This window comes from Pseudomonas rhizozeae, assembly GCF_031583775.1.
In the GTDB taxonomy this organism is placed as follows: Bacteria; Pseudomonadota; Gammaproteobacteria; order Pseudomonadales; family Pseudomonadaceae; genus Aquipseudomonas.
Genome location: NZ_JAVLSB010000024.1, coordinates 1 through 83,977, shown reverse-complemented (window position 1 = coordinate 83,977; position 83,977 = coordinate 1). Strand labels below are relative to the sequence as shown.

Sequence of the window (83,977 nt, the reverse complement as noted above, 5' to 3'; positions counted from 1 at the left end):
GTGCGCCGAGGCGGCCTTCTAGCCGACCTGGCTTCGGGTTGTACGTAATTCTGTGGGAGCGGGCTTGCCCGCGATGGCGTCAGTGCAGTCGACGCTTGTTGGCCCGATACACCGCTATCGCGAGCAAGCTCGCTCACACAGTGTTCGGTGTCCATGGCTACCGCAGTCAACACACAAACCGGTCGGCTGAGGACTGGCCCTGTTAAGTGGTCGCCATCGGACTCTGCCGACACTTCAACACCAGCCGCGCGCCGCCATTTGGGCGGCTGCCGACGTCCAGCGTAAAGCCGTGCAGGCTGACGATCGCCGCGACAATCGATAGCCCCAGACCAAAACCGCTCTGCTGGCTACTGCCCTCCGCGCGATAGAAGCGCTGGAATACCGCCACCCGTTCGCTTTCCGGAATACCGGGGCCAGAGTCGAGAACTTCGATGCGGGTGCTGCCGGCCTCGTCGACGCCGCGCAAGATCACTTCACCGCCCGCCGGGGTGAATTTGATCGAGTTGCTCAGCAGGTTGGCCACCGCCTCGAACAGCAGCGCCCGGTCGCCATTGATCGACGGAAGGCTCGTTGGGGCTTCGAGGCGGAAGCGCAATTCGCCTTCTTCGGCCAGCGGCAGATAGAAGTCGTGCAGTTCCTGCAGCAACGGCAGCGGATCGAGTTGCACGAACCCTGAGCGACGTTGCCGGTCTTCCAGTTCGGAAATCCGCAACAGACCCCGAAACCGCGCCATCAAGGTGTCCGCCTCGCCGAGCACTGAATCCAGTTGCCCGGCGATTTCCGAGCCTTCGCCGGCCTGTTGCTGCATGCGGTATAGCTGCGCGCGCAAGCGGGTCAACGGAGTGCGCAGGTCGTGGGCAATGTTGTCGCAGACGCCTTTGACCTCATTCATCAGATGCTCGATACGTTCGAGCATGGCGTTTACGATCGCGGCGAGCATGTCCAGTTCGTCGCGGCGGTTGGACAGCGGCAAGCGGTGGGTGAGGTCGCCGGCGACAATGGCTTCAGCGCTGGCCTGGATGTCGCGGATGCGCCGCAACGGCCGGCGCCGCAGCAGGTGCCAACCGGCAACACCGGGGAGGATGGTCAGGGTCACGCCCCAGAACAACGCGTGCAGGATGATCCGGGTCACGGCGGTCAGCGAGCCGTTGTCGCGCACCAGCACCAGCCAGCGACCGTCTTCGGTCTGGGTCGCCACCGCGTCGCAACTGTCGGCGGGCAGGGTCGGGTCGTTGGAGGCCGCGCAGTCGCGCAGCATGTGGATTTTGCCGTCCATGGGCAGGCCCGCGGGGATCGACTGCAGCGGGCCGTGCAATGGCCGGCGCTGGTCATCGAACAGGCCATAGGCATCGAGGCCGGGGATGTCGAAGCTCATGCTGACATTCAGCGCATCGACCAGTTGCGGACCCTCGAAGCGCGAGAACAAATGCTGGCGCTGCATCAGCGAATGCTTGGCGAGGTTGTCCAGGTAATCGGACACCTCGTAGTACATGACGCCCATCAGAATGCCGCTCCAGGTCACGAACAGCGCGCTGTAAAGCGCCAGCAACCGGCTGCTGGAAGAGCGCCAGCCCTTAGACGGGTTCGGCAATGACATAGCCGGAGCCTCGCACGGTGCGGATCAGCGGCACCAGGCCCTGGGGATCGATCTTCTTGCGCAGACGGCCGATGTGCACATCGATCAGGTTGGTCCCGGGATCGAAGTGATAACCCCAGACCTCTTCGAAAATCATCATCCGCGAGAGGATCTGCCCGGTGTTGCGCATCAGGAATTCCAGCAGTTTGTACTCGGTAGGCAACAGGCTCAGGAGTTGCCCGTCGCGGCTGGCTTCGTGGCTGATCAGGTTGAGTTCGAGGTCGGCGACTTTCAAGGTGGTCGCCTGCGCCGTACTGGTGCTCTGGCGGCGCAACAGCACTTCGACCCGCGCCGCCATTTCGTCAGTCGCAAAGGGTTTGGTCAGGTAGTCATCGCCGCCGGCACGCAACCCGCGTACCCGCTCATCGACGTCGGACAGCGCACTGATCATCAGGATCGGCGTCGCCACGCCCATGGTCCGCAGGGTGGTGACGATGGCCAGACCATCGAGCTCGGGCAGCATGCGGTCGAGGGTGATCAAGTCATAGTTGCCATTGGCCGCGCGCTCCAGGCCTTCGCGGCCATTGTCGACCCAGTCCACTTGCAAACCATGGCTGCTGAGTTCGGCAACGATTTCCCGTGCGGTCACGGCGTCGTCTTCGATGGTCAAGATACGGGTCATGGGGCGTGCCTGATATTCGGTGTTAAACGGATAGTGCGCATTTTGCCAAGAAATAGCGGCGGTTATTTAAATAAACCTTCATGTTTGTGGGGTGAACCCTTGATGGCCAGGGCAGACTCGTCAGTAAGTGATATCATATGGCCATAATTTTAAGGGGGGTCGACGGTGCGCACTATTAAAGCAGCAGCCTGGAAGCATTGTTTCATGTTGTGCGTGCTCATCTTACTGGCACTCTCGGCATCATCCATTGATGCGGCCAATACGCCTTGTTCCGGCAAGAAGGGCGGCATCAATCGGTGCGACGGCGATGTGTTCCTGTGCAATGACGGCTCTATCAGCGCGTCGAAGAAGAGCTGTGCGGCCATGTTTGGCCAGCAGGCCGAAGTGCACCGCCCACAACCTTTATTACACAACAGCGATGGTTGCGAGTGCGGCAGTGGTGCCTTTTGCACCGGGCCACGAGGTGGCGTCTATTGCCTGACGCCAAGCGGTAAGAAGAGTTATCGGCGCCAATAGTTGCACTACTGCGTACGGGGCATTTCAACTAGTGCATAAAACCCGCCGATATTGGCCGGACCTTGCAAATTGCAACGTCCTAGGAGTTCACTAATTCTTAACTCTATGAATTAAAAGACTTTATTAAAAGTTTGCGACTGGCACGGCGTCTGCAATTCCTCACTCGACGAGTTGTAACACCATCTTTCATGCCTGGAGCAATACAACAATGATTAGATCCTCAGAGGGTTATTTCGCTGCATCAGAAGAGTCGAGTTCACTCTCGGGCGTCTCCTGGGGCGCGATTTTCGCGGGTGCGGCTGCCGCTGCGGCATTGTCGCTTATCCTCGTATTGCTCGGCTTCGGCCTGGGTTTCTCTGCTGTTTCGCCGTGGGCCAATGAAGGCGTTAGCGCCAAAGGCCTCGGAATATCAACGATTGTCTGGCTCGCGGTGACGCAGATTGTCGCGTCGGGTCTGGGCGGCTACATCGCTGGGCGCCTGCGGGTGAAGTGGGCGAACATGCACGGCGATGAAGTGTATTTCCGCGACACCGCGCATGGCTTCCTCGCCTGGTGCGTGGCGACCCTGGTGACCGCTACCTTGGTAGTCGGTTCGGTGAGCAGCATTGTCAGCGGCGGCGTTCAGGCCGGTGCCAGTGTTGCCGGCGGTGCTGCCACTGCCATGACTGCTGCGGCAGGCAGTGCAGCCGGCAGCACCGACAGTGACCAGTACGGTTACTTTGTTGACAGCCTGTTCCGCGATGACCGGCCAGCCGCCGTCAGCGATGATGCTGCCCGTGGCACTGTCACTCGTATCTTCGTGCAGACACTCAACAACAACGGTCAACTGGCACCAGAAGACCGCACCTACCTGGCGCAACTGGTCGCCCAGCGGACCAACCTGACTCAAGCCGACGCCGAGCGCCGTGTTGACGAAGTGTTCGCCAAGACCCGTAAAGCCGTTGAAGATGCCAAGCTCGCCGCACAACAAGCCGCCGATACCGCTGCTAAAGTCGCTGCAATGACGGCGCTGTGGATGTTCGTCGCGCTGTTGATCGGCGCCTTCTTCGCGAGCTTCTGCGCCACCTTCGGCGGTCGCCGCCGGGATGCCGTGGTGTATCTCGAAAGCGATACCTACGCCACCACCTCCAACTTGCCCCCAGCCCGCTAATTGCCTGAAAGGAGAATCACCATGCGCTCATTACTTCTGTTTTTCCTCGGTGTGCCGATCCCGATCATCATCCTGATTGCTCTGTTTATGCACTGATCCCTCTGAGGCTTCGGCCTTGCGCCGCCCTTACTTCTGGTAGGGGCGGCTTTTTTATTGCCGCATCCGGGCAGGTTTGTCGAAATTGAACGCAAAGTTTGCCGGGCGTTGGCCGATACAAAAAAGCGCAATGGCGCGCAGGGCTGGCCGTTTGTCTTCTGTTTACAGCCATTGGGGGGAATTTCTTGCTATAAACGCACTCCGATAACCGCCTTCAAGCTTGTCGCAGAACAAATCATGGGCTTGTCGGACAAATTCCCTGTCTTTTCTGTTGCTGAGGCCTCAAGTCGGCCTTAGACTGCCGCCCCTCGTAAATTGAGTGCCGGGTGGCGCTTGGAATGTACGGCGCCTTTCCGAGACCGTCAGCGGTCGACCGGAACGCTCCCTGATTCGCCTTAATGCACGTATTTTTTATAGAGAAATCAATGACAAAGGAAAAGTTGCTGGCCATGCCGGCGGATGACTACATGAATGCCGAGCAACAGGCCTTCTTCACCGACCTGCTGCAAGCCATGAAAGTGGAAACCCACGAGCGCATCGAACAGAACCGAATCGCCATTGAAAGCCTGGACACCCCGGCCGACCCGGCTGACGCTGCTTCCGTTGAAGAAGAGCGCACCTGGCTGGTGAACGCGATCGACCGTGACCAGCGCATGCTGCCACAGCTCGAGCGCGCGCTGGACCGGATCAAGGAAGACAGCTTCGGCTGGTGTGATGACAGCGGTGAGCCGATTGGCCTCAAGCGTCTGCTGATCAGTCCGACTACGAAGTACTGCATCGAGGCTCAAGAGCGTCACGAGCAGATTGACAAGCATCAGCGTCAGGCCTGATTTTCGTTTTTTGGGGCTTTGTTTGCGGGCGAGTTCGTTCCACCGGGGGGTTGAGTCGGGTGTGAGGGGGCTTGCCCGATAGGCGTTTGGCTGTTTGCTTAATGTGCTGGTGTTTTTGGGTGTATATCCGTTGCTGCGGTAACGGCTGCTTAGGGTTTCGCCCTTACGGCGAGTTACCTTTTACAAACGCCTAAAAGGTAACCCAAAACGCTCGCCCCTGACGTACGGCCCCTCGCCTAGGCTCGGGGTGCCTTCGCTCCGGCATTCATCCGGGGGCATCGCCCTCCGGTTGGCTTCGCTGGCACCTGCATGCGATGAGCATGACTGCGTCATGCGGCGCTGCGCGCCAATCCCCGGATGAACACCTCCACTCAGCCTTCCGACGGGGCGGGTGGATCAAAATCAAAAGCGCGGCGAGCTGACACTCGACCTGGTGGGGTACGCAATATTGCGGACACCTCCGTTCCCTGTGGGAGCTGCGGTGCGACGATTCGACTTGCCAGCGATGACGACCTGCCAGCCAACCCATCACCATGGGTTTCGCCGCAACCCCTTGTGGCGAGGGAGCTTGCTCCCGCTGGGCGGCGAAGCCGCCCCCAAGTCTGTGCACTCGATTCCACTGACCACCCGAGTTGACGGCCTCCCAGCCAACCAATCCCTGTCAGATGAACCCAAATCCAAATTTTGGGAGCGAGCCTGCTCGCGAATACTGACTGTCTGTCACTACATCTCTATCGCCAGTAAAAGCTCCTTTACCGGCATCCAGCCTGCACCTCACCGCCGCCCCGTCCGCGTACTTACATCCACCCACACCGCCAGCACCAAAATGCTGCCTTTGACGATCATCTGCCAGTAACTGTCGACGTCCAGCATGGACATGCCGTTGTCCAGGCTGCTGATGACCAGTGCGCCCAGCAGTGCGCCGTAGACGGTGCCGGAGCCGCCGCGCATGGAGGTGCCGCCGATGAAGCAGGCGGCGATGGCGTCGAGTTCGCCCATGTTGCCCGCCGAGGGTGAGCCGGCGGCGAGGCGGGCGGTGTTGACGAGGCCGGCGAAGGCGCACATCACGCCCATGATGCCGAAGATCCACAGCTTGACCGCTTGCACGTTGATCCCCGACAGACGCGTCGCTTCCATGTTGCTGCCCACCGCGTAGATCCGGCGGCCGAACACGGTCTGGCTAGTGACGTAGCTGAACACCCCGAGCAAGGTCAGCAATAACAGCACCGGCACCGGGATGCCGTCGTAGCTGTTCAAGGTGTAGACGAACGCTGCGAGGACCGCGCCGATCAGCACCACGCGCAGGCCGTCGCGCAGCAAAGCGTGGGGGGCGAGGCCGTGGCGGGCGCGGTTGAGGCGTTGGCGCCAGGTGAGGAACAGCGTCAGGCCGAACAACAGCACGCCGAGGATGATCCCGGCCAGCGGCGACAGGTAACCCTGGCCCAGGTACACCAGGCTCGGGGACACCGGAGCGATAGTGGTGCCGCCGGTGATGCCCAGCAGCACGCCGCGAAACGCCAGCATGCCGCCGAGGCCGACGATGAAGGAGGGGATGCGCAAGTACGCGGTCAGGTAGCCGTTGCCGAGACCGATCAGCAAGCCGCAGAAGGCGACGATGCTCAGGTTCAGTAGCAACGGCACGTGATAGATCACATCGAGGATCGCCGCCAACCCGCCGAGCAAACCAAGCATCGAGCCCACCGACAAATCAATCTCGCCGCTGATAATCACCAGCACCATGCCGCAGGCCAGGATGCCGGTGATCGACATTTGCCGCAGCAGGTTCGACAGGTTGCGCGGGGTCAGGAAGCCGCCCTCGGTCTGCCAGCTGAAGAACAGCCAGATCAGCACCACGGCAATCAACAAGGCAAGCATTTTGTAGCGGCTGAACACCTGTTTCACTGAAGTCATTAAGCGGATTTCCGGTCAGTAAGGTCTGGCCCGTCGGACTGGCCGAGGGCGGCGCTGAGCACCTGTTCCTGGGTCAGGTCGTGGTTGATGAAGTCGCCGCGCAACTGGCCTTCGCCGATCACCAGTACCCGGTCGGACACGCCAAGCACTTCGGCGAGCTCCGAGGAGACCATGATGATCGCCACGCCTTCGGCGGCAAGGGCGCCCATGAGTTTGTAGATTTCGTACTTGGCGCCAACGTCGACGCCCCGGGTCGGTTCATCGAGGATCAGCACCCGTGGCTTGGTCAGGAGCATTTTCGCCAGCACCGCTTTTTGCTGGTTGCCGCCGGACAGGCTGGTGATCGGCAAAAATGGCGTCGCGGTTTTCAGCTGCATGCGGGCAATTTCATGCTGAATGCTGCCCAGTTCAGCCTCGGCATCCACGCGGCTCAGGCGCGCATAGGAGTCGAGCACGGCAAGGGTGATGTTTTGGCCGACGCCAAGGTCAGGAACGATGCCCTGGCGCTTGCGATCCTCCGGGACCATGCACAGGCCGGCGCGGATCGATTTCAGCGGCGTGCGGGTGTCGATGCGCTGGCCGTCGAGCCAGACTTCGCCTTCGTGGCGGCCGGGGTAGGCGCCGAACAGCGCCGATACCAGCTCCGTGCGCCCGGCGCCGACCAGCCCGGCAATCCCGAGGATTTCCCCGCGACGCAAACTGAACGACACGTCGTCGACCCGTTTGCGCCCGGGGTTGTCGACGTCGTAGCAGGTGATGTGCCGCGCCTCGAACAGCACCTCGCCGACCTCGTGCGGCTCGCGGGGGTAGAGGTTGCTCATCTCGCGGCCGACCATTTGCGTGATGATGCGCCCGGTGTCCATGTCGGCCATGGCGGTGGTGGCGATATGTTTGCCGTCGCGGATCACCGCGATGGTGTCGCAGATTGCTGCCACTTCATCGAGCTTGTGCGAGATGTAGACGCAGGCCACGCCCTTGGCCTTGAGGCCGCGGATGATCTGCAGTAGCACCTCGATTTCCGAGCGGGTCAGGGCCGAGGAGGGTTCGTCGAGTATCAGCAGCCGCGCCTGTTTGTTCAGGGCCTTGGCGATTTCCACCAGTTGCTGGTGGCCGCCGCCGTACTGCGAAACGGGCAGGGCGACGTTGATGTCCGGCACGTTCAGCTCACGCATCAGCGCTTCGGCGCGGTGCATCATCGCCGGGTAGTTCATGCGTCCGCCGGGCAAGGTCAGTTCGTGGCCCATGAAGATGTTTTCCGCGACCGACAGGTCCGGCACCAGGGTCAGCTCCTGATGGATGATGACAATCCCGGCAGCCTCGGTTTCGGCGATCGACTGCGAACGCAAGGGCTGGCCGTCCCAGAGGATTTCGCCGTCCCAGGTGCCGTAGGGGTAGACCGCCGACAGCACCTTCATCAGCGTCGATTTGCCCGCGCCGTTCTCGCCGCACAGGCCGACGCATTCGCCGGGTTTGATCCGGATGTCGATGCCATTCAAGGCGCGCACGCCGTCGAAGGCTTTGACGATTCCATTCATTTCAAGCAAGTAGTCAGACATTGACCGAACTCATACGTGGCAGAAAACCAGGGCAAGCCCTGGTCGCTGAAAACCGTTCGGCGCGGTTACTGGCCGGCGATTTGTGCCTTCGTATAGAAGCCGTCATCTACCAGCAGGTTGACGTTGTCCTTGGTCAGTGAGGTCGGGTTAAGCAGGATGGTGTCGACTTTCTTGCTGCCGTTGTCGTACTCCGAGTTGAACGAAGGCTTCTCGCTGCGCGCCAGTTGCACCGAGAGCTTGGCGGCTTCGGAGGCGATCAGTTTCAGCGGCTTGTACACGGTCATGGTCTGGGTACCGGAAACCACCCGTTTGATCGCCGCCAGGTCCGCGTCCTGGCCGGACACCGGGACCTTGCCCGCAAGCTTCTGCGCGGCCAGGGCCTGGATCGCGCCGCCTGCGGTGGCATCATTGGAGGCGACAATACCGTCGATATTGTTGTGGTTGGCGGTGAGGGCGTTTTCGATGATGCTCAGGGCTTCGGTCGGGCTCCATTCCTTGACCCATTGCTGGCCGACAATCTTGACGTCGCCCTTGTCGATTGCCGGCTGCAGCACTTTCATCTGGCCTTCGCGCAGGATCTTGGCGTTGTTGTCGGTGGGTGCACCGCCGAGCAGGAAGTAGTTGCCCTTGGGCGCGGCACTCAGCACGCCGCTGGCCTGCATTTCCCCGACCTTCGCGTTATCGAACGAGATGTAGGCGTCGATATCGGCGTTGAGGATCAAGCGATCGTAAGACACCACTTTGACCCCGGCCTTCTTGGCTTCGGCCACCACGTTATTGAGCACCGTGGCGTTGAACGGCACGATCACGATGACGTCGACGCCTCGGGCGATCAGGTTTTCAATCTGCGAGATCTGCCGCTGTTCGTTGGCATCGGCCGATTGCACGTAGACCTTGGCGCCCAATTGCTCGGCGGCGGCGGTGAAATAATCACGGTCGCGGGCCCAGCGCTCCAGGCGCAGGTCGTCGATGGAGAAGCCGATCTTGGGGTGTTGAGCGTCGGCCATGGCGCCGTGGCTGATCAGGGCCAGCAGGCCGGTGAGGACGGCGGTTTTAAAAGTTTTCATGTGGGCGTGTCCTTTTATTGTTGTTTAAGACGCACTTCTGAACGGTGTTGCGGAATCGATTAATCCCAGGGCGCTGATCATGCACGCATGACGGCAGAGCCGCCATGCTTGCCTGCAGCGCCCGTGCTTCGCGGCGGTCTCAGGCGTAGATAAAGCGGTTGACTACGCCTTCGAGCATCTCCTGGCGACCGCTCACCGGTTGCGGGTCGAAGCCGTGACTGAAGGCGTGTTCGGCCAAGGATTCGAGGGTGAAATCGCCAGTCAGCACGGCGCGACCGAACGGCTGGTCCCACCCGGCGTAGCGCTGGGTCTTGAACTGCTCAAGGGCATCGTTCTCAATCATTTTCGCCGCGCGCTCCAGGGACAGAGCCAGCACATCCATGCCGGCGACATGGCCGTGGAACAGATCGACTTCATCGAGGCTTTGCCGACGCACCTTCGAGTCGAAGTTATAGCCGCCATTCTGGAAACCGCCGGCCTTGAGAATTTCGTAGGTGACCAAGGTCAGCTCTTCGACACTGTTGGGGAACTGGTCGGTGTCCCAGCCGTTTTGCGGATCGCCGCGGTTGGCGTCGATGCTGCCGAAGATCCCGAGGGACGCGGCGGTCGCGACTTCATGCTGGAAGCTGTGGCCGGCCAGGGTCGCGTGGTTGGCTTCGATGTTGACCTTGATTTCCTTCTCCAGACCGAACTGCTGCAAGAAGCCAAACACCGTGGCGCTGTCGTAATCGTATTGGTGCTTGGTGGGTTCCTGAGGTTTGGGTTCGATCAGCAGGTCGCCGGTAAAACCGATCTTGTACTTGTGCTCGACCACCATGCGCATAAAGCGCCCGAGCTGTTCGCGCTCGCGTTTGAGGTCGGTGTTGAGCAGGGTTTCGTAGCCTTCACGACCACCCCACAGCACGTAGTTCGAGCCTTTCAAACGCAGGGTGGCGTTCATCGCGCTGAACACTTGCGCGGCGGCGTAGGCGAACACTTCCGGATCCGGGTTGCTGGCCGCGCCCGAGGCAAAGCGCCGGTTGCTGAAACAGTTGGCGGTGCCCCACAGTAACTGGATGCCGCTGCGTTCCTGGTGTTGCTCGAGTTGATCGACCATCTGCGCAAAGTTGTTGCGGTACTCCTTGAGGCTTGCGCCTTCCGGAGCGACGTCGGTGTCGTGGAAGCTGTAGTAGTCGATGCCGAGTTTGCTGAAGAACTCGAACGCCGCTTCGGCTTTGTCCCGGGCTTGTTGCATCGGATCGGTAGCGCGGTGCCACGGGCGCTGGAAGGTCCCGGCGCCGAACACGTCACTGCCCGGCCAGACGAAGGTGTGCCAGTAACAGGCAGCCATGCGCAGGTGTTCGCGCATCGGTTTGCCGAGCACGATCTTATCGGCGTCGTAGTAGCGGAAGGCGAGGGGCGAGGTGCTGCCGGGGCCCTCGAAACGGATCTGTTCAACGGCGGGAAAGTAAGTCATCAGCCATGCCTTATTGTTTTTGGAAGGGGTCGCTAGCGTGTTCTGGATAGTAGCAACGGCCCCGCGCTCGGCGATTATGAAAATCACCAAGTGCCTGTGCGATTTTAACTATTGAGCTGGATGCCGATCTGCGCCTAGTCTGTCGAACCTGGCCCGGAGCACCTTGATGAAGACCGTTCCTCCCGTTCACCGCATCGCGCTGTTGTTCAACGGCAGCAAAATCTACGACCGCGGCATCATCAGTGGCATCGGCAGCTATTTGAGCAGCACGCGAGTGAGCTGGGACCTGTTTCTTGAAGAGGACTTTTCGGTCCGGCTCAAGGGCATCGAGGGCTGGCAGGGCGACGGCATCATTGCCGACTTCGACGACCCGGCGGTGGAGCAGGCGCTGGCGCAGATTCACTTGCCAGTGGTGGCCGTCGGCGGCTCCTACGCGGATCCGCAGGCCTATCCGCAGCACATTCCCTACGTCGCGACCGACAACGGCGCGCTGATCAAACTCGCCTACGAGCATTTGATCGAGGCCGGACTGACCCGTTTCGCCTGCTTCAGCCTGCCCGAGGCGCAAAGCAATCGCTGGGCCCAGGAGCGGGAAAAAGCCTTCCATGCCTTGCTTAAGCGCGATGGTCTGAGCGGGCAGGTTTACCGAGGTTTGAGCACCAGCGCGCCACTGTGGGACAGTGCCGTCGAGCAGCAGATTGCCTGGCTGCACAGTTTGCCCAAGCCGATCGGCATCATCGCTGTCAGCGACGCCCGCGCCCGGCAGTTGCTGCAAGCCTGTCTGACGGCCGGCATCGCGGTGCCGGAGCAGGTGGCGTTAATTGGCATCGACAATGATCCGCTGACCCGCACCCTGACCCGCGTGCCGCTCAGTTCGGTGATGCAGGGCACCGAACGCATGGGTCGCACCGCGGCGAAATTGCTGCACCAGATGCTGCACGGGTTGCCGTCCACCGGCAGCCAGATTCTGGTGCCGCCGGAAGCCATCAATGTGCAGACTTCAAGTCTGCACAAACCCCTCGGCCATCCTTATGTGATGCAGGCGCGGCACTTTATTCGGCAGTTCGCCTGCCAGGGCATCAAGACCGAGCAAGTGGCCAATTACGTCGGGGTTTCACGCTCGTCCCTGGAGGCGCATTTTCGCAGTGAACTGGGGCGCAGTGTTCACGATGAAATCCTCGCCTTCAAGCTGACGGCAGCGGCCGACAGCCTGCGCAAGTCGTCGGTGGGCATCGCCGAGATCGCCCAGGCCTGTGGCTTCAAGTCGGCGCAATACCTGCACTATGTGTTCAAGCGCGAGTTCGGCTGTACGCCCCGGCAATACCAGCAGACCACGCCCGTGACTCGCTAAGGGCTAGCGGGAAATGATCCCGTGGTCGATGGCGTATTTCACCAGCAACGCCGGTTTGTCGATGTTGAGCTTGCGGCGGATGCTCAGGCGATGGGTTTCCACGGTGCGTACGCTGATGTCCAGCTCCCGGGCCATTTCCTTGTTGTTCAGGCCCTGGGCCATTTTGTACAGGACCTGGCTTTCCCGGGGTGTCAGTTCGTTATCGGTGTTTTTGTCGGCAATCAGGCGCTGAGCGATTTGTGCGCTGTAGAAGGTGCCGCCGCTGGCGATGGCCTCGATGGCGGCGATGATTTCCCGTGAGGGTGCATTCTTCAGCACATAGCCGCTGGCTCCGGAGCGCACTGACTCACTGACGTATTCGTAATTGTCGTACATGCTCAGCACCAGCACCTTGAGCGCCGGGTATTGCGCGCGCAGCACCCTAGTCAGCTCCAGGCCGTTCATGTCCTTGAGGCTGATGTCCACCAGCAGCAAGGCAGGCGTGCAGCGGCCGACCATCTCGATGGCGTCTTCGGCATTGTCGGCTTCACCCACCACCTCCAAGGGCTCCATCACCGCCAGCAGCGCTTTGATGCCGTCGCGCACCAGCGAGTGGTCGTCAACCAGGGCAACGCGGATCGGGTGGGGCAGGTTCATCGCAAGGTTCACTCTTATTGTGGTGGGTCAGCGTGGGTTCGGGTTGATCGGCAGCAGCACGTCCAGTTCACTGCGCCCGGGCACCGAGGTCAAGACAAAGCGGCCGCCAAAGTGCTCGACCCGTTCGCGGATGTTGCGCAGACCGATCCCGGCCTGGCGGTGTTCTACCTGTGCGACGTTGAAGCCGATACCGTCGTCGACCAGGGTCAGACGTACGGCACCTTCGCAGCCTTGCAGGGTGATGGACACGCTTTTCGCCTGGGCGTGACGTTCGATATTGGTCAGGCCTTCCTGCACGATGCGGAACAGCGAGACGTGCGCGCCATCGACCAGGTCGCAATCGCAGCCATCATTGCTGTAGCTCACCACCAGCCCGCTGCGTTGTTCGAATTCAGCCGCCAGTTGGCCGATCGCCGCCGGCAGGCCGAGGGTGTCGAGCAAAGACGAACGCAGGTCGTGGGACAAACTGCGCACTTCGCCGATCGCCTCGCCGAGTCGCTCGATGGCCTCGCGCAAAATCCCCAGGCCACGGTCCTGGCCTTTCTCCAGCACATGGCTGGCCAGCTCGAACTGAAACTTGATCGACACCAGCACCTGGCTGATGCCGTCGTGCAGTTCCCGAGACACCCGCGAGCGTTCTTCTTCCTGCAGACTGACGATGCGTTGGGTCAGGCGCTGCAGCTTCTTGTCCGCCAGGCGATGCTCGCTGACGTTGAGGGTCATGCCGCTGATGAATACAAACAACACCGCGACCAGCGCCACCGCGGCAATCGCCAGCATGGTGGTGCGGATGCCTTCGGCAACTTCGTCGCGGGCTTGCTGGGTGGCGCGCTCGACGTCTTCGAGGTAAATCCCGGTGCCGAGCATCCAGCCCCAGTGATCGAGCATTACCACATAGGCCAGTTTGTCGGTGACCTGGCCAGAGGAGGGCTTGTTCCAGGCGTAACGCTGGAAGCCTTCACCCGAGGCCGCACTGTTCAGCAGCGCCTGGATCACCGGCAGGCCATGGGGGTCGGTCATGTTCCATAAGTCTTTGCCCACTAGGTCGGACTGCCGCGCGTGCATCAGACTGCGGCCATTGCGGTCGTAGACAAAGAAGTAGCCGTCGAGGCCGAAGCTCAATTTGCGCAGCTCTTCCAGCACCTTCTGCTGGGCGCTTGCATCGCCATGGCCGTCGGCATACAGCGGGGCGATCAGGCTCTGGGCCATTTCTACGTAGTTTTTCAGTTCGGCACGTTTGCTGGCGAGGATGCTGTCCTCGATCAACTGCGCCTGCTGATCGCCGAGCTGGCGGTTGAGGGAAATCACCAGCGCGCAAATCACTGCGATGGCCAGCACCAGCGGCAGAATCCCCAGGGCGACGATTTTGTGTTTGAGCTGCATCTTGAGTCCCGTCCGGCGAAGGCCCGGCATCATATGCCAAAGATACGCCGGCCATGTAGCGCTGCGGGACGGAATGACCGGTGGCCTTTAGTCGAATATTCATCCTGTGGGATCGGGCTTGCCCGCGATAGCGGTCTTTCAAACACCTTTGATGTTGACTGACACACCGCCATCGCTGGCAAGCCAGCTCCCACAGGGATCTGCGGTGTGAATAGTGTTTATGGGCATCACAAAATACTGTGGGAGCGGGCTTGCCCGCGATAGCGGTCTACCAGACACCCTTGATGTTGACTGACGCACCGCCATCGCTGGCAAGCCAGCTTCCACAGAGAACTGCGGTGTGAACAGTGTCTATGGGCGCCACAAAATACTGTGGGAACGGGCTTGCCCGCGATAGCGGTCTACCAGACACCCTTGATGTTGACTGACGCACCGCCATCGCTGGCAAGCCAGCTCCCACGGGATCTGCGGTGTGAACAGTGTCTATGGCCACCACAAAATACTGTGGGAGCGGGCTTGCCCGCGATAGCGGTCTTTCAAACACCTTGATGTTGACTGACACACCGCCATCGCGGGCAAGCCAGCTCCCATAGGTTTTTCGGTGTTCTACGTAGAACTACGTAGGCAGGGCGTACGTAGTAGTGCGGATTTATTTGTAGACGGCATGCGCGGATATTGGCCCAGCTCCGCACTGCGGACACAATTATAAAAAATTACCGTCGCAGCCCACCGGCTGTCGGCAGGAGACACGCAATGACCCGTCTGAGTAAACACCTCATCTGGTTTGCCGTGGCTGTCCTGGGAGCCTTTGCGCTGAGTGTCGTGGCCCTGCGCCGCGGCGAAGCGATCAATGCCCTGTGGATCGTCGTCGCAGCCGTCGCCATTTACCTCGTTGCCTACCGCTACTACAGCCTCTTCATCGCCAACAAGGTGATGCAGCTCGACCCGCTGCGGGCCACCCCCGCTGTGCTTAACAACGATGGTCTGGATTACGTTCCGACCAACAAACACGTACTGTTCGGTCACCACTTCGCGGCCATCGCTGGCGCGGGGCCTCTGGTCGGTCCGGTTTTGGCCGCGCAGATGGGCTACTTGCCCGGCACGCTCTGGCTGATCGCCGGCGTGGTGCTAGCCGGTGCGGTGCAAGACTTCATGGTCCTGTTCCTCTCCACGCGCCGTAACGGCCGCTCGCTGGGCGACATGGTCCGTGAGGAAATGGGCCGCGTGCCTGGCACCATCGCCTTGTTCGGCTGCTTCCTGATCATGATCATCATCCTTGCGGTGCTGGCGCTGATCGTGGTGAAAGCCCTGGCCGAAAGCCCTTGGGGGATTTTCACGGTGATGGCGACCATCCCGATCGCGATGTTCATGGGCGTCTACATGCGCTACATCCGCCCGGGCCGCATCGGCGAAATCTCGATCATCGGCGTGCTGTTGCTGCTGGGTTCGATCTGGCTGGGCGGGCAGATTGCCGCTGATCCGGTCTGGGCCAAGGCCTTCACCTTCACCGGAATCCAGATCACCTGGATGCTGATCGGGTATGGCTTCGTTGCCGCCGTGCTGCCGGTGTGGCTGATCCTCGCGCCGCGCGATTATCTGTCCACCTTCCTCAAAATCGGCACCATCATCGCGTTGGCCATCGGTATTCTGGTGACCATGCCTGATCTGAAAATGCCGGCGCTGACCCAGTTCATCGATGGCACCGGTCCGGTGTGGAAGGGCGGTCTGTTCCCATTCCTGTTCATCACCATCGCCTGTGGCGCGGTCTCCGGTTTCCACGCGCTGATCTCCTCCGGCACCACGCCGAAGCTGCTCGCCAATGAAGGGCATGCCCGCTACATCGGTTACGGCGGCATGCTGATGGAATCCTTCGTCGCCATCATGGCCATGGTTGCCGCCTCGGTGATCGAGCCAGGCGTGTACTTCGCCATGAACAGCCCGGCGGCCATTGTCGGCAGCGACGCGGTGACTGTTGCGCAGACCGTCAGCAGCTGGGGCTTCGTGATTACTCCGCAAGCGCTGGAAGCGGTGGCCCGTGACATCGGCGAAACCACCATCCTGGCCCGTGCCGGCGGTGCGCCGACCTTGGCGGTCGGTATCGCGCAGATCCTGCACCAGGTACTGCCGGGTGAAAACACCATGGCGTTCTGGTACCACTTTGCGATTCTGTTTGAAGCGCTGTTTATCCTGACAGCAGTCGATGCCGGTACCCGTGCCGGTCGCTTCATGCTCCAGGATTTGCTCGGTTCCTTCGTGCCATCGCTCAAACGCACCGAGTCCTGGACCGCCAACCTGATCGCGACCGCAGGTTGCGTGGCGATGTGGGGTTATCTGCTGTATCAAGGTGTGATCGACCCGTTGGGCGGCATCAACACCTTGTGGCCGCTGTTCGGTATCTCCAACCAGATGCTGGCCGGTATCGCGCTGATGCTCGCCACCGTCGTGCTGATCAAAATGAAGCGTCAGCGCTACATCTGGGTCACCATGCTGCCAGCCGTTTGGCTGCTGATCTGCACCACGACTGCAGGCTTCATCAAGCTGTTCGACGCTAACCCGGCGATCGGCTTCCTCGCCCTGGCGAAGAAATACAGCACGGCGGTGGACAACGGTCAGATCTTGGCTCCGGCGAAAAGCCTCGACCAGATGCAACACGTGATCTTTAACGCGTATACCAACGCGACGTTGACCGTACTGTTCCTGCTGGTGGTCTTCAGCATCCTGTTCTACGCACTCAAAGTCGGCATCGCCGCTTGGGGCAGCAAAGAACGCACGGATAAAGAAGCGCCTTTCCAGGCGATTCCGGAAGCTTGATCGAGGGCTGCACTGATGTTCAATGACTTGAGTCGCCTCGGTAAATACCTCGGCCAGGCCGCGCGCCTGATGGTCGGCATGCCCGACTACGACACTTACGTCGAGCATATGCAGAACAAACATCCGGACAAACCGGTGATGAGTTACGAAGTGTTCTTTCGGGAACGTCAGGAAGCTCGTTACGGGAGCAGTGCGGGGCCGAAGTGTTGTTGACCTGACTTCGGGTTGATGCAATCCCCTGTGGGAGCGAGCCCGCTCGCGAATGCAATAGGTCATTCAACATTGGTGTTGTCTGACACTACGCCTTCGCGAGCAGGCTCGCTCCTACAGTTATTTTGGGTGGTCAGAACGTACAGCTAGCACCCGCGAGAACAACTCGGCCAAACTCGGCATTGGCATTCAGTGGGGTAATCGCGAGCATCCGGTCGAGACGGATGTCCTGCTGGCCATCCGCTGTCTCGACGCAGAAAAACTCTTCCTTGCTGGTGGCCGTCCGCGTCGTCAGCGCCTTGGCCTGCAATCGGCCGCCGTCGACCAGCTCAATGTCCAACTGATAACCGCGGATACAAGCGATCTCCAGATAGTCGTGCAGATCACAGTTCAAAGGCTGATACGCGTCCATCTCAATCCTCCTGGCAACCTTGCAGTTCGATGATGTAGTAACCCTTCTGGCTGATCGCTTGCGCGACCACCGGATTGCTCGGCTCAACGTGGCAGAAGCGGCATTCACTCTGGGCAATGTCTTCGTCATGCAAGCCTTTGTCCATCAGGAACTGACGGGCGTGGGCCTTGGCTTTGTCGGCGTCGTTGCCTTCGATCAGTACATCGAAGTGCAGGTAGCGGCCAGCCTTGGTGCGCACGTGGGTGTCGAATACTTTGACGGTCATTTATTTGCTCTCCTTCAGTGTCCAGGTGCCTGGCAGCGACAGGTCGCCGGACGCGATGTCGTACACGCTGCTGACGCACAGCAACGGGTTGTGCAGGTCGGCGTTGACCTTGAGCGCCGCCGTGACGCCGTCATAGTTGAAGCTCTCGGGGAAACCTACGGCCGCCAGCGGAACGCGAATCTGTGCGGCGTTTTTCTCCACGCTCAGGGCGTAACCGGGGGAGTCGATGTAGATCGGCGCGCCGGGCCAGGTGGCGGGCAATTTGGGTTTGGCGTCTTTAGGTATGTCGCGCACCTTCAGGCCGCCAGGGCCGCAGCTCTCATCCTTGGTCAGGACTACCCAGTGCGAGTGCCACAGTCCGCCGTCGTTGTCCTTCTTGCCGTCCTTGTTTTCGTCCAGTTGCGGGGTGTCATCGAAGTCCGGGTGTGAGGTCAGCGCCAGGGCGAGAATCCCGGACTTGGCGTCGAACCCGACCACGCTGCTGTCCAGGTTGGTCGGCCACACGTAGCTGTAAACCTCGGCGCCGGCAAACGAACCCTTGGCGCTCGGCACTCGGCTGCCGGCCTTGCCGTCCACCAGTTGCTCGAACACCAGATTGTTGCCTTCCTTGAAAACGCGGGTGTGCACCAGATCGAACGCGGCGTCGGTCTGGCTTTTCTCGCTGTGGATACCGCCAGGGCCATGGGCGAATGCCTGAGTGGCGAGGAGGGTGCCGAAGGTCAGGGCGAAAAGGTTTTTCATGTGCGGGCTCCGTTGCAAAAGACGATTATTAGGTTTCGGATCGACACCATAAGCCTACTGTGTTGGATTGCTTTGTCAATATGGTTTTTATCCGATACTATAAATCGACATTCTTGATGAGGGCCGGCCCCGTGTTATTCGATTTGCTGGAACGGCTGTCGAGCCTGACCCGCGTCTGGTTCCGCGAGCATCCGTTGTTGACGGAGTTGCAGCCGATCCAGTTGAGTGCGCTGCTGTACCTGAGCCGCTGCAATCGCTACTCCAACACGCCGCTGGCCGTCACCGAATACCTTGGCTTGACTAAAGGCACGGTGTCGCAATCGCTCAAGGCCCTGGAACTCAATGGTTGGCTGGTAAAAACCCAGGACGCCCGGGACAAGCGCAGCGTGCACTTGAACCTGACGCCCCAAGCGCAAGCGCTGCTGGGGGCGGTGATGCCGCCGGACTTCCTGCAGGCGGCCGCGCAACGCATGGGTACCCGCGCGCAGGATCTGGAAGGGTTATTGCTCGACCTGCTGCGCACCATTCAGCAGGGCAGTGATGTGCCAAGTTTCGGTCTGTGCCGGACATGCCGTTTTCATCGCACCCTGCCGGCCGGGGCGTTTTGCGAGTTGACGCAGGAGCCGCTGGAAGTCATTGAGCCAGACTTGATTTGCCGCGAACACCGGATGCCTGACCCTGTGGATGCCTGAAGCGGACGAAAAAAAACGCCACTCAATCGAGTGGCGTCTTTGCGTTACTGCGCGGTGCTTCAGATCACGCCGCACGCCACGCGATCGCCGCCACCGCCCAGTGGTTTTGGCATGTCGGAGTGGTTGTCGCCACCGGCGTGGAACATCAGCGCATGGCCTTTGATTTGCGAAAGGGTTTTCAAGCGCGGCGCCAGCACCGGGTAGTTGGCGACGCCGTCGTGGGTCACGTACAGCGCCGGCAGGTCGCCCAGATGACCATCGGCGTATGGGCCAAGGTGCTTGCCGGTTTTTTGTGGATCGAAATGGCCGCCGGCGGCGAGTGCGGCGACTTTCACGCCATCCTTGACGCCCGGCTCGCAACTGCCGTTTTCGTGCACATGGAAACCGTGAATGCCGACCGGCAGGGATTTCAGATTGGGCGTGAAGACCAGGCCATAAGCGGTTTCATCAATCTTGATGCTGCCGATCGCTTGTGGCGCACCGTCGGCGCTTACCAGATTCATCGGGACTTCGAGCGAGGCCGCGTGTGCGGTGCCGAGTGCGAGGGTGCCAAACAAACCAAACCACAGCGAACGTTTCATGGGGACTTTCCTTGAGTGTTATTGCACGTTTTTTGGGTAGAAAACCAATGGCACGCCTGGATCGACGACCGATGAATCCGGCGTTGGCGATGCCTGTTGGTGGGGCAGCCTAGGAAAGTAAGACCGGCTCGGCAACACAAAAGTTTTGTGGGTTTTAATGGGAAATGGCTATGGAATAGAACCCCGGGTTCAGGTGTTTTCTAACCGAGGGCCGTTCGTTTGTAGATCGAGCGATGGTCGATCAGGCGAGCGCCGGGCGACAGCGGTGGGCGGCATCTGTGAAAGGGGAGGCAAGATCGATGACGATGCAACCAGTGCAACAATCCACGGATTCAGCGAGAAGTGTCGGCTTCATGCCGAGGGCGCGGCAAGGGCTTCTTGTCAGCCGGGTTAAACAACGCGCCGATCGCTTGTCGCGCGCGGGACAACCGACTCATCACGGTGCCCATGGGCACGTCGAGGATTTCCGCCGCTTCTTTGTAACTGAACTGTTCTACGCCTACCAGCAACATCACTTCACGCTGGGCCTCGGGCAGGCTGTTAACGGCCGACAGAATCTGGTGGTGCATCAGGTCGGATTCGGGCGTGGAGGCTTCCGGGTCGCTGACCGTGTCGAGGATGTTTTCGTCCCAGTCGGAACGCGAGCGGCCGCGCACATTGCGCGAGCGCAGTTCGTTGATCCAAGTCGAATGGACGATCGAAAACATCCAACTGAGCACCGAGCTGTCAGGCTGGAATTGGTGGGCACGCTCCAGGGCTCGGACGCAGGCGAGCTGGACCAGATCTTCGGCGTCATGTTTGTCGCCCGTAATTCTCAGAGCGAATGCCCATAAACGCGGCAATAGTCCTGGGAGGAGTGCCGGTAAATCCGCACCGGTGATCGACATAGTTCCTCTTTTTTATAGCGTGGTGCCTGGGATGGAGACAGTGAGTGTGAATACTCGTCAACACGCCGTACAGGGCCGTGTTCTTCCATTGGCGCTGGGGCACCCGGTTTGTAGCTCAATCGATACAGTGCGGGATTGTGCCATCCTCAAAGACAAAAACCTATCCACATACGCCGGTACACAAAACATTTATACTGCGCCTTTAGACAAGGTTTGATTTGGAGCACATTACAGCGTTTACTGCTGTTGGGCCGCGCCAACTGATGCCAATATAATGGCTAGTGCGTGATGAACAAACGATGTCCGGCTCACGAGGCTGTAAGATACGTGTAATGAAAAATGGAGATGATAAGTGACCACCATGGTAGCGGATGACGCTTTGCTTCTGGCATATGTTGACGGCGAGCTGTCGCCGCAGCAGTGCCAGGAAATCGAGCAACTTATGGAGGATTCTCCAGAAGTGGCCGAGCGCGTGTTTCGCTTGATGGCGTCGTCACTGCCGTACCCCGAAGCCTTCGCTCGCCAAGCGATTCCACCGGTGCCCGAAAGCCTGGTGCAGAAAATCGATGCGTTGTCGAAGCAAGCCGTGCCGACGCAACCGCTTGCACAGCCGCAATCGGCTCGCCAGTCTGCGGCGCCTGCCGCCAGCCTGTTCCATCGGCTGTTCGGTCAACCGCGCCTGGGTTGGCTCGCCGTTGCGTTTGCCACCGGTGCCACGTGTTATGGCTTGGTGCTGCAAGCCGGCTTTCTCGGCAGCGCCGCGCGCAGCGACAACCAGGTGCAGGCGCCAGTGGTGGCGCAGAACCAGCCGTCGCCCTGGGTGCAGCAAGCGGCGTCGTACCAGCAGTTGTACACTCGCGACACAGTCAATCTGGTGACACCCGACGCGGGCATCGTGGCCAAGACGGTCAGCGATATTCGCCAGGTCGATGGTCTGGCCCTGCGGATTCCTGACCTGAGTTCCGCCGGCTTGACCTTCAAAGGCGTGCAACGCTTGCGCTTCAATAAAAAGGCGCTGGTGCAATTGATCTATTTGCCCGCCAATGGCGCGCCGATTGCGCTCTGCGTGATGAAAGAACCCAAGCCAGATCAATCACCTGCGCAAATGCGCGTAGCCGAAATGAACGTTGTGGTGTGGCGACAGTCTGAACTGGGCTACGCCCTGATCGGTGAGCCGGAAGGGGTTGATCTCAACGCCGTCGCTCGCATGGTCGCGGACCGCAGTGCTGGCCAGTTGTTTGCTGTGCGCCCTGCGCCGTTATGGATAGCTGATACGCGCGAGTAAGACCGCAGGAGGCGGCATCGCCCTTGATGCCGGACTCCTGGACGTTTCGATGAACAATAAAAAAATCACGCGTATCGCTGCCACTGTTGTGGCATTTGTCATTTTACTGGTGTGCTGTGGCGCCGCCGTCGAACATCCCGATTGGCCGCCACTGCTGTCGACCTCTCCCAGCGCCACAGAGATCGTCGACGAGTTCGAAGCGGTCTCCGGTCCGCATCCCGGCTTTCGCCGCAACCACGCCAAAGGCGTTTGCGTCAGCGGTCAGTTCGAAAGCAATGGCAACGCTGCCAGTTATTCCAAAGCCTCCTTTTTCAAACCAGGCACCTACCCAGTGATCGGGCGTCTATCGATCGTCGGCGGTGATCCGGCGATCAATGACGCGCGTGGCAATCTGCGCAGCCTGGCGTTGCAGATGAGCGCGGGTGATGAAACCTGGAAAACCTCGATGAATTCCATTCCAGTGTTCCCGGTGAGCACCCCCGAGGCGTTGTTCGAGCAACTGCGCGCCTCGGTGCCTGACAAAACCACCGGCCGCACCGACCCGTTGCGCGTCCAGGCGTTCCGCGACCAGCACCCGGAAACCCAGGCTTTCCGTGAATGGCTGGACCAGCATCCGCCATCCTCCGGCTATGACAACGGTACCTATTACAGCGTCAACGCGTTCCGCTTCGTCGATGATCGGGGCAGGGCGCACACCGTGCGCTGGAGCATGGAGCCGGAAGCCGCTTACGCCCCGCAGTTCGACGGCTCCTTCGGCAGCAGCGATCCGGACAAGTTGCTGTATTCCCTGGCCGCTCGCCTGGAGCAGGCACCGGTGCGCTGGCACCTGATCATTACCCTCGCCGAACCCGGTGACCCCAGCGATAACGCTACCCGCCTGTGGCCCGCCGAACGTCGGCGCATCGATGCCGGTGTGCTGGTGATCGACACCCATCAATCCCAAGTCGACGGTCCTTGCCGCGACATCGACTTCAACCCGCTGGTGCTCCCCGCCGGCATTCAGCCCTCCGACGACCCGCTGCTGATGGCCCGTGCCGCCGCGTACGCCGAGTCGCGCAATCGGCGCTTGCGCGAGTCCCGTTCGCCGCATCTCGACCACACGAAACCGTCCCCCGCCGCGCATTTCGAAGCCTACGAACCGCTCTGAAGAATTTTCTGAAAGTTTTTTCCGTCCCGGCGGAATAAAGCCCGGTGATCGGTTGTTATACCCCCAAGCAGTCAAGAAACAGACGACGCAAGGGGTATTCCGATGGACGATTTCGCAGGGTTGACGACACCGCTTGACGACGCTGCGCCGTGCGGCATCAGTGTCGAATACGATCCTGAGTTCCTCGCGCTGGAAGAACAGGCTCAGGGCAAGCCGGAAGTCGAGTACGGCAGCACCTTGACCCTGGCTACGCCGCCAAACTGGGCAACGGTCAAGTCCCTGGCCCTGTCGTTGGCGCAGCGCACCCGGGATCTGCGGATCGCGCTGTACCTGACCCGCGCCGAACTCAACCTCAGCGGCATCAGAGGCCTGGCCGCCGGCCTGACGCTGATCGAATCCCTGCTCGAACAGCATTGGGACCAGGTGCATCCGCAACTGGACGCCGACGACGACCTCGATCCGCAATTGCGGGTCAACATCCTCGCCGGTCTCTGCGATGACCGCGGCTTGCTGCAAGACCTGCGCGTCTCGCCGCTGATCCGAAGCTCCGCGCTGGGCGATTTCAGCCTGCGCGACATCGACCTCGCCACCGGCGAACTGGCCACCCCGGCCGGCACTGAAGCGCCTTCACTGGCGGCCATAGAAGGCGCGTTCCAGGAAGTCGGCCCGGTGATCCTCGCCGCCACGGCCGCGGCCCTTGACGATGCCTTGGCCCGCAGTCGCCGCATCGAACAACTGCTCACGGATAAAGTCGGCGTTGGCCAAGCCATTGACCTAAGCGCTTTGCCAACGCTGTTGAAGCGCGCTGCTGACTGGGTCAAGCGCCATCTGCCGGAACAAGCGTCGGTCGAGGAGGGCGCAGTGCCTGGCACAGCGTCGGCTGCCAGCGTCGTCAACGCTCCGGCGCCGCGCGGTGAGATCAACAGTCGTGAAGATGTGCGGCTGATGCTCGACAAAATCTGCACCTATTTCGCCACCCATGAACCTGCCAGCCCGGTGCCGCTGCTGTTGCAACGTGCGCGCAAGCTGGTGGACAAGAGTTTCATCGAGCTGTTGCAAGACCTGGCGCCGGAAGGCCTGGCGCAATTGAAAGTGGTCAGCGGCCTGCGCGACGACAGCTGACATGACCGATAGATACGCATCCACAACGCCCTTGGCGTCACACACTCACCGGAGGTTTCCCATGGCAGAAAGCAGTCAGAAATTCATAGCGCGCAACCGTGCCCCCCGCGTCCAGATCGAATACGACGTGGAAATCTACGGCGCAGAAAAAAGCGTGTCGTTGCCCTTCGTGATGGGCGTGTTCTCCGACCTCTCGGGCAAACCTGCCGAGCCGCTGCCGCCGGTGGCCGAGCGCAAATTCCTGGAAGTCGACGTCGATAACTTCGACGAGCGCCTCAAGTCGATGAAACCACGGGTCGAGTTGCAAGTGCCCAACACTCTGACGGGCCAGGGCAATTTGCCGGTGGACATCACCTTCGAGAACCTCGACGACTTCAGCCCGGCGGCCATCGCGCGCAAGGTGCCCTCGCTCAACGCGTTGCTCACCGCCCGTAGCCAGTTGTCGAACCTGCTGACCTACATGGACGGCAAGACCGGCGCCGAGGAGTTGCTCGCTCGTTTGCTCAGCGAACCGGCCTTGATGCAGGCGCTGAACTCGGCACCGGCAGCGGCACCCGCGCCAGAAGCTGAACCCGAGTAACACCCCCGGCAATACCTTTTTGAAACCCTCATCCGCTGGGCCTGTCTGGCCTCGGCAGGTGGAAGCTTTGCCCGAATTCAAGGAATAGCCATGTCTACCAGCGAATCCCAAGCGTTGACGCAAACGGTTGCGACCCCCGATCTCGCGGTCGCCGACTTTGCCAGCCTGCTGCAAAAAGAGTTCAAGCCCAAGACCGATAAAGCCAAGGACGCCGTCGAACACGCGGTTCGCACCCTGGCTGAACAGGCCTTGCAAGACACCCATTTGGTGTCCGGCGATGTGCTCGGCACGATCGAGGGCCTGATCGCCGAGCTCGATCGCAAGCTGACCCAGCAGATCAACCACATCCTGCACCACGAGCAGTTCCAGTCGGTGGAAAGCGCCTGGCGCGGCCTGCATTACCTGGTCAGCAATACCGAATCCGACGAGACCCTGAAGATTCGCGTGATGAACATCTCCAAGTCCGAAGTGCACAAGACCTTGCGCAAATACAAGGGTGTGGCCTGGGACCAGAGCCCGCTGTTCAAGAAGCTCTACGAAGAAGAATACGGCCAGTTCGGCGGTGAGCCGTACGGCGCGTTCGTCGCGGATTACTACTTCAGCAACAGCGCACCGGATGTCGACCTGCTGACGCAAATGGCCAAGGTCAGCGCCGCTGCGCACTGCCCGCTGATCGCAGCGGCCGATCCGAGTGTGATGCTGATGGAATCCTGGCAGGAACTGGCCAACCCACGGGACCTGACCAAGATCTTCCAGACCCCGGAACACGCTGCCTGGCGCGCCTTCCGCGAATCCGAAGACTCGCGTTACGTCGGCCTGGCCATGCCGCGCTTCCTGTCCCGCGCGCCTTACGGTGCCAAGACCAACCCGGTGGACGATTTCGATTTCGAAGAAACCACCGATTCCCCTGGCAGCAAGGATTTCACCTGGGCCAACGCCGCTTATGCGATGGCGGTGAACATCAACCGTTCGTTCAAGCGCTATGGCTGGTGCTCGCAGATTCGCGGTATCGAATCCGGCGGCGCCGTGGAAGATTTGCCGGTGCACACCTTCCCGACGGATGACGGCGGCGTCGACATGACCTGCCCGACCGAAATCGCCATCAGCGACCGCCGCGAAGCGGAACTGGCGAAGAACGGCTTCATGCCGCTGGTGCACAAGAAAAACAGCAACCTCGCCGCCTTCATCGGTGCGCAGTCGATGCACAAACCGGCCGAATACGACGACCCGGACGCCACCGCCAACGCCAACCTGGCCGCGCGCCTGCCGTACCTGTTCGCCACCTGCCGTTTTGCGCATTACCTCAAGTGCATCGTGCGCGACAAGATCGGCTCGTTCAAAGAACGCGCCGACATGCAGATCTGGCTCAACAACTGGATCGGTCGCTACGTCGAGCACAACCCGGCCACTGCCACCGAGTCGGACAAGGCGCGCAAGCCGCTGGCCGGCGCCGAAGTGGTGGTCGAGGAAGTCGAGGGCAACCCCGGTTATTACAACTCGCGGTTCTACCTGCGCCCGCACTACCAGCTCGAAGGCCTGACCGTGTCGTTGCGCCTGGTTTCCAAGTTGCCATCCACCAAGAACTGAGGCCCGGGAGCGTCCTGCGCGGACGCTCCTGCCCTGTGATCACAATCCCGTTGCACCTCAAACACTGACATTTGAAAGGTACTGAACATGATCCTGCTCAACTTCAAAGGCAAACAAATCAAAGGCACCTCGACCGTCTCGGCGCACACCGACTGGATCACCGTCGACGCCATCCAGATGGGCGTCGGGCGGGCCATTTCCACCAGCGGCGGCGGTGCCGACCGTGACACCAGCAACCCGTCGTTCTCGGAAATCACCCTGACCAAATCCACCGACCTGGCGTCCTCGGACCTGTTCATGGAAGCGGTGTGCGGCAAGAGCCTGGGCGTGGCCGAAGTGCATTTCATCCAGACCGGCGGCGCCGAGAAGAAGGAGCAGGTGTTCCTCAAGCTCGAACTCGAGGAAGCCATCATCAGCTCCTACTCCGCCAGCAGCAGCGGCGAGCGCCCGAGCGAAACCTTCACCATCAACTTCACCAAGATCAGCTACCAGTACGACTCCTTCACTGGCGACACCGTGAAAACCGGTACGCCGAAGAAGTGGGACTTGGAAGCCAACGCGAAAATCTGATCGGCGCCTGGCGCTGTGTCATGGCAGGCCGATGCTGCGGCGTCGGCCTTCTGATCCTAACGGAGGTGTGTCGATGAGCCCGATCCAATTGTTCACTGCGCGGAAGCCCGTTCATGGCTGAGTTGACCAGCAAAGTGCGCCTGCAGCCGTCGTTGCTCGATCGCCTCAGTGACGATGCCACGCACGAGCCGCAGGAAGCACGCGAGAAGCGGGTGCTGTCGATGCGCGGTTTGCGCAAAGCGGTGCTGCGCGACCTCGGCTGGCTGCTCAACAGCACCAGCCTGGGCAGTGTGCAACCGCTGGAGGCGTACCCGCTGACCGCACAATCGGTGCTCAATTTCGGTTTGCCGGACCTGTCCGGGCGCACGGCCACCGGTCTCGATCGCGGTGAACTGGGCCGACGCATCCGCCAAGCGATCTGGGATTTCGAACCGCGGATACTGCGCGACAGCGTCCAGGTGGTGCCGGTGTTGCCCGCCGATGCACACGCCAGCCACAACCATGTCGCTTTCGAAATCCACGGTCAGCTCTGGGGCCAACCCTTGCCGGAACGCCTGTACCTGAAGACTGAACTGGACCTCGAAGCCGGCGATGTGCGGGTCTTCGACCTTGAAGCAGGCTTGGCCTCATGAATGCCCGACTGCTGCGCTACTACGAACGTGAACTCCAGCACCTGCGGGAAATGGGCGGTGAATTCGCCCGTGATTACCCGAAAGTGGCCGGTCGCCTGGGCCTGGAAACCTACGCCTGCGCTGACCCTTACGTCGAACGTTTGCTGGAAAGCTTCAGCTTCCTCGCCGCCCGCGTACAACTGAAGATCGACGCAGAATTCCCGCGTTTCACCAACCACTTGCTGGAGCTGGTGTACCCCCATTACCTCGCACCCACGCCGTCGATGGCGGTGGTGCAACTGCAAGCCGACACTGAAGAGGGCAACCTCGCCCAAGGCTTCACCGTGGCGCGCGGCAGTGCGCTGAGCAGTCAACTCGGCAAGGGTGACCAGACCGCTTGCCAGTGGCGCACCGCCCATGACGTCACGCTGTGGCCGATCGAGATTGCCGAGGCACGCTACTTCGCCTGTTCCGGCCAAGTAGGCGGCGTCGACTTGTCGCGCCTCGGCCCGGTCAAGGCCGGTTTGCGCCTGCGTCTTCGGGTCGGCGCCGGGCTGATGTTCAACGAAATCGGCCTCGACCAGTTGCCACTGCATTTGCGCGGTGGCGACGCTTTGCCGGGGCGTCTGCTCGAACACCTGCTGAGTCAAGCGGTCGGCATCCTGGTGACGCCCGTGCAGGACGCCAATCGCTGGCACGAAATCCTGCCCAAGTCGTCGATCCGTACCTTGGGGCACAGCGATGAAGAAGCACTGCTGCCGGTCGGTCCAAGGACCTTCCAGGGCTATCGCCTGCTGCAAGAGTATTTCGCTCTGCCGCAGCGCTTCCTGTTCGCCGAAATCGGCGGTCTGGGCAACGCTGTCAGCCGTTGCGAGAGCACGCAGATCGACATCACTGTGCTGTTCCGCAGTTTCGAGCCGTCGTTCGAACAAGTGGTCAGCGCGGCCAATTTCGCCCTGCATTGCACCCCGGCGATCAACCTGTTTCCCAAGCGCGCCGACCGCGTGCACCTCAGCGATTTGCAATCGGATTACCACGTCATCCCCGATCGCACGCGACCGATGGATTACGAGATCTACCAGATCCAGGGCGTCACCGGTTACGGCAGTGGCGCCGAGCCGGAGCAGACCTTCGCCTCGTTCTATCGCAGCAACGATCTGCAAGGCACCACACCGCGCAACGCTTACTACCAGGTGCGCCGCGAAAGCCGACGGCTGTCCGACCAGCAACGCCGACAAGGGCCGCGTTCCAGCTACGTCGGCAGCGAGCTGTTCCTGTCGCTGGTGGATGCCCGGGAAGCGCCGTACAGCACCGGCCTGCGCCAATTGGGCATCGACACCCTGTGCACGAACCGCGACCTGGTACTGAGCATGCCGGTGGGCAGCGGCAAGACGGATTTCACTGTGGAGTCCGGTGCGCCGATCCGCGCCGCCCGTTGTGTTGCAGGGCCCACCGTGCCGGCGGCGTCCCATGCCGAGGGCGAAACCGCGTGGCGCCTGGTCAGCCACTTGTCGCTGAACTACCTGTCGCTGCTGGACCAGAATCCGGAGGAGGGCGCAACGGCCCTGCGCGAGATGCTGCGCCTGTACTGCGGCAGCGAAGACTCGTCGGCGCACAAGCAAATCGAAGGCCTGCGTTCAGTTACCGCCGAAACCATCGTCCGGCGCCTGCCGCTGCCGGGGCCGATCACCTATGGCCGCGGCTTGCAGATCAGCGTGCTGTTCGACGAAAGCGCCTTCGAAGGCAGCGGCGTGTTTGTGCTCGGCTCGGTGCTGGAACAGTTCTTTGCCAAGTACGTGTCACTCAATTCGTTCACCGAGACGCTGATCAAAAGCGTAACCCGTGGACTGATCATGCAATGGCCGACGCGGGTGGGACGATGCGAGATCCTCTAGCCCTGCTTGAACGCCTCGAACAGCAACCGGCGGCGTTCGACTTCCACGGTGCGCTGCGCCAGCTCGAATGTGCCTACCGCGACCTGCCGCGCATCGGCCAGGCCCGCCTTCCGGCCGACGAAGCGCTGCGCTTCGGCCAGCCGCCGTCCCTGGCGTTCGAACCGGCCATGCTCGCCGGCCTGCAACGGGGTGATGACGGCCAGGCGCCGCGTTTGTTGGTCAACCTGTTCGGCATGCTCGGCGCCAACGGACCGCTGCCGGTGCACCTGACCGAATACATCCGTGATCGCCAACGCAATTTCAGCGATCCAACCCTGGCGCGCTTTTGCGACATTTTTCACCATCGCATGATCAGTCTGTTCTACCGCGCCTGGGCCAGCGCGCAACCGGCGGTCAGCCTCGACCGCCCGCAGGAAGATCGCTTCGCCGATTACCTGGCGTCGCTGGTCGGTCTCGGCATGCCATCGCTGCGCGGTCGCGACGCCGTGCCGGATATCGCCAAGTTGCACCATGCCGGGCGCCTCAGTCCGCACAACCGCAACGCCGAAGGTCTTGGCGCCTTGTTAAGCGATTTCTTCCAGGTGCCGGTGCAGGTGCAAACCTTCGTCGGCCACTGGATGACCTTGCCCGCCGACGGCATTGCCCGTTTGCGCAGCGGTCCGGACGCCGAGGTACTGGGCATGACCACGGTGCTCGGCAAAAAAGTCTGGAACGCCCAGCACAAATTCCGCCTGGTGATCGGCCCGCTGGACCTGGCCCAGGCCCACAGCCTGCTGCCCGGTGAACCCGGCATGCAGCGGCTCGAAGCCTGGGTCCGGCAGTACGTCGGGCTGACCCTTGAATGGGACGTCAACCTGATCCTGCGCAAGGAGCAGGTCCCCGGTTTGCGCCTCGGCCGCGAGGCGCGGCTGGGCTGGAGCAGTTGGCTGAGCAGCAAAACACCTGATCGGGACGACCGCCAATTGGTGGTCAGCCCACGCCGCCTCGCGGCACCCGCACCCACTTCATCACGAGGACCAGACCATGGCTGATATCAGTCGCGTTGCCCTGTTCGGCAAACTCAACCCGCTGTGCTACCGGGCCATCGAAAGCAGCACGGTGTTTTGCAAATTGCGCGGCAACCCCTACGTCGAACTGGTGCACTGGGTGCATCAACTGCTGCAACTGAGCGACTCGGACCTGCTACGGATCGTCGGCCACTACGACATCGACCCGGCCGTCCTGACCCGTGACTTGACGACTGCGCTGGACCGCCTGCCACGGGGCTCGACGTCGATTTCCGACCTGTCGTCCCAGGTCGAAGAAGCGGTGGAACGCGCGTGGGTCTACGGCACCCTGATGTTCGGCGAATCGCAAGTGCGTTCCGGGCATCTGGTCATCGGCCTGCTGAAAACCCAGACCTTGCGCAATGCTTTGCTGGCGATCTCGCCGGTGTTCGCGCGGATCAAGGTCGAAGACCTCGGCGAACGTTTCGCCGAATTGCTCGACGGTTCGCCGGAAGCGCAAATGCAGGCCAGCGACGGTTTCCAGGTCGGCGCGCCAGGCGAAGCGATTGGCGCCACTGCGCCCGCCGCCATGGGCCGCCAGGAAGCGCTCAAGCGCTTTACCGTCGACCTCACCGAGCAAGCGCGCAGCGGCAAGATGGACCCGATTGTCGGTCGCGACGACGAGATCCGCCAAGTGATCGACATCCTCATGCGTCGCCGCCAGAACAACCCGATCCTGGTCGGCGAGGCCGGGGTGGGCAAAACCGCCGTGGTCGAAGGTTTCGCCCAGCGCATCGCCCGTGGCGACGTGCCGCCGAGCCTCAAGGACGTGCAACTGCTGGCCCTCGACGTTGGCTTGCTGCAAGCCGGGGCAAGCATGAAAGGCGAATTCGAACAGCGTCTGCGCAACGTCATCGACGAGGTCCAGGCCAGCGCCAAACCGGTGGTGCTGTTCATCGACGAAACCCACACCCTGGTGGGTGCCGGCGGCGCGGCCGGCACTGGTGACGCGGCCAACCTGCTGAAACCGGCGCTGGCCCGTGGCACCTTGCGCACCGTCGGCGCCACCACCTTCGCCGAGTACAAAAAACACATCGAGAAAGACCCGGCCCTGACCCGGCGTTTCCAGACCGTGCAGGTCGACGAGCCGGACGAGGCGCGCGCCTTGCTGATGTTGCGCGGCATTGCCGAGACCATGCAGCAGCACCATAACGTGCAAGTGCTGGATTCGGCGCTGGAAGCGGCGGTGCGCCTGTCCAATCGCTACATCCCGGCGCGCCAGTTGCCCGACAAAGCCGTGAGCCTGATCGACACCGCGTGTGCCCGCGTCGCGATCAGCCTGCACGCCACCCCGGCCGAGGTCGACGACTGCCGCCGCCGCATCGAATCCCTGGAAACCGAGCTGGGCATCATCGAGCGGGAAACCGCGATCGGGCTCGACACCAGCGCCCGCCGCAATGCCGTGGACGCGCTGCTGGTGGATGAACGGGTGCGCCTGGATGACCTCGACGGACGCTGGGATGCAGAGATGAGTCTGGTCGAGCAAATCCTGCGCTTGCGCGGACAGCTACGTGACATCGAAGAAACCGCAGAGCGCGAGACCCGTCTGGTGGAGCTGCGCGAGTTGCAGGACCAGTTGGCCGAGCAACAGGGCGAACACCCGCTGGTGCTGCTGACCGTCGACGAGCAAGCCGTGGCCTCGGTGGTGCAGGACTGGACCGGGATTCCGGTGGGTCGCATGGTCAAGAACGAAATCGAAAACGTGCTGAACCTGGCCGAGCGCCTGTCCCAGCGCATCATCGGCCAGGACCACGCGCTGGAAATGATCGCCCGGCGTATCCAGACCTCCCGCGCCGGCCTCGACAACCCGGGCAAACCGGTGGGCGTGTTCATGCTTGCCGGCACCTCGGGCGTCGGCAAGACCGAAACTGCCCTGGCCCTGGCCGAGGCGTTGTACGGCGGCGAGCAGAACGTCATCACCATCAACATGAGCGAATACCAGGAAGCGCATACGGTCTCGACTCTCAAGGGCGCGCCGCCGGGTTATGTCGGTTACGGCGAGGGCGGTGTGCTGACCGAAGCGGTGCGCCGCAAGCCCTACAGCGTGGTGCTGCTCGACGAAGTGGAGAAGGCCCACCCGGACGTCCACGAATTGTTCTTCCAGGTGTTCGACAAAGGCTGGATGGAGGACGGCGAGGGCCGGGTGATTGACTTCAAGAACACCCTGATCCTGCTGACCACCAACGCCGGCACCGAGCTGATCAGCCGTGCCTGCCGCGATCCGCAGAACGTACCGCCGACCGAAGACATCGCCAAGGCCCTGCGCGCGCCGCTGCTCGACGTCTTCCCTCCGGCCTTGCTCGGGCGCCTGGTGGTGATCCCGTATTACCCGCTGAGCGACGCCATGCTCGGCAGCATCATTCGCCTGCAACTGGGGCGTATCGAGAAACGCATCGCCGACGGCCAGCAGATCCCGTTCACCTGGAGCAACGAGGTGGTCGAGCTGATCGCCAGCCGCTGCACCGAGCTGGAAAGCGGCGGGCGGATGATCGACGCCATCCTCACCAACTCGGTGCTGCCGGCGATCAGCAGCGAAATCCTCAACCGCATGCTGCGTAATGAGCCGGCCACCCAGGTGGCGGTCGGTGTGCAGGGTGGTGAGTTCAGTTATGACTTCGAGGCGCGCCGAGGAGAGACCGTATGATTGTCAAGATTCAGCTGACCTCGCAGAAGTGGGCCTATAGCGACTCCATCGCGCAACTGCGCAGCGTGCTGGCAATTGGTGGTCGTTCAGGTTTTCTTCGGCTCGACCTGGTGCTGGAGACCGGCGGTCCCATTGAGGCAAGCCTGCTGATGTCACGCAAAACCCTGTACATCGATGGGTTTCTCGCTAGAAACGGGACTTGGTATTACTTCTCCGATTCATTTCCCGATGCGCCGCATCGTCCGGTCGCACCGGGGCTGATCGAAGGCAAGGTGCAGTCTCTGAAGATGTTGGGTACCCATCCTGAAATGGGCACTCACAAAGAAGATACCCGGTTTGATTCTTCCACGCCGTTTGCGTTGCGTGACTTGAGCTCATTCACCGGCGGCAATGACTTGCACTTGCACAAGACCCTGTCGTTTGCAGCCGTGGCCTGTGCCGAGGCGGCGCGTTTCAAGGACGTGGAACACACCGTCGCGCGCCTGCTCAGCGGCGGTGTCAAAGAGTACAAGCCGATGGAAGACTGGCGGAACCTGTTCACCAAGTGGGAGGACTACACCGCCGCGGGCAGTGCGAAGGTTTGGGTCAAGCACATTCCCACCGAGGCCCCGGCCATAGTTGGCAGCCAGGCCAAGGGCTGGAAAATCAAGACAGGTAAAAAAGCAGGGGGCAGCCGTGTCGGATGAGCACAACGCCAGGGCTGCGTCCTGCGCCCTGACCACCTGCCACCCCGTGCTCATTGCGCGGGCACTTGCCCTTACGTAGACCGAACCCATGGCCACTACCCAGATCAACCGCGAAATCCAGGTCAAGTGCAGCCTCGGCGCCGACGTGCTGCTGTTCCGCCGCATGGACGCTCGCGAGGCGTTGTCCGAGCTCAGCGACTATCGCCTGGAGCTGTACAGCGAGCGCGCCGACCTGGCCATCGACGACCTGTTGTCGACGCCAATGACCGTCACCGTTGACCAGCCTGACGGCGGCAAACGCTACTTCAGTGGCCTGGTCACACGCTTTGAATTCACCGGGCGCCAAGGGCGCTTTTCGACCTATCAGGCGACGCTGCGGCCGTGGCTGTGGTTCCTGACGCTGGCCAGCGACTGCCGGATTTTCCAGAACCTCAGCGTGCCGGACATCCTCAAGAAAGTGTTCGCGCCGTACACCATCGCCGACGTCGACACTACCGGCCTCAGCGCCAGTTACAAGCCGTTGGTGTACTGCGTGCAGTACCGCGAGAGCGACTTCGATTTCGTCAGCCGGCTGATGGAGCAGGCGGGCATTTACTACTTCTTCAAGAGCGCCGCCGGGCGTCACACTCTGGTGCTAGCCGACTCCTACGCCGCCCATGCCACCAGCAAGGGCTACGAGACCGTTCGCTACTTGCCGGCGGAAGACCAGACCATGCGCGACAGCGAAGTCATCTACGACTGGCGCCAGAGCGGTCAGGTCGAATCCGGCGCCTACGTGCTGCAGGATTTCGACTTTGAAAAGCCCTCCGCCAATCTCCTGGTGAAGTCGGCGCAGGTGCGCTCGTACGGTCAATCGCGTCACGAACGCTACGACTATCCGGGGCGCTACATCGAGCGTGGGCAGGGCGAAAACTATGCCCGTACCCGGCTTGAAGCCTTGCAGAGCCGGTATCGCCGGATCACGGGCGCGACCCGCGCGCGTGGCCTGTTTCCCGGTGCGCTGTTCAGCCTCAGCGAACACCCGCGCGGCGACCAGAACGGCCAGGTGCTGATCCTCAGCGCGGTCTATCGGTTGTCCTCGGATCGCTACGAGCCGACCCCGCCGGACGATCCGGAACCGGTGTTGACCTGCGAATTCACCGCGCTGCCCAAACAACTGGAATTCCGTCCTGAGTGCCGCACGCCGAAACCGCTGATGCACGGCCCGCAAACCGCGATCGTGGTGGGCAAGCGCGGCGAGGAAATCTGGACCGACCCCTATGGCCGAATCAAGGTGCAGTTCCACTGGGACCGCGAAGGCAAGGACGACGAAAACAGTTCCTGCTGGATCCGCGTTGCCCAGGGTTGGGCCGGCAAGCGCTGGGGCAGCCTGTACACGCCGCGCATCGGCCAGGAAGTGGTGGTGAGTTTCCTCGAAGGTGACCCCGATCAGCCGCTGGTGACCGGCAGCGTTTACAACGCCGACACCATGCCGCCGATCAACCTGCCGGAGCAGGCCACCCGTTCGACCCTCAAGAGCAATTCATCGAAGGGCGGCGGCGGGTTCAACGAGCTGCGGTTCGAAGACAAGAAGGGCGCCGAACAGGTGTTCATCCACGCGCAGAAAGACCTCGACCAACGGATTCGCCAGGACTCGCTGGACTGGGTCGGCCGCGACCGCCATTCGATGGTCGCCAAGGATTCCCGCGAGCAGATCGGCGGTGACCAGCACCTGGTGGTCAACGGCGATCGCAACGAGAAGGCCGGCGGCGAGGTGTCGGCCAAGGCCGGCACCAACATGACCCTCGACGCCGGCCTGAAACTCGGCCTCAGCGGTGGCATGGACGTGCACATCAAGGGCGGCATGAACGTGGTGATCGAGGCGGGCGCGAGCATCACGCTCAAGGCTGGCGCCTCGTTCCTGACCATCGGCCCGGCGATCATCGCCTCGATGCTGCCGATTCCGCTGCCCCAGGCCTCCACCGCCGCCAACGCCCTGGTGCTGGCGTCGCGACCGAAGCCGACCGCCCCTCCGCTCAAACCCAAAGAGGCTGACGATGGCAAGAAGTAACCGCTCGCGCCGCCATCGCTTAACGCTCAGGAGACCGACATGCCTTTGATACTGCAGGTTACAAGCTACCGCGACCAGCCACTGACCGGGCGCTCCTGCGTGATCGCCTCCGGCACCTGCACTCTGGGCCGCGCCGAGGGCAATGACCTGGTGCTGGACGATCCCGGCAAGTACATCTCTCGGGTGCATGCCCGGGTCGAGAAACGCGGTGAGCTGTTCTACCTGACCGACATCGGCAGCAACCCAAGCGTGATCAACGATCGTTTGCTCGGCAATGGCCAGGAAACCGAATTGGCCGAGGGCGACCACATCATCATTGGCGAGTACACACTGCAAGTGCAGTTCAAGGACGACGGGCAGGTTGAGGACGACGGGCAGGTTGAGGACGACGACGCTGCGGGCCAGACCCAGAGTATGACCCTGGCAGTGTTCGAGCCTGCCGCCACGGCACCGCCCGTGCAGACAGCCCCTTCGATGCCGACGGTGGAAACACTGCCAGCGCCCAAGCCTTATCTCGCGCCGCTGAGCCCATCGGCCCACCAGCCGGATGCCCTCGCGGCGGCGCGGATTCTGGAGAACGGCTCGCTGATCGACGCCGAGCTGCCGCTGGCCGACCCCCTGGGGCTGAACCTGTTTGCCCAGGCCCACGAAGCGCAGATGCCGGGGCTGACCAGTGCCCATGAGGGACTGTTGCAACCGGCATTCCGTGGCGCGGAAAACGATCACCTGTCGCCGGAACAGCAGGCCCTGCCGCTCGCCGCGATCACGCCGAGCGTCGCGCCGGTCGCGCCGGCACCGGCGGCCATGCCGTTGCTGATCCCGGCGGACTACGATCCGCTGGCGGACTTCCTCGCCACGCCAGCCACCGCGCCGACGCCCGAACCGGTTATCGAGCCGCTGCCCGAACCCGTACACGAACCCGTACACGAACCCGAACCCGAACCGGTCACTCTCACGGAATCTCCGCCCGCCGAGCCGACCTTCATCAAACCGCCAGCGCCAACGCCAGCCCCGGTAGCCAGCGCCGCCAGCGACGACAGCGTGCTGCAAGCGCTGCTCGAAGGCCTCGGCCTGCCTGATCTGCGCACCAATCGCGAACCCCAAGCGTTGGCGCGCCTGGTCGGGGAAATGCTCCGCGAAGCAGTGGGCGGGACCATGGACGTGCTGCTGGCGCGGGCAATGACCAAACGCGACAGCCACATCGACATGACCATGATTGGCGCGCGCTCGAATAACCCGCTGAAGTTTTTCCCTAATCCGGAAAGCGCCCTGAGCCAGATGCTCAGTGCCGATGCGCCGGCCTACCTGCCCGGTGTCAGCGCCCTGGCAGCGGCGTTCGACGACCTCAAGGCCCACGAACTGGCGGTGATCGTCGGCATGCGCGCGGCGCTCGCGGAAGTGGTGCAGCGCTTCGAACCGGCGCGGATCGAACAGCGTCTCGCCGTGCCCGGCCGTTTCGACAAGCTGATGCCCGGCACCCGCAAGGCCCGATTGTGGGACCTGTTGACCGCGCTGTACGCCGACCTGGTGCGCGACGGTGATGAAGATGTGCAGCGCATCTTTGGCGAGAAATTCGCCCTGGCCTATCAACAACAAATCGCCCGGTTGCGCGCCGCCCGTTAGGCCGCGCCGCCACCCACGCCCACTCATTCAAGCGAGAACCGAACATGTCCTGGAACAGTAAAGTCGTCTGGTCAGAAGGCATGCTGCTGCAGCCGCAGCACTTGCAGCAACACGACCGTTTTCTGCAAGCACACCTTGAAGCCCGGGTCGGTGCCTTGCGTGCCTACGGCTGGGGCTTCAGCCGTTTTGAACTGGACGAACAGCACCTGGCGCTCGGCAAATTGGCGTTGAAGCGCTTCAGCGGCGTGCTGCCCGACGGCACGCCAGTGGGCCTGCCGTTCGACGAAATGCCCTTGCCCCTGGAGATCCCCGGCGAAGCCCGCGACATGACGGTGGTGTTGGCGCTGCCCACGCAACGGCACGGCGTGGCCGAAGTGGATGACCGCCCCAGCGCAGAAAATTTCGCCCGCCACCGCGCAGTGGAATACGAAGCCTGGGACAGCAATGGGCTGGACAGCAGTGCACTGATGACCGTGGGCAAACAGCGTCTGCGCCTGGCCTTCGAAAACGACGTGGCGGACGCCTACACCAGCCTCGGCGTGGCGCGGGTGATCGAACGCCGCGCCGACAAACGCGTGGTGCTCGACCTCGAATATTGCCCGCCGTGCCTGGACGTCAACGCGGCGCCGCTGCTAGTGAGTTTCCTCGAAGAACTGCTCGGCCTGCTGCACCAGCGCAGCGAAGCCATGGCCATGCGTTTGTCCCAACCCGGCGGCAGCGGCGCGGCGGAGATTTCCGACTTCCTGCTGCTGCAAGTGCTCAACCGTAGCGAGCCGTTGATACGGCACCTGGCGAGCATGACCGGGCTGCACCCGGAGGCGCTGTACCAGGCGCTGGCGCCGCTGGCCGGCGAACTGGCGACCTTCACCCGCCCGGACAAACGTAGCGCCAACTACCCGGTGTACCGCCACGCCGCGCTGGCGGAGAGCTTCGCGCCATTGATGGTCGATCTGCGCCGCTCCCTGGCCACGGTGATCGACACCCGCGCCGTACAGATTCCGCTGGAAGAGCGCCAGTTTGGCATTCGCGTGGCCGTGGTGCCGGATCCGCAACTGCTGCGCTCGGCCACTTTCGTCCTCGCCGTGCACGCGCAGATGCCTGCCGAAGCGGTGCGCAGCGGCTTCCCGCCGCAGGTCAAGATCGGCTCGGTGGAGAAGATCCGCGACCTGGTCAACCTGCAATTGCCGGGCATCGCCCTGCGACCGTTGCCGGTCGCGCCACGGCAGTTGCCGTTCCACGCCGGGTTCACTTACTTCGAACTCGATCGCGCCAGCGACTACTGGCAACAACTGAACAACTCGGCAGGTTTCGCCATGCACGTGGCGGGCGCGTTCCCAGGGCTGGACATGCAGTTCTGGGCGATCCGCAACTGAGCCATGACCCGTCAAAGCGAAGGTAAATCGACGTGAATCTGAACGACCCTCTCGGTGCAGGACAAGACCCCGACCGCACGCTGCTGATCCCCAACCCCGGCGGTCGGCGCACTGCCGCCACTGGCGCGGCGAACCCGGCGCGTCCTGCTGTCGAGCCGTTGTCCCTTAATGGCAAGGGCCTCAACCCGCTGGTGCGCGCGGCCAACCCGTTGCTGGACCTGGTAGTGCCGCTGCGTTCGCTCAACAGCGCGCCGGACATGGAAGCCCTGCGTGAGCGGCTGGTGCAAGCGATGCAGCAGTTCGAAGCCCAGGCCCGCGCCAGTCAAGTCGAGCCGGAAACCGTGGCCGCTGCCCGCTACGCGCTGTGCACGTTGGTGGATGAAACCATTTCCAGCACGCCGTGGGGGGCCGGGGTGTGGAACAGCCGCAGCCTGCTGGTGACCTTTCACAACGAAGCCTGGGGCGGCGAGAAGTTTTTCCTGATTCTGCAACGGCTTTGCCAAGACCCGGCGCGGCATGTCGATGTGCTGGAGTTGTTTTACTTGTGCACCGCCCTCGGCCTCGAAGGCCGCTATCGGGTGATCGAGCAGGGTTTCGAACAGTTGAGCACCCTGCGTGAACGCCTGCTCGGGCTGATTCGCCAACAACGCGGCGCGCAAGAACAGGACTTGTCACCCCGCTGGCGCGGTGCGGTCACCGAGCAACGTTCGATGCTGCGCCTGGTGCCGTTGTGGGTGTTGGCGGCGGTCGCGGCGGTGCTGCTGCTGACCCTGCAACTGACCTACAACTGGCTGCTCAACCGCGACTCCGACCCGGTGTTCGCGCAAATGGGTGCGGTGCGCGTCGTTTCGCCGCTGCCGCCGGTGGTCGCACCCATTACACCGCCGCCGGTGCGAGTCTCGGGCTTCCTCGCGCCGGAAATTGCCGAGGGCCTGGTCAGCGTCAAGGAAACCGCCGACCGCTCGGTGATCACCCTGCGTGGCGACGGCGTGTTCGGATCCGGCAGCGCCGAAGTGGCCAGCGCTTTCGAGCCATTGCTGGCGCGGATCGGCGAGGCCTTGGCCAGTCAGCAAGGCGCGGTGGTGGTGGTCGGGCATACCGACAACGTACGGCCGTCGGCGTCGTCACGGCTGTCGTCGAACTTCGACCTGTCCCTGGCCCGAGCGAAAACCGTGGCCCGCCTGTTGAGCGAACGCGCAGGCCCGGCCGAGCGCTATCGCACCGAAGGTCGCGGAGAAACCGAACCGCTGGTGGACAACGACACACCGGCCAACCGCGCGCGCAACCGGCGCGTCGACATCACCTTGCTCGTTCCCGCACAGGCGCAGTAATCATGGGTATTTTTAATATTTGGAATGCCTGGTCGCTGATCCGGCGCTATTCGAACTGGCTGAGCCGGCCATGGCTGCTGTCGCTGGTCGGCGTGGTCCTGGTCTCGCTGCTGGTGTGGTACGAAGGTCCGCTGCTGGCGTTCGACGGCCGCCAACCCCTGGCCCCGGAAGCCTGGCGCTGGCGCCTGATCGCGCTGCTGCTGTTCATCTGGGTGCTGTGGTGGGCGGTGGTGTTGTGGCGGGTGCAACGGGCCAATCGCTTGCTGATGCAGGGGGTGGCAGGCGATGAAGCGACGGCGCAGAAACACGCCGGGGCCAAGGCTTCGCAAGCCGAAGTGGCACTGCTCAGCGAACGCATGCGCAGTGCCATGGCGGTACTGCGCAAGGCCTCGCCGGGCTGGAAACTCAGCCGCCAGTATTTGTATCAATTGCCCTGGTATCTGTTTGTCGGCGCGCCGGGCAGCGGCAAGACCACGGCGTTGACCCACTCGGGCCTGCAATTTCCCCTGAGTGATTCCCACGGCGCGGCCGCAGTGGGCGGCGTCGGCGGCACGCGCAATTGCGATTGGTGGTTCACCGATGAAGCAGTGCTGCTCGACACCGCCGGGCGCTACACCACCCAGGACAGCTACACCGAAGTCGATAAAGCGGCGTGGTTCGGCTTTCTCGATTTGCTGAAAAAACACCGTCGCCGGCGCCCGGTCAACGGCGTGATCGTCGCCCTCAGCGTCAGCGATCTGTTGCAGCAGAACGAAGCCCAGCGGCAGATTCAGGCTCAGGCGATTCGCGCGCGGATTCAGGAATTGCACGAACGGCTGGGGTTGAATTTCCCGGTGTACGTGGTGGTGACCAAATGCGACTTGCTCGCCGGCTTCGCCGAGTTTTTCGAACCCATGGGTCGCGAAGAACGCTCGCAAGTGTGGGGTGTGACCTTCCCGCTGACCCAGGGCGATCAGGTGCAATTGCCCGGTGCGGCGCTGGCCAGTTTTCCCGGCGAATTCGACGCCCTGGAAAAACAACTGCAAGGCCGTGTGCTCGAGCGTGTGCAACAGGAGCGCGATTTGTCACGGCGCGCCTTGCTCTACAGCTTCCCGCAGCAATTCGCCGGCATTGGCGAGGTGCTCACGCGCTTCCTCAACACTGTGTTCGAACCCAATCGCTACCAGGACCCGGCGCTGTTGCGCGGGGTGTATTTCACCAGCGGCACCCAGGAAGGCAGCCCGATCGATCGGGTCATGTCATCCCTGGCGGCGGCGTTTGGCCTGGGGCGCAACGTGTTGCCCGCAGGTTTTGGCAGCGGCCGCAGCTACTTCATCACGCGGTTGATGCGCGAGGTGATTTTCAAGGAAGCCGGGCTGGCTGGGGTCAATCCCTTGCAGGAACGCCGGCAACGGCTGTGGCTGCGGGGGGCGATGGCGCTGATCGGCGTTACCGCGCTGTTGCTGGTGCTGGGCCTGACAGTCAGCTATCAGCGCAATGAAGCCTTGGTGCAAGCCTCGGCCGTGGCAGTGGCCGACGTGGCGAAAAAGGCTCGCGAACTGCCGGCCCAAGGCACGGTGCTGGTGACCTTGCCGCTGTTGAACGCTGCCCGTGACTTGCCGGCCGGGTTCGCCCAGCGCAACGACTCAGTGCCGTTGCTCAACCGCATGGGCCTGTATCAGGGCGACAAACTCGGCACTGGCGCGATTGCGCTGTACCGGCGTCTGCTGCGCGGCACCTTGTTGCCGCACATCGTCAGCAACCTGGAAAGTGCATTGCGCCGTGGCGACGCGAGCAATCAGGACTTTCTCTACGAAACCCTGCGGGTGTACCTGATGCTGGGCGAGCGGCAGTTCTTCGACGCCGCGTCGGTGCAGGCCTGGGTCGAAGTCGACTGGCGCCGTGAAGTGCCGCAAGCCACCGAGGCGCAGCGCCAGCAATTGTCGGCGCACGTTGAAGCGTTGCTCGACAGCGATGATGAAAGTGCCGAACCGGTGCAACTGGACGCGGCGCTGATCAGTAAAGTGCGCCAGACCTTGGCGAGCATGCCGCTGGCCGAGCGCACCTACAATCGTCTGAAACGGCAGATCGCGGCGCTGCGCCTGCCCGAGTCGAGCGTCAATGGTGCGGCCGGGCGCGACGTCTCGTCGTTGCTGGTGCGGCGCAGTGGCACGCCGTTGTCCCAGGGTGTCAGCGGTGTGTTCAGCGTCGCCGGCTACCGCGAACTGGTGGCGCGCAGCGGCAGTGCCGTGGCAGAGATGGCCAAGGACAACTGGGTGCTGGGCCGTGAAGAAAAAACCAGCGCCGCCGACACCGAAGCCATGCAGCAGGCGGTGCTGGGGCTGTATTACGCCGAGTACATCCGCCAGTGGGACGCCTTGCTTGGCGACGTGCAACTGGTGCCGCTCACCGGGCTCGACCAGGCGGCGCTGGTCAGCGGCGCGCTGGCGGCCAATGACTCGCCGTTGCGCGCGTTCCTGCAACTGGCCTCGCGGGAAACCACCCTCGAAGGCGCGCTGAAACCTGCGGCCGACAAAGACGCCAATCCGCAAGTGCGCAAAAGCTTCGACGACGCACGCAAGAAACTCGAAACGGCGCTGGGCAGCAACGACGGCAGCGAGCGGCCGCTCGACACCTCCGGCAATCCGGTTGACCCACATTTCGCGCCGTTGCACAGCCTGGTCAACAGCCCGGCACCGGGCCCGCTGGATGAAGCGAGCGCGATGCTCAAAGACGCCGCGCAATATTTCGACGGCGCCGAAGCGGCCCGCCGCAGTGGTTCGCCGGCGCCGTCGGGGGAAGTGCTGACCCGGGTCAAACGCGCGGCCACCACGCTGCCGGCGCCGATCTCGGCGGTGTTGCGGGATGTCGACAGCAGTGGCGGGGCGCTAACCCTGGGCAACGAGCGGGAACGCCTGAATGCCTTGTGGAATTCGGTCGGCGCACCGTTCTGCCGCGCCGCCATCGACGGTCGTTATCCGGTGGTGCGCAACGCCAGCCGCGACATTACTGCCGACGACTTCGGCAAGTTCTTCGGCCCCGGCGGGGTGATGGACGATTTCTTCAGCAAAAACCTGGTGCCCTACGTCGACATGAGCAGCAACCCGTGGCGCGCCCGTGCGGCGGGCAGTGGCTCGGTGAGCCTGTCCCAGGATGTGATCAATCAGTTCCAGCGCGCGGCGCGGCTGCGTGACATGTTTTTCGTCAACGGCGCCCGCCAGCCTTCGCTGCGTTTTGACCTCAAGGCCCTGAGCGCCGACCCGGCGTTGAGCAAGGTCACCCTCGACATTGATGGCCAAGCGGTGGTGTATGAAGCAGGCGTAACCGCAAACTTCACGCCGATCGTGCTGCCCAGCGGCAAGGGTGGCGACAGAGTGCAGTTGCAGACTGAGCCTCCATTGGCCAGCGACCTCAGCAGCGACGGGCCCTGGGCCTGGCTGCATGTGCTGGACCGCGGCACGGTCAAGGGCGGGCAGGGCGAGCGTTACCAAGTGGCGTTCACCCTTGATGGCCGCGCGGTGCAGTACGAACTGCGCGCCAGCAGCGTGATCAATCCATTCCGCCGCGATGCACTCGAGCAGTTCCGCTGCCCGAGCCGACTGTAAGGGCTGCGCATGACTCAGCGTATTTCCCGCAGCGGTTTTTACGGCAAGCTCGCCAGCCACGGCGATTTCATCAGTCGCCGCCTGGCGCCGGCCTTCCTGCGCACCTGGGACCAGTGGTTGCAGGAAGGCCTGACCAGCAGCCGCGAACGCCTCGGCGAGCAGTGGCAAGCGGCGTATTTGTGCAGCCCGATCTGGCGCTTTGCGCTGGCCAGCGGGGTGTGCGGCGAACCGGCCTGGGCCGGTGTGCTGATGCCGAGCGTGGACCGGGTCGGGCGCTATTTTCCGCTGACCCTGGCTTATGGCGGGCCGCCGGTCTCGACGTTGCAGCGGCTCAACCAGGATGGCGATTGGTATGCGGAACTGGAGGCCTTGGCGCTGTCATCGCTGGAACCCGGGTTCTGCCTGAACAGCTTCGATAACGCCTTGCTCAGCCTTCGCGCACCGTCCCGTGCCGGCTCACCGATGTGGGGGCACGGCCGCGCTGCCGGCCCCGGGGAATCCTGGCGAGAACTGCCGCCAGGGCAGGACTGGAGTGGCTGGTTGGCGTCGTTGGAACTGAGTGATGACAGCGCGCGGGCGCTGTTCTGGACCGACGGCTCGCCACACATTGCCGCGTCGTTGCTGCTGTGCAGCGACCTGCCGAGCGCGCGGACCTTTGCCGACATGCTCAGCGGTCGGCCGCCCACGCACTAGGCTTCGCAGAGCGCCAGCAACACCGTGGCGTTGTCCCGGCCGCCGTAATCGGCGGCCAGGCGGATCAAACCCTCGCACACCTCGGCAATCGAGTCGCCGCTGACCTGGCCCAGCCACTGCGCCAGTTCGTGGTGCGGCACGCTGCCGTGCACGCCATCGCTGCACAGCATCAACACATCCCCGCGCTGCACTTGATGCAGGGCAATCTCCGGCTCGACCTTGCGCGATGGGCCGATGGCTTGCAGCAGCAGGTTGCGCGACGGCAAACGGTCGAAATGCCCGGCGTCGAGGGCTTGCTGGTACCAGGTCTGGTCGCGGCTCAGTTGCTGCAAGTCACCGTTGCGCAAGCGGTATAAGCGGCTGTCGCCGACGTGAAACAGAATCAGCGGGCCCATTGGATCGCAGCGCCAGACTCCGGTCAGCGTGGTGCCCATGCCCTGGCCGTCGCTCATGCGCCGCGCTTCGTTCTGCGCATACAACCGCGCATTGACCTGCTCGATCGCCGCTTGCAAAGTGCCGATGGCGCCCATGGCCGGCATGCGGCACGTGGCGTCCGGGTCGACGCTGGCCGGTGCGGGCGCGGGCGGGCGGCTGAGGCATTCGCGCAAGGTGTCAAGGGCCATTGCGCTGGCTTGGGCCCCGGCCTCGTGGCCGCCCATGCCATCGGCCACCGCCAGCAACTGCAAATCGGTGTCTACCAGGAAGTTGTCTTCGTTGTGCTGCCTGACCGGCCCGGTGTCACTGAGGCCGAAGGCCAGGGCGGTGGTCAGTCGGTGGGGCCCGGGTACGCCGAGTGGGCAGTGGGTCATGAGGCAGTTCCGAGGCTGTGCAGGAGACGCAGGAATTGCGCGCGTACCGGCGGGTCGTTGATGTGTTCGGCCAGCAATTCGAGGAACACGGGCTTGCGGTCGGTGGCGCGACTGGCGCGGCTGACCACGATGCGCGCGATTGGCCCGATGAGTCGGGTCAGGTGCTGTTCGGCCAGGCTGGCAAACGCCGGGTCGTAGCCGCTGTCGCTGTCGCTGATGGGTTCGGGTTCGCTGGGTGGCTGGATCAGCGTGGCTGGGCGCGTTTGCTCAACCGTCGGCGGCGGCTCGGTCAGGTTCAAGCGCTGGGCGAGGGCAGCGGTGGCCTGGCTGAATTGCTCGCGGCCGCGCTCCGAAGGGATGTGCGGCAGTAAACCGCTGCACACCGCGTCGAAATCGTCGGCGACCAACAACGTGCGCTTGACCAGCAGCCGCGCGAGCGGCCCGATCTGGTGCGACAGCAATGCTTCAAGTTCGGGCCGCGCCTGGTGTTTCCACGGCGACAGCGTGTCCAGCGCACCGCTGGCACTGGACTCGACCGCGCTCGATTGCGCAGTGCGACTGGTGGCCAGGGTCAGGCCGAAACCGCTTTGCCGAGGGTTGATCAGCCGCGTCGCGTCATCGTCGATCTCTTGCGGCACCGGCAACTCGGCGTCCACCGCTTGCAGCGCGTCGAGAAACTGCTGCGCCGAGGCGTAGCGGTCATCCGGGCGCTTGGCCAAGGCCTTGACGATCACCGCGTCGAGCAGCGGATCGAGAGTCGGGTTGAGGCTTGATGGCGGCAGCGGTGTCTGGTTGAGAATCTGCTGCATGACCATGGTCGCCGAACCGGAAAACGGTCGTTCGCCGGTGAGCAATTGATAGAGCACAATGCCGGCGGAGAACACATCGGATCGGCCGTCGACCAAGGTTCCGCAGAACTGCTCCGGCGACATGTAGCTCGGGGTGCCGATCATCGAACCGGTCTGGGTCAGGCTAGAGGTGTCGAGGCGCGCCACGCCGAAATCCGCGACTTTGAGGTGTTGTTCGGCGGTGATCATCAGGTTCGCCGGTTTCACGTCGCGGTGCACCACGCCGCGCGAGTGCGCGTATTCCAGGGCTTGCAGCAGTTGGCGCATCCAGCCCAGGGCCAGGGCCAGACGTCGCGGCGGATGGGTTTGCAGCAAGGTGTTGAGCGGCGTGCCGTCGACGAATTCCATGGCGATGTAGGCCGCGCCGGCGTCTTCGCCGTAGTCGTAGACCGCAACGATATTCGGGTGGCTCAAGCGCCCGGCGGCCTGGGCTTCATTTTTGAAGCGGCCGATCAGTTGTTCGTGCTGATCATCACCGAGCAGTTCCAGGCGAATGGTTTTCAGCGCCACCACCCGCGCGATGTGCGGGTCGAAGGCTTTGTACACGGTGCCCATCGCGCCTTTGCCGAGCACGCTGTCGATGCGGTATTTACCCAGTTGTTCAAGCATGGCCGCGCTACTCTTCGAGCATTTTCATGGCGCTGACCAGGCTGGTGCGCATCCGCGCGAACGACTGCGCCAGGCGCGTCAGTTCGTCGTTGCCACGGGTGTCCATTTCCGGCACATCGGTTTCGCCGAGGCTGACCCGGTCGGCCAGGTTCGACATCTGGCTCAGGCGCCGGGTGACGAACAGGTGAACCATCAGGTTCAACGCGCAAAACAGGAACGCGAAGATCCCCAGCAGCGACATCATGTAGGTGCGCAGCAGCAGGTTGGCCCGTTCCAGCGGCACGGTCAGCGGCACCGATACCATGCGTGCGCCGATGATTTCGTTGAGCTTCCAGCCGAAACCGTTCAAGGGGCCGTAGCGATCGACCACGGTTTTCGGCGCCATTTCCGGCGTGGTGTGGCAGGCCAGGCAGGCCGGGTCGGTGATCTGGATCGGCTGCGCGACGAACAGCGAGGGGCCGGCGCCATCGGTGCGCTCGCCCACCAGCTCCTTGAGGTCAGGCTTGCCGCGTAACTGGTTGACGATGTTGGCTTCCCAGTCGGTGGCCTTGTCCCGAGGGTTGGTCGGGTTGAGCGTGGCTTCCTTGTACGAGTAGTCGGGGTAGCTCTTGAGCAACTCGCGCAGGTGTTCGGTGGAGGCGAACGAGGGAATCGATTGCGGCAGGAACTCGAATTTCAAGCGGTTTTCCAGCAGCGGCACGATTTGCCCCGAGGTGTAGACGCTGGCGGCGGACGCGGCGCCCATGAGCATGCGCGCATTGTCGAGGGACTCTTCCCGCGCGCTTTTCTGCAGCAACTGGTGGGTGAACAGGCTGCTGGCGGCGAAGCCTACAGCGAACACTGCGAGGAACACGATGTTGAATTTGACTGCCAACGACCACTTCATCATCAGGCTCCCAGGGACTGCGGTAGGTAGGAAGGCAGGGCACTGAGGGTCTTCTTCACCGCGCGGCCCCGGCTTTCGAAGCGATAGAGTTCGGTCTCCCATTCAAAGGAGCCGCCCATCTCGCGGATGATTGCCTTGCGGAACGTCGGCGTGGCCAGGCGCGGCGAGAAACGGGTGGCGAGGTTAGCGCGGTTCAGCCCGGGCGCGCGCAGCCAATGGGCGATGTCCTCGAAGTCGACGTCGCGGATTTTCTTCGGTGGCACGTTGGCGGCGGGTTTGCCGGACAGCAGCACCAGTGGATCGAAAAACGCGTTGGGCATCGCACTGATGAAGGTCGCGGGCGGGCGCCCGGCCGGTTGCAGCGGTTCGTCGCCCTTGCGTTGGCTGTATTGCTCATGGGTCAGGGTGGTCTTGCGTCCGGCCTGGCCGCGCTTGTCCAGTTCCGCCAGCGGTTGCGTGCCCTTCTCGACGAACACTTCCACCAGGTTATCGCTGACGTGAGTCACGCTGGCGCTGCGGCTGACGTCCAGGTGCAGGCTGCGGGTGTTGATGTCGAGGTTATCGCCGGTGCGGCCGGGGGCCGGTTGCACTTTCAGCCAACCTTGCAGCACGTGCAGCGTCGTCACGCCGCTGCTGCGATCAATGGCCACCCGGGTGTTCGGGCCCAGCGCCACGGTGCTGGTGGCCAGGCCTTCGATCTGGGTGATGGACTGGTCGGATTCGAGCAAGTCGCCGCTTTGCAGGCGCGTGCCGGAACTGGCGCTGTACAGCACCGTGGTGCGGATCAGTCGCAGCGGTTTCTCGGCGAACGTGATCACGCCCAGGCTGGCGGGAGCGGCCAGGAGCGAGGGCGCTTGCAACAAACCTGCGATCAGCAGCAACACGGAAAATCGGTTCACGGTATCGACCTTTTTGACACAACCCATTGCGCGCAGTGCGCTTTCAAGTGGCGCCAGCCTAACGTTTCGAGGCGCCGGGGCAACGTCAATTCTGCCTATGCCAAAAGGCTGATTTCATGGAACAAATTCATGGAATAAAGCGCGGGGCACAGGTGTTAATCCCTGTGGCAAACCCGTTTGACCTTTCCTTGTGGCGAGGGATCTCGCTCGCCACACAGCGAGTGCTACCACAGAGTGAGTGTCTGCCCATCACCATGGAATAAAACCCCGCCACCGGCTGTTTCTCCCCCCAAGCATCACCGGTTACCGGTTTTTTTTGAGGTGGAACATGTACGACTCTTTACTCGAAGCGGCCTTGCTGGAAACGGCCCGACACTCCTGCGATACGGTCCCGGTGGCCAGTGATCGCACATACCTGCTGCGGCAGATCGTCGCCACTGTGGCGCTGATCCTTGGGGTATGGGCGGTGGGCACCGTGCGTGCTTATGCCGCAACCGAAGACACAGATGGGTTGAGCGTCAGCGCCACCGGGGTGCAGATCTATGACTGCCGCGCCGACGCAGGCGGTCAACTCAGCTGGCAGTTTCGTGAGCCATTGGCAACCTTGATCCAGGACGGCAAAACCGTCGGCCGGCATTTCGCCGGGCCGAGCTGGGAAATGGCCGACGGCAGCGCGATTGTCGGCAAGGTCAGCGCACAAGCACCGGGCGCGACGGCCAAGGACATCGCGGTGTTAACGCTTGATGTGGTCAGTCAAACCGGTGAGGGCGTGCTCTCGAGGATGAGCCGCGTAGAGCGGATCGAGACCCGCGGCGGCGTGTTCGGTGGTCGTTGCGTGCATGCCGGTGACCTGCATGTCGAACCTTATACCGCGCTGTATCGTTTTTTCCGCCGTTGACCCGTGGCTGTTTGCCAGTGGTGCGGTTATCCTCCACGTTGTTTTGTGTTCGTCCACAACAAACAGCGAAAGTGAAGTTCAATGAGCCAATCGGAAATGCGTGCGACCGCCCTTGCCTTGTACCCGGAAGACTCCCGGGAGGCAGCGGAGTTACTCAAGCAGGCAGTGCCGCTGATGGTGCGACACAACATTGCACCCAATCCCGTGCATTACGCGCTCTGGTACACCTACAGCAAAGGCCTGGAGCCGGAGCTCAATCGCCATCTCGACCGGGTGGTCAAGGACTTCGACAGCTTCCCGCCGGAAGCGGCGTGCAAACTGTTTCGCGACTACATCATCCGCGACGAACTGGCCGACGCGCGCATCGGCCAACAACAGGCGATCAACCTGATGGACACCATGGAGCGCGACGTCACCCGCAGTGTGAAGGGCAGCCTGAATTTCCAGGCCAGCCTCGACCATTGCCTGGACATGCTCGAAACCCCGGACGAGCAGCGTTTGCCATCGCTGCTGGGTGAGCTGCAGCAGAGCACGCAACTGATGCAGGACCAGCAGACGCTGTTTCTTTCGCAACTGCACGCGGCGCAGAACGAGATCAAAAACCTGCGGGACAAACTCGAACAGGTGCGCCGCGCCGCGACCCTCGACGACCTGACCCGGGTGCTCAATCGCAACACCTTCAATCGCCTGCTGGAACAGACCCTGAGCAAGGGCACCGCCGGCGTGGCCCTAGTGATGCTGGATATCGATCACTTCAAGCAGTTCAACGATCAATACGGCCACCCACTGGGCGACCGGGTGCTTGAGCACGTCGGTGAGGTATTGCGCGGCGCGCTACCGGCCAAAGCCATTGCCGCGCGCTACGGCGGCGAAGAATTCTGCGTGGTGCTGCAAAACTGCCGCGACCTGGCCAGCGCCCAGCAATTCGCCGAACACCTGCGCACCAAAATCCAGGCCTTGCGCATCAAGGCACGCAACACCGACGCCGTGCTCGACACCGTCACCGCCTCATTCGGCGTGGCCATGGCGCAACTTGGCGACACCCCCGTCAACCTCCTGACCCGCGCCGACGAAGCGATGTACCAGGCCAAACACAAGGGCCGCAATCGGGTTGAGTAAAGTGGGTCGAGTGCATTCAGCAGTTATGAGGTGACTGCCAGGCCGCCATCGCTGGCAAGTCGAATCGTCGCACCGCAGCTCCCACGATGATCTTCAGTGTTCATGGCAAGTGAGTCCACCAGTGAACCTTTGGGAGCTCAGTGTTCATGGCAACTGCATCCACCGCTGGACCTGTGGGAGCTGGCTTGCCAGCGATGAGGCCCTGTCAGGCAATAGAGATGTGTCGGCAGACATTCCACCTTCCCTGACAAGCAGGCTCCCCCAGTAATCTCCAGTGTTCATGGCAAGTCAGGGGCGACTGCCAGGCCGCGATCACCCCAGCTGTTCAATCGCCGCTGCCACTCCCGCGCCGTATTGCGGATCCGCAAGGGTGCAATGCTGGATGTGCCGCTGTTTGATCTCTGCCGACGCGCCGCGAATGGAGCGAGCGGTGTTGTCGAACAGGGCTTGTTGCTGGGCCGGGCTCATGAGGCGGAACAGCGCACCGGGTTGTGAGAAGTAGTCGGCATCTTCGCGATGGTTCCAATGCCCGGCGCCGCCGTGCAGAGCCAGGGGTGGTTCGCGGAAGTCGGGTTGCTCGATCCATTCACCGTAGCCATTCGGCTCGTAGCCCAAGGTGCTGCCGGCATTGCTGTCGGTGCGCATCTGGCCGTCGCGGTGGTAGCTGTTGACCGGGCATCTCGGCGCGTTGACCGGGATTTGGTGATGGTTCACACCCACGCGATAGCGCTGCGCATCGCCATACGAAAACAACCGCGCCTGGAGCATTTTGTCCGGCGAGAAACTAATGCCGGGCACCACGTTGGCAGGGTTGAACGCAGCCTGCTCGACGTCGGCGAAGTAGTTGCTCGGGTTGCGATTGAGCTCCATCACGCCCACTTCAATCAGCGGGTAATCGGCGTGCGGCCAGACTTTGGTCAGGTCGAACGGATTGATCGCATAGGTCTCGGCATCCCGTTCCGGCATCACCTGCACGAACAGCTTCCAGCGAGGGAAGTCGCCGGCCTCGATGCTCTCGTACAGATCACGCTGAGCGCTCTCACGGTCGTCACCGACCAGCGCCGAAGCCTGGGCATCGGTCAGGTTGGCGATGCCTTGCTCGGTTTTCCAGGTGAACTTGACCCACGACCGCTCGTTGTTAGGGCTGATGAAGCTGAAGGTGTGGCTGCCGAAACCGTGCATGTGCCGGTACGACTGCGGCAAGCCGCGATCGCTCATGACGATGGTGACCTGGTGCAGCGCTTCCGGCAGCAGGGTCCAGAAATCCCAGTTGTTATTGGCACTGCGCATGTTGGTGCGCGGGTCGCGTTTGACCGCGTGGTTGAGGTCGGGAAACTTCAGCGGATCGCGCAGGAAGAACACCGGCGTGTTGTTGCCCACCAGGTCCCAGTTGCCTTGCTCGGTGTAGAACTTGATGGCGAAGCCGCGAATGTCGCGCTCGGCATCGGCCGCACCGCGTTCACCGGCCACCGTCGAGAAACGCACGAACACGCTGGTGGTCTTGCCGATTTCAGCAAACAAGCGCGCCTTGGTAAACCGGGTGATGTCATGGGTCACGGTGAAGGTGCCGAAGGCCCCGGAACCCTTGGCGTGCATGCGCCGCTCCGGGATCACTTCGCGGTCGAAATGCGCGAGCTTCTCCAGCAGCCAGACGTCTTGCAACAGGGCCGGCCCACGTGGCCCGGCGGTTTGGATGTTGTTGTTATCGACCACCGGAGCGCCAGCGGCAGTGGTGAGTGTTTTCACCGTGGACATCACGGATTCTCCTGGTTGTTTTGCCACGTGTTCGCCCAATGCAGAACACGCGAACATGAAAACAGCGCCAGGAACATCCAACAATCACACGATGGTATCGATCATTTGTAGCGGTTTTATACCTTGGTTTAGTCCCGGGATTTCGCTCAGTGCCGGGTACTCGCCGCGAGCCGTAGGCGGGTTACTTTATTGACCAGGTCCGGCAACGAGCGAGCCTTCATCTTGCGCATGACTTTGCCACGATGGGCCTTGACCGTGATCTCGCTGATGTTCAGTTCGCCACCAATTTGCTTGTTCAGCAGCCCCGAAACCACCAGGTCCATGACCTCTTGCTCACGGCGGGTGAGGGTCGTCTGGCAGGCGCGCAAGGTTTGCAGTTCGGCGTCGTGATCGAGGGCGCTGTGGCTGCGCTGGATTGCGTGTTCGATGGTGCTCAGCAGCACGTCGGCGCCGAAGGGCTTGATCAGAAAGTCGAATGCCCCGGCCTTCATCGCTTGCACGCTGCGCGGTACATCGCCGCTGCCGGTGATGAAGATGATCGGCATGTCGGCGCGGTCGGCGGCGATCCGCTGTTGCAGGTCGAGGCCGCTGAGGTCCGGCAGGTTGAGGTCCAGCAGCAGGCAGCTGGGCGAATGCGGGCGCGGGCGGTCGAGGAACGACTGCGCGCAGGCGAAGGTTTCCGGCCGCCAGCCTGCACAGCTGATCAGCGCTTCCAGGGACTCGCGCATGGAAATATCGTCGTCGACCACGAACACATAGGGGATTTCGTTTGACACAGTGTTCACCTCATTCGGGACAGTAAAGCTCGCGCGACGCCTGTGTACCTTCGGCGATTATCCCGCGCAAACGCGAATCAGCTGCTCATCGATCCTTCAGTGCAGCGTCGATGGCCAGCGACAGGTCACCGTCGCTGAACGGCTTGATCAAGCATTGGGCACCGCGCAGCGGGAGCGGATGCGGGCGGCGTCGGTCGGCATAGGCCGTGATAAACACGATCGGCACCTCGTAATGGCGGCGGATCAATTCCTCCTGCAACTGCGGCCCCGACATGCCGGGCATCACCCGGTCGAGAATCAGGCATTGCGTCAGCGCCAGGCTGTCGGAGGCAAGAAAAGCTTCGGCCGAGGCGAACGCCGCGACCTCGTAACCGAACTCTCGCAGCAGATCCGGCAACGACTCACGAACCGATTCGTCGTCATCGATCACCGCGATCAGCACCCGTGCGTTCATGGTTCAGTCCTTGGCAGCGACGCTGAGCGGTCATCCACCGGGTCGAAACAGGGTTGGCGCGGGATGGCAAACCAGAACGTGGCGCCCGGTCCATCATTCGGCTCGGCCAACAGCTGGCCGTTGTGGCTTTCGATGATCGAGCGACTGATCGACAAGCCCATGCCCATGCCGTCAGCCTTGGTGGTGTAGAAGGCGCCGAACAGTCGCTCGACGTCCTGCGCGGTAATGCCCGTGCCTTCGTCGCGCACCGCCAGGCGCACGCAGTCATCGGCGTCGTGGGCGGTGGTGATCAACATTACGCGCGGCCGATCATGCACCTCGATCATCGCTTCGCTGGCGTTAAGCAGCAGATTGAGAATCACCTGTTGCAACTGCACGCGGTCGCAGGTCACCGGCGGCAAATCGTCCGCCATATCGAGGTGGACGACGACGCGGTTTTTCTGCAGTTCGATGCGAATCAGCGCCAGCACTTCGCGGGTCGCTTCATTGAGGTCGACGGCTTCGGCGCTGATCAGGTTTTTACTGAACAGCGTGCGCAGGCGCGAGATCACCTCGGCGGCGCGGTTGCCGTCGCGGATGGTCCGGCGCGCGGTTTCCAGGGCCCCGTTGATGTTTGGCGGCACCGCGCCGAGCATGCGCAGGCAGGTGCTGGCGTTGGTGATGATGCCCGACAGCGGCTGGTTGACTTCGTGGGCAATCGACGCAGTCAGGGTGCCGAGGCTGGCCACCCGCGAGACGTGGGCCAGTTCCGAACGCACGGTGTTCAGCGCCTCGTCTGACAGGCGTTGCGAGGTCACGTCGCGGACTGCGCCGATGTACTCGATCTGGTCGTTCTGGCGGATCGCACCGTTGGCGAATTGCAGGTACTTGACGGTCTGATCGGGCATCAACAAGCGGCAGTCGAAGTCGAAATCGCCGCCGTCGGTGCGCCCCCGTTCAATCATGTCGCGCATCAAGGCCCGGTCGTCCGGATGCACCCGCGCCAGGATGCGTTCGAGGGTGATCGGCTCGGCGGGGGCCAGTTCGAAGATCCGGCAGTACTGCTGCGACAGGGTGATTTCGCCACTGCCCAGGTGCCAGGAAAAACTCCCGGTGGCGCTGATGTGTTGGGCGCGGGCCAGGAACGCCTCGCTGCGCTTGAGCGCATCTTCGCTCTGCGCTCGTTCGATGGCGATGCTGGCGATGAACGAGAACTGCTGCGTCAGGCCTTGATGGACCGCGCTCGGCGTGCCGGTGTCGCGGCGGTAGATGGCGAAGATGCCGAGCAATTCACCCGGCAGCGACAGGATCGGTGAAGACCAGCACGACTTCAAACCGTGGGCCAGGGCATGGGCCGGCCAGCTGCCGTCGGCCCAGCGCAGGTCATGTTCGATGTCGGCGACCACCACTTGCTTGCGCTGCTTTGCCGAGAGGCCAAAAGGCCCGGCGGCGCAGGTGAATGGCTCGTCGTCCCTAAAGTTGAAGCAGCTGGCGGGCAGCCCCGGCCCGATCACCTGTTGTACCCGTTTGCCGCTGCGATCCAGCAGCAACACACTGGCGAAACAGCCCTCGGCCGTGGCATCCAGCAGCTTGCACAATTCAGTGAGCACGGTGGCCAGCGGCCGGCCACGGGCGACCATTTTCAGCAGGCGTTTCTCGCCGCTGTGCAGAGCGTGCGTGCGCTTCTGCTCATCGATATCCACTTGCAGCACTGACCACTGGGCAATCTCGCCATCTGGTCCGCGCAACGGCACGCCCCGGGCGTTGAACCAGCGAAAGACGCCGTCGGCGCCGCGCAGGCGATGCTCGACCTCGTAGGGTTCGCCAGTGCTGATCGCATGCTCCCAGGCGATGGTCACCGAGGTGAGGTCATCGGCATGCACTGCCACTTGCCAGCCTCGGCCCAGGCTCTGCGCGACCGTCAATCCGGTGTAGTCGCGCCAGCGCTGATTGAGAAAATCGGTATCGCCCTGCGCCGTGGCCGTCCAGACCAGAGCGGGCAGGGCGTCGACGACGCGCTGGAGTGGGTTGTTCATGCCAGGACCTTCAATGGCGGGAGCAGCCGCCGCGCGCCGTGGGGCACAGCGTCAGGCCAGGGTGATCTCGACGTGGATGTTGCCACGGGACAGTTTCGAGTAGGGGCACGTCTGATGCGCGGCGTCGACCAGTGCCTGGCTGGTTTCGCGGTCCAGGCCGGGAATGCTGACCTTCAGCCGCGCCTGCAGGAAGTAGCCGCCGTCGGCGTTGCACAGATCCACTTCGGCATCGATTGCGGTCTCTTCCGGCAGTTTGACTTTCATTGAGCGCGCAGCCAGTTGCATCGCCCCTTCAAAGCACGCCGACCAACCGGCCGCGAACAGTTGCTCGGGGTTGGTGCCGGGGCGCGCGGAGCCTGGTGCCGAGTGCTGGATATCGAGACGACCGTCGTCGCTCTTCGAACGGCCGTCGCGGGCGCCGGTGGTATGGACTTTACCGGTGTACAGCACGTTATCGGCAGGCACGGGGGTAGGCATGGGCAGACATCCTGAGTGTTGTTAGGGAGTACGCATGACACCAGAAGCCTGGCGGCGCTTCTATAACACTAAGGTGTCGGGTTTTTACGCCCAGGCATGATTGCCTGCCCTCTCGCGTGGTCACGATCACCGGCAGAGCCGTCAGCCGAAGCGGTGTTGCTCCAGCGTGACGTGGTGGATCAGGTAGTCCACCAGTTTCTGGCGCAGCGCCGAGGACGCACCGTCGGCGCCGAGCAAGGCCAGTTCGGTGGCGGGGGCGGGGGCGAAACCGTCATCTTCGCCCAGCAAGTGATGGCTGGGCAGCACCGCCGCCGCGGGCACCAGGCTCATGCCGATGCCGGCAGCCACTGCGGCCTGGATGCCGGCCAGGCTTTGGCTGGAAAACGCGATGCGCCAGCGGCGGCCGGCGGCTTCCAGGGTGTGGATCAAGCGATTGCGGTAAATGCAGCCCTGCGGGAACACGGCAATCGGCACCGGGTCGTTGAGGTGCACGCTCAGATCCTTGCCGCAAATCCACGCCAGCCGTTCCGGCCAGCAGGCGATGGCTTCGCCGACCCCGGCATCGCGCTTGATGATGATCAGGTCATTGCTGCCGTCGGCCATCAGCGCCCGCAGGTCGGTGCTCATGCCGGTGATGATGTCCAGGCGCACCGCCGGGTGCAGACGGGTGAACCCGGACAGCAGTTGCATCAGCCTATGGGAATCAAAATCCTCCGGCACGCCGAGGCGCAGCGACACTTCTTCCTCGGTGGACTGCATCAATTGCTGCGCTTCTTCCGCCAGCAGCACCAGGCGCCGGGCATAACCCAGCAAGCGCTCGCCATCCTCGGTCAGTTGCACGGTTTTGCCGGCCCGATGGCGCCGCAGCAACACATGGCCGACTTGCTCCTCCAGCTTGCGAATCTGCTGGCTGACCGTCGATTGCGTGCGGTGCACTCGCTCACTGGCGCGGGTGAATCCCCCGGCATCGACCACGGCGACAAAGGTTTGCAGCAATTCAAGATCAAGCATGGCGATACATTCTTTAAACGAATTAAATGCCGATTTTAATTTAATTTTACGATTTAGCAATCGGCGCCTAGGCTCAAGCGAACTCAGACACAGGAGCCTCCCATGTCACTCTCCAACCGCACCCGGCCAACCTGGCTGACCTTCGACTGCTACGGCACGCTGATCCAGTGGGACGAGGGCTTACTGGCCTACGTCGAAGCGCTGCTGCGGCGCAAGGGCCTGCGCAACGCCGAGCCGGATCAGTTCATCGCCTTCTACGACCGCCACGAGCACCGCCTCGAACAACAACGCCCGCATCAGAATTTCAAGGACATCTCCGCGCAGTCACTGCGCCTGACCCTGGAAGAATTGGGCCTGGCCTACGACGACGGCGATGCACAACAGCTCAACGAACACATCCGTCGCATGCCGCCGTTTCCCGAAGTGGTCGAGACGCTGAAATGGCTCAAGGAGCAGGGCTTCAACACCAGCATTATTTCCAACACCGATGATGACGTGATCGCCGGCAATGTCGCACAACTGCACGGCTGTATGGATCGGGTGATCACCGCCGAGCAGGCCCAGGCTTACAAGCCCAATCCGCAGTTGTTCACCCACGCCTGGCAGGCGTTGGGCGTGAACAAGGATGAAGTGCTGCACATCTGCGCCAGTCCGCACCTGGACCTGGCGGCGGCGCGGGACATGGGCTTTCGTTGTGTGTGGATCGACCGTGGTACCGAACGTCGGGCCTTGCCCGACTATCAGCCCGACCGCGTGCTGAACAATCTGGCGCAAGTCAAAGACCTGATTGGCGAATGGGGCTGGGCCCGTTGAACGACTTGAAAAAGGAGTACGCGATGAACCCGTTACGCGGCACACATCTGGCGCTGTTCGATGAACCGCTCATCGCCAGCCTGCGCGAGGACCTGGCCCTGGCCCTGCGCGCCGCTGCGCACTTCGGCCTGGGCGAGGGCGTGTGCAACCACTTCAGCGTCGCCGTGCCGGGCAGCGAGCACTTTTTGCTCAACCCCCGTGGCTTGATGTGGGAGGAGGTCGGCGCGCAGGACATCGTGATCATCGACGGCCAGGGCCGGATCCTTGCCGGGCGCCATGAGGTCGAGCCGACGGCGATGTTTATCCACGGCGCGGTGCACCGCATCACCGGCAAACTTTGCGTGCTGCACACCCACATGCCTTACGCCACCGCGCTGACGCTCACTACTGCGCGGGGCCTCGACACCACCCTGTCGCAAAACGCCATGCGTTTCCACGGACGAACCGCGCTGGACGAGCACTACAACGGCTTCGCCCTCGACGCCCGCGAGGGCGAACGCATCGCCCTGGCCATGGGCGACGCGGACATTGTGTTCCTGGGCAATCACGGCGTGGTGGTATGCGGCGAACGCATCGACTATGCCTTCGACGACCTCTATTACCTGGAACGCGCCTGCGCCGCCGAAATCCTCGCCCGCACCAGCGGCCTGCCACTGGCACCCTCCACCCCGGCGATTGCCCAAGCGGTGTGCGAACAAGCGTCAGGCGAGCGGTTGCAGTCGGAACTGTTTTTTCAGGCCTTGCGCCGTAAATTGGTGGGGTGATTGGTTGGTCCACCAGTCATGGCCAGACCTGAAATGTGGGAGTGAGCCTGCTCGCGAAAACGTCAGGCCAGCCACCCCATCAACAACTGGCCCACTGCTTTCGCGAGCAAGTTCGCTCCCACTTTAATCTGCAGTGTTCATGGCGACAGCGACCGCTCCAAAACCTCGCGGCAGGCCAACACAAAACCCCAGCACCCTAGAAAAATCTGTCCAATGTCGGCCACAACCCCCCCGCACACCACCAAACCCTGTGGGAGCGGGCTTGCCCGCGATGGCGTCAGCCCAGCCAACACATCATCAACTGACCCACCGCTTTCGCGAGCAGGCTCGCTCCCACAATAATTTCCAGTGTTGGCAACAGCGATCACCACAAAATTCCATGCAGGCCAACCACAAAAACTCCGGCACACCACCAAACCCTGTGGGAGCGAGCCTGCTCGCGAAGACGTCAGCCCAGCCAAAACACCATCACTGACCCACCACCCTCACAAGCAAGCCCAACCCAACTCAACCCGCCCGAAGCCGCCAACCCAGCACATCCATCACATCGCAGCCATCACGCAACAACATCGCCGCCGCATGCGCCAGTTGCTGCACATCCGCCCCACTGGCCTTGCTGATGTCCAGATTGGCCAGGCTTTCCATCGTCTGCGTCGCCGCCAGCAAACGGCTCGCCGCGCTACTGTGCAGCTCCGCCATGGAAGCCTGTGTCGCCACCAACAACACCGGCACCTTGCCTTCGTTGTGGGTCATCGGCATATGCGCATTCATGCCTTACCTCCGGCATCCGCCGCACGCATGCCTTCGATGGAAGCCTGCAACAACGACCGCGCCGACCCCAGCATCTGCTGACTGGCCCACTGCAACGAAGCCACATGCTCCGGCCGGGTCGCCACGGGGGCTTGATGGGCGAGGGCTTCGGCGCAACTGAGGTAGGCCGAGGCGTGTTCCAGGGCGTCGAGCAAGGGGATATCGGGTTGTACCGAGAAGAGGTGGTGATCGGTGTGATCGCAGGGGGCGAAGGGGGTGGATTTGGTAGTGAAGTCCGTCATGGGTGTAGCTCCTGATAAGTCAAAGAGCTGCCACGGCAACGCCGTCAATCGAATAGGTGGCAACTGTGTGCGGGTTGACGGACCGGTCCAGGAAACCCGGCGCACCCGAAAGTGCCCCGCACACAGTCACCATAAGCTTTTGTCGGGCACACGAGTGCACGAGCAAAGTGGAGACAATGCGATCCCAGAAAGAGCCGAGCCGTCAAACCCGATCACGAATGAGTCGTGACAGGGCGCGAGGATAGGGAGAGCGGGCAGGGCCGTCAACCGGGCCTGCGCGTGAAATGGCGGCGGTGTTTGTAGGCCTGTTCCTGTCTAAGTTGCGCCGATTTAAAGGATACGAACACTTGGTCTGACCATTCCATATTGTTGGAATGGTCAAGTAGCGGCACGGCCACGGCCAGTCGGCGCATTCAATTGCTGGATGGCGTCGAGCTTGTTGCGGGGGAAACCTGGGTTGATGAGCGCGGTGGCTGGACGCAAACCCTGGCTAACTTACCGTTGAAAAGTTACAGCCTGACGGCCAAGGCGCGGTACGGCGCCGAGCCGGTATCGACGCCGCCGCGCACCTTCAAGGTCGAGCCGCCGCTGAGTGTTGATCGCACGAGCATGGGAACGATCAGCTCAGCGGCGTATGATCCGCACCTCACCCTACCGAGCCCATCGTTCAATGCCCACCCTCACGCACTACAACAGCCCCTGCCCGGAGGCGATCACCAGCCAGATTCTGCAACTGGTGGTCGATAACCTCACCGACATCAGTCAGGTCGGGCTGGGGCCGAGCAATCTGTTGTACAACGTTTATCAGTACGTGATCGGCTACGAGGTGCATCTGCACCTGGCGGCGCTGGAGGGCGGGGCGGTGGAGTTGATCGTGGCCACGGATGAGGACGATCCGGCGCTGGTCAGCGGTTTTTTGCTGTACCTGCCGGTCAAGGATGATCCCGAGGCTTGTGGGGTGGCGTACATGGCGGTGCACGCGCGGCATCGGCGTCAGGGGATTGCCCGGGGAATGCTGCGGCAGATGCGGGCGCGTTATCCGCAGGCCGAGCTGAGTTGCAGCGTGGGCAAGGTCGGTTGGTTCGAGGCTTTGGGCTTTCGGGTGTTGGGCGCACGGGGCCCGCAGATTCTGATGAGCACCCGCGACCACAGCAGCGACGGCTTGATGGCGACCCAGGACCTGGCGCCGATCTTTGCCTCCACCGAAGTGCGGCAGATTCACACCTACCTGCTGCAACGCCACGGCAAGCGGGCGATGATCGATGCCGAAAAGCAACGGGACCGCCACCTCGACCAGATGACCGCCAAGGCCCGCACGTTTATCCAGCAACGCCTGCACTGATCGCTACTGCTTGCGATACGCCCCCGGCTGAATCCCCATGGCTTTTGCGAAGGCGCGGGTGAACGCCGCCACCGATTGGTAGCCGACCGCCGCGCTGACGTGTTCGACGGTGTTATTGGCCTTGAGCAATTGGCAGGCGTGGCGGATGCGCAGCGCCAGCAGCACTTGCCCCGGTGATTGCCCGGCGAGGTCGCTGAAGCGTTTGAAAAACGCCGAGCGCGACAGGCCGGTGCAGGCCGCCATGCTTTCCAGCGGCCAGGGCTGTTCCGGGTGATCGATTAATTGCCCCAGCAGCGCGGCGAAGTCCGGGTGCCGCGCCAGTGCCACCATCCCGCCGAGGTGCGGATTGTCCGCGACTTGTTGGCGCAACACGTACAGAAACAGCAGATGACTCAGGCGCTCCAGCAGCGCGGTCGAAGGGGCCGGCAGGCGTTGGCACTCGTCCAGAATCAGCTCGAACAAGGCCCGCGCCGCCGCTGAAGACGGGTCGCCGGCGCGCAGGATGATGCAGTTGGGCAAACCGTCGATGATCAGTGACGACAGGCCCGACTTGAAGTGAAAGAAACCGCACACTAACCCCACGCCATCTTCGGCCTGCTTGTCCAGGGCGGTCATGGCCATGCGTGGCAATTGCTGCGCGGCGTCCGCCTGTTCCGCACTCGATAGCCGATAGTCCAGGTCCCGCAGCAGGAACACCGCATCGCCGGCCTCCAGCCGTTGACTTTCGGCGACACCGGCAATGTGCAGCCAGCAATGCCCGTGCACGATCACATGGAAACTCGCGCGCTCCAGGCCATGGGTGCTGGCATGCCATTGCCCGCAATAGCGCCCGACGTGAAACAGGCTGGCGTCGAGTTCGAGGTTTTCTAATAACCAATCAACCAGTGGGCTGGACGAAATCATCTAATGGAAACACTCAAGAGCAAGTAATCGCGACTTTAGAATATGGTTCGGAATTCTTATAACCAACAGACTGGAGCGACACCCTACCTTCGGAGTCCCCGCCATGTCCCGCGTTACTTTACACACCCTTGAGACTGCACCTGAAGCGGCCAAGCCGTTTCTGGAAAGCGCGTTGAAAAACTCGGGCTTTATACCGAACCTGCTGGCCGTGCTGGCCAATGCCCCGGCGGCGCTGGAAACCTACGTGACGGTCTCGGGCCTGAATGGCAACGCCACGTTGAGCCTGGGCGAACGGGAAGTGGTGCAGTTGATTGCCGCGACTAATCATGGCTGCGATTTCTGCGTCGCCGGCCACACCGCCGTGGCGCTGAACAAAGCGAAGTTGCCAGACGAAGTGGTCAGCGCGCTGCGGGAAAAATCGCCATTGCCGGTGGAGAAACTCGAAGCCTTGGCCGCTTTCGCCCGCGAAGTGATCGCCACCCGTGGCGATGTCAGCGACGCCACCTACAGTGAATTCAAAGCTGCCGGTTACACGGAAGGTCAGGCGCTGGAGGTGATCCTCGGGATCAGCCTGGCGACCCTGTGCAACTTCGCCAACGTGTTCGCCCGCACGCCGTTGAACCCGGAACTGGCGACTTACCGCTGGCAGTCGGGCGCGCAGTGAGTGCTCCAGACCGCACCGCGTTGACAGGAGGTAAAGCATGTTGAACCGAGCTTTGACTCAGTGGCTCGACACCCAGGCCGAGGCGCTGGACCTGGGCCAGTGCGACGCTGAGGCCGTGCTGACGAAGCTGGCCAGCGCTGACGTGCTGCGCGTCGGTGTCGATGGTGAGTCGGGGGGCAGTGGCGGCAGCGTGGCCGACGCCATCGAGGCGATTGCCGCCGTCGCCAGCCATTCCCTGGCCGCGGCGTTTGTGTTTTGGGGCCAGCGCGCCTTTATCGAATACCTGCTGCAGAGCCCCAACATGGCGTTGCGCGAACAGTTGTTGCCCTCGTTGCTCAGCGGTGAACTGGCCGGCGCCACCGGGTTGTCGAACGCGATGAAATTCCTCTCGGGCATCGAGTCGCTGCAAGTCGGCGCCCAGGCCAATGGCGATGGCTGGCGCCTGAACGGCCGGCTGCATTGGGTCACGAACCTGCGCAAGAGCGGATTTGTGGTCGCTGCGGCGATTGAGCGCGAGGCGGGCGGGGCGCCGTTTGTGCTGGCGATTCCCGACCGCCTGCCCGGCGTGCAACGCTCGGCGGATCTGCAGTTGATGGGCTTGCAATCGAGCAACACGGCGGCACTGGACCTGGTGCAGGTCGAGGTGCCCGGCGACTGGTTGTTGCACGAGGATGCCAAGGCTTTTCTGCCAGCGGTGCGCCCGGCGTTCCTCGGTTTGCAATGCGGCTTGGCCATTGGCCTGGCCCGGCGTGCCCTGAATGAAGTCCAAGGGCATTTGCACGACACCCGCTCGATCCTCAGCGAACCGCTGCACGAGCAGCGCGAGCAACTGGAGCACGCGGTGCAGGCGTTGAAAAGCGGTGTGCTCGACGGGCGTTTTCGCACGCAACCGGCCGAGCTCTTCCAGTTGCGCATCGCCTTGGCCGAGGCCGCCGCGCAAGCGGTGCAACTGGAGTTGCAAGCCAGTGGCGGCAAGGCCTATCTGTGCAGCCACGGTGCTGGATTCGCCCGGCGCTGGCGCGAGTCGGCGTTCGTGCCGATCGTCACCCCGAGCCTGGTGCAGTTGCGCGCCGAATTGCAGCGCCAGGCCCGGGACGCCGCCGCATGAGCCGGCCTGTGCTGGAGGCGCGGCAGATCGCGCTCGGCTACCCCCGCGCGCAAGGTTGGCAAGCGGTCCTGGAAGGCTTTGACCTGCAACTGCAACCGGGCGAGGTGGTGTCTATCCTCGGCCCCAGTGGCGTCGGCAAATCCAGTTTGCTGCGGGTCTTGGCCGGCTTGCAGGTGCCGCATCAGGGGCAGGTTAGCTTGCTCGGCGAAGCCCTCGACGGTCCGCATCCACGAGTGGCCGTGGCGTTTCAGGACCCGAGCCTGTTGCCGTGGTTGAGCCTGGAAAAAAACGTCGCGTTCGGCCTCGATTTCGCCCGCCAGCCAACGTTGAGCGTGGCGCAGCGCAAGGCGCGGATCGATCACGCGATCGACGCCGTGGGCCTGCAGCACGCTCGCGAGCAATACCCGGCGCAACTGTCCGGCGGCATGGCGCAACGCACCGCACTGGCGCGCTGCCTGGCGCGCCAGCCGCAAGTGTTGCTGCTCGACGAGCCGTTCGGCGCGCTGGACGAAGTGACCCGCGCCGACATGCAGGCGCTGTTGCTCAAAGTCATCCGAGAGCACAACACCGCCGCAGTGTTGATCACCCATGACATTGACGAAGCCCTGCTGCTCTCCGAGCGGATTCTGCTACTGGGCAACAGCCCGGCGCGGACCCTTGGCGAGTGGCGCATCGACTTGCCTCAGCCGCGTGCCGAGCTGGTCGAGGAACTGGGCGCCTTACGCATCGAGATTCTCAAAACCCTTCGGCGGGCGAGCCGCACTCCTGACCCTCAACCCTTGCCCGATTCCCCGGAGAACCCCTATGTGCCTGGACGACTTCACTCACACTCGTCGTGACTTTCTCAAACTCAGTGCGTTGCTGACCGCTGCCGGGGCCATGCCGCTGCTCACCAGCCTGAACGCCCGTGCCGCGTCGGAGCCCAACGCGCCCGTACGCATCGGTTACCTGCCGATCACCGACGCCACGCCGTTGCTGGTGGCGCACAACAATGGCCTGTTCGAGGCCGAGGGCATCCAGTCCGAGCGCCCGGTGCTGCTGCGCAGTTGGGCGCAGGTGATCGAGGCGTTTATCTCCGGGCAGGTCAACGTGATTCACTTGCTGTCGCCGATGACGGTGTGGGCGCGATACGGCAGCAAAGTGCCGGCGAAAGTCGTGGCCTGGAACCATGTCGGTGGCTCAGGCCTGACCGTTGCGCCAGGCATCAACGAGGTTAAGCAACTGGGCGGCCAGTCGATCGCGATTCCGTTCTGGTATTCGATCCATAACGTGGTGCTGCAGCAGTTACTGCGCGACAACGCCCTGCAACCGGTGAGCAAGGCCAGCAACGCGACGCTGGCGCCCAATGAAGTCAACCTGCTGGTGCTGCCACCGTCCGATATGCCGCCCGCCCTGGCCAGCCAACGCATCGCCGGCTACATCGTCGCCGAGCCGTTCAACGCCTTGGCCGAGCAGCTCAAGGTCGGCCGGGTGCAGCGCTTTACTGGTGACGTCTGGCGCAACCACGCGTGCTGCACGGTGTTCATGCACGAGAACGATTTGAACAACCGGCCGGAGTGGTCGCAGAAGGTGGTCAACGCGATCGTCAAGGCGCAACTCTGGACTCGCGACAACCGCGCCGACGCCGCCAAATTGCTCTCGAAGGAGGGCGCCAACCGCTACACGCCACACACCCTTGACGTGCTTAACCGCGTGTTGTTGCCGGACCCCAGCGCGCGCGGTGAATACCTGAAGAGCGGGGCGATCCAGCACAGCGATTGGGACGAGCACCGCATCGACTTCCAGCCGTACCCGTTCCCGAGCTACACCGAAGAGCTGGTCAAGCGTCTCAAGGACACTTTGATCGAAGGCGACAAGGGCTTTCTCGCCGGCCTCGACCCGCTCCAGACCGCGGCCGATCTGGTGGACGATCGCTTCGTGCGCAAGGCCGTTGAATCGGTCGGCGGGCTCAAGGCGTTCGGCTTGCCGGACAGCTTCGAGCGGCAAGAGGAGTTCAGTCTCTGATGGTTCGACGTGTTGCTTCTGACCTGCATTCATCGGCGCTGCACTGGGCCTTGGGCCTCGCCGGGCTGGCGAGCCTGTTGCTGCTGTGGTGGCTGGGCATTCGCCTGTTTGGCAGCGTCGAAGGCTTGTCCGCGCGTTTTTCCCCGCAAGCGACGCTGCTGAGTCTGGTGGAACTGCTCGGTCGCGCAGAGGTGTACGAACACATCGCGGTCAGCCTGCAGCGGATTCTGGTGGGGCTGTCGCTGGCGCTGCTGATTGGCGTGCCCCTGGGGCTGTTGATCGGCAGCTATCGGCATCTGGAAGCGGCGACCACCCCGGCGTTTCAGTTTTTGCGGATGATCTCGCCGCTGTCCTGGATGCCGGTGGTGGTGATGCTGATGGGGGTGGGTGATCGGCCGATCTATTTTCTGCTGGCGTTTGCGGCGGTGTGGCCGATCCTGCTCAACACCGTGGCCGGCGTGCGCCAACTCGACCCGCGCTGGCTGCAACTGAGCCGCAGCCTGAGCGCGACCCGTTGGGAGACCTTGCGCCGGGTGATCTTGCCCGGGGTTCTCGGCCATGTGTTGACCGGCGTGCGCCTGGCGATCGGGATTCTGTGGATCGTGCTGGTGCCCTGCGAGATGCTCGGGGTGAGTGCGGGGTTGGGGTATTTCATTCTGGATACGAGGGATCGGTTGGCGTATTCGGAGTTGATGGCGATGGTGGTGTTGATTGGGGTGTTGGGGTTTACGCTGGATGCGCTGGCGCGGCGGTTGCATCGGGTGGTGCATTAGGGGCTGATGTGCTCGCGAACGGTTGTGGGAGCGAGCCTGCTCGCGAAGGCTTCGGGTTGGGTCATGGATTTGGTTGGTGTACATATCCGTTGCTGCGGTAACGGCTGCTTAGGGTTTCGCTCTTACAGCGAGTCACCTTTTTCAAACGCCGGTGTGCCGGCCCAGCAAAAAGGTAACCCAAAAGGCTCGCCCCTGACGTCCGGCCCCTCGCGTAGGCTCGGGATCCCTTCGCTCCGGCATTCATCCGGGGGCATCGCCCTCCGGTTGGCTTCGCTGGCACCTACATGCGATGAGTTCGACTGCGTCGAACGGCGCTGCGCGCCAATCCCCGGATAAACACCTTCACTCAGCCTCCCGACGGGGCGGGTGGATCAAAATCAAAAGCGCGGCGAGCTGACACTCGACCTGATGGGTGTACGCCGGTGTTATGGATGTCCACGTTAACTGTGGGAGCTGGCTTGCCAGCGATGACGGTCTGACTGCCAACCCATCACCATCAGATACGCCTCAACCCCTTGTGGCGAGGGAGCTTGCTCCCGCTGGGTGGCGAAGCCGCCCCAAAACCTGTGCCCTCGATTCCACTGATGAACCGGTTCGCCTGGTATAGGGCTTGCTGCGCAAGCCAGCGGGAGCAAGCTCCCTCGCCACCGGGTCCAATCTTATCGATGCTCCGCTCAAGCCATCGGCCCGCCGGCATGTTCCCAGACAAATTCCACCGCGCGCCGCATCACCGCTGGATCGCGCAGGATGCGGGAGTTACCCAGTTCGCGAACCTGGATGATTTCCGAGAACGGCCAGTTGCGATGCAGGGCGTCGGCGTCGGCGTAAGGCACCACGGGGTCGTCGAGGTCGTGGATGATCAGCGCCGGATGCAGCAGGCCGTGGCGCAGGTTGCCGAGGTTGGCTTCGCTGATGGGCTGTCCGATGAAGGTTTCGACCCATTCCATGAATGCCACAGCCAGCTCGGGACTGGCCTGCTGCGTGCGCAGGAAGCTGCGAAGCATCGGGCCGAGCGAGGCGGGGCCGCCGAGGTGGACGCTGGCGTCGAGGCTCAGGCCGTTGTTCAACGCCCAGAGGATTGCTGCCGAGCCGGCGGAATGGCCGATCACCGCGTACACCGGTTGAATCGCCTGGCACAGCGAAAGTAACGCGCGGCCCATGTGGATCACGCTCGACGCTTCGCCCGGTGAAGTGCCGTGGGCCGGGGCGTCGTACAGGGTCACCGAGAACCCGGCGCCAAGCAGCGGCTCGACCCAGTGCGCCAGGTGCGAGCCGCGACTGTTCCAGCCGTGGGCGAGCACCACTCGCCGACCGTGGCCGAAAGTCCAGCATTCCAGGCTCAGGGGGCCGTCGCGGTGGGTGTGCCGGTGCCCGCGTTCGAGGATATCGATTTGCCCGGCGCTGGCCGGTATCCGCTGCGGGACGCTGTACAGTTTTTTCAGGCGTTGAAGTTCGTCATCACGTATTGGCACAGTGATGACCTCGCAGTGGCAGGTGGTCAGGCATGGAAGAGTCCTCAAATGGTCGCGGGTCGGGCTAAAGGACGGGACCGGCAGACCACTGAAGTTTTTCAAGCAGGTGTGTTTGGGGTGTGTCGCGGCGGCGGCGCATTGCATGCTCGTGTGTCTGTGGCCGGGGCAGACACAGTTCTGTACAAACCTTGGCGGATGACGCTTGGGCGCTTTTGCGCTACATTTTCCGGCCGCTCCTTCTACGGTGAAATTGCTTCATGTCTCTTGCGCTCGAACGTCTAGTCGCTGGTACGCCCATTCCATTCGCTGGCAACCGTGTCACCGTGGTCAGCCCCGAACTGGCGGCGCGTTTTCAGCCCGGCGATCACCTGTTGGTCGAGCAGGTCAGCGGTGCCTTGCTGCTGATTCCGGTGGCTGATCAACAGGCGGCGTCGCTGGCGATCGAGCGCGCCGAACAGGCCTTCGCGGCGCTGGCCGTTGTCAGTGACGCGGCGATCAGCGAGTTCTTCGACCGCTTTGCCCAGCGCCTGGAAAACCCCGAAGCCTGGGCCTTGATTGAGGCCGCTAACCAGGCAGATATCGAACGGGCCAAGGCGCGCGGGCGATCCACCACCCGGCTGCTCGCCGATGAGCGCATGCGCCGGGACATGATTGCCGGCCTGCGTGCCTGGCGGGACGCGCCGCCGACCCGTGGCCAGGTGATCAGCAGCGTCGAGCACGAGGGCTGGAAGGTTGAGCAAGTGGTGTCGCCGTTGGGCGTGGTCGCGTTCGTCTTCGAAGGTCGGCCCAACGTGTTCGCCGATGCCGCCGGTGTATTGCGTACTGGCAACACCGCGGTGCTGCGGATCGGCAGCGATGCCTTGGGCACCGCGCAGGCGATCGTCAGCCATGCGCTGAACCCGGCGCTGGCGGATGCCGGGCTGCCGGCCGGCGCGGTGTCATTGGTGGAGAGCGTCAACCATGCCGCCGGTTGGGCGATGTTCGCCGACCGTCGATTGTCGTTGGCGGTGGCGCGCGGTTCGGGGCAAGCGGTCAGCCAATTGGGCAGCATCGCCCAGCAGGCCGGCACCGCCGTCAGCCTGCACGGCACCGGCGGCGCCTGGTTGATCGCCGACAAGGACGCCGACGCCGCGCGGTTCGCTGCCGTGGTGCCGCGCTCGCTGGACCGCAAAGTCTGCAACACCCTTAATGTGTGCCTGATCCACCGCGAGCGCGCCGCCGAATTGGTGCCGCTGTTCCTCGACGCCCTGCAACAGGCCGGCCAGGCTCGAGGCCAGGGCTGCAAGTTGCACATCGTCGACGGCGATCAGCACTGGTTGCCCAAGGATTGGCTGGATGCCAGCGTGCAGGTCGCCCGCGCCGAGGGCTACCAGACCGAAGCCATGGCCGAAACCCTGGCGCAGGATCAGCTCGGCAAGGAGTGGGAATGGGAAGAAACCCCGGAAGTCAGCCTGCACATCGTCGACGACCTGGACAGCGCGATCAGCCTGTTCAACCGCTACAGCCCGCAGTTCACCGTGTCGCTGCTCAGCGATGATCCGCAGGTGCAAGCGCGGTTTTACAACGCGGTGAATGCGCCGTTCGTGGGTGACGGCTTCACCCGTTGGGTCGATGGCCAATACGCGCTGAACAAGCCTGAGCTGGGGCTTTCGAACTGGGAGAGCGGACGGTTGTTCGCCCGCAGTGCGATTTTGTCCGGGGATGGGGTGTTCACCTTGCGCAGCCGGATGACCCAGATTGATTTGACGGTAAAGCGCTGATTTCAAGGCCCTTATCGTCGTGCACTGGCTGTTTGTGGCGAGGGAGCTTGCTCCCGCTGGGTGGCGAAGCCACCCCAAAGCCTGTGCCCTCGATTTCACTGATGAACCGGGTCGCCTGGTATCGGGCTTGCTGCGCAAGCCAGCGGGAGCAAGCTCCCTCGCCACATAGATTAGCGTCGCGGCTTGGAATCACTGCGCATCAAGAAACCCTCGAGTCAGTCCAGCCATCTCATCCAGCCGCGTATCCATCGCAAAGTGCCCGGCATCCAGGATCTCGACCTGTGCCTTGGGCAGGTCGCGCTTGAAGGCTTCAGCGCCGGCCGGGATGAAGGCCAGGTCGTGTTTGCCCCAGATCACCAGGGTCGGCAATTGGTGGGCGCGCAGCCATTGCTGCCAGGCCGGGTAGGCGGCGAGGTTGTTCTGGTAGTCGAAGATCAGCTCCATCTGGATCGGCCCGATACCGGGGCGGTTGAGGTAGGCCACTTCGTCCTGCCAGAGGTCGGGGTTGTAGGCGGTTACGTCGGGGTCGCTGCCGATGTGGCGCATGCGGGTGACTTCCAACGACAGGTGTGCGGCCATGGCTTTGGCTTCGTTGGCGGCGCGATCGGTCCAGAACGCTTTGCGACTTTCCCACATCTTGCCCAGGCCCTCGCTGTAGACGTTGCCATTCTGGAACACCATGGCGCGCACCGCTTGCGGACGGGCTATGGCCAGGCGCATGCCGACTGGCGCGCCGTAATCCTGCATCACCAGGGTGTACTGCTTGATGCCCACCGCGTCGGTGAAGTGCGCCATCAACTGCGCATAGTGCTCAAAGGTGTAAACGAACCGGCTCGGGTCTGGCGCCTCGCTGTTGCCAAAACCGGGGTAGTCAGGGGCGATCAGGTGGTAGCGGTTGCCCAGTTGCTGCATCAAGCCTTCATACATCCGCGACGAACTGGGGACGCCGTGCAACAACAGCACGGCGGGTGCGTTGATGTCACCGATTTCGCGATAGGCAATGTTCACGCCGTCGACTTGGATCTGCCGGTAGGCCATTTTTGCCGAGGGCGCCGGGGCATCAGCCAGGGCGGTACCGGCGCTGAGGAACAATGACAACAGCAACAGCTTCAAGCGCAAGACGAGTGACATGGGCAGTTCTCCTTGAGTGAACCGGGCGATGGATGCCCGGCCAATGAGGTGAATGATCCATGGAACACCGACGCACCAGAATCAGCGTGACTGACAATCTGCCATTTCACTTTCGGCAACAATCGGAGGTACTGCTGCCATCAGGTCGCGTAGATCATTGCTTCAAGTGAAATAACCGATTGTGGAAACCGATGATTCTATGCGCGGGAGTGGGGAGCGATCATGGGTGCCTATTTGATTGATCAGGCCCGACCCGTGAACCGATTTCGTGACATGCAGGTGTTTTTGGCAGTTGCCGAGGCCGGTAGTTTTGCAGTGGCCGCCCGACGCCTGGGTATTTCACCGGCCAGTGTGACCCGTGCCGTAACGCAACTGGAGGAGCGCCTGGGCACCCGATTGCTGCTGCGCAGTACCCGACGCGTGTGCCTGACCGAAGAAGGCAAGGTGTTCCAGGCGAATTGCCTGCGGATCTTCAAACAGATCGAGGATGCCGACACCGCCGTCAAAGGCCTGTGAGCGGCAAAACGGCGACCCTGTTTCCAGGGCCGCCGTTGCTGTGAAGCAGGTGACTTACTTGGCGTTGGCTGCCGCCTCGATCAGGCTGGCGACCACTTTCGGGTTGGACACCATCACCACGTGGGAGCCGCCCTTGACCACCACAGTCTGCTTGGACTTGGCGCGCTCAGCCATGAACGACAAGGCTTGCGGCGGGATGTTCTTGTCCTTGTCGCCATAGACGAACCACGACGGAATGGTTTTCCATGCTGGCTCGGTGGCACCTTCGTTCAGTGCGACATCGGTGACTGGACGCTGGGTCGCGGCCATCAGTTTGGCGTCGGCGTTCGACACATCAGCGGCGAATTGGTCATGGAATTTGTCTTGCTGGATGTACAGATCCTTGCTGCCATCGGCCAATGGCACCGGCGGTGCGAGCGTTGGGCCGAGGGTGCTGCCGGGGAACTTGCCCGACAGGCCGGCGGCGGTTTCGCCGGCTTCCGGGGCGAACGCTGCCACGTATACCAGCGCCTTGACGTTAGCCTTGCCGTAACCGGCCTCACTGATCACCGGGCCCCCGTAGGAGTGGCCGACCAGGACCACCGGCGACTTGATGCTCGACACCAGATCGCCGATCGACTGCGCATCACCTTTGACGCTGCGCAGCGGGTTGGCGGCGGCGATCACCGGGTAGCCATCCTTCTCCAGAATCTTCACCACGCCATTCCAGCTACTGGCATCGGCGAACGCACCGTGCACCAGCACGATGGTGGGTTTGACCGGCGCGGCGAAAGCGGCAGTGGCGCTGGTCATGGCGGCGGCGAGGGCGAGACCGGTAAACAACTTCTTCATGGGGCGTTCCTTTCTCTGCTTTGGGGAAGGGCTTAGGGCTAAACGTAGCGCGGACAAGTGCGGTGTTGAGCGCTTGCCAAGTGCGATCAGTATCAATGCCAGCCTGTATCGGGCATGTGTCTGGAAGCGGCGCCAATGCATGGAATTGTGTCTGGAAGGCCGATTGCTACAGTGTGATACAAACCGGGACGCCGCTATTTCAGCCGGTGAAATAACTGATTAAAGGGCGCAGGCATTCCCTTTGCGCATTATTGCGCGGAACATGGGCAGTGACGGGGGCGCAGCTTCGGGTTGCGCCGCCCCTTACCGACCCCCCCACGCGGAACTGCAAACCCCATGAAACGTGTACTGATGTTATTGGCCAACGGTGTCGAGCCGCTGGAAATGGCGGCATTTACCGACGTGCTCGGTTGGGCCAACTTGCTTGGCGACCAACCCCTGGAACTGATCAACGCCGGACTGCGCCCGCAGATCACGACGACTTTCGGATTGTCGTTGAACCCGGCGTTTCAGTTGCGCGACCTGGACCTCGACAGCTTTGACGCCTTGGCGCTGCCGGGCGGGTTTGAACCGTCGGGCTTCTATGAAGAGGCACTGAGCGAACCCTTCCTCGATACCATCCGCCATTTCGTCAAGGTCGATAAACCGATTGCCAGCGTGTGTGTGTCGTCGGTGTGCCTGGCGGCGGCGGGCGTGTTGGAGGGCCGCCAAGCCACCACTTATCATCAGATCGGTGGCGTGCGCCGGGCGCAATTGGTGGAGAAGGGCGCCGTGTTCGTCGATCGCCCGGTGGTGGTGGATGGCCGGATCATTACGTCCAGCGGTCCTGGCACTGCCACCGAAGTCGCCTTCACCCTGCTCGAACACTTGAGCAGCGCGCAAAACGTCGCGGTGGTGCGCCAGAAGATGCGCTTTTCCACCCCCGATAACGCCTGGTACACCACGCCGCAGGTCGCGCCCGATCTGGGCTGACCGCGCGGCGCCGGTTCAGGCCGCTTCGGCGGCTTTGCCCCGGACCGCACAGGTCCGTGGGTGCTCGGCCAGCGACTTGAAGCTGCGCTGGTCCGAGTCGAGTGCGTTGACCGAGCCGGTTTCAATGTCATAGACCCAGCCGTGCAGGTTCAACGCGCCTTTTTCCTGGGCCAGGCGCACGCTCGGGTGGGTCTGGATATTGGCCAGTTGGGCGATGACATTCTCGCGCACCATCGAGCTGAGTCTGGCGGCATCGTTGGCGTGAGTACGGGACTCGTTAATGACCTTGGCCGACTCTGAATGCTGCAACCAGCCGCTGACGGCGGGCAGGTGATCGAGGCATTTGCACTGGGCGATGGCCGTCATTGCGCCGCAATCGGAATGCCCGCAAATCACGATATCGGTCACGCCCAGCACGGCCACCGCATACTCCACCGTCGCCGAAACCCCGCCCGGATGCGGACTGTAGGACGGTACGATGTTGCCGGCATTGCGGATCACGAACAGCTCGCCGGGTTCTTGCTGGGTCAACAGTTCCGGGACCACGCGGCTGTCGGAGCAGGTGATGAACAGCGTGCCAGGGTGCTGGGTGGTCGCCAGGTGTTTGAACAGGTCGGAGCGTACGGGAAAGGCTTCGGCCTGGAATTTCAGGATGCCTTCAATCAGGGCTTGCATGGGGTAGTCCTCCAGAAGTGGGCGCGGCTCGCGGGTAGCGGCCGCGCCGGGTGGATCAGAACGGGCGCAGCGGCAGGAATTTACCGTCGAGGGTGATCACGGCACGGGAGCCGCCTTCCGGGTCTTCGACTTTTTTCAGGTCAAGCTTGAAGTTGATCGCGCTGATGATGCCGTCGCCGAACTGCTCATGAACCAGGGCTTTGAGCGTGGTGCCGTAGATCTGGATCATTTCGTAGAAGCGGTAAATGGTCGGGTCGGTAGGCACGCCCGAGAGGCTGCCGCGCAGCGGGATGATTTGCAGGCGGGCGACCGAGTCGGCGTCCAGCTCAAGCTTTTCGCCGATTACCTTGGCGGCGCTTTCCGGCAACGGGTGTTGGCCAAGCAGGGCGGCAGTGACGTAGGCCAGGCCGAGGCCGGTGCCGTCGGCCAGATCCTGCCAGGACAGGTTCTTGCGTGCTTTGGCGTCGAGGACTTCAGTGGTCAGGGCCAGGCTGGCATCGTTGTAGGCGTGGGACTGTTGCATGATGATTCTCCGGTTTGGATGGGTGTGTCGCTGTGTGTGGGCTCATCTTCTGCCGATTGACTCATAGCGTCCAAGACCTATATACAATGCAAAGCATAAGTGTTGCCTATAGATGAGGTGTCCATGCTGTTGCGTCATTTGCGTTACCTGTTGGCGGTGGCCGATCACGGCGGTTTCACCCGCGCCGCGCAAGCGCTGCACGTGTCGCAGCCGACCCTGTCGCAGCAGATCCGCCAACTGGAAGACTCGCTCGGCGTCGAGCTGTTTGATCGCACCTCGCGTTCGGTCCAGCCCACTGACGCGGGACTGGCCTATATCGAAAGCGCCCGTCGGGTCCTGATCGAACTGGATGCTGGCAAGCGTGCGTTGCACGACGTCAAGGACTTGTCCCGCGGCCGCTTGCGCCTGGCCATGACCCCGACTTTTATCGCATACCAGGTCGGGCCGCTGGTGCGCGACTACGCGGCGCGGTATCCGAAGATCCATCTGGAAGTGTTCGAGTTGTCGATGGACGACATTGAAGCGGGGCTGGCGGACGATTCGCTGGACGTAGCGGTGGCGTTCATGGCGGTCAGCCATGCCGAGATCGAGACCATCCCGGCGTTCACTGAGACTTTGGGTTTGATGGTCGGCCGCGAACATCCCTTGTATGGCAGCCAAGCGTTGCTATCGGCGGCGGAGGTGGCGCAGCTGGATTTCGCTTTGCTGACGCCGGGATTCTTCACCCGCAGCAACATCGATGAATATTTCCGTCGTGAAGGCATCACCCCGCAGGTGCGAATCGAGGTCAATTCAGTCAATACCTTACTGGAGGTGCTGCGGCACACGGCGATGGCAACCATCCTGCCGGAGCCGATCGCCACGGAGGAGCGGGGTTTGCATCGCCTGCGTTTGCACGGGCCGGCACCCAGCCGTGGCGCGGCACTGCTGCGACGGCGCAACAACTATCACAGCGCCGCGTCCCTGGCGTTTACCGAACTGCTACTGGGCGGCTCAATCGTCGACTGACTCGCAGATGCCATGGGCCCCTTTGGCGCCGTTGTAGCTGACCGAGACGGCGTCATCATCGCCAATGCTGATCGACAGGGTGATGCCCGACCCCTTGGCTTCGAAGAAGCGCTCGTTGACGGTTTTGGTTTCGGCCTCTTTGTTATTGATCATTACCGGGCCGCCCTGGTCGGCCATGGCCATGATCTTGCCCGGACACTCCACGGCAAAAGACGGCACACCGTCCGCCAGCGCGGCGCCGGCCAAGGGCATCAGCAACATGAAAGCGAAGGTGGATTTCATCGCACATCTCCAGGGCTGTATGAGTTGAACGTTCTTGCCCTAACCATAGCCGTGTTTTGTTTCGCGCGGACAAACAAAAAGCCCCGCTCATGTTTGAGCAGGGCTTTGAGGTGGGAAAGTTTAAATTAGCGGTAGTTAGTAAAGCCGATCAATCACCCGAACTTCGTTGCGGTTCTGCATCGAGTCCCAGGCCTGGGTCAGGGTTTGCAGCACCTGGCCGATGAAGTCTCTGTCGGCGGCGGCTTTCTTGCCGACGTAACCCTGGCCGCGACGGTACATCTTCAGGCGGGCCAGCAGGTTCTGATGGTTCTGTTCGAACTCGTCCTCACCGGCGTGTGGCGACAGGCTGTCGATGTGCACATCACCGGATTTGCTGATCCACAGGATGTGGCTGTCGTGGCTGTCTTTTTGCGCCGCGAACATGCGAGCCAGTTCTTCGATAGTGGGTTGATTGTTCAGATTCATTGTAAGCCCCTTGACCATTTGGTGATCTGTCTAGTTGGTTCGCTAATACATGTAGCCCATCGGTTAGTTGATCCCTGGCACCGAAACCAGGACGTCAGCGCTCGGCCACCAGAATCGGCGGGGTCACGCATCTGTTGCATGTAGTCGTGTTGAATAACTGCTACGCAATAGCGTCACAACGAGGAGAAGCAGCGAATTCCTGGACACCATCAGCGACTTTTCAGGGTCAGCCACAAGCGTCTTGAGGATTGGTCGCCGGCGCTTCTCGTCCTTGTACTGGACTGTCATGCCAGGTCAGCTTCTTCAATCTGCCTTGTGGGCAGTGCGTATCCGGGAAAACAGCTCGGCGGTCAGACGAGCTTGCTCAAACGTGTTGCCAGCACTCCCGATCGGGGAGATGTCTGCATCATGCAAGGGCAAATCGGAGGCGTCAATGCTTATGTAGTGATTATTTTTTGGCACTACATATTGTCGGACAAAGCTATTTGGGCATTAAGCGGAGGGCTGGCGAAGCGGTAGAACGTGCAGGCGTGTCCGTCTACCGGGTGCTGATGCAGGGTGAACGCGCCTTGCGTCAGACGCGGCAGAAGCCCGGCCCAGAAGCGTTGCGCGGGCAGATTGGTGTCGAGGTGGAATATTTGCCACTGGCCCGGCAAGCGACTCAAGAGGGTGGATACGACAGACTGCCCGACGCCTTGACCCCGAAAGCGCCGGGCAATGAAGAAGTAGCTGATGTTGTACTCGGCACCGCTCAGTTGCACGTTGCCGTCGACCACTACAAACCCCGCCAACTCGCCATCGGCCCGGATCAGAAACGCCTGGGTCGCTGGATCGCGCCAGTAATCGTCCAGCGACTGAATGCGGAACAGACCCTGCTCGCCCAGCCTCAGCGGCAGCCATTCGCTGAAGTCGTGCAGGTAGAACTGCATCAGGTGGTCGAGCACCACCTGATCGTCGCGCTGGGCTGGGTGCAGCGTGATGGCCGGCATCAGCCGCGCGCGGATTCAGTGCGGCGCGAAGTCGTACTGGCCGCCGGTCCTCAGCGCAGCCTGATACGCGGTGCGCTTCTGGAAACGCTCGACCCAGGCCGCCACATTGGGGTAGCTGCTGATTTTGCCTTGCGCCCGGGCGATTTCGCCGATGAAGCTCATCTGGATATCCGCCGCGCTGAACTCGCTGCCGAGCAGGTAATCGCCCTGACTGAGTGCGGTGTCGAGGTATCCGAGGTAGTTGGCGATTTCCGACTGGATCCGCGGTTGCAGCGGCGCGCCGGCATCGCCCAGGCGCCCGACATACAGGTTGAGCAGCAGCGGCAACATGGCCGAGCCTTCGGCGAAATGCAGCCATTGCACGTACTGGTCGTAGTCCGCGCTGGACGGCTCGGGTTGCAGGCGACCATCGCCATGGCGGCGAATCAAATAGTCGATGATCGCGCCAGACTCAATCAGCTTGGTCGCGCCGTCTTCGATCACTGGCGACTTGCCCAGGGCATTGACGGCTTTCAGTTCCGGCGGCGCAAGGTTGGTTTTCGGGTCGCGCTGGTAGCGTTTCAGCTCATAAGGAATGCTCAGTTCTTCGAGCAGCCACAGGATGCGTTGGGAGCGGGAGTTGTTCAGGTGGTGCACGATGATCATGGTCGAAAACCTATTCAGTCAGTCGGTGTGTGTCGGGTCGTGAAGAACACTAGACCATCCGCGCATGAATGAAGTGCCTTTGGCATTCATGACGTGCTGGACTGCGGACGTTTCGCTGCGGTTTTGCCGGCAGTCGACGGTTTACGCTTGGTGGACTTGCGCTTGTTCTTCCACGGCGTGGCGCCGCGTCCGGCCGGGCTGGCCGGGCCGCTGATGGTCAGGCTGAGCCCAGCGCAACGGGCCACCTGTTTGCTCATCCACGCCGCTTGCTTTGTGACGAATTCTTCCAGGCTCATCTCGCCGCTCTGCACCATGTCCAGTGCCTGTTCCCAGATGGCCGTGGTGCCCGGATCGGCGATGGCCCGCGGCACCGCGTCGATCAGGCTGAACGCGGCCGGCGTCGCCGCCAGGGCCTTGCCGTTTTTCACCAGGTAACCGCGATCGAGCAGACCCTGGATGATCGACGCACGGGTGGCCTCGGTGCCAATGCCGGTGGTGTCCTTGAGCTTCTGCTTGAGCAGTGGATCTTCCACCAGTTTGGCGACGTTTTTCATCGCCTTGATCAGATCGCCTTCGGTGAACGGCTTGGGCGGTTGGGTCCACAGGTCTTTGAGCCTGACATCAGCCACCGCGCAGTCGAGGCCCTGCGCCAGCGCCGGCAAAGGTTGCGGCGCCGGGGCTTCGCGCCCCTTGGCCGGGGCGAGGGCTTCGGGTAACGCACGTTTCCAGCCGGGTTCGATGATTTGTTTGCCCACCGCCCGCAACGCCTGGCCGGCGCAGTCGAAGTCCGCCTGGGTGCGGTCGTACTCATGATTGGGCAGGAATTGCGCCAGGTAACGGGCGCGAATCAGGGTGTAGACCGCCCGTTGCTTACCGGCCAGTTTGCCGAGATTGTTCGCCGCCGCCGTGGGGATGATGCCGTGGTGCGCGCTGACCTTGGCGTCGTTCCAGGCCCGGGAGCGGCGCGCCGGTTCGAGATGATCCTGCAGCGCATTCAGCGACGGGTCGGCCTGACGCAACGCAGCCAAAATCCCCGGCGCCTCGCTGTGCTGGCTCAGGGGCAGGTAGCCGCAATCACTGCGCGGGTAGGTGATGACTTTGTAGGTTTCATACAGCGCCTGGGCGATGTCCAGGGTTTCCTGGGCGCCGAGCCCAAGTTTCTTCGAACAGACTTCCTGCAGAGTGCCTAGATCGAAAGGCAAGGGCGCGACTTCGCGCAAGCGTTCGGTGCGCAGCTTGATCACCCGCGCATGGCTGACGCTCAGCAAGTCCTGCGCTGCGGCCTGGGCCAGCGGCTGGCTGAGGCAGCGGTCCTGATCGTCGCAAGCGTCCGAGGGCGCACGCCATTGCGCGGTGAACGCGGTGCCGTCGTGCAGCAGTTGCACGTCGATTGCCCAATACGCCACAGGCACGAAATCGGTGATGCTGCGGTCGCGATCCACCACCAGCCGCAGCGTCGGCGTCTGCACCCGGCCCACCGGCAGCACGCCTTGGTACCCAGACTGGCGGCCAAGCAGGGTGAACAAGCGGCTCATGTTCATGCCGATCAACCAGTCCGCCCGTGAGCGGCCCAGCGCGGAATGATAAAGGCTGAAGGTCTCGGCGCCGGGCTTGAGCGCGGCAAGGGCCTTGCGGATCGACGCATCGTCCAGCGCCGACAGCCACAGGCGCTGGATCGGCCCGCGATAACGACAATGCTCCACCAGCTCGCGGGCAATCATTTCGCCTTCACGGTCGGCGTCGGTGGCGATCACCAATTCACTGGCTTCGCCCAGCAGACGCTTGACCGCTTTGTACTGGCTGGCGGTGCGCGGTTTGACGGTCATCTTCCACTTGTCGGGGATGATCGGCAGATCCGCCAGTACCCAGCGCTTGTACTTGGCGTCGTAGGCATCCGGCGGGGCGGTTTCCAGCAGATGGCCGATGCACCAAGTGACGGTGACCCCCGTGCCCAGCCAGCAACCGTCGCCCCGGCGCTTGGCGCCGAGCACCGCCGCAATGTCTTTGGCCTGGGAAGGTTTCTCACAGAGGTACAGCCGCATAACCACCATCGTTGATCAAGGTCTGGAAGGTGCACAGAATGGCCGCAGATGAACGTTCGGGCAATCTTTATCTGTATGGATGTACAGCTTAAAACGTTGCGGCGGATTGCGCCGGTAGCCTGATGCTCAATGCGACGCCACAAATACCGCGCCCGCCACCGGCGGCGGCAGGGCGAACGCCGCTTTCATCCGCGCCACTTCGTCGCTGGGCGTGCGCCCGAACAGGCGCTTGAACTCGCGGCTGAATTGCGAGCCGCTTTCATAGCCGACCTGCGAGGCGGCCACCGCGACACTGTAGCCATTGCGCACCATCAGCAGTCGCGCCTGGTGCAGGCGTGTGGATTTGAGGTATTGCATCGGCGAGGTCTGGGTGACCGCTTTGAAGTGGCTATGGAAACTCGGCACGCTCATGTTGGCTTCACTGGCCAGATGCTCGACGTCCAAGCGCTCGCCGAGGCGGCTGTGGATACGGCGCAAGGCCTTTGAGATGCGCCCGAACTGGCCTCGTGCGTTGAGCGCTGCACGCAACGAGCCGCCCTGGGCGCCAGTGAGGATGCGGAAATAGATTTCCCGCACCAGCGCCGGCCCGAGGATGTGCGCGTCGAGCGGTGCCTCAAGGGCTTCGAGCAGGCGCAGCACTGATTGGCTCAGCGCCGGGTCCATGGGCGATGCGTACAGTCCTTTGGGTTCGGCGGGTTCGCTGTGATCCCGTTCCTCGAGTTGCAGCAGCAGTTCGGCAGCGAGGTTGAAGTCCAGGTGAAAGTACAGCGCCAGCAGCGGTTCCTCGGCGCTGGCGTCGGTTTCCATGGTGAAAGGCACCGGCACCGCGACCGCCAGGTAATGCTGGGCGTCGTAGAGGTACATCTGATCGCCCCAGTACCCACGCTTGCGGCCCTGGCAGACGATGACGATCCCCGGATCGTAAAGCACCGGGGTGCGGGTCAGCGCGCGGTTCGAGCGCAACAGCCGTACACCGTCCAGCGCTGTCAGGTTGTAGCCTTCGTTCGGGGCCAGTCTGCCCAGCAGCGCAATCATCTGCCGCTGGCAATCGTTTTGAGCTAATGCTGAATCGCGCATGGCGTGGTCCTGCCTGATCTCACAGGTCTCGAATCTGCGCGTCTTAACTGCACAAATCAATCGACTCATAGAAATAGGCAAAGGTTTGACACGAACCGGCGTTCTGCCAAACACCTCCGGCGCCTAGGATGAACCTCACTGAACAATCACTGGAGTCAACCGTATGAACACCCATAAAACGTTGTTTATCACCGGCGTCAGCAGCGGCTTCGGCCAGGCTCTGGCCAATGAAGCACTGGCCGCTGGGCACCGGGTCATCGGCACCGTGCGCAGTGAAGCCGCCCGCGCTGCGTTCGAGCAGCAGGCCAATGCCTTTGCGCGGGTGCTGGATGTCACGGATTTCGCCACCCTCGATGCGGTGGTCGCCGAGGTTGAAAGCAGCCTCGGCCCGGTGGATGTGCTGGTGAATAACGCAGGCTACGGTCATGAGGGTGTGTTCGAAGAGTCGCCACTGGAAGAGATGCGCCAGCAGTTCGAGGTCAATGTGTTCGGCGCGGTGGCGGTGACCAAGGCGTTTGTGCCGTTCATGCGCGAGCGCCGCGCCGGGCACATCATCAACATCACCTCGATGGGCGGCCACATCACCATGCCCGGCATTGCGTACTACTGTGGCAGCAAGTTTGCCCTGGAAGGCATTTCCGACACCTTGAGCAAGGAACTCAAGCCGTTCGGCATCCACGTTACGGCTGTAGCGCCGGGCTCATTTCGAACCGATTGGGCGGGGCGCTCAATGCGCCGTTCGGAGCGCAGCATCGCCGACTATGACGCCTCGTTCGATCCGGTGCGCGCTGCCCGTCAGGCCAAGAGCGGCAAGCAACTGGGTGACCCGGTGAAAGCGGCGAGGGCCATGCTGACCTTGATCGACAGCGCCGCGCCACCAGCGCACCTGTTGCTCGGCAGCGATGCGTTGCAACTGGTGCGCGAAGGTCTGGAGGCACAGTTGAAAAACATTGCCGAGTGGGAAGCGCTGACCCGTTCAACGGACGGTTGAGACCGCTACTTTCGGACGGGCTGCCGCCGACTGGGCGGGCTTTGCGCTATACCTTCCAACCTGAAGTTGTGCCGTCGTGGCTCGATGCCCGACGGCATTCGCCTGATGCCTGGAGAGGTTGCCCCACCATGAAAGTCCCTGCTCACCGCGTCATCAAAATCAATCCGCTGCCCGGTTGTCTGCTGGTGAAATTCCACGGCATCCAAGTGGCGTCGACCAAGAAGGCGCTGGTGCTGGAGGAGGCCAATTACCCGCCGGTGTATTACGTGCCGCGCGGTGACATCGCCGAGCAGTATTACGCCCGTACCGATCACACCAGCTATTGCCCTTACAAGGGCGACGCGAACTATTTCAGCCTGCAGATTCCAGGGCACGAAGGGGCTAACGCGGTGTGGACCTACGAAAGCCCCAAGCTCTCGGTGGAGCAGATCAAGGACTACGTGGCGTTCTACCCCGATCAGGTGACGTTCGAAGTGCTCAGCGCCGATGCCTGAGGGCTTTCGCGCAATGCTTGCACCGCTTGCACCAGGGTCGATTCGTCAATTTGCTCGATGGAGGTGACGCCGGTCAGGGTCATGGCCACGCGCATTTCCTTGGCGAAGATGTCCAGCATGTTTTCCACCCCGCGCTGGCCGTCAGCCGCCAGTGCATAAGCCATCGCGCGGCCGAGCAGAACGCCTTTGGCACCCAGCGCCAGCATGCGCACTACGTCCAGCCCGGAACGAATCCCTGAATCCACCAGTACCGTCAGGTCATTGCCCACCGCCTGCATGATCGGCGGCAGCGCTTTAGTGGTCGACAGCACGCCGTCCAACTGCCGGCCGCCGTGGTTGGAGACAATGATGCCGTCGGCGCCGAAACTCACCGCGTCCTTGGCGTCCTGCGGGTCAAGGATGCCCTTGATGATCATCGGGCCTTTCCAGAATTCGCGAATCCATTCCAGGTCGGCCCAACTGATCGACGCGTCGAAATTGTTCGCCAGCCAGCCGATGTAGTCTTCCAGGCCTACTGCTTTGCCGAGGTACTTGGAGATATTGCCGAGGTCGTGGGGTTTGCCCATCAGGCCGACGTCGAACGCCCATTCCGGCCGGCCGATGGCTTGCAGCATGCGCCGCGACGAGGCGTAAGGGCCGGACATGCCCGAGTGCGCATCGCGATAACGCGCGCCGGGGGTCGGCATGTCGACGGTGAACACCAAATTGCGTACCCCGGCCGCCTGCGCCCGCTCCAGGGCGTTACGCATGAAGCCGCGGTCTTTCAATACGTAGAGTTGAAACCAGATCGATTGCGCGGTTTGCGACGCGACTTCCTCGATCGAGCACACCGACACCGTCGACAGGCACAACGGAATGCCCTTGTTCTCCGCCGCCTTGGCCGCTTGCACTTCGCCGCGACGGGCGAACATACCGGTCAGCCCCACCGGCGCCAGCACGATCGGCATGGCCAATGGTTGCTCGAACAGGGTGGTTTCCAGGCTCAGGCTTTCGACGTTTTTCAGGATGCGCTGGCGCAGGCTGACGTCGCGCAGGTCGGCGCTGTTGGCTCGCAGCGTATGCTCGGCGTAGGCGCCGCCATCGATGTAGTCAAAGAGAAAACGCGGGAGTTTGCGACGTGCTGCTTCGCGATAATCGGAAGCGGATGAAATGATCACGATGCTCAAGCCTCGGTCGGGTGAGTGGCGGGGTTGAGTAGGCCACAAAAGTGCCTGGGCTGCAGCCAGTTACCTTCAGATAGGCGCATAACGACTGTGGGAGCGAGCCGGCTCCGGGCGGCGTTCCGACGAAGAGGTCAGCACAAGTAAAATTAATGCTGACTGACCTGACGCCTTCGCGAGCAGGCTCGCTCCCACAATGATCGGCGATAAACCTGAAAGTGCTGAACACTACAAAAACCTGTGGGAGCTGGCTTGCCAGCGATGACTATGGTTTAGGCGCTGGAGATTGTGCAGGTGTACATATCCATTTCTCTGGTGATGGCTGAAAT

78 protein-coding genes are annotated in these 83,977 nt (G+C 62.4%); 40 read left to right on the top strand and 38 right to left on the bottom strand.

Annotated elements, in window-relative coordinates; all coding sequences use genetic code 11:
- Positions 1 to 202: 202 nt before the first annotated feature.
- Complete coding sequence (locus RG836_RS08115; protein WP_310844640.1) at positions 203 to 1,597, bottom strand: sensor histidine kinase; 1,395 nt, start codon at positions 1,595 to 1,597, stop codon at positions 203 to 205.
- Entirely contained in the window at positions 1,575 to 2,258 is a 684-nt protein-coding gene (locus tag RG836_RS08110) for a response regulator transcription factor (RefSeq protein ID WP_310844639.1), read from the bottom strand. Before RG836_RS08110 ends, RG836_RS08115 begins: the two co-directional genes overlap by 23 nt.
- A gap of 204 nt (positions 2,259 to 2,462) precedes the next feature.
- On the opposite strand from RG836_RS08110, the gene RG836_RS08105 reads away from it, so the two are divergent.
- From RG836_RS08105 to RG836_RS08095, 3 genes are all read left to right on the top strand, one after another.
- Positions 2,463 to 2,774, top strand: a complete 312-nt coding sequence (locus RG836_RS08105; RefSeq protein WP_310844642.1) for a YdcA family protein — start codon at positions 2,463 to 2,465, stop codon at positions 2,772 to 2,774.
- Between the two features lie 208 nt (positions 2,775 to 2,982).
- Positions 2,983 to 3,924, top strand: a complete 942-nt coding sequence (locus RG836_RS08100) for a hypothetical protein (protein ID WP_310844638.1) — start codon at positions 2,983 to 2,985, stop codon at positions 3,922 to 3,924.
- Positions 3,925 to 4,445: 521 nt separating this feature from the next.
- Positions 4,446 to 4,850 (top strand): TraR/DksA family transcriptional regulator, encoded by a 405-nt coding sequence (locus RG836_RS08095; protein ID WP_310844636.1) that lies wholly within the window; start codon positions 4,446 to 4,448, stop codon positions 4,848 to 4,850.
- Between the two features lie 774 nt (positions 4,851 to 5,624).
- Here RG836_RS08095 and RG836_RS08090 read toward each other — a convergent pair.
- From RG836_RS08090 to xylA, 4 genes are all read right to left on the bottom strand, one after another.
- Positions 5,625 to 6,761: a sugar ABC transporter permease gene (locus RG836_RS08090; RefSeq protein WP_310844635.1), complete on the bottom strand. Its 1,137-nt coding sequence runs from the start codon at positions 6,759 to 6,761 to the stop codon at positions 5,625 to 5,627.
- Positions 6,761 to 8,317: a D-xylose ABC transporter ATP-binding protein gene (xylG, locus tag RG836_RS08085; RefSeq protein ID WP_310844634.1), complete on the bottom strand. Its 1,557-nt coding sequence runs from the start codon at positions 8,315 to 8,317 to the stop codon at positions 6,761 to 6,763. The genes RG836_RS08090 and xylG overlap by 1 nt, the downstream gene beginning before the upstream one ends.
- 65 nt (positions 8,318 to 8,382) lie before the next feature.
- On the bottom strand, positions 8,383 to 9,384 hold the full coding sequence (gene xylF, locus RG836_RS08080; protein WP_310844633.1) for a D-xylose ABC transporter substrate-binding protein: 1,002 nt from the start codon (positions 9,382 to 9,384) through the stop codon (positions 8,383 to 8,385).
- Between the two features lie 139 nt (positions 9,385 to 9,523).
- Complete coding sequence (gene xylA, locus RG836_RS08075; RefSeq protein ID WP_310844631.1) at positions 9,524 to 10,840, bottom strand: xylose isomerase; 1,317 nt, start codon at positions 10,838 to 10,840, stop codon at positions 9,524 to 9,526.
- Positions 10,841 to 11,006: 166 nt separating this feature from the next.
- On the opposite strand from xylA, the gene RG836_RS08070 reads away from it, so the two are divergent.
- Entirely contained in the window at positions 11,007 to 12,191 is a 1,185-nt protein-coding gene (locus RG836_RS08070) for a XylR family transcriptional regulator (protein WP_310844630.1), read from the top strand.
- A gap of 3 nt (positions 12,192 to 12,194) precedes the next feature.
- Here RG836_RS08070 and RG836_RS08065 read toward each other — a convergent pair whose 3' ends face one another.
- Both RG836_RS08065 and RG836_RS08060 read right to left on the bottom strand, forming a co-directional pair.
- A complete protein-coding gene (locus tag RG836_RS08065; RefSeq protein WP_310844629.1) occupies positions 12,195 to 12,827 on the bottom strand; it encodes a response regulator transcription factor in 633 nt (210 codons plus the stop codon).
- Between the two features lie 27 nt (positions 12,828 to 12,854).
- Positions 12,855 to 14,210, bottom strand: a complete 1,356-nt coding sequence (locus RG836_RS08060; RefSeq protein WP_310844628.1) for a cache domain-containing protein — start codon at positions 14,208 to 14,210, stop codon at positions 12,855 to 12,857.
- 753 nt (positions 14,211 to 14,963) lie between these two features.
- On the opposite strand from RG836_RS08060, the gene RG836_RS08055 reads away from it, so the two are divergent.
- Together RG836_RS08055 and RG836_RS08050 are read left to right on the top strand one after the other, a co-directional pair.
- Positions 14,964 to 17,021, top strand: coding sequence for a carbon starvation CstA family protein (locus tag RG836_RS08055; RefSeq protein WP_310844626.1), 2,058 nt, complete (start codon positions 14,964 to 14,966; stop codon positions 17,019 to 17,021).
- Positions 17,022 to 17,036: 15 nt separating this feature from the next.
- The gene (locus tag RG836_RS08050; protein WP_310844625.1) at positions 17,037 to 17,234 is read left to right on the top strand and encodes a YbdD/YjiX family protein; all 198 of its coding nucleotides are present in this window, start codon (positions 17,037 to 17,039) and stop codon (positions 17,232 to 17,234) included.
- A gap of 130 nt (positions 17,235 to 17,364) precedes the next feature.
- Here the strand turns inward: RG836_RS08050 and RG836_RS08045 are convergent, their stop codons facing one another.
- Genes RG836_RS08045 through RG836_RS08035 form a run of 3 tightly spaced genes read right to left on the bottom strand, consistent with a single transcriptional unit; the run spans position 17,365 to position 18,649 of the window.
- On the bottom strand, positions 17,365 to 17,643 hold the full coding sequence (locus tag RG836_RS08045) for a Rho-binding antiterminator (protein ID WP_310844624.1): 279 nt from the start codon (positions 17,641 to 17,643) through the stop codon (positions 17,365 to 17,367).
- Position 17,644: 1 nt separating this feature from the next.
- On the bottom strand, positions 17,645 to 17,908 hold the full coding sequence (locus RG836_RS08040; RefSeq protein ID WP_310844622.1) for a DUF2024 family protein: 264 nt from the start codon (positions 17,906 to 17,908) through the stop codon (positions 17,645 to 17,647).
- Positions 17,909 to 18,649, bottom strand: coding sequence for a hypothetical protein (locus tag RG836_RS08035; RefSeq protein ID WP_310844621.1), 741 nt, complete (start codon positions 18,647 to 18,649; stop codon positions 17,909 to 17,911).
- A 116-nt stretch (positions 18,650 to 18,765) separates the two neighbouring features.
- Here RG836_RS08035 and RG836_RS08030 point away from each other — a divergent pair, with 116 nt between their 5' ends.
- Positions 18,766 to 19,341 (top strand): MarR family winged helix-turn-helix transcriptional regulator, encoded by a 576-nt coding sequence (locus tag RG836_RS08030; RefSeq protein WP_310844620.1) that lies wholly within the window; start codon positions 18,766 to 18,768, stop codon positions 19,339 to 19,341.
- Positions 19,342 to 19,400: 59 nt separating this feature from the next.
- Here the strand turns inward: RG836_RS08030 and sodC are convergent, their stop codons facing one another.
- Both sodC and RG836_RS08020 read right to left on the bottom strand, forming a co-directional pair.
- Positions 19,401 to 19,922: a superoxide dismutase [Cu-Zn] SodC gene (gene sodC / locus RG836_RS08025; RefSeq protein ID WP_310844619.1), complete on the bottom strand. Its 522-nt coding sequence runs from the start codon at positions 19,920 to 19,922 to the stop codon at positions 19,401 to 19,403.
- 332 nt (positions 19,923 to 20,254) lie between these two features.
- On the bottom strand, positions 20,255 to 20,809 hold the full coding sequence (locus tag RG836_RS08020) for an RNA polymerase sigma factor (RefSeq protein WP_310844617.1): 555 nt from the start codon (positions 20,807 to 20,809) through the stop codon (positions 20,255 to 20,257).
- A gap of 361 nt (positions 20,810 to 21,170) precedes the next feature.
- Between RG836_RS08020 and RG836_RS08015 the strand changes: the two genes are divergently transcribed.
- The 17 genes from RG836_RS08015 (at position 21,171) to tagF (ending at position 44,636) form a co-directional block, all read left to right on the top strand.
- Positions 21,171 to 22,094: an anti-sigma factor family protein gene (locus RG836_RS08015; protein ID WP_310844641.1), complete on the top strand. Its 924-nt coding sequence runs from the start codon at positions 21,171 to 21,173 to the stop codon at positions 22,092 to 22,094.
- A 49-nt stretch (positions 22,095 to 22,143) separates the two neighbouring features.
- Complete coding sequence (locus RG836_RS08010; protein ID WP_310844615.1) at positions 22,144 to 23,241, top strand: catalase family peroxidase; 1,098 nt, start codon at positions 22,144 to 22,146, stop codon at positions 23,239 to 23,241.
- Between the two features lie 102 nt (positions 23,242 to 23,343).
- Positions 23,344 to 24,363 (top strand): type VI secretion system protein TssA, encoded by a 1,020-nt coding sequence (gene tssA, locus RG836_RS08005; protein WP_310844613.1) that lies wholly within the window; start codon positions 23,344 to 23,346, stop codon positions 24,361 to 24,363.
- Between the two features lie 61 nt (positions 24,364 to 24,424).
- Positions 24,425 to 24,943, top strand: coding sequence for a type VI secretion system contractile sheath small subunit (gene tssB / locus RG836_RS08000; protein WP_310844612.1), 519 nt, complete (start codon positions 24,425 to 24,427; stop codon positions 24,941 to 24,943).
- A gap of 90 nt (positions 24,944 to 25,033) precedes the next feature.
- On the top strand, positions 25,034 to 26,530 hold the full coding sequence (gene tssC / locus RG836_RS07995) for a type VI secretion system contractile sheath large subunit (RefSeq protein ID WP_310844611.1): 1,497 nt from the start codon (positions 25,034 to 25,036) through the stop codon (positions 26,528 to 26,530).
- Between the two features lie 87 nt (positions 26,531 to 26,617).
- The gene (locus RG836_RS07990; protein WP_310844610.1) at positions 26,618 to 27,100 is read left to right on the top strand and encodes an Hcp family type VI secretion system effector; all 483 of its coding nucleotides are present in this window, start codon (positions 26,618 to 26,620) and stop codon (positions 27,098 to 27,100) included.
- A 113-nt stretch (positions 27,101 to 27,213) separates the two neighbouring features.
- Positions 27,214 to 27,732: a type VI secretion system baseplate subunit TssE gene (tssE, locus tag RG836_RS07985; protein ID WP_310844608.1), complete on the top strand. Its 519-nt coding sequence runs from the start codon at positions 27,214 to 27,216 to the stop codon at positions 27,730 to 27,732.
- Positions 27,729 to 29,606, top strand: a complete 1,878-nt coding sequence (tssF, locus tag RG836_RS07980) for a type VI secretion system baseplate subunit TssF (RefSeq protein ID WP_310844607.1) — start codon at positions 27,729 to 27,731, stop codon at positions 29,604 to 29,606. Before tssE ends, tssF begins: the two co-directional genes overlap by 4 nt.
- Positions 29,591 to 30,637: a type VI secretion system baseplate subunit TssG gene (gene tssG / locus RG836_RS07975; RefSeq protein WP_310844605.1), complete on the top strand. Its 1,047-nt coding sequence runs from the start codon at positions 29,591 to 29,593 to the stop codon at positions 30,635 to 30,637. The genes tssF and tssG overlap by 16 nt, the downstream gene beginning before the upstream one ends.
- Positions 30,630 to 33,296 (top strand): type VI secretion system ATPase TssH, encoded by a 2,667-nt coding sequence (gene tssH / locus RG836_RS07970; protein WP_310844604.1) that lies wholly within the window; start codon positions 30,630 to 30,632, stop codon positions 33,294 to 33,296. The genes tssG and tssH overlap by 8 nt, the downstream gene beginning before the upstream one ends.
- Positions 33,293 to 33,982: a ribosome-inactivating family protein gene (locus tag RG836_RS07965; protein ID WP_310844603.1), complete on the top strand. Its 690-nt coding sequence runs from the start codon at positions 33,293 to 33,295 to the stop codon at positions 33,980 to 33,982. The genes tssH and RG836_RS07965 overlap by 4 nt, the downstream gene beginning before the upstream one ends.
- 88 nt (positions 33,983 to 34,070) lie before the next feature.
- The gene (locus RG836_RS07960; protein ID WP_310844602.1) at positions 34,071 to 36,032 is read left to right on the top strand and encodes a type VI secretion system Vgr family protein; all 1,962 of its coding nucleotides are present in this window, start codon (positions 34,071 to 34,073) and stop codon (positions 36,030 to 36,032) included.
- 39 nt (positions 36,033 to 36,071) lie between these two features.
- Positions 36,072 to 37,655, top strand: coding sequence for a type VI secretion system-associated FHA domain protein TagH (gene tagH / locus RG836_RS07955; protein WP_310844599.1), 1,584 nt, complete (start codon positions 36,072 to 36,074; stop codon positions 37,653 to 37,655).
- 44 nt (positions 37,656 to 37,699) lie between these two features.
- The gene (gene tssK / locus RG836_RS07950) at positions 37,700 to 39,028 is read left to right on the top strand and encodes a type VI secretion system baseplate subunit TssK (protein WP_310844597.1); all 1,329 of its coding nucleotides are present in this window, start codon (positions 37,700 to 37,702) and stop codon (positions 39,026 to 39,028) included.
- Between the two features lie 32 nt (positions 39,029 to 39,060).
- On the top strand, positions 39,061 to 40,359 hold the full coding sequence (icmH, locus tag RG836_RS07945; RefSeq protein ID WP_310844595.1) for a type IVB secretion system protein IcmH/DotU: 1,299 nt from the start codon (positions 39,061 to 39,063) through the stop codon (positions 40,357 to 40,359).
- A gap of 2 nt (positions 40,360 to 40,361) precedes the next feature.
- Positions 40,362 to 43,943, top strand: coding sequence for a type VI secretion system membrane subunit TssM (gene tssM / locus RG836_RS07940; protein WP_310844593.1), 3,582 nt, complete (start codon positions 40,362 to 40,364; stop codon positions 43,941 to 43,943).
- A gap of 9 nt (positions 43,944 to 43,952) precedes the next feature.
- On the top strand, positions 43,953 to 44,636 hold the full coding sequence (gene tagF, locus RG836_RS07935) for a type VI secretion system-associated protein TagF (RefSeq protein WP_310844591.1): 684 nt from the start codon (positions 43,953 to 43,955) through the stop codon (positions 44,634 to 44,636).
- Here tagF and RG836_RS07930 read toward each other — a convergent pair.
- From RG836_RS07930 to RG836_RS07915, 4 genes are read right to left on the bottom strand one after another with little or no spacing between them, the layout of a single operon-like run.
- Entirely contained in the window at positions 44,633 to 45,445 is an 813-nt protein-coding gene (locus RG836_RS07930; protein ID WP_310844590.1) for a PP2C family protein-serine/threonine phosphatase, read from the bottom strand. The two genes, tagF and RG836_RS07930, sit on opposite strands and share 4 nt — an antisense overlap.
- A complete protein-coding gene (locus RG836_RS07925) occupies positions 45,442 to 46,902 on the bottom strand; it encodes a serine/threonine-protein kinase (protein ID WP_310844588.1) in 1,461 nt (486 codons plus the stop codon). Before RG836_RS07925 ends, RG836_RS07930 begins: the two co-directional genes overlap by 4 nt.
- A 7-nt stretch (positions 46,903 to 46,909) precedes the next feature.
- Positions 46,910 to 47,788, bottom strand: coding sequence for a c-type heme family protein (locus RG836_RS07920; protein ID WP_310844587.1), 879 nt, complete (start codon positions 47,786 to 47,788; stop codon positions 46,910 to 46,912).
- Between the two features lie 2 nt (positions 47,789 to 47,790).
- Entirely contained in the window at positions 47,791 to 48,687 is an 897-nt protein-coding gene (locus RG836_RS07915) for a FecR family protein (protein ID WP_310844585.1), read from the bottom strand.
- 328 nt (positions 48,688 to 49,015) lie between these two features.
- Here RG836_RS07915 and RG836_RS07910 point away from each other — a divergent pair, with 328 nt between their 5' ends.
- The gene (locus RG836_RS07910; RefSeq protein ID WP_310844583.1) at positions 49,016 to 49,585 is read left to right on the top strand and encodes a DUF3455 domain-containing protein; all 570 of its coding nucleotides are present in this window, start codon (positions 49,016 to 49,018) and stop codon (positions 49,583 to 49,585) included.
- An 81-nt stretch (positions 49,586 to 49,666) separates the two neighbouring features.
- Positions 49,667 to 50,704: a GGDEF domain-containing protein gene (locus RG836_RS07905; RefSeq protein ID WP_310844581.1), complete on the top strand. Its 1,038-nt coding sequence runs from the start codon at positions 49,667 to 49,669 to the stop codon at positions 50,702 to 50,704.
- 312 nt (positions 50,705 to 51,016) lie between these two features.
- On the opposite strand, the gene RG836_RS07900 is transcribed toward RG836_RS07905, so the two are convergent.
- From RG836_RS07900 to RG836_RS07875, 6 genes are all read right to left on the bottom strand, one after another.
- Positions 51,017 to 52,459, bottom strand: coding sequence for a catalase (locus RG836_RS07900; RefSeq protein WP_310844580.1), 1,443 nt, complete (start codon positions 52,457 to 52,459; stop codon positions 51,017 to 51,019).
- Positions 52,460 to 52,605: 146 nt separating this feature from the next.
- Positions 52,606 to 53,235 carry a response regulator transcription factor gene (locus RG836_RS07895; protein WP_310844579.1) on the bottom strand — a complete coding sequence of 210 codons (630 nt, stop codon included), beginning with the start codon at positions 53,233 to 53,235 and terminating at the stop codon, positions 52,606 to 52,608.
- Positions 53,236 to 53,320: 85 nt separating this feature from the next.
- Positions 53,321 to 53,689, bottom strand: coding sequence for a response regulator transcription factor (locus tag RG836_RS07890; protein ID WP_310844578.1), 369 nt, complete (start codon positions 53,687 to 53,689; stop codon positions 53,321 to 53,323).
- Positions 53,686 to 55,704, bottom strand: a complete 2,019-nt coding sequence (locus RG836_RS07885) for a PAS domain-containing protein (protein WP_310844577.1) — start codon at positions 55,702 to 55,704, stop codon at positions 53,686 to 53,688. Before RG836_RS07885 ends, RG836_RS07890 begins: the two co-directional genes overlap by 4 nt.
- Before the next feature lie 51 nt (positions 55,705 to 55,755).
- Positions 55,756 to 56,181 carry an organic hydroperoxide resistance protein gene (locus RG836_RS07880; RefSeq protein ID WP_310844575.1) on the bottom strand — a complete coding sequence of 142 codons (426 nt, stop codon included), beginning with the start codon at positions 56,179 to 56,181 and terminating at the stop codon, positions 55,756 to 55,758.
- 141 nt (positions 56,182 to 56,322) lie between these two features.
- On the bottom strand, positions 56,323 to 57,192 hold the full coding sequence (locus tag RG836_RS07875) for a LysR substrate-binding domain-containing protein (RefSeq protein ID WP_310844573.1): 870 nt from the start codon (positions 57,190 to 57,192) through the stop codon (positions 56,323 to 56,325).
- Between the two features lie 102 nt (positions 57,193 to 57,294).
- Between RG836_RS07875 and RG836_RS07870 the strand changes: the two genes are divergently transcribed.
- Together RG836_RS07870 and RG836_RS07865 are read left to right on the top strand one after the other, a co-directional pair.
- The gene (locus tag RG836_RS07870; RefSeq protein ID WP_310844571.1) at positions 57,295 to 58,005 is read left to right on the top strand and encodes a haloacid dehalogenase type II; all 711 of its coding nucleotides are present in this window, start codon (positions 57,295 to 57,297) and stop codon (positions 58,003 to 58,005) included.
- Positions 58,006 to 58,028: 23 nt separating this feature from the next.
- Positions 58,029 to 58,769, top strand: coding sequence for an aldolase (locus tag RG836_RS07865; protein ID WP_310844569.1), 741 nt, complete (start codon positions 58,029 to 58,031; stop codon positions 58,767 to 58,769).
- A 507-nt stretch (positions 58,770 to 59,276) separates the two neighbouring features.
- Here the strand turns inward: RG836_RS07865 and RG836_RS07860 are convergent.
- Both RG836_RS07860 and RG836_RS07855 read right to left on the bottom strand, forming a co-directional pair.
- Positions 59,277 to 59,540, bottom strand: a complete 264-nt coding sequence (locus RG836_RS07860; protein ID WP_310844567.1) for a short-chain dehydrogenase — start codon at positions 59,538 to 59,540, stop codon at positions 59,277 to 59,279.
- Entirely contained in the window at positions 59,537 to 59,821 is a 285-nt protein-coding gene (locus RG836_RS07855; protein ID WP_310844566.1) for a DUF3077 domain-containing protein, read from the bottom strand. The genes RG836_RS07860 and RG836_RS07855 overlap by 4 nt, the downstream gene beginning before the upstream one ends.
- A gap of 670 nt (positions 59,822 to 60,491) precedes the next feature.
- Between RG836_RS07855 and RG836_RS07850 the strand changes: the two genes are divergently transcribed.
- On the top strand, positions 60,492 to 61,163 hold the full coding sequence (locus tag RG836_RS07850; protein WP_310844564.1) for a GNAT family N-acetyltransferase: 672 nt from the start codon (positions 60,492 to 60,494) through the stop codon (positions 61,161 to 61,163).
- Positions 61,164 to 61,166: 3 nt separating this feature from the next.
- On the opposite strand, the gene RG836_RS07845 is transcribed toward RG836_RS07850, so the two are convergent.
- Complete coding sequence (locus RG836_RS07845) at positions 61,167 to 62,066, bottom strand: AraC family transcriptional regulator (protein WP_310844562.1); 900 nt, start codon at positions 62,064 to 62,066, stop codon at positions 61,167 to 61,169.
- Between the two features lie 103 nt (positions 62,067 to 62,169).
- Between RG836_RS07845 and RG836_RS07840 the strand changes: the two genes are divergently transcribed.
- Genes RG836_RS07840 through RG836_RS07820 form a run of 5 tightly spaced genes read left to right on the top strand, consistent with a single transcriptional unit; the run spans position 62,170 to position 66,615 of the window.
- Positions 62,170 to 62,730 carry a carboxymuconolactone decarboxylase family protein gene (locus tag RG836_RS07840; RefSeq protein ID WP_310844560.1) on the top strand — a complete coding sequence of 187 codons (561 nt, stop codon included), beginning with the start codon at positions 62,170 to 62,172 and terminating at the stop codon, positions 62,728 to 62,730.
- Positions 62,731 to 62,767: 37 nt separating this feature from the next.
- Complete coding sequence (locus RG836_RS07835) at positions 62,768 to 63,838, top strand: acyl-CoA dehydrogenase family protein (RefSeq protein ID WP_310844559.1); 1,071 nt, start codon at positions 62,768 to 62,770, stop codon at positions 63,836 to 63,838.
- Complete coding sequence (locus RG836_RS07830) at positions 63,835 to 64,677, top strand: ABC transporter ATP-binding protein (RefSeq protein ID WP_310844558.1); 843 nt, start codon at positions 63,835 to 63,837, stop codon at positions 64,675 to 64,677. Before RG836_RS07835 ends, RG836_RS07830 begins: the two co-directional genes overlap by 4 nt.
- Complete coding sequence (locus tag RG836_RS07825; RefSeq protein ID WP_310844557.1) at positions 64,643 to 65,842, top strand: ABC transporter substrate-binding protein; 1,200 nt, start codon at positions 64,643 to 64,645, stop codon at positions 65,840 to 65,842. The genes RG836_RS07830 and RG836_RS07825 overlap by 35 nt, the downstream gene beginning before the upstream one ends.
- Complete coding sequence (locus RG836_RS07820; RefSeq protein ID WP_310844556.1) at positions 65,842 to 66,615, top strand: ABC transporter permease; 774 nt, start codon at positions 65,842 to 65,844, stop codon at positions 66,613 to 66,615. Before RG836_RS07825 ends, RG836_RS07820 begins: the two co-directional genes overlap by 1 nt.
- A 674-nt stretch (positions 66,616 to 67,289) precedes the next feature.
- Here RG836_RS07820 and RG836_RS07815 read toward each other — a convergent pair.
- Complete coding sequence (locus tag RG836_RS07815; protein ID WP_310844554.1) at positions 67,290 to 68,087, bottom strand: alpha/beta hydrolase; 798 nt, start codon at positions 68,085 to 68,087, stop codon at positions 67,290 to 67,292.
- Positions 68,088 to 68,344: 257 nt separating this feature from the next.
- Here RG836_RS07815 and RG836_RS07810 point away from each other — a divergent pair, with 257 nt between their 5' ends.
- Entirely contained in the window at positions 68,345 to 69,847 is a 1,503-nt protein-coding gene (locus RG836_RS07810) for an aldehyde dehydrogenase family protein (protein WP_310844552.1), read from the top strand.
- A 189-nt stretch (positions 69,848 to 70,036) separates the two neighbouring features.
- Here the strand turns inward: RG836_RS07810 and RG836_RS07805 are convergent, their stop codons facing one another.
- Positions 70,037 to 70,978 carry an alpha/beta fold hydrolase gene (locus tag RG836_RS07805; RefSeq protein WP_310844551.1) on the bottom strand — a complete coding sequence of 314 codons (942 nt, stop codon included), beginning with the start codon at positions 70,976 to 70,978 and terminating at the stop codon, positions 70,037 to 70,039.
- A gap of 255 nt (positions 70,979 to 71,233) precedes the next feature.
- Between RG836_RS07805 and RG836_RS07800 the strand changes: the two genes are divergently transcribed.
- Positions 71,234 to 71,494: a LysR family transcriptional regulator gene (locus tag RG836_RS07800; protein WP_310844550.1), complete on the top strand. Its 261-nt coding sequence runs from the start codon at positions 71,234 to 71,236 to the stop codon at positions 71,492 to 71,494.
- Between the two features lie 54 nt (positions 71,495 to 71,548).
- Here RG836_RS07800 and RG836_RS07795 read toward each other — a convergent pair whose 3' ends face one another.
- Positions 71,549 to 72,325 (bottom strand): alpha/beta fold hydrolase, encoded by a 777-nt coding sequence (locus RG836_RS07795; RefSeq protein WP_310844549.1) that lies wholly within the window; start codon positions 72,323 to 72,325, stop codon positions 71,549 to 71,551.
- 336 nt (positions 72,326 to 72,661) lie between these two features.
- Between RG836_RS07795 and RG836_RS07790 the strand changes: the two genes are divergently transcribed.
- Positions 72,662 to 73,297 (top strand): DJ-1/PfpI family protein, encoded by a 636-nt coding sequence (locus RG836_RS07790; protein WP_310844548.1) that lies wholly within the window; start codon positions 72,662 to 72,664, stop codon positions 73,295 to 73,297.
- Positions 73,298 to 73,312: 15 nt separating this feature from the next.
- Here the strand turns inward: RG836_RS07790 and RG836_RS07785 are convergent, their stop codons facing one another.
- Together RG836_RS07785 and cynS are read right to left on the bottom strand one after the other, a co-directional pair.
- A complete protein-coding gene (locus tag RG836_RS07785) occupies positions 73,313 to 73,972 on the bottom strand; it encodes a carbonic anhydrase (protein ID WP_310844546.1) in 660 nt (219 codons plus the stop codon).
- Between the two features lie 55 nt (positions 73,973 to 74,027).
- Positions 74,028 to 74,495: a cyanase gene (gene cynS / locus RG836_RS07780; RefSeq protein ID WP_310844544.1), complete on the bottom strand. Its 468-nt coding sequence runs from the start codon at positions 74,493 to 74,495 to the stop codon at positions 74,028 to 74,030.
- A gap of 123 nt (positions 74,496 to 74,618) precedes the next feature.
- On the opposite strand from cynS, the gene cynR reads away from it, so the two are divergent.
- A complete protein-coding gene (gene cynR, locus RG836_RS07775; RefSeq protein ID WP_310844542.1) occupies positions 74,619 to 75,503 on the top strand; it encodes a transcriptional regulator CynR in 885 nt (294 codons plus the stop codon).
- Here the strand turns inward: cynR and RG836_RS07770 are convergent.
- From RG836_RS07770 to RG836_RS07745, 6 genes are all read right to left on the bottom strand, one after another.
- Complete coding sequence (locus RG836_RS07770) at positions 75,489 to 75,785, bottom strand: hypothetical protein (RefSeq protein ID WP_310844541.1); 297 nt, start codon at positions 75,783 to 75,785, stop codon at positions 75,489 to 75,491. The genes cynR and RG836_RS07770 overlap by 15 nt on opposite strands.
- Before the next feature lie 135 nt (positions 75,786 to 75,920).
- A complete protein-coding gene (locus RG836_RS07765) occupies positions 75,921 to 76,250 on the bottom strand; it encodes a hypothetical protein (protein ID WP_310844539.1) in 330 nt (109 codons plus the stop codon).
- 461 nt (positions 76,251 to 76,711) lie between these two features.
- A complete protein-coding gene (locus RG836_RS07760; protein ID WP_310844537.1) occupies positions 76,712 to 77,239 on the bottom strand; it encodes a GNAT family N-acetyltransferase in 528 nt (175 codons plus the stop codon).
- A gap of 15 nt (positions 77,240 to 77,254) precedes the next feature.
- On the bottom strand, positions 77,255 to 77,884 hold the full coding sequence (locus RG836_RS07755) for a glutathione S-transferase family protein (protein ID WP_310844536.1): 630 nt from the start codon (positions 77,882 to 77,884) through the stop codon (positions 77,255 to 77,257).
- Positions 77,885 to 77,970: 86 nt separating this feature from the next.
- Complete coding sequence (locus RG836_RS07750) at positions 77,971 to 79,926, bottom strand: DNA topoisomerase III (protein WP_310844534.1); 1,956 nt, start codon at positions 79,924 to 79,926, stop codon at positions 77,971 to 77,973.
- A gap of 126 nt (positions 79,927 to 80,052) precedes the next feature.
- Positions 80,053 to 81,003, bottom strand: a complete 951-nt coding sequence (locus tag RG836_RS07745) for an AraC family transcriptional regulator (RefSeq protein ID WP_310844532.1) — start codon at positions 81,001 to 81,003, stop codon at positions 80,053 to 80,055.
- Positions 81,004 to 81,166: 163 nt separating this feature from the next.
- Between RG836_RS07745 and RG836_RS07740 the strand changes: the two genes are divergently transcribed.
- Positions 81,167 to 81,994 carry an oxidoreductase gene (locus tag RG836_RS07740; protein WP_310844529.1) on the top strand — a complete coding sequence of 276 codons (828 nt, stop codon included), beginning with the start codon at positions 81,167 to 81,169 and terminating at the stop codon, positions 81,992 to 81,994.
- A 128-nt stretch (positions 81,995 to 82,122) separates the two neighbouring features.
- Entirely contained in the window at positions 82,123 to 82,488 is a 366-nt protein-coding gene (locus RG836_RS07735) for a DUF427 domain-containing protein (RefSeq protein ID WP_310844527.1), read from the top strand.
- Here RG836_RS07735 and lldD read toward each other — a convergent pair.
- Positions 82,452 to 83,645: an FMN-dependent L-lactate dehydrogenase LldD gene (gene lldD / locus RG836_RS07730; RefSeq protein ID WP_310844525.1), complete on the bottom strand. Its 1,194-nt coding sequence runs from the start codon at positions 83,643 to 83,645 to the stop codon at positions 82,452 to 82,454. The two genes, RG836_RS07735 and lldD, sit on opposite strands and share 37 nt — an antisense overlap.
- Between the last annotated feature and the right edge of the window lie 332 nt (positions 83,646 to 83,977).

Coding starts and splice junctions, on each gene's coding strand:
- RG836_RS08115 (WP_310844640.1), bottom strand. CDS start 1,597: ATGTCATTGCCGAACCCGTCTAAGGGCTGGCGCTCTTCCAGCAGCCGG.
- RG836_RS08110 (WP_310844639.1), bottom strand. CDS start 2,258: ATGACCCGTATCTTGACCATCGAAGACGACGCCGTGACCGCACGGGAA.
- RG836_RS08105 (WP_310844642.1), top strand. CDS start 2,463: ATGTTGTGCGTGCTCATCTTACTGGCACTCTCGGCATCATCCATTGAT.
- RG836_RS08100 (WP_310844638.1), top strand. CDS start 2,983: ATGATTAGATCCTCAGAGGGTTATTTCGCTGCATCAGAAGAGTCGAGT.
- RG836_RS08095 (WP_310844636.1), top strand. CDS start 4,446: ATGACAAAGGAAAAGTTGCTGGCCATGCCGGCGGATGACTACATGAAT.
- RG836_RS08090 (WP_310844635.1), bottom strand. CDS start 6,761: ATGACTTCAGTGAAACAGGTGTTCAGCCGCTACAAAATGCTTGCCTTG.
- xylG (WP_310844634.1), bottom strand. CDS start 8,317: ATGTCTGACTACTTGCTTGAAATGAATGGAATCGTCAAAGCCTTCGAC.
- xylF (WP_310844633.1), bottom strand. CDS start 9,384: ATGAAAACTTTTAAAACCGCCGTCCTCACCGGCCTGCTGGCCCTGATC.
- xylA (WP_310844631.1), bottom strand. CDS start 10,840: ATGACTTACTTTCCCGCCGTTGAACAGATCCGTTTCGAGGGCCCCGGC.
- RG836_RS08070 (WP_310844630.1), top strand. CDS start 11,007: ATGAAGACCGTTCCTCCCGTTCACCGCATCGCGCTGTTGTTCAACGGC.
- RG836_RS08065 (WP_310844629.1), bottom strand. CDS start 12,827: ATGAACCTGCCCCACCCGATCCGCGTTGCCCTGGTTGACGACCACTCG.
- RG836_RS08060 (WP_310844628.1), bottom strand. CDS start 14,210: ATGCAGCTCAAACACAAAATCGTCGCCCTGGGGATTCTGCCGCTGGTG.
- RG836_RS08055 (WP_310844626.1), top strand. CDS start 14,964: ATGACCCGTCTGAGTAAACACCTCATCTGGTTTGCCGTGGCTGTCCTG.
- RG836_RS08050 (WP_310844625.1), top strand. CDS start 17,037: ATGTTCAATGACTTGAGTCGCCTCGGTAAATACCTCGGCCAGGCCGCG.
- RG836_RS08045 (WP_310844624.1), bottom strand. CDS start 17,643: ATGGACGCGTATCAGCCTTTGAACTGTGATCTGCACGACTATCTGGAG.
- RG836_RS08040 (WP_310844622.1), bottom strand. CDS start 17,908: ATGACCGTCAAAGTATTCGACACCCACGTGCGCACCAAGGCTGGCCGC.
- RG836_RS08035 (WP_310844621.1), bottom strand. CDS start 18,649: ATGAAAAACCTTTTCGCCCTGACCTTCGGCACCCTCCTCGCCACTCAG.
- RG836_RS08030 (WP_310844620.1), top strand. CDS start 18,766: ATGAGGGCCGGCCCCGTGTTATTCGATTTGCTGGAACGGCTGTCGAGC.
- sodC (WP_310844619.1), bottom strand. CDS start 19,922: ATGAAACGTTCGCTGTGGTTTGGTTTGTTTGGCACCCTCGCACTCGGC.
- RG836_RS08020 (WP_310844617.1), bottom strand. CDS start 20,809: ATGTCGATCACCGGTGCGGATTTACCGGCACTCCTCCCAGGACTATTG.
- RG836_RS08015 (WP_310844641.1), top strand. CDS start 21,171: ATGGTAGCGGATGACGCTTTGCTTCTGGCATATGTTGACGGCGAGCTG.
- RG836_RS08010 (WP_310844615.1), top strand. CDS start 22,144: ATGAACAATAAAAAAATCACGCGTATCGCTGCCACTGTTGTGGCATTT.
- tssA (WP_310844613.1), top strand. CDS start 23,344: ATGGACGATTTCGCAGGGTTGACGACACCGCTTGACGACGCTGCGCCG.
- tssB (WP_310844612.1), top strand. CDS start 24,425: ATGGCAGAAAGCAGTCAGAAATTCATAGCGCGCAACCGTGCCCCCCGC.
- tssC (WP_310844611.1), top strand. CDS start 25,034: ATGTCTACCAGCGAATCCCAAGCGTTGACGCAAACGGTTGCGACCCCC.
- RG836_RS07990 (WP_310844610.1), top strand. CDS start 26,618: ATGATCCTGCTCAACTTCAAAGGCAAACAAATCAAAGGCACCTCGACC.
- tssE (WP_310844608.1), top strand. CDS start 27,214: ATGGCTGAGTTGACCAGCAAAGTGCGCCTGCAGCCGTCGTTGCTCGAT.
- tssF (WP_310844607.1), top strand. CDS start 27,729: ATGAATGCCCGACTGCTGCGCTACTACGAACGTGAACTCCAGCACCTG.
- tssG (WP_310844605.1), top strand. CDS start 29,591: ATGCGAGATCCTCTAGCCCTGCTTGAACGCCTCGAACAGCAACCGGCG.
- tssH (WP_310844604.1), top strand. CDS start 30,630: ATGGCTGATATCAGTCGCGTTGCCCTGTTCGGCAAACTCAACCCGCTG.
- RG836_RS07965 (WP_310844603.1), top strand. CDS start 33,293: ATGATTGTCAAGATTCAGCTGACCTCGCAGAAGTGGGCCTATAGCGAC.
- RG836_RS07960 (WP_310844602.1), top strand. CDS start 34,071: ATGGCCACTACCCAGATCAACCGCGAAATCCAGGTCAAGTGCAGCCTC.
- tagH (WP_310844599.1), top strand. CDS start 36,072: ATGCCTTTGATACTGCAGGTTACAAGCTACCGCGACCAGCCACTGACC.
- tssK (WP_310844597.1), top strand. CDS start 37,700: ATGTCCTGGAACAGTAAAGTCGTCTGGTCAGAAGGCATGCTGCTGCAG.
- tssM (WP_310844593.1), top strand. CDS start 40,362: ATGGGTATTTTTAATATTTGGAATGCCTGGTCGCTGATCCGGCGCTAT.
- tagF (WP_310844591.1), top strand. CDS start 43,953: ATGACTCAGCGTATTTCCCGCAGCGGTTTTTACGGCAAGCTCGCCAGC.
- RG836_RS07930 (WP_310844590.1), bottom strand. CDS start 45,445: ATGACCCACTGCCCACTCGGCGTACCCGGGCCCCACCGACTGACCACC.
- RG836_RS07925 (WP_310844588.1), bottom strand. CDS start 46,902: ATGCTTGAACAACTGGGTAAATACCGCATCGACAGCGTGCTCGGCAAA.
- RG836_RS07920 (WP_310844587.1), bottom strand. CDS start 47,788: ATGAAGTGGTCGTTGGCAGTCAAATTCAACATCGTGTTCCTCGCAGTG.
- RG836_RS07910 (WP_310844583.1), top strand. CDS start 49,016: ATGTACGACTCTTTACTCGAAGCGGCCTTGCTGGAAACGGCCCGACAC.
- RG836_RS07905 (WP_310844581.1), top strand. CDS start 49,667: ATGAGCCAATCGGAAATGCGTGCGACCGCCCTTGCCTTGTACCCGGAA.
- RG836_RS07900 (WP_310844580.1), bottom strand. CDS start 52,459: ATGTCCACGGTGAAAACACTCACCACTGCCGCTGGCGCTCCGGTGGTC.
- RG836_RS07890 (WP_310844578.1), bottom strand. CDS start 53,689: ATGAACGCACGGGTGCTGATCGCGGTGATCGATGACGACGAATCGGTT.
- RG836_RS07885 (WP_310844577.1), bottom strand. CDS start 55,704: ATGAACAACCCACTCCAGCGCGTCGTCGACGCCCTGCCCGCTCTGGTC.
- RG836_RS07880 (WP_310844575.1), bottom strand. CDS start 56,181: ATGCCTACCCCCGTGCCTGCCGATAACGTGCTGTACACCGGTAAAGTC.
- RG836_RS07875 (WP_310844573.1), bottom strand. CDS start 57,192: ATGCTTGATCTTGAATTGCTGCAAACCTTTGTCGCCGTGGTCGATGCC.
- RG836_RS07870 (WP_310844571.1), top strand. CDS start 57,295: ATGTCACTCTCCAACCGCACCCGGCCAACCTGGCTGACCTTCGACTGC.
- RG836_RS07865 (WP_310844569.1), top strand. CDS start 58,029: ATGAACCCGTTACGCGGCACACATCTGGCGCTGTTCGATGAACCGCTC.
- RG836_RS07860 (WP_310844567.1), bottom strand. CDS start 59,540: ATGAATGCGCATATGCCGATGACCCACAACGAAGGCAAGGTGCCGGTG.
- RG836_RS07855 (WP_310844566.1), bottom strand. CDS start 59,821: ATGACGGACTTCACTACCAAATCCACCCCCTTCGCCCCCTGCGATCAC.
- RG836_RS07850 (WP_310844564.1), top strand. CDS start 60,492: ATGCCCACCCTCACGCACTACAACAGCCCCTGCCCGGAGGCGATCACC.
- RG836_RS07845 (WP_310844562.1), bottom strand. CDS start 62,066: ATGATTTCGTCCAGCCCACTGGTTGATTGGTTATTAGAAAACCTCGAA.
- RG836_RS07840 (WP_310844560.1), top strand. CDS start 62,170: ATGTCCCGCGTTACTTTACACACCCTTGAGACTGCACCTGAAGCGGCC.
- RG836_RS07835 (WP_310844559.1), top strand. CDS start 62,768: ATGTTGAACCGAGCTTTGACTCAGTGGCTCGACACCCAGGCCGAGGCG.
- RG836_RS07830 (WP_310844558.1), top strand. CDS start 63,835: ATGAGCCGGCCTGTGCTGGAGGCGCGGCAGATCGCGCTCGGCTACCCC.
- RG836_RS07825 (WP_310844557.1), top strand. CDS start 64,643: ATGTGCCTGGACGACTTCACTCACACTCGTCGTGACTTTCTCAAACTC.
- RG836_RS07820 (WP_310844556.1), top strand. CDS start 65,842: ATGGTTCGACGTGTTGCTTCTGACCTGCATTCATCGGCGCTGCACTGG.
- RG836_RS07810 (WP_310844552.1), top strand. CDS start 68,345: ATGTCTCTTGCGCTCGAACGTCTAGTCGCTGGTACGCCCATTCCATTC.
- RG836_RS07805 (WP_310844551.1), bottom strand. CDS start 70,978: ATGTCACTCGTCTTGCGCTTGAAGCTGTTGCTGTTGTCATTGTTCCTC.
- RG836_RS07795 (WP_310844549.1), bottom strand. CDS start 72,325: ATGAAGAAGTTGTTTACCGGTCTCGCCCTCGCCGCCGCCATGACCAGC.
- RG836_RS07790 (WP_310844548.1), top strand. CDS start 72,662: ATGAAACGTGTACTGATGTTATTGGCCAACGGTGTCGAGCCGCTGGAA.
- RG836_RS07785 (WP_310844546.1), bottom strand. CDS start 73,972: ATGCAAGCCCTGATTGAAGGCATCCTGAAATTCCAGGCCGAAGCCTTT.
- cynS (WP_310844544.1), bottom strand. CDS start 74,495: ATGCAACAGTCCCACGCCTACAACGATGCCAGCCTGGCCCTGACCACT.
- cynR (WP_310844542.1), top strand. CDS start 74,619: ATGCTGTTGCGTCATTTGCGTTACCTGTTGGCGGTGGCCGATCACGGC.
- RG836_RS07770 (WP_310844541.1), bottom strand. CDS start 75,785: ATGAAATCCACCTTCGCTTTCATGTTGCTGATGCCCTTGGCCGGCGCC.
- RG836_RS07765 (WP_310844539.1), bottom strand. CDS start 76,250: ATGAATCTGAACAATCAACCCACTATCGAAGAACTGGCTCGCATGTTC.
- RG836_RS07760 (WP_310844537.1), bottom strand. CDS start 77,239: ATGCCGGCCATCACGCTGCACCCAGCCCAGCGCGACGATCAGGTGGTG.
- RG836_RS07755 (WP_310844536.1), bottom strand. CDS start 77,884: ATGATCATCGTGCACCACCTGAACAACTCCCGCTCCCAACGCATCCTG.
- RG836_RS07750 (WP_310844534.1), bottom strand. CDS start 79,926: ATGCGGCTGTACCTCTGTGAGAAACCTTCCCAGGCCAAAGACATTGCG.
- RG836_RS07745 (WP_310844532.1), bottom strand. CDS start 81,003: ATGCGCGATTCAGCATTAGCTCAAAACGATTGCCAGCGGCAGATGATT.
- RG836_RS07740 (WP_310844529.1), top strand. CDS start 81,167: ATGAACACCCATAAAACGTTGTTTATCACCGGCGTCAGCAGCGGCTTC.
- RG836_RS07735 (WP_310844527.1), top strand. CDS start 82,123: ATGAAAGTCCCTGCTCACCGCGTCATCAAAATCAATCCGCTGCCCGGT.